This window comes from Acinetobacter nematophilus (genome assembly GCF_026344175.1).
GTDB lineage: Bacteria > Pseudomonadota > Gammaproteobacteria > Pseudomonadales > Moraxellaceae > Acinetobacter > Acinetobacter nematophilus.
Genome location: NZ_JAPKMY010000002.1, coordinates 1 through 115,343, shown reverse-complemented (window position 1 = coordinate 115,343; position 115,343 = coordinate 1). Strand labels below are relative to the sequence as shown.

The window sequence follows — 115,343 nt, the reverse complement described above, 5'->3', positions numbered from 1 at the left end:
AATCATGAGACTTGAATCCTAATGATAGAAAAAACAATGCTTCCTTTGAAAGGTCGTTTAGATTCAGTCTTTTTAGATTAAATGATGTTTTTTAAATGATTTGAGACAGCACATATTTCACTTTAAATCTCTTATGAACTTCAAAATTATTCAAGTTGAAGTTCATTTTTTAGAATTGATCTATAAAATCTTTAATTTCAAATAACTGAAATAAGAATACGCTCAAGATTCTGTTGATGATCTTTTCGATTTTAGGCAGTCTTTCGCCTGATCCAACTTAAACAGTTCATAGATCAACTCATTTTTTTCAGGAGTTGTAAAATTAATGTTAACTTTTTTAGGAGAATCAAACTGTTGGTAACTGATTGTAAATTTTTTAGAATGTATTAACGCTTCCATCAATCCGCAGGATTCCTGAGGATTGGTCGCAACAAACAAAATTTGCATGGCTTTTAATCCCTCATCTGCAAAGTCTGTTGATTGCAGTTTCTGATTGATACCATTATCCATGCTGATATATATCGGCTTATTAGAATCAATAAATTGAGCAGTTGTACTTACTCCTGAATCATCAGTCAATGCGATGGAGAGCGTTAAAAATACTGCTTTTTCAGGATAACCCAATGCTTTAGCAAAATTACCTTCCTTTTGGTATAGCCGAATTGCCTCATGACCAGAATCGCTATAAAGGCTCAAACTATCGACCGCTTTGAAATTATCCGAAATAATCTGCTTCTGCCAATCACCTGCATAACAAAAGGTCATTGTGATTAATAATTGAAGAAAACAGATTAATTTTACAAATACAGTTGTCTTTGTTGGTATCATTTAAGGCAAGTACCCTTTTCTAAATATGGAAGTAATCAGTTCAACTCAGGTGCTGTTTATATGCATCCTCATGACTATCTATTGACCAATCTAAACCATTAGAAAAAAATAATAAATACAAGTCTTTCTGATCTTTTCATGTGAGGAAAGTAAGACGTCATGTCTAGTTTAAAACATAGAATATGAAGGAGGAAAATAGATTTTAAAAGATTATTGATGATCAAATGTACCTGAAAATTGAATATATCAAAACGTTCAGTCAATAAAAAACCTCATAAATCAATAATCTATGAGGTTTGATATGGTGGGCCCGCCCAGACTTGAACTGGGGACCAACGGATTATGAGTCCGCTGCTCTAACCAACTGAGCTACAGGCCCTATAAATACTGACTATAGAGTATTTTCGAAAAAGAATACTAGCGAAAATAAAATTGAATTACAAGAACTTTAACAACAACTTAGATTCAATGCATGTTTTTTGAACATTAGAGGGGGAATTCAATGAATGATGACAAAGCGACTGTACTTTGCAATATCGATTACACCAATATGACTAGTGATTATTTTTTACGTTTATCTAGATAAATTTCCAATCCGCTCCATAAGCAAATCAGAATAAGAACAAAAATCATCACTGTAAATAAGGTCATCAACATGCTGCAATCCCTTTGCGCATTCTTAAAGTTTTAAGCTTATTGCTTAACTAAGACTAAAGTCTAAAACATTCAGCCTTAATAGTGAATATAAAACTGGCTATTTTCAATACAAAATAACTCTTATACTATTGTTTTTAATTATTAATTTTAATTTCCACCATTGAATCATCAAGATGAACCAAAAATTTATTGAGACTACTGACTTTTTAAACTGTGGAATTATTACTGTAATAGTGGCACTTTTGTTCAAAAAGATATACGATAATGATAATTATTATTAATTGAGCAATATAAATTATGGCTTTGAATACACATCGTACTTTTATTCAAGTGAAGGAAAAAATATATTTAGGTCCCAACTATATTCGCATCATTTTTGACTGTGCAGATACAGATAAATTTAAACATACAAGTATTGGCGATAACAATAAAGTCTTTATTCCAAGACCTGACCAAAATCAAATAGAACTTCCAGATTTTGATTTTGATCAACGCAAATGGATCGTCAAGAATCCAGCCCTTATGCCAGAAATTCGAACTTATACCCATCGTGATATAGATCTCATCAATAAAACTTTAACCATTGAGTTTGCAATGCACGGTACGGAAACGGTTGCTTGCCATTGGGCAGATCGTGCACGGCAAGGCGATCAAATCGGTGTCACCATGTCTACTGCAACACGAGAACTCGTACCAACAGGACTTCAACATTATCTTATGATTACGGATAGTACAGGTCTAGCGGTCACACAGGCAATTTTAAAAACCTTGCCTGCGAGCAGTAAAGCTTATGTGATTGCAGAAGTGCCTACGATTGCAGATCGGATCGAATTAAATACACAAGCTGATTTAGAGCAAATATGGTTATATAACCCTACCCCTTTGAAGCAAAGTTTATTGGCAGATGAGTTAGCAAAACATCCGGAATTGGTCAACTTACCCCCGAGCCGCTATGCACATATTACTGCTGAATTACAGGCTGTACGTGCTTGTCGTAATATTCTCAGAAAGCAAAGCGATTGGAGTAAAGAAGATTGTTATGCATGCTCATATTGGCAAATTGGTAAAGCAGACAGTGAGCGATTTTCTAAAGTTATCGATGATTAAAATAATGTCTGAGCTCAATCTCTCAATTCGCTTATTACAGTGCAACTGATTAAACTTCAATCAAAAGTCTCTATGCGTGTTCTCTGTATAGAGACTTTAATCATCCACTGTAAATAAAATATCGGTAAACAGACATCCTTTATAAATCAAAAAATGAGACGGGGTTGTGAATGATTTGAATATTGAAAGTGATCATCTCATTCATAAAAAATAAAATTAATCAATATCTTACATTTAAGGATATGGTCAATCTATTAAAATTCATAACGTAAAAAATGAATTCTCTAGATCAATAAAATCAATGTGATGAATATATTATTGAATGACAAAAATCTTTTGTTGAGCGAGGGATACATTTTATATTCCCACACAACATGGCGATATGCATATCGCCACACAATACAAAGATCATCTAGGATTCAAAAGTACGAAATAAATAATCAGGCACTTTAGCTCTAGTTCTCAGGCTTATAAAAAATTCCAATCCAATTCAGTAAAAACATCACCTTCAGTATCCTAATTATTCTTTTTGATAGTTCAAGTCTTAATCACAATATTTCATGGCTTTATTCCTTGATAAATTCAACTGTGTATGAGGCAATAACACACAAGAATAATTATGAAACTCGTATTCCTGAATCATATTATCCCGCATGAGATCAATCCGAATTTGGGTTTCTAAATAATCTTTGAAAAAATCCAACTGATTTAAACAAAAAATATATTTTTGCTGTGGATCCTTTAAGTTTTGCACACTTGATTGATAGATTTTACTTGTCAAGGCATCATTCACATTTCCATTTGCATATAAAAACACAATATCAAGCATTGAGAAATCATCAGAATTGAATATGGCTTGAGGCTTAAGCGCACATATATTTTGTTTCACACGCTCATATTCAAAATCTTGGATATATTTCTTTTTACATCCCTGTACAATCAAACAAAAACTTAAAACGACAATCAGGTTAAAATATTTCATCGACGACCTAAAAAATAATCAATTGATATAAATAAATTGCTGGTTGGTGAGTGGAACTAAAACCTGTTTGAAGTAAAATTCATTCAATATCTGTGTGGTAATTTCTGAAAATGGTTCATCTTTAAAATGCGGTAAAATTGAAAAATTGATCAGACCTAATGCTTGAGTATTCAGCAAATCAGGTGCTTTTGAAGCATCATCCATCGTTTTGATATACTCCAAATCAGGTCCCAATACGATAGAACCCGCGGAACTGCCTATATAAAGTTTTCCCTGATTGATCAAATTACAAATGACTTTGTCAGCCTGGGATCGTTTTAATTTTTGTAAAAGATAAAAGGTATTGCCACCTGAAATAAAAATAAAGTCATTTCTATTTAGCGTTGTTTCAATTGACTGAATGTCTTGCTCATCAATATTTAAAACGTCAACCTGAATACCTAGCTTTTCAAAGGCTTTTTTATCCTCTTCGACATAGAATGTAGTCTGTTCAGGTTTGCTCGCAGTAGGGATAAATGTCACCGATTTACCGATTAAATTCTGATCCATATGCTGTGCAAAATCCAAATAAACATCTGCAAAAGATGCTGCCAAAAAAGTTTTTTCATGATGAACGCTCTATTTTCAGGTGATATAAAATATTTTTAATTTTTAAAAGTAATTTAAAATCTTAAATGAAGACATTAAAATAAATTCAAGCTCATCATAGCAAAGAAAACTGCTGAGTTTATATAAACATACAAGGCTCAAATCAGCTTCTCATTCATATAGCGCCAATAACGTTTAGGAACATATTGAATATGAAGTTTGATATTTTTACGTGCAGAAATATTGACACTGTTGAAATAATCTTTCCAAAGCTGATCATAGAGGATTTCACTATCATCCAGTTCAATACTAAAATCTTGGCTGGTTCCCTTTGCAATATTTTGATCAATATCAAATACATTCATACTGACTTGATGGACATTTTCTAGGTCATAATATATGCCGAAATTTCGTAACTCATCATAAATGAGCCAACGTTGATCTTGATATCTTGCTTTGAAATGCCTTTCAATTAAAGGAAGAACATTGAAGTCAGGACGTACCAAACTCAAAAACAATTCATCTTTACACTTTTTGAAACGGACAAAAGCCTCCATACGGTGCTTTTCACGCCCCACTTGTTTCGCCCATTTTGAAACTGCAAGCACATCAGCATGACCGTAGTCCGCATCGACAGGTCGATGGGCTGAAAATACGTAAATACTCAAATTAAATAAATGTTGAAATGCACTTTCCTGCTCAGATAAGAAAGTATAATAAAAATTACGTAGTGTATGAGACGAAACCTTTTGCTTAAACGCTTTCCAAACGCGATCAGCCTGAATTTCATTAGACTCTACGACAATCGTTTCGTCCAACAAACTTGACTGAAGACTGTTTTGACTGGCAACCATGACATCTAATTCTTTAAACTGAAAAGCACGAAATACGCAGCACAACAATCCCGTCATGGTCCCATCGAAAAGATACTTTGCCATCTAAAATAAAAGGTCCAGCTGCGGTGAAAGTTGCTGCGTATATTTTGACTGCCCTGTTTGTAATATTTGATGACGAATCTGACTCGGCAATTGATCTTTTACAAATGCAGGCGTATCAGCACAGCGGATAAAATGAACAGCCCGATTATATGCTATTCCCATTTTCTTGATTTGATCAATATGAATCTTACCAAAGCGTCGAGCCTGAACAATTTTTTTAGCAGAACGTACACCGATCCCAGGTACACGCAATATCATTCTATATTCAGCACGATTGATATCTACTGGAAACTGTTCAGGATGACGTAATGCCCAACTCAGTTTGGGATCAATATCCAAATCTAAATTCGGATGCCGTTCATTGACAATTTCTGTTGCCTCAAAACCATAGAAGCGCATTAACCAATCAGACTGATACAGCCGATTCTCTCGTAATAGTGGAGGTGCAGAACCGACAACAGGCAATGCTTTTTCTTGATCATTAATCGGAATATACCCTGAAAAATAAACCCGTTTAAGTTTGAATTCTTTATAGTGACGATCAGCCATGAGGATAATATCTTGGTCAGTTTCATGATGCGCACCGACCACCATTTGTGTGGTTTGCCCCGCTGGGACGAATTTTGGTACAGACTTTATAATTTTTCTTTCATCTTTAAACTGAATCAATCGATCTCGAACAATAGCTAAATCTTTTTGTACCTCATCATGCGTCTTTTCTGGTGCAAACTTTTTTAGTCCTTCTTCAGTTGGCATTTCCAAATTAATACTCATACGATCAACATAAAGCCCAGCTTCATGAATAATCTCTTGTGATGCACCTGGAATGGTTTTAAGGTGAATATAGCCATTGAAATTTTCTTCTAAACGTAGTTTTTTCACCACCTGCAACATACGCTCCATAGTGTAATCAGCAGATTTAAAAATTCCTGAACTCAAAAACAGTCCTTCAATATAGTTTCTTCTGTAAAAATTAATGGTTAAATCTACGACTTCTTGTACAGTAAAGGCTGCTCTCTTAACATCATTTGAGCGTCTAGAAACACAATAAGAGCAGTCAAAAATACATACGTTAGAAAATAAGATTTTAAGTAAGGAAACACATCGCCCATCCTCGGTATAGCTATGGCAAATTCCAGAACCAGTATTTCCAAGTCCTTTATCTTTATTTTTACGTTGACTTCCACTGGATGAGCATGAGACATCATACTTCGCAGCATCTGCCAAAATTTGCAATTTTTCTCTGATACGTTCTGTCATGACTTAAACTCAATTTTACCAATGAATTTTAGTCATTATATAAACTCAAATGCTTGGAAAATATTGGTTCGATGATCTTCACGACATGAGCTGACGTATAAATTATAATCCTTTATTTTTATAGTAATTTATCTACTCAAATTTCTAAATAAAAACTAGAAATATAAAATGAATTAAGAATGTTTAAGCATTGCCCACCCATGCTGATGGGCAAAAAATTCAAAATTAACGTCAATATTCTTTTAAGTTTGTGCAGACAGGGGCAACCCAAAGATTCGGTCAAATAACCAATTAAAAACAAAGGTATAAATCGGAATAATCACAATCAATGCTGCATCCAACAGAAATGCATCGAGAAAGCTGATTTTCATCCACCATGCAATCAATGGGATTAAAAATACAATTAAGGTCAATTGGAAGCCGATTGCATGAGCAATACGACGTTTGACAGTACGTTGGCGTGAAAGCTGACGTTTTTCCCAAGACTCAAAAATGAGGTTATAAATAAAATTCCAACTCACAGCAATGGTCGTAATAAAAATCGCCAATGGCCCCGTATGACTCAATTGTGTTCCTGAAAGTAATGCAAGACCCAAAGATGAAATTGTCAATCCGATGATTTCATAACTACTTACATAAATCACTCGACGTTTAAGCCCTTGCATAAATCATCCTCAAATTTTTTAAGAACGTCTATTTTAATTTCAGTTATAATAATAGATAAAGATAATAGCTTTCAGTTGGGCTGATACCAAACTATGCATTTCACCAGTGAAAATATTGAGTTGTTTGTCAAGGTCATGGATACGGGTTCTTTTTCAGCTGCCGCTCGTGCCTTGAATAGAGTCCCTTCAGCAGTAAGTATGGGAATCGCCAATATTGAAGCTGAATTAGGCTTACCACTCTTTGAGAGAACGCCACGTAAAGTCATTCCAACCGCTACTGCACTGGCATTAGCTCCACAGGCTCGTATTATTTCCGAACAATTAAAACAACTGAGCAAACATGCCTATGAACTTTCTTTAGGGCTCGAAAGTATATTAAAAATAGGTGTGGTATCGGATGTGAATAATCAGAAGCTTTTGCGTGCAATTGATCAACTTGCATCCAAATATCCACTATTAAATATCGAAATCATTACCGCGCCACAAGATGATATTCTATATTTATTGTATTCTGAGCAAATCAGTATCTGTTTGGCGGGTTCTGGACAGAATATTAAAATGCAGGAGCATTTACAGTTGGTTAGTCTGGAAACCGTCGTTGCAACGATTTCGGCTCAACACGATTTAGTCACACAGCAAAACCACCCTATTTATATCGAAGATCTCATTCATATTCGTCAAATTATTGTGGCAAGTATGGATTTAGATATTGCTGACTTAAGACCCGTTATTGGTGCATCTTGCTGGAGAACCAATAATCTACACACCGCCATTGATATGGTTGAAGCAGGATTAGGATGGGGAAATTTTCCATACTCCCTGGTCAAAACGCATATTGAAGATGGTCGTTTAATTCAAATTAATTTTAAAAATACTTACAACCAACTTTCTGTTCCAATTTATTTAATTTGGCTCAAAGACAAGGCACTTCCTAAAGCTACTCGAGAACTGATCGAACTGATCAGACAAAGTTTAGAATAGAACAATTTTTAAGATGATTAAATTTATCATACCAATCTAGACCAAAACTCAGAACTTTCTATCACATCGTCATTCAATTACATGATTGGTAAGTAAATTTACAATAGATAATTCACATTCGTCCATCATTAGGTATATTGAATCAATGGTCAAAACAGATAAGGGGTTGTTATGAATAATAAATTAAGATTATTTACTTTAGTCAGTGGAATTGCACTACTCAGTGTTGCTGCTTTCGCGCATTCAGAACATGAAAAAATCCCAACAGCTAAAGATATCAATTTAAATAAATACTTGGGGCAATGGCATGAAATTGCGCGCAAACCCCTCTATTTTCAGAAAAAATGTGATTACAACGTAAGTGCGCACTATGCATTAAATGAAAATGGAACAATTCGAGTTGATAATACTTGTTATAGTCGAGATGGAAAACTTCAACAATCTATTGGTGTCGCCAAAGTACAAAATGCACCTGTAAATTCAAAATTAAAAGTTACATTTTTACCAAAAGCTTTGCGGTGGTTACCTGTAGGTCGCGGTGATTATTGGATTCTAAAAATTGATGAAGACTATCAAGTGGCTTTGGTCGGGACACCCAATAAAAAATATCTTTGGTTACTGAGCCGCTCTCAAACACTTGACCCTGTTATTGCTGAGGAATATTTAAATTATGCACAACATTTAGGCTTTGACTTAAAAGATTTAATTTATACCCAGCAAAAATAGTCAATACTTGGAAAATTTATAAAAGCATGATGGTTCAAGCTGGCGAATAAGCAAATTTTTACTTACTCAACTTTTGTTCATTCGCCATCAGACTTATTTTTTTGATTCCACTGCATCAGCCCAACCATAAAAAATTTGACTTGGCATGCTCAGGTCTTACAATACGCCTTTTAGATTTCCAGTATTACCAAAATCATGTCAAACGATCAAATCGAAGCACAAATTGTTGACTTAGACAATTTACAAGAACACCGTGAAATTGTGACGTTTATGCGTAGATCGTCGCCGCTCAATACTTCACAACGTACCGCACTAGAGCAACATCGTGAGTTAATTCTGGAATACCCTGTTGGTGATTTGCGACAACATTTCGATCATCCTGAACGCCCACTGACTGTTGAAATTGGTTTTGGTATGGGCCGTTCTTTAGTGTTGATGGCAAAAGCCAATCCTGAGCGTAATTTTGTTGGAATTGAAGTTCATGTTCCAGGTATTGCGCAGTGTGTATATGAAGCAGGGATGGCTGAAGTCAAAAATCTTCGTGTTTTAGATGCTGATGCAATTCAGGTGCTACGTGAAATGCCTGATAATAGCATTAATACTGTTCAGCTTTATTTTCCAGACCCTTGGCAGAAAAAACGTCATTTCAAACGTCGTTTTGTTTCTCATGACCGTATGCCCTTGGTGGAAGAAAAACTTGAAGTTGGTGGTACTTTTCATGCAGCAACAGATTGGGAACCATATGCTGAATGGATGCTTGATGTATTAGACAATCGTCCTCGTCTAGAAAATCTTGCAGGAAAAGGCAATAGTTATCCTCGTCCAGAATGGCGCCCACAAACTAAATTTGAACGCCGCGGTATTGAATCCGGTCATAAAATCAATGACTTTATTTTCAAAAAAATAAACTAAACTGAAAGACATCATTATCCAGAAAAGCTGTGACTCCTGTTACAGCTTTTCTTCCTTTCTATATCGTTAAGCTTGATATAGACTTGAATTTCGGACTCAGCACATTGTTCTGTAGTTTTGTTTGCATATATTCAGCATACACAGACAACTTTTCATAAATGTGTTCAGAATAAAACATATCTTCGACCAGATTCTGTGCTCGATAAATATCATAAAGCCCTAATAAACTTAAAATTCTTGCGTTCATTTCGGAGAACACTCGACACAGTTCGATATGTGCTGCATCTTTATATTTAAAAAGTAATTGCTGCATGTTTAAATGATCAACTTGGTATTCAAATGAGCGCTGAGATTGATGATCTTGCGGGCGTATCAGAAAAATTCTGACTCTAAAAAAACATTCTATTTCATATAGACCATGGATATCGATCGGATGATCTGTAATTAAAAAAATAGTCTGTATTTCAGACTGTGTGAGTGCCTTGAACAGTTCAAAACAAATAAAATCCTGTTTGATTAACGCTTGATCCTGAAAATCAAGACGTAATTTTAAGCTTTCTAATACTGTTTCATCTTTTTCCGTTAAATTGATGGTTTTTTCAATTTGATAATAAGGCTTGAGCAGGTCTTGGAGTTGATCTGTTAATGGAGAGGTATACAAAACAGTTTGATTTAAATTTGCCAATATAAATGGCGCAAACAAATAGGCAAAATCCGTTTGATCGGTGGTCATTTCAGATTGAATAATCGATATATGTCTTTTTTCAGAAAATTCACGTAGCACTTTGGCACGTAATAATGTCGCTTCAAAATTGACAAATTTCTGATTTAATTGATTTATCACCTTCGTTGAACAGGCATGATCAGATATAAACTGTGTAAGCACATTCAACTGGGTTGTTATAAACATTTCTCTAACTCACTTTTTACCACCTCAAGTAAAACTATTCTGAAAACAAATCATCAATAATTATAGCCACAAATATTTATAAAAAATATATAACAGATAGAGTTGAAGCGATGTGATCTGTTATAGTTATTTGACACCTTGTCTTGAAAAACACCATGTATAAATCTGAACAACTGGCGCACAGCCTTAAAATATTGATTGAAAATGGGACATGGAAAGCACATGAAAAACTCCCTTCACTTCGACAGCAGGTTGAACAATCTGGATTCAGCCTGATTACAGTCATGAATGCCTATCAAGAACTTGAAGCGCAGGGTTTGATTTATTCAAAAGAAAAGTCTGGTTATTTTGTGGTTGAGCAATCTTCTCAACACAGCAAAACCCTACATAGCATCAATGAAACCATTGAAATCAACTCAGTGGTATTTAAATATTTAAAATCGATACAATCTGAAAATATCATTCCACTGGGTTCTGCCTTTCCAAATAGCCAATTGCTATATTCAGCCAAGCTCATTCAATCGCTCGGACAACTTGCAAGACAACGGCGCAGTTATGAACAAACACCCAGTTTACCGCCGGGAAATTATCAACTGCGTAAAATTATTGCACAGAAATACGCTATGCAAGGTATCCCAACTGATCCCTCGGATATTGTGATCACCTCTGGTGGATTGGATGCCTTAAATCTTTCATTACAAGCACTGACGCATGCTGGAGATTATATTCTATTACAAGAAACCATGTTTTATGGCGCGTGGCAAGCAGCTGAACGTCTCGGCTTAAAAGTGATTACGATTCCTGAACATACTGAGTATGGCATTGATTTAAAGGCTTTTGAACACGCCATTCTGAAATATCAGATCAAAGTTTGTATGATGATGTTGAATAGTCAGAATCCAATTGGCTTCACTGTAAGTGATGAGATTAAACTCAAGCTCGCCAAACTTTTGCATACTCATCAAATTTATCTCATTGAAGACGATGTCTATGAAGAACTTTACTATGGTCAAAAAAAACCGCTCCCCATGAAATATTTTGATCAGCAAAACTGGGTTCTACACTGCTCATCTTTTTCTAAAACACTGGGAGCCGGCTTTAGAATAGGCTGGGTCTATGCAGGAAAATTTTCAGAACATATTCAACACACTCAACTAATGAGTACTCTTTCAGTCAACTCATTTATTCAAAATGCCCTGGTTGAATACTTATCCCATCGCCATTATGAGAAACATCTAAAAACACTGCGTTCAACATTACAACGTTATAAAAAACAATATTTTAATTATCTCAAAGCTCATTTACCCACATCATGCCATGTAAATTATTATCCTTCAGGTTATTTTCTATGGATCGAATTGCCAGAACACGTGAATAGCAATGATGTTTATCATCAAATGTTGGAGAAAGGCGTCAGTATTGCACCAAGTAATTTATTTAATATCACCAATCAGCAAAACAATTTTATTCGAATCAATTGCTCATTTGAATTAAATGAAAAAATGATTCAAGCACTTGATCACTTAATTCAAATCATTGAAGCAGCCGTCAAAGGCTAATTTTTATAACAGATGATGTGTTTCTGATGTTATCTGTTATATTTTTTTTCTAATTTTTTGTATCTACGCGATAACAATTCATTTCGTCATAATTCAATCATATTAAGCAGAAAGAGATTTTGCGATGAATGATGACAAAAGCCCTAAAAAACCACAATATGCGGATAGTTCTATTTCGGACAAAGCCTTTAAACGAATGATTATCTGGTTTTTTATCTACTGTAGCCTATTTTGCATCGGAGTCATCGTCACCATTGGTGCAGATCACGCTGCTATCATTAAATGATAAACCATTTGTGCATCCAATCTACAGCAAACACTCAGCTTACTCCAGTGAGTGTTTTTTTTGTATTTGTTGACTGAGTAAACCATAAACATCGCTTAGATCCACACTGCCTTGCTGTTCCAACATATTTTGATGCATATTTAAAATATTCAGATCACCACGCATTGCAGGTCCAGTCTGCATTACGACGGGATCATTCTGGGTGGCTTTATGTGCGGTTTCGATCATCAGAGGATATAACAGACTGAAATCAACATGTTGAGCATCAACCACTTGTTTTGCCATATCATAACAATAATTACTAAAGTTACATGCAAACACGGCTGCCAAATGTAAAGTCAAACGTTGCGCTGAAGTATAGTGATAGATACGATTGCTTAGGCTATTGGCTAAAGTTGTAAGTATCGCCAAATCATCATCCAATTCAGTTTCGACAAATAAAGGGGTCGTATTCCAATCTACATGACGATCAAAACTAAATGTCTGTAAAGGATAAAAAACCCCTGATTTTTGATGATACTCTGTCAAAACATTTAAATGGGTACTGCCAGAAGTATGTACAATCAGAACTTCAGCCAATTCTGAAGGAACAGATTGAATCACTTGTGAAATTGCTTGATCACTGACCGCAATAATCAAAAGATCAATTTTAGGATCAAGGTGTTCTAGCTGTTCAATCGCTTGAGCATTTACTTCAGATGCCAATGATTCTGCATAGGTTAAATGACGAGCATAAATCTGTACAATGTCATGTTGTTGTGACAGTTTCCGAGCGAGATGAGTCGCAACACGACCCGAACCAATGAGACTAATACGCATAGCAACAACTTAAATTTAAATTAGACCACAGCATGCCAATAAAAAAGGGATGAATCAATTCATCCCTCTACTTATCTTTTACAGCAATAATCTGAATGCATTCTATGGCATAACCAACATTCAAACAGTTCTGAATATAATGCGATTAATTCAACGCATTATTGAGGTAAATAATGCGTTCAGCAGTTCGCTTGTTAAAACACTTGGTATATTGCATTTCTTTATTCTGCTGAGACATTGCATCGTCCCAGTATTGGCGCTGCTGCTGATAGGTCTCAACTTCACTTTCAGGAAGTTCACTATAACTTTTTTGTGAAATCACCTTACAGTCTACATCACGTTTTTCAAACCATTCTGCTTGATCTTGCTTGAGCTGCGCCTTTGCTTCTTCCGTTAAACTATCCCAAGTCTGATTTAAACGATCAACTTGTTTGACTTTTTCTTCATCCAACTCTTTTTTACGGATATCCATGGCTTTTTGAGCAAGTTCAGTCTGCGCCGCATTTTCGATCTGATTTTCTTGCTGACGTTCACGTATATCTTTATTTTCTTTAATATACGCAGCATATTGCACTGCTTTTACAGTCACAAAACTTACACCTTGAATGATTGCATCTTGATTCAACACATCCAAGGTAAGACCATCTTTATCTGTTTTGACCACATTATAGTTGAATTTGCCTTTCAGCTGATCATTACCAAGCACCAGTCTAGACTCACCAGCTTCAATATATTCTCGAAGTGTACGATAACCTTCACCTTCACATTCTTCACTACGGCAATCTTGCCCATATTCAGCATAGGCATTTTCAGCACGCTGTTGCAAACCTTTAGGAAATTGCACAACCAGTTGGCTTTCACACTCTAACTGATTGGTTTTACTCGAATCATCGCTAAGAGTACGTACATTTTTGACTTCAAATTTCAGACCATTATTGATTTTTTGCAACAATGCTTGATCTGCTTCATAACCAGAATTGGCAATATTGTCTGAAACTTGTCGTAAATATTCATCTTTTAAAAATTTCTGAATTTGATCAATATTACCTTGGTTGGTACAACTCCACTCAGCTAGTGCTGTATTGTTGTCATCTTTTTTCTTTTTAAAATAATCACATCCTGACAATAGCAAAGAACTCGAAAGGGCTGCAATTAAAACTAAAGGGCTAAAGGATTTATTCATTGTTTATCCAATCATCTTTTTTATCTGCGCCATTTAAACAAAAATTGATGTGATTTTCGAGTAAAAAATAAAAAAGCTTCTTTATCTAGAAGCTTTTTTATTCATTTCATATGATGAGAATTTTAAGGTGTTGTTGCCCCCACCACTTCAAACTCAATTCGGCGGTTTTTAAATTGTCCTTCCTTGGTTGAATTATCTGCAATCGGATTATCCTGACCATGTCCTTCAGCAGTGAGCTGAGAACTATGCACTCCTTTTTCAACTAAATAAGCGACAACGGATTTCGCACGTTTTTCTGATAAGGTTTTATTTGAAGCAGCATTCCCAACATTATCGGTAAAACCCTTGACCACAAGTTTTGCATCAGGAAGCTGTTTTAACAAGCTTGCTGCTTTATCCAAAATGGCTTTATTCGCATCAGGAATAGCTGTAGAGCCAGTTGCAAAGTTAATTACCTGAAGATTTAAGGCTGCGGCAATATCATTCACATTGGCAGTTTCTGCTTGAATATTTGACAATGCTTGATCAGCTTGTGAATTACTGGTATCGACATTTGCTGTCGCATCCGATGCAGGTAGATTCGTGGTTGATTGGTTTGCTGTAATATGTACATTCGGAATAATCCCCTTTAACTCGTCAGCCAATTTTTGTGCTTGAGCTAAATCTGGTGCTTGAACAGTAAGTTGATCCCCTATCCATGCCAACGAAATATTTGGAATTCCTTTGATTTTTGTTAACACTTGATGAACTGCATTTTGATCAGGCAAATCACCAGCATAAGCGGTATTGGCAGTAATCTGACACTGATCTGCTTGACCGAAAACAGCAGTCACAGCACCTTTTAATTGGTCCAGCAAAGTTTGGCTACTGGATTGTGCCTGACAATTTGCCAGCTTACCCTGGGCATCTGTGGAAAGCTGAAATTCAGCAGCCTGTAAATCCACAACAGCCTGTGAAGCTGCGCTGCCAGTTGCAGGTTCGCCGACTACAGCAGGTTTACTGCTACATTGCTTAAATAATAGTGCGGCTAAACCTGCAATCACCAACAAGGCAATGATGGGCAACAGCCAATTTGATTTCTTTGGCTCATCTTGAACCGGGGTTGGGCTAATCGGTGGTACAGGTGTAGGTGCGACAATTTCCACCGGTGCCGGTGCAACAGGCTCTACAGGTGGTATGACCGTTTCTGCAACAGGTACAGCTTCTGCACTGGATGCAAAGCTCAAGCCACCGACACTCAGTCCAAGTGCTGTAAACAGTCCTCCAGCCCATGCAGGCAACGCAGCTTGGATATTCCCCCACTGCGCCTTGATCAAATCAAAAATTTCATGCTTATTGTCTGACCCTGCCTGATCTGCAAGCAAAGACAATGTTGGAGAAATGGCATGATTCAACGTGTTTTCAATATCTTGTGCGGGTGCATTACCCCGAACCAGATCAAGAAATTGGATTACCGTTTCCGGACGATAACTGAAAATGTCAGCGAGTCGGGGATTCAGATTTTGTTGTAGTGTGCTAATCAGTTCAGGTTTGGATTTAAAGATTGTGAGCAATATAGGGAAAAACGCACCTAAGGCAGCGATTTTTTCATCTTGAAACTGTTGATCATGCTGTAAAACTTTTGTTGTCACTTGTTGTTTTAAAAGCTCAATAATATTCATAATTCTGGACACTCCTATATCATTGTTGTGTTTGTCGCATTAGAATCATTTATTGATCATTTTTTATTCTAGTGGTTAATTTTTGATATTTATAATATCTTTTTGTAGCAATAAATGTTTTATATTTATTAAAAAAGCCAGCTTATGCTGACTTTTTAAACTGATTAGAGATGAACAATACTCTAGATTAAGCCATAAAAGTTGCCACAACTTTACCTAACATTTTTTGATTAATTAATGGCGTATTTTTTCCATTTGAATAAATGCTGTCCTTGTTCACTTCCCATTCCAAGTCAGGATCAACCAATGCCCAACCTGACTCTTTCACCCAGCGTTCAGTCATGTTCGCAACTTTTGCAGGCGCTGACGTTACTTTTTCAACCCATTCCAAAGGTTCAAATAAACCTTCACGAATCAATTGAACGCCAAAAGACACATAAGTATCAAATGCACTGATGCCAGGTAAAGTTTCAGCAAACGGTGCTAATTTCGCTGAACCACTTAAAGGCTCATGGTGGGTACAAATCGCATCGATTACTCCATCCTTGACCCCTTTGCGAAGTAATTCCTTGTCCTTTTCAGCACGTAATGGAGGCCGTACATGTGCAAGTGAATTAAAACCATCAATCAATTGATCGGTTAAATGCAGTTGATGCATAGCAACATCCGCAGTGACTGGCAAACCTTTCTGTTTAGCAATGTGTATCAACTCTACCGATGCACCACTTGAAAGTAAGCCAAAATGGGCTTTAACGCCTGTGGCTTCAATCATCAATAAATATTTTGCAATAGCGACTGTTTCAGCTAAAGCAGGAATCATGGGCAGACCTTGACGAGAAGCAATAAAGCCTTCGTGCACACATCCGTCTTTGGCAATTTGATGTTCTTCAGGATAAAACACAACTGTCATATCCAGGCCAGCGGCATACTCCAATGTACGAAGCACCACATCATCATTTTCAAAGGTTGCATAAGCGTTAGAAACAGCTGTACAGCCACCCTTTTTCAGACCCGCCATATTGGCAGGTTGTTTACCATTTAAACCTTGCGTTTGCGCACCAATCACCTGTAAGTGAATGCCACCATCCAACATGGCTTTTTCAACCAAACCATGAATCAAAGCACCGTTATCTTGCACAATCGGTTGAGAATCAGGAGGCGTAAACACGTGTAGAATACCATTTTCACGAGCAGCCTTACCTTCAGATTTTAAGGTCCCATGTTGTTGTTGCCCTGGTTCACGCAAACGTGCACATAAATCCACCATGGTTGGCATCAGCCATTTGCCTTGCCCATCAATAGTTTTCCCAACATCATCGGAAGCGTCTACCAATTTTCCATCTTGCAGATAAACAGTTTGTACGCGGTCAGTTTTGCTGATGGGGTCTAAGACACGTACATTTTCAATTTTTACAATACTCATGACTATATCCTTTCGCTTAAACCGCAATCGCGTCCAACAAACCTTTTTCCTGCAATTGACCTTGCATTGCCAATGCCAATACGGCCATGCGAACAGCAATGCCATTGGTCACCTGATGAAGAATTACCGACTGTTCACCATCCGCAATATTGGAGTCAATTTCTACGCCACGATTCATGGGTCCAGGATGCATCACGATACAATCTGGTTTTGCCAAAGCAAGACGTTCTTTGTTCAAACCATACATTTTGTAAAACTCAGCTTGTGAAGACAAAGCAGGTGAATCAATACGTTCATTTTGAATACGTAGCGTAATGATTACATCACAATCTTTGATTCCTTCGTCCATTTTATTGAACAGACGCACCCCTTCACCATATTCACTGAAACCATGAGGCAGTAAAGTGTTTGGTGCTATGACACGGATATCTTTACAGCCTAGTGTTTGTAAAGCCGCAATATCTGAACGAGCGACACGGGAATGTTTGATATCACCAATAATTGCCAGATGTATATCTTCAAAATTCTTTTTAGTTTCTCGGCGGATGGTCAACATGTCCAACATGGCTTGAGTTGGATGTGCATGGCGTCCGTCACCTGCATTGATAATAGCGACATGTGGACACACGGTTTCTGCAATAAAGTGGGCAGCACCCGAAGAAGAATGGCGCACCACAAAAATATCGGCAGCCATTGCTTCTAAATTCCAAAGCGTGTCACGCAATGTTTCACCTTTTGAGGTACTTGAACGCGCGATATCAATATTCAATACATTCGCCGAAAGACGCTTTGCAGCAGCTTCAAAAGTTGTGCGAGTACGGGTGGAATTTTCAAAAAAAAGATTCATCACTGTACGACCTTCTAAGAGGGGTGTCGTTATCAGTTGATTTTGATCGTTTATAAAAGAATGCGCTGTATCTAGAATTTTAGTGAGGGTTTCTTTAGAAAGACCTTCGATGGTCAGGAAATGCTTTAAGTTTCCATCATTATTGAGTTGAATCTGGCTCGGTGTATGCAATGCCGCCAAGTGCATGAGAGATTCCTTAGAGGTTAAGTTAACGTATTATACAGATTTTCTTTTTCTTTGGCAGACGAAGTTTTGGGCAAATAACGCCAAAATAATTAGTAAAGTTTAAATTTGATCAGTTTCAAATCAGACTTTTTAATATTTAGTTGCAACAGCTTTTGTTTTAACTGCTTGATCAGTTCTTTATATTCTTGGTCAGATTGATCTTTAAGAAGTTCAAGATAAACTTCCAACCTAAGCAGTGCCTTATCCCGCCATTTGAATAACTCCAGAATCGGATGATATTTTTCGGGATCTAAATGGGTGAGATCGTACTCCAATATCTGGCTATGAGTTAATTTCGCATCGTATTCTTTGACTCGCTTTAAACAATTCAGCATATCTTCTAGTCGAAAACGGATTTCATGTTCACACAAAAATTTTAAATGGGCTAAATCGTGTTGATCAGCAAAATACTGCGCCAACGGTAAGGTAAACTCCTCATAAGGATACCAACGACCATGTGCACACGAAATCAATTCTTTAAACTTTTTATTGTTCAACCATTGCTGAAAAACTGCATCTTTCGCCCGGTTATAATCCGCCAAACGTTGCGCTGTTTGAGCGAAGGATTCATCTGCAGTTCCTGAATAAATCATTCGCTGTGCTTTCAGATATTTGCTGATTTCTGTATTGAACTTGCTGTAACTCAAGGTCTATGCGCTATGAAAATTATGGTTTATATCAGCATATAAGTTGATTTACCCTTTTTCTGTTTGATATGCGTAAAAGCTTCAAGCCCGACCTCCCTGCATACTCAAAGCTTTTAAATTTGCACTATCGCAATGCACCAATATAGTGATGAGAAACTTGCGCACGATAAATTTCTTCTTCCGTTGCACCAGAAACATAGCCTTCTTCAGATGCAGAATGCTGTTCTCTCCCATCAACTGCTGTGTTTGAAGACGGCTGTTCTTGATCAAGTAAATGCTGTAAACGTGAAGCATGTCGATTAAGCTCAACATCTTGAGTTGCCAAAGAAATATCAATGACGTACTGCGCATAGCTTTTATTGTCGACCAAATACATCACGTCAATGACTCGTCCAGTTACCCGTCTTAATCTGGTTAAAATGAGTGCCCCAATTGAAAATGCATCTGCATGCGCAATAAAGCGATTGTTATTGACTGGTTGCATAAAATCCCCCGTATTCATTTAAATTTTTTAATGTCAGAACACTGACCAATACGCTGAATAATCAAGCAATTTATATACCAACCTTAAATTAAAACATCCATCCTCTTTTTAAAACTCAACCAGAATCTTTAAATCGTTGAATCATGATGTGACCCACACACTTCGGACCTTCCAACAGAACAAACAACTGCCCAATATGTACATGCCGTTCATCATGATCAAACAAAAACCACATTTCTGCTTCATGCGGAGAGATTTCATTCATTTTAAGTGCAATACTCCAAGTATCGGTTTTATACTTGTTTAAAATCTCTGTTGTACAATAATATATACCTCGTTGTGGGTTCTGCCGACGTCCTCCTTTCTCTGGCGGATACCAATCAATCACCACATCAAAGATTTGCTTCTGTTTTACTACAGCAGACCGATTATTCTGTTCGCCCATGACTCCCCACTAACCAAACTGATCATTCATTGCAGATATTTTTAAATAAAATATGAAATGCTTCAGAAATCAAACGACCATCATTTTCCCATGTATTTTCAATCCTTTGTTTTATAGCCTTCTTCAGGTTGGAAAAATCAAGTAAAATTCAGCAGACACCTTTAAGTGTGTTGAATAACTCTCTTATATAGACGCCGAATGAAAAAAATATGACCAACACATTTCTACTGATATTAGAATCAATATTGACCCCATCACCACATTAAAAATTCGCGCACGGTTTCCTCTGTTTAAGAAATTTGCTAATTTCTCACCTGCAATTCCCCACAACAATAAAGACAAATAGCACACCACAAAATAAATGAACACAAATATCCCTAATGCATGATCGATTTGAGCGATTGAAAATAGCCCTGTACCCGCCACAGCTGCAATCCATGCTTTTGGATTGAGCCACTGCATCAATACGCCTTGCATAAACGTGGGTATTTGAATTCGATCGGAATTTTGAGTTGAAATCGTTGTGCCTTTTGTTCGCAGAATATTAAACCCAATCCATAACAGTAAAGCTGTACCGAATAAGGTAATAAGATCAAGAAGTACGGGATAAGCCACAATCAGTTGATATAGACCAAAACAGACTGAAGCCAATAACCCGGTGAATCCAATCGTTGCACCGGAAATAAAAGCTAAAGTGGATTTTGTACCGTAGTTCATACTACTGGTTAAAATGGTTAAATTTACAGGTCCAGGCGATATGGACATTGAGAGAGAGAAAACAAACATGGAAATAACAAGACTCAGCATTTTTTAAATTTCTTTATTCGATCTTGGTTAAATAGAGCTATTTGGATATATTTCAAGCAAATTATCGCAATATGTTAAAGAATTTTAAGGTTTTTGGAAAATTTCGATCTTCTTGGCGCAATCCACAAGTTTTCGTCATCAAAATACGTTAAAATATGCGATTGCTTTAATGTCTTTGGAAATATTCATGAATTCGAAACCGCGTCTTTCTACATATTGGGTTACCTGTGCAGATGGACTAGAAACCTTACTGCAAGAAGAAATTCAAGGTTTAGGGATTCAAGATATTGAAAAATTTCCTGGACGTTTGGTCTTCAAAGGCAAACTGGAAGATGCTTACCGCATTTGTATGTGGTCACGTCTTGCATCTCGTGTACTCACGCCTATTCACACACATGAACTCGAATTTACTCATGACGCGCGTGACGTTGCTGAAGAACTCTATGAAGGTGCAATCAACTTTGACTGGTCCTTGATTTTTGCCCCACAAAGTACCTTTGCCGTGCGCTTGCACGTTGAACGTGATATCAAGGTAAATACTCAATTTGCAACCTTACGTGTCAAAGATGGTGTAGTTGATTCATTTATGGAAGCGGTTGGTAAACGCCCAAGTATTGATATCAAACAACCTGAAATTACCTTATATGTACTTGCAGGAAAAACTGAGCATACCTACTGTCTTGATTTATCAGGCGACTCATTACATAAACGTGGCTATCGCCGTTACATGACCGATGCACCAATTAAAGAGAATTTAGCCGCAGCCATTCTACAAAAAGCCAAGCTGAAAGAACGTCATCCAGACATTATACTGGACCCGATGTGTGGATCAGGCACATTTATCATTGAATCACTGATGATTCTTACTGACCGTGCCCCCGGTTTAGTCCGTCGTTTCGGCTTTAATGGCTGGAATGGACATGACCATGAACTGTGGATGTCGATTAAAGCAGAAGCCGCAGACCGTCACCAAGCTGCACTAGAACAACCTTTACCAAAATTCTATGCTTATGATGCAGATTGGGAAGCAGTAAAAGCAACCAAACAAAATATTATTGCGGCAGGTTTTGAACAGCAACTGGATCAAATTCAAATCGAAGAACGAACTTTAGCAGATTGGCCTGACTTCCATGCTGAAGGTAAAACATCCTTTGTTGTTACCAATCCACCTTATGGTGAGCGTTTGGGTGACAAAGCGTCTAACCGAGCATTATATTTAGGTCTCTCAGCGCTTTTACAAAAGAATTTCCCGAATCAATATGCTGCGGTGATTGCTGCTGCAGTTGAACAAGCTGATGTCTTGGCATTTAACAATCCACAAATCTTACGTTTGATGAACGGTAAGCTGCCGATTTATGTACGCTTTGGTGATATAAAGCCTGCGACAGTCAATAAACCGTTCCTTGCAGATTGGCAACCGCAACAATTTGAAAAAATCGAAGGTGCGGAAGACTTTACCAATCGATTGCAAAAAAATATGCAAGCCTTGAAGAAATGGGCAGTCAAGGAAAATATCTATTGCTTACGCCTTTATGATGCTGATCTGCCTGACTTTAATGTTGCAGTTGATTTGTATGGCGATCGTTTGCATGTTCAAGAATATGCCCCACCAAAATCAATTGACCCAGAGAAAGCCAAAAAACGTTTTAATCTTGCTTTAGCATCGATCCGTGCAGTAACAGGTTTAGGACGTGATGCCATTTTTATTAAAACCCGTGCGCGTCAAGAAGGTAAAGCTCAGTACACCAAACAAAGTACAGCGTCTAAACGCTTTGTTGTTCAGGAAGGTAAAGCCAAAATTTTGGTCAATCTGACAGATTATTTAGATACCGGTCTGTTCCTAGACCACCGTCAAATGCGTTTACGCATCGCAGCGGAAGCCAAAGGGAAACACTTCCTAAACCTATACAGCTACACATCAACTGCAAGCCTGCATGCCGCTCTAGGGGGTGCTGCCAGCACAACAAGTGTTGATTTATCCAATACTTATTTAAACTGGTCCAAAGAAAACTTTGTACTTAATGGCCTAACTGTAGACCATGCAGATGAACAACATCAATTCTTTGCAAGTGACTGTTTTGAATGGCTTAAAGAAGGTCACGAACAATACGACTTGATTTTTATTGACCCTCCGACTTTCTCAAACTCAAAAAAATTCTACGGCACATTCGACGTTCAACGTGATCATGTCTCATTACTTAAACGAGCAATGAATCGTTTAACGACTGAAGGGACTTTATATTTTTCAAATAACTACCGTGGTTTTGAAATGGATGAAGAAATTGAGGCTATGTTTGATGTCCAAGAGATCAGCAATGAAACGATCGGTTTAGATTTTAAACGTAATCAAAAAATCCATAGGGCTTGGAAAATCAAACATTTCCCTGTTTAATTCCTCAAGCAGGATTTACTTGTACGCTACGGGATCCACTTCATGACCAATATATAAGGTCACACGATCTTGCGTTGTGATGCGGACATCGTGGCGTTGATAAGGGTTAAATCCAATATCGATTATTTTATATTTTTCTAAGGGGGTAATATATTTATCCCCCGGTTTATTTGGATCAGGGTCCTTTTTCTGCCATTCAAAATCGGTCAAAACAGTAGAATATATTTCATCTTTTTTTGCGGCATCTGCTTGTTGTTGCGCGATCTTATTGTGTAAATCTTTTTGCTCATCTACAGATTGTTGAACATCTTGCTTAACAGCTTGAATAATAATCGGCGAAAGCTTTACTACACCTACAGACTGTTGGGCAAGATCTTGGTCATCCAGTTGATTGGCCGATATCTCACACGAACCCAGTGTCATCAACAACATAGCCAGTAGTTTTAAATAATCAGATTTTTCCTTTATTTTGATCGTCATGACCAACTTTCCTTTATTATTATTCCTGACTAAAAAATTATCAATTTTTAACAAATGTTGCAATAAATGGATCAGAAAACCCGATAATAGGTAAAATGCATTAGGCTTATTTTTTAAATAAGCCTTCTGGCTGTCTGAAAGGGATTCAAACAGAACTAATCCATACATTCCGTTGTAATTCTGCCTGCATTACACATCTCCCATAACTGTTGGTGTGCATAACGGTTGCCTTGTGCTTCAGAACGTTTCAACCACTGCACTGCCAACTTTAAGTTTTCAGTAACTCCCTTACCTTCGAGATACATTTGTCCAACACTGTTTTGTGCATCTTCATCACCCTGCTCAGCTGATTTCAACATCCATTGAAAAGCTTGCTTTTCATTTTTGACCACGCCATCTCCGTATAAATTCATGAGGGCTAAATTACGTTGTGCATTGGCATCGCCTTGTTCTGCTGATTTCTGATACCATTTTGCAGCCAAAGTTTTATTCTGCGATATACCTTCACCGGTATAGTAGGCAAGCCCCAAGTTATTCTGTCCCGCCGGATCATCCTGTTCCGCTGATTTTTTATACCATTCAACCGCTTTTTTTGAATCCTGTTCAACCGTAAAACCATATTTATAAAAATCACCAACAGTTGAAAATGCAAGCCAAAATCCACCTTCAGCCGACTTTAGCATCCATTTTGCCCCCTCTTTTTGGTTTGCTTTATTCTCATCTTGCAATAATGAGTCAGCATATTGATACATTGCTTCTGCATCACCATGCTGTGAGCGCTCAATAATGTCTTGAATCGTCCGTTCTGGTAAGGCTTGTGCCACAGAGTTAAAGCATAGAAAAGACAACAATACCATATAAATTTTTTTATTCATTAAAAGTGACCTTGCCATTCGAAATCTTGATAACATAAAAAAGCCAACTGCCCTAAAACAGTTGGCTTGATGTATTTTTAAATGAATCGATTAGCTCAATTTTAATTTGCCAAAATCAAGCTCACCGTTTTCAGCACTAATCAAGATGGTATCACCTGGCGTGAAAGTACCTGACAAGATTTTTTGTGCCAGTGGGTTCTCAACCTGTTGCTGGATTGCACGTTTAAGCGGACGCGCGCCATATACAGGATCAAAACCAGCATCAATCAGGATATCAAAAGCTTGATCATCAACATTTAAACCGATATCACGTTCAGCCAAACGAGCACGTAAACGGTCCAATTGTATATCAGCAATACCTCGGATCTGCGATTTTTTCAAGGAGTGGAACACTACCAATTCATCAATACGGTTAATGAACTCTGGACGGAAATGCTGAGAAACTGCATTCATCACCGTTGCACGCACATCTTCATCGCTTGCTCCTTCACCTAACTCGCGAACATCGCTCGAACCCAAGTTAGACGTCATCACGATAACCGTATTCTTAAAGTCAATCACCCGACCTTGAGAATCTGTCAAACGCCCATCATCGAGCACCTGCAATAAAATGTTAAATACATCGGGATGAGCTTTTTCCACCTCATCAAACAACACCACACTGTACGGTTTACGGCGTACAGCTTCAGTCAATACACCACCTTCTTCATAACCTACGTAACCCGGAGGCGCTCCAACCAAACGACTCACCGAATGTTTTTCCATAAATTCTGACATGTCGATTCGAATGATCGCATCATCACTGTCGAATAAAAAGTTCCCTAAAGCTTTGGTCAGCTCGGTTTTCCCAACCCCTGTTGGTCCAAGGAACAAGAATGATCCACTTGGGCGATTCGGATCAGAAAGACCCGCGCGTGAACGGCGAACAGCATTCGCTACAGCCACAACAGCCTCATCCTGACCTACAACACGGTTGTGTAAGAAATCTTCCATATGAAGAAGTTTCTCACGTTCTCCCTGTAACATTTTGGATACTGGAATACCTGTTGCAGCACTGACCACTTCTGCAATTTCATTTTCAGTCACTTTGGTACGAATCAGTTTCGGCTCTTCATTCACTTCAGCAACTTCTTCTTCATTCAAGCGTTTTTGTAACTCTGGAATTACACCATATTGCAAACGGCTTGCTTCAGCCAAGTCACCTTCGCGTTGCGCTTTTTCAAATGCTGTACGGGCTTTATCAAGTTCAATTTGAGCCTGATTTGTGCCATCAACCAAACGCTTTTCAGCGATCCAAACTTCTTCCAAATCACTGTATTCTTTTTGAACTTCAGCAATTTGTTTTTCCAAATGTTCCACTTCCGCCTTGCTGACTGAATCCGCATCTTTCTTAACCGCTTCCAACTGCATCTTCAATTGGATTAAACGACGGTCTAAACGATCTAGCGCTTCCGGTTTCGAGTCAATTTCCATTTTAATACGTGATGCCGCCTCATCAATCAAATCAATCGCTTTGTCTGGCAATTGACGATCTGTAATATAGCGATGTGACATTTTCGCTGCAGCAATAATCGCAGAATCGAGAATTTGCACACCATGATGAGTTGCATATTTATCTTTTAAACCACGTAGAATTGCGATGGTATCTTCCACACTTGGCTCATCTACCAATACTTTTTGAAAGCGACGTTCAAGAGCAGCATCTTTTTCAATAAATTGACGGTACTCATCCAAAGTCGTTGCACCTACACAACGTAGCTCACCACGCGCCAATGCAGGTTTCAACATGTTTCCTGCATCCATTGCACCATCGCCTTTACCTGCACCTACCAGAGTATGCAGTTCATCGATAAACAGGATAATTTCACCATCAAATTTCGCTAAGTCTTTCAATACTGCTTTTAAGCGTTCTTCAAACTCACCACGATATTTCGCCCCTGCCAACAATGAACCAAGATCTAAAGATAAAACACGTTTACCTTTTAAGCCTTCTGGTACCTCACCATTGATAATACGCTGCGCCAAACCTTCAACGATTGCTGTTTTACCTACCCCTGGCTCACCAATCAGCACAGGATTATTTTTAGTACGGCGTGATAGAACCTGGATGGTACGACGAATTTCCTCATCACGACCAATCACAGGATCGAGTTTACCTTCCGCTGCACGTGCAGTCAGATCGATAGTATATTTATTGAGGGAATCTCGTTGATCCTCATGGTTATTTGCCATCACTTGTTCACCCCCTCGAATATTTTCAATCGCTTTGCGTAGTTTTTCAGTCGTCACACCTACGCCTGTTAATAATGTTTTGGTTGCACCAGTTTCAGCCAGTGCCAAGATGACCCAGTCCGTAGATAAGAACTCATCTCCCGCTTTTTGTGCAAAACTGTCCGCCAAATTCAATGCTCGAACGGCTTCAGGATTGAGATTGATATCTCCAGTTGGTGTTCCAATTTTTGGCGCATCAGCCAGCGCTTTCTGCAACTTTGCTTTTAATTCAGGTAAATTCGCACCCGCCTGTTGTAACAGACTCAGGTTAGAAGGTTCTTCCAATAAGGCAGAAAGAATGTGAATACCTTCGATGGCAGTGTGGTCATTACCCATTGCCTGAGATTGTGCATCTGATAAAGCTTGCTGCAAGCGGTTCGTAAATTTTTCAAATCGCATTCTTGTTATTCCTCACAACAAATTTGTACTTGAATAATAAATGGGAACTGTTCTGTAGATTTCAACTCTATTTAGAAATTAATTTATATGTTTTTCAAAAGCTTACTAAAATAATCAGGATATATTTCAGTATTAATATTTGTGCTAAATCCATCTTTTTCAAGTCAATTTAAGCAAAAATATTGCGTATGAGCTTTAAGCGTTTGTATTTTCAACGATATGGTTTAGAGTAAGTAATATTGAACTTTTTTAGAATAACAACAATGTTGAATTTCAGTAAATTATTGTCGGTACTTTTCGCTATGGGCATCTTAAATGCTTGTGGCTATCAATCGCCAAACAGTGATAGATTTCCGCATAAACATATCCAAGAATTAACCCCTAAAAGAACAGATCTAGAATTTAAATGGTTTAAATCGCCTACTGACATGATCTTAAAAGTTTTGAATGAAAATTTTATTGTTTATGATTGTTCGATATTTGAAAGAGTCAATCAACCCAAACGGGATTTAAAAATTTGTAGTTATGATTTACATACCCATCAACAGCTTCCAGAATATTTTGTCGCGTCTTCACCTCGGCAGTTGATCCAACAAATTGAATATTTAGGTCAAGATCAATTTCTAGTGACTATAAAAATTTTTCAAGTCGATTATCAGCCGTTCACTCAAGCTTATCTTTTCAATGCACAGACCCAAACTTTTACTCAAATGAATACCTTTTCTTATGATCAATTTGCTTATGCACTATTAGAACAAATGGTACAGGAAAAAACTTATCATAAAAAAGTTTCAGAACATGACATCATGGTTTATTTCGACCCTCAATATGTCTCAGAAAAAGAAGCCGAGAAAGTCAAACAAGAAAAAAAACAGCAAGAACAATCTTTTATTCGAAATATCATCGATATTTTTAGAACAACGCCTGAACAGCCACAACCTGACTTTTCACCCAATAATTATCAAGTTCAACCTGCAGAACCATTTAATTTAGCGATGATTGCAAAGTTAAAACAATACCTACAACAGCAGCAAGCCGAGTGTTATCAAGTGATTAATGAAGAAACACAACTCATAAAAACCTCAAAAAACTATATTTTTAGTCAAGATTTTTCCAAATTTCTTCCAAAATTAGAACATTCGATTCTGCTACCCGAATGCAAAACACCATCTAAACCGATGATTTCAAATGATAAATATCTAAAATATCAAAGTATTGATGATGTTCAAGGCTCAGGAAATCACTATGTATTCTGGTTTACACCGATTGGCTATGATGTATTTGAGATTCAGCAACATGGCAAAAAAATACAGTTTAAATTTCCGCTGGACATAGCTCTGATCTATCGCGTTAGAAATGATCTCATCGTAATCGATGCCCAAACGTTTTACATTATTCCTTTATCCTAGCAGATAGAATCTCAAACAAAATCATGATGAATTCTATCAGATCACCTATACTTCTGTTTTGGTTGCCGAACTTTGCGAAACGGCACTATTGGCTGCAACACTTTGGGTTATCCATACATTCCCACCAATCACAGCGCCTTGACCGATTGTAATGCGTCCGAGAATCGTCGCCCCTGCATAAATCACTACATTGTCTTCAACAATTGGATGTCGAGCATATTCTTTCTGCAAACGTCCAGAATCATCCACTTCAAAACGCTTTGCACCCAAAGTGACCGCCTGATAAATACGTACATTTTTTCCTATAACACAAGTTTCGCCTATTACCACACCAGTACCATGGTCAATAAAGAAACCTTGTTCGATTTGTGCACCAGGGTGAATGTCAATTCCAGTTTTTGAATGAGCAATTTCAGCAATCAAACGGGCCAACAAAGACAAGTCTTTCTTATAAAATTCGTGGGCAACACGGTGATAAATGATTGCCAAGATACCCGGATAACACAATAACACTTCATCCACACTACGGGCTGCAGGATCACCATCATAAGCAGCAATCACATCCGTATCTAAAATTCGACGTATATTAGGTAGTTTTTGTGCGAACTCACTGACAATACTTTGCGCAAGTACTTCAATTACATCTGTATTTTCATTATGTTTTTTATATTTATAATCATAGGTTAAATTCAGTTTGATTTGCTCAAGTAAGGAATGCAGAGTTTTTTCGAGGGTATGGGCAATATAAAGATTTTCACTTTGTTGTCGCAAATCATGTGGACCTAGACGCATTGGAAATAAAATACCGCATAGATCATTCATAATTTTCTTGATTTCGTCTTTAGAAGGTAATTCCCGTCCCCCAAAGTCTTTCAGACTTTTACGTTGAGTACGCCATTCATTTCGAGCTTCTTGTAGCTCATCCACAATATTTTGGATATTCCACTGAGTCATATGTTTACCTATCTAACTAAAAGACGTTCCATGATTCATCAATTTACATGAAATTTTATAATTCACAGTGAATATTATTTTATTCGCAATACGCTAGATAAACATAATTCATATAAACATATCAGTAAAAAATAATTCATTTATTATTCAATAATAAGAATAAGCAATCCATTTTTTATTAATTTATAGAATATAGAAAATCATTATAGTAGTTATCAATACATCTGATACATAAAGCTTAAACACACATTTAAGCCAGAAGAAAGGCAATTGAAATGACCAGTTTAAATCAACAACATTTTTCCGAATTAACTCAAACACAAATTGAAACGATTTTTGAACAAGCGCAACAACGTGTCGAAGACCACTATTTAGAGTTTACTGGCACGATTTTACCTCACGAAGCTTGGGCATTGTTTCAAGCGGGTCATGTCGAAATTGTCGATGTTCGCACTAATGAAGAACGAAAATTTGTCGGTTTTGTTGAAGGTACCATTCATATTCCCTGGGCTACGGGTACTGCATTAAACCGTAACCCGCGTTTTGCCAAAGAACTCGAAAGCAAAGTTGGCAAAGATAAAATCATTCTCTTACTGTGTCGTAGTGGTAAACGTTCAGCAGCTGCAGCCAATGTCGCCTTCAATGCTGGTTTTGAAAATATTTATAACATTGAGCAAGGCTTTGAAGGCGACTTAGATGAACATAATCATCGCGGAGCATTTAATGGTTGGCGTTTTCATGGATTGCCATGGCGTCAGGAATAACTTTTGAACTTGTGCCTTATCCATATCAAAAACTCGATAGATAAAATATTTTAACAAACCTCTGATTTTACTGGAGATGATAACAATAGAGATCTTATTCAAGCAGTAATCAATCATCAATTCATATCACCCAGGATTAAAACATGGCTAAGAACCAAGAAGTGACACGCCAAGCACTGAATGATCAGGCTGCTCGCCAACTGGCAAATGCAACCAAAACCGTTCCTCAACTCTCAACAATTACACCGCGTTGGTTGACGCATTTATTACAGTGGACACCCGTGGAAGCCGGTATTTACCGAGTCAACAAAGTCAGCAATACAGATGATATTCAGGTTGCCTGCACCCAACGTGATGAAGCAACACTTCCACAAACCTTTGTGGATTATGAGCTTAATCCCCGTGAATATTTCTTAAACGGTGTTTCAACCGTACTGGATATCCATACTCGCGTTTCTGACTTATACAGTAGTCCCCACGATCAAATCAAAGAACAATTACGCCTCACGATAGAAACCATTAAAGAACGACAAGAAAGTGAGTTGATCAACAACCCTGAATATGGGCTGTTGGCGAGTGTTGCAGATGAACAACGTCTTTCAACCTTGACAGGCGCACCAACACCCGATGATTTTGATGATCTATTGCGCAAGGTTTGGAAAGAACCTGGGTTTTTCTTGGCGCATCCTGATGCAATTGCAGCATTTGGTCGTGAATGTACCCGTCGTGGCGTACCACCACCAACAGTCAGTTTGTTTGGCTCACAATTTATTACATGGCGGGGTATTCCACTCATCCCTTCCAATAAAATTCCAGTTGAAGATGGTAAAACCAAAATCATCCTGTTACGTGTCGGTGAGAAACGTCAAGGCGTTGTAGGGCTATTCCAACCCGGGCTTGCAGGTGAACAAGCACCAGGGCTCTCTGTACGCTTTATGGGCATTAATCGTAATGCCATCGCTTCGTATTTGATTTCATTATATTGCTCACTTGCCGTACTTACAGATGATGCTCTTGCTGTACTTGAAGATGTGGAGGTAGACAAATACCATGACTATCCAACAAGCTATAAATAATTCATCTGTCATCAGCAACACTGCCGCACAAGAAGCGCCAATCAATGAATCTGTGATTGCACAGTTGGCAAATGAATTGTTTGCAGCACTGCCAGAGCAGAAAAAACAAGCGCTAAATTTTGAGCTGCCTGATCAGGCGTTTGGGCAGAGCCATCCACCACAACCCAAGGATCCAATAACAGCCTTATCAGGTCGTATCCCTGCTATTGTGCATCAGGCGCATTTAAATCCGAGATCAACGCAACATTATGTAGAACCTACTTCAGATCATCCTGAACGTCGGATTCTATCTTCAGCGCCAGTCATTGGAGGTGCGCATACGCCAGAGCCATTCACAACCATACCAGATTTGGATTTGGCCTTAAATTCAACGTCTACACGACCTTATAGACCACAGGTATTAACAGCATCGACAACACCAGTGCAATCGCCTTTTTATTTTTTAGATTTTACTCAAGCTGAAAGCATCGATGCTGAAAAGATTCAACACAACATCAACCAAACAGAAAGAATTAAAAATTCCTATGCCTTTGATGATTATCATGTGACAGATGACCATCATCTAAAAAGTTCAATACCAGATCGCAACGATAAACCTGCCACAACAGAATCGGGCTATTACTTTATTCAATCGTCCACCACTGAGGCGGCCCGCTCTCATCCAGATTGGCAAATTCCGACTCAGACTCGGAATGATCAACCCTTGGATATTCTGCAGATTCGAAAAGACTTTCCAATCTTGCAAGAACGTGTCAATGGTCAACCATTAATCTGGCTCGACAATGCTGCTACCACCCATAAGCCACAGGCAGTCATTGATCGAATTGCTTATTTTTATCAGCATGAAAATTCAAATATTCATCGAGCGGCCCACGAACTTGCAGCACGTGCCAGTGACGCCTACGAACATGCACGTGATGTAGTTGCCCGCTTTATTGGTGCTGCTTCCGCTAAAAATATTATTTTCGTGCGTGGTACAACCGAAGGCATTAATTTAATTGCAAAATCTTGGGGAAAACAAAATATTCAAGCGGAAGATGAAATCATCGTTTCTCATTTGGAACACCATGCCAACATTGTCCCCTGGTATCAGTTGACTCAAGAGACAGGTGCCAAGTTACGGGTTATCCCTGTCGATGATACAGGTCAGATTCAGATTGATGAGTTTATTAAGCTCCTCAATCCAAAGACCAAGCTTGTTTCAATTACCCAAGTATCCAATGCTCTTGGCACTGTCACGCCAACGCAAGAAATCATCGCTTTAGCACATGCTGCTGGCGTGCGAGTCTTGATTGATGGCGCTCAATCTGTTTCCCATGTTCCGACCAATGTCACCACTTTGGATGCTGACTTCTTTGTGTTCTCTGGACACAAAGTGTTTGGTCCTACGGGGATTGGTGCTGTATATGCCAAATCAGAATTACTCGACAGCATGCCCGTTTGGGAAAGTGGCGGCAATATGATTCAGGATGTCACCTTTGAACATGTGATCTATCAACCTGCTCCGAATAAATTTGAAGCGGGTACAGGAAACATTGCTGATGCTGTCGGCTTAGGCGCCGCCTTAGAATATATTGAACGAATCGGCATCCATAATATTGCACGTTATGAACATGATTTGCTCGAATATGGTCAGCATGCATTACAAAGCATTTCAGGCCTGCGTTTAATTGGCACAGCACTAAAAAAAGCAAGTGTGATGTCCTTTACCCTTGCAGGCTATGAAACAGAAGAGGTTGGGAAAGTTCTGAATCAGTATGGCGTTGCTGTTCGAACGGGGCATCATTGCGCACAACCGATTTTACGCCGTTTCGGAGTTGAACGCACAGTACGCCCATCGCTGGCATTTTATAATACCACTGAAGAAATAGATGTTTTAGTATCTGTCTTACATCAATTAAGACGGGCTAAACCGCATCGGTCTGCATTTTCAAATTGATGAATATGCAAGCAGCTCTTCTAGCGAATCACATGCTAGATATTTAGCATGTGATTGTTAAAATTTTCAAACCAATCCACCCTCACCAACCCGATCTATAAATCATCATCGATTGAACTCGTTCAATTTAAAATCTGGGTATTTTTAATGATCTCCAGTACAAACACTGAGCGTTTAGTCGATATAACAGTATTGCAGTTAATTTAACAATCATGGACTTGAGCTTAGTAACGCAAACCCAGATACTGTCTAAAAGTTAAATCTTGTACCACAGCTATGTTTTCAATCAAAAAAATTCTCATTTTAAGCAGCCTAGTTATCACAACTCAAAGCTTTGCACTGCCACAAGACTCACGTCGTGCAGGTGGTATTGCGGTGATTCCTGTTGCTAAAACAGTTTCAGATGTTCGTTATCAGGATAAGCCCGTCTTAGTCGTTGATGGAACCGGTTCAGTAAAGCATATTGTATTCGGTATCCCGCTCTCCGCGCCTCTTGGCACCTTGCAGTTGCAAAGCGCCAGTGGTCCAATCAATATTGAAATTCAACCATATAAGTATGCTGAGCAACGCCTTAATGTAAAGAATCAGGATTACGTTAATCCAAATCAACAACAGCTTGATCGTTACAGCCAAGAAGCCAAGGAACAAAATGACATCTATAGCTCATTTACCACGGCACAATGGAAAGATTTCCCAAATTTTATCCGACCTACAACAGGTAAGTTCAGTAATTCATTCGGTCGCAAACGTTTCTTTAATGGAGAAGAACGTGCACCACATTCTGGATTAGATATCCCTGCACCAATTGGACAAAAAGTCATTGCACCTGCTGCTGGAAAAGTGGTTGCCACTGGCAATTATTTCTTTAATGGCAATACTGTCATGATTGATCATGGACAAGGTCTAATTAGTATGTTCTGCCACCTCAGTAAAATAAATGTTGAGAAAGGACAAATATTAAAACAAGGCGATTTGCTTGGTCTTGTGGGTAAAACAGGACGCGTAACAGGACCACATTTACATTGGGGAATGAGTCTCAACAATGCACGTGTCGATCCCCAACTTTTTCTCACACACTAATTTGCTCAAAAAGATCAGGAAATTAAGTTCATTTGATCACTGAAAATAGCTTTTTAGGAGAAAATACACATTTTGTAATAATTTATTTTATTTAATTTTGACTCCACTAGTCACGTTTTATAAATGCTAAAAAATAAAAAAAAGCCAATAAAACTATTGGCTTTTTTTAGATTTATTTTGTTATTCAGCAGCAATAATTTCATAATCGTGAGTAATTTCAACACCGCCATCAGATAACATTTTACTCGCTGAACAATATTTTTCAGCTGATAATTCAACAGCTTTGGCAACCTGCTTGTCTTTTACATCATGCCCTGTCACCACAAAATGCAGATGTATTTTAGTAAATACTGCGGGAATGGTGTCTGCACGTTCAGCTTTGAGCTGACAAACAACATCCGTTACATTTTGTCTCGATTTCTTTAAAATGGTCACAATATCAAACGAAGCACACCCACCAAGTCCCATTAATATCAATTCCATAGGACGTGGTCCACGGTTTTCACCACCATATTCGGCAGAACCATCCATAATAATTTGGTGACCACTTTCTGAATTTGCTTGAAAAGCAACATTCTCTAACCAATGAACGCTAGTTTGCATTGCAACTACCTAAAAAAAGCTATAAATTTACAGGGTACCTGTACACTAGCATAAAATGAGTTGATAAGGAATTTCATCTCTACTGCTTCTACGTGACGAGTTCAATTTAGATCAAAAGATCTAGTTATTATCCAATTCGGAATTTTTAAGCATGTCTTCTAATTTTGCACAACTTAGTACAGATGCTTTGTCACCTGGTCAATTACCTGAGTCAGTCAAAGCTTTGCTCAAGAGAGCCCACATCAATCGTTTTCCTAAACGCTCAACAATCATTGATGCAGGTTCAGAGTCAAAATCACTGTATTTAATTTTAAAAGGTTCAGTTTCAATTATTTTACGCGAAGATGATGAACGTGAAATTGTTGTTGCTTATTTGAACCCTGGGGATTTTTTTGGAGAAATGGGTTTATTTGAGCAGAACCCACAACGTACAGCCGAGGTCAGAACACGTGATATATGTGAAATCGCTGAGATTTCATATGATAACTTCCATGAAATCAGCAAACAGTATCCTGACCTAAGCTACGCAGTATTTGCGCAATTGGTTCGTCGTTTAAAGAATACAACACGCAAAGTGACCGACCTTGCATTTATTGATGTATCTGGGCGTATTGCACGTTGCTTGATCGATCTTTCTGCACAACCTGAAGCGATGATTTTACCAAATGGTCGTCAGATCCGTATTACCCGCCAAGAAATCGGTCGCATCGTAGGCTGTTCACGTGAAATGGTGGGGCGCGTGTTAAAAACACTTGAAGAGCAAGGCATGATCGAGACTGATGGTAAAGCCATATTAATTTTTGATGCATCTTTAGAAGAGTCAAAATTCTCTGAAGATGAATATAACAATGACGATGAATAAAATTTAAAAGTTGATTTGAGACGTTAACATCACCAGTTTTTTGGCTTTGATAATTATCAAAACTCTCAAAATAACACCATCTCTATATTGTTTAAAAGCAAACTTTCGAGTTTGCTTTTTAAGTCTACACTCAACACTTTTGTCCCTCTTGCCGATGCCCTGTTGACATGATTATTTAAATAGCAAGATCTGTAGGCCTTTCAAAAATAACTGATGTTTAAGTTAAAATTGAGCAGTCATGCAGAGCATATTGCAAACAAGTGAAGAGAATAGTGAGACTATATTTCAAATTTTATAAGCTATGCTGAGCGCCCTCCAAGCAAGAACCAACCAGGCTTAATTTGCAGCCTAAAGTGCAGTGAAGAACTTTCGTCATTTTGCAGCTTCGACTCGATCTTGAGAAATAATGTTTCTCATCATTTAGAATGACTAATTTGCTCTTTCCACCTAGCATTAGCTAAAAAACACCTGTAGCCGCAAACACAGTCGAATTTTCAACAGCTCCTACTGGTTTATAAGATTTTTAGATAAACTCATCTTCTTTTAATCATTAGAAAAAATAATTTCAACAGTTTATCAAATTTTATTTCGTTATTATTCTCATCAGAGATTAAACACACTTATAAAGGATCTGACATGAAATCAAATCGCCTAGGTCATTCTGATTTGGTCGTACCTGAAATTTGTTTAGGAACCATGACTTTTGGTGAACAAAATACTCAAAATGAAGCATTTGAACAGTTTTCCTATGCACTTGATCAAAATATTCATTTTTGGGACACAGCAGAAATGTATCCCGTTCCTCCTAAACCAGAAACTCAAGGTTCAACAGAAACCATTGTTGGTAATTGGATTGCCCAGAATGGTCAACGCGACAAACTGATCATTGCTACAAAAATCGCCGGACCACAACAAGGTGGCAGTCAAATTCGTGATGGACACACTAAATTTATTGCTTCAGAAATCAGTTCAGCAATTGATGGCTCATTAAAACGCTTGCGCACCGATTATATTGACCTATATCAGCTACATTGGCCACAACGCCCAGCGAACTTCTTTGGTACATTAGGCTACGGCAACCAGCAAGCGGCATTGACTCAAGACATTACCCCACTTGCCGAAACATTAGAAGCACTTTCAAATGAGGTTAAAAAAGGACGTATTCGCCATATTGGCTTATCCAATGAGACGCCTTGGGGAACCTTAAAATTTTTACATCTCGCAGAGCAATTGGGATTAGAAAAAATTGTCAGTGTTCAAAACCCATATAGCTTATTAAATCGCACCTATGAAGTCGGTATGTCTGAAATTGCACAGTTTGAAAATGTTGGATTACTGGCTTATTCACCACTTGCATTTGGCTACCTGACTGGGAAATATCGTCATGGTGCACGACCTGCTGATGGGCGTATTAGTTTATTCTCTCGTTTTAGCAGATATACCAACCCTCAAAGTGATTGGGCAACAGAACAATATGCATTACTTGCCGAGAAACATGGTTTAAGTCTAACCCAATTGGCTTTGGCATTTGTTAAACAGCAATTCTTTGTTCATAGCACCATTATCGGTGCAACACAGCTTTCACAACTCAAAGAAAATATTCATGCTTTTGATATTCAATTACCCGAAGAAATCTTAACGGAAATTGAAAATATCCATAAACAGCAACCTAATCCAGCACCTTAGTCTGATTAAGATTTTAATACATATACTCAATCATGCTACTGATTCAGAAGCCAATAAAAAGGATGCCTCAGCATCCTTTTTAATCAGACATATAGACCACTCAGTCTTATTTTCCACCGCGTGCGTTATATACGGCCATCGCAGCTGCTAGATTCTTTTTCATCGCATTGATACGGTTCGCATCTGATGGGTGTGTTGATAGCAATGCAGAGCCTTGAGCACCGCCCTGTTTTGCCATTTTTTCCCATAACGTGATCGCTGCTTGCGGATTATAACCTGCTTTTGCCATCATCATTAAACCGCCTTCATCTGCACGGCTTTCCAAGCTACGAGAATAAGGTAAACCTACACCTACTTGACTTCCCAAATCAATTGCAGCGTTACCCAATTCTCCAATTTGGCTACCTGCATAAGATTTACCAATGTTTACTGCAAGATTGGTCAGCGCTTGCGCGCCTAATTTCTGTTTCGAATGCTCTTCTAAAGCATGGGTCATCTCATGCCCCATCACAGCAGCCACTTCTGCTTCAGATAAATTAAGTCTGTTGACAATTCCTGTATAGAAAACAACTTTACCACCTGGTGCAACATAGGCATTGATCTGATCTGACTTAAGTACAGCCAACTGCCAATCAAATCGTTGTCCTGTTTGGTTCATCTGATCCGCATAAGGTTTTAAGCGGATAAATGCCGCATTTACCTTTTTATAGGTTGCAGAGGTTGTGTCTAAAGTTTTATTTGCACGTGCTTCTTGCACAGTTTTATTAAAACCCAGCGTCGCATTTGAATTCAATGTTGCAGAATCTGCACCTGCCATATCAGCAATAGTTGTACATCCAGAAATTGAAATCGCAGTCGCAGCACATAGACTAAGTATTAATTTATTGTTCATTATAATCAACTCCATAGAGAACAAATAAAAACGTTGTGAATTATATGCAAATGTTACATGAGGATAAATCAATAAATTCCATTAATTCATATTAATTGTGTAAGTAAAAAGCCTACAAAAACTGTACTATTAACCAATATATGAGACAGATTACATTCAATGCCAAATATATATTTTTTAAAGGAATAATTTTAGTTTCCAACAGCGTGTCATTGCGTTTGATAAATAAAAATGCATTTTGAAGCAAAATTACAGGCACCAAGATACAGGCAATCATTACACTCAATCCCAACAGGGCTTGAGCGACAATATTTGGATCGTTGGTTTGAGCTTGAATGATGAGCATGGCGATCGTCGGTGCACCGCCCATCGCAAAAATCAGCGAATAAAATATCGTTGAGGATATATTCTTTTGCATTCTACAAACTCAATCTTTCTCTAAACCTACATTCTATCAAGCCAGGTATAAAAACCTAACCTAAATCATTTTCGACTTTAGTCTTTTATTTCAAAGAAAAAGCCTGAATAACGTCAGGCTTAGGTCTTTTCCACTTTTCAATTATTTTTTGATTGCAGCTTTATACACCTGCTTCGCTTCCACCATGCTCTTATTTAAATCTGAGATACGGTCATTATTCGATGGATGAGTAGAAGTAAATTTCTGAACACCATTGTTACTGCCGCCATCAATTTTGTTCATTTTTTGCCAAACACTGATTGCTGCTTCTGGGTTATATCCTGCTTTCGCCATTAGCATCAAACCACCACGGTCTGCAGAAGATTCCAAACTCCGTGAATAAGGTAGACCTACACCGTATTTACTACCAATATCGAGCGCTTGCGAACCCATCGAACCTAATTTATCGCCTGCATAGGTTTTACCCATCTTCACGGCAAAATCAGTGATTGCTGTAGCTCCTGCATCACGTTTAGAGTGCTCTTCTAAAGCATGTGTCATCTCATGACCCATAATCGCAGCAATTTCTGCATCTGTTAACTTAAGCTGGTTAACGATGCCTGTAAAGAACACCACTTTCCCGCCTGGCATGACAAATGCATTGAGTTCATCAGATCTCAACACACTTAACTGCCAGTCAAATTGTTGACCAGTTTTATTTGCCTGATCTGCAAAAGGCTTCATTTTCAGAAAAACAGCATTCACACGTTTATAAGTTGATGATGTTGTATCCAGTGCTTTTTGTGCCTTTGCATCTTCAACCAGCAACTTATAATCCGCTGCTGCATTGAGGTTTAATGTTGCAGAGTCATTACCCGTTAACTCAGCAACCGTGGTGCAACCTGACAAACCAACCACTAACCCTAATCCAAGTAATACATTCTTGTTAATCATTATTTTCACCAAAGCTCATTAGTCTTTATGTAAACTCCAACACGGAGTTCAACGTTTAGCGCCCGAATTATGTTGTATTTTGTTAAAAAAATCAAAATAAATCACATTTTATTTAAACCCAAAAATATATATTTATAAAAAAAGCTCCCGAAGGAGCTTTTAAAGTATCTGCATATTAAGCATCAAATGGATGACGCATCACAATCGTTTCATCACGGTCTGGGCCCGTAGAAATGATGTCGATAGGACATTCAATTAACTGCTCAATACGTTTCACATAATTAATTGCATTTTGTGGCAATTGATCGAGTGATTTCGCACCGAAAGTCGATTCAGACCAACCTGGCATTGTTTCATAAATTGGTTTTAATGTCTCAAATGCAAGCGCATCTGTAGAACCCACACAACCTGAATCCGCAGCTTCATAGCCTACACAGATTTTTACTTCTTCCAAGCCATCTAAAACATCAAGCTTGGTTAAGCAAATACCTGACAATGAGTTTACATCTACAGAACGACGTAGAATTTCTGCATCAAACCAACCGCAACGACGCTGACGACCAGTAGAAGCACCAAACTCAGAACCTACAGTTCCTAAGTGTTTACCAATCGCATCACCAACATCATTGGCAGCATCATAAACAAGCTCGGTTGGAAACGGTCCAGCACCTACACGAGTGGTATAGGCTTTAGTAATTCCAAGAACATAATCAAGATGCAATGGACCTAGACCTGAACCTGAACTCACACCACCTGCTGTGGTATTCGATGAAGTTACATAGGGATATGTGCCGTGATCAACATCCAATAATGAACCCTGAGCACCCTCAAACATGATATTTGCACCCTCTTTACGATAGTCATGCAAAGTCGTGATCACATCCAATACTAATGGTTTAATCACTTCACGCCATTGGTCACAAAGCGCAAGTACATCTTCTACTTTAACTGCCTCAACACCGAAGAATTGAGTTAATTGGAAGTTATGGTACTCAAGAAGTTCCTCAAGCTGCGCTTTAAGATGGTCACCGCCACGTACCAAATCCGCAACACGGATTGCACGACGGGCAACTTTATCTTCATACGCTGGACCAATACCACGACCAGTTGTACCAATCTTGGCATTTCCACGTTTTTTCTCACGTGCCTGATCAAGTGCGATATGATGCGGAAGAATCAATGGGCAGTTTGGAGAAATACGTAGACGTTCACGAACAGGTACGCCCTCTTTCTCTAAAATATCCATTTCTTTGATCAATGCTTCAGGTGAAAGCACAACACCATTGCCAATTAAGCAAAGTACGTTTTCACGTAAGATACCTGATGGAATGAGGTGAAGAACTGTTTTCTTACCACCAACGACGAGTGTATGACCCGCGTTATGTCCGCCTTGATAACGTACTACCGCAGCTGCTTGATCTGTGAGCAGGTCAACGATTTTACCTTTACCTTCGTCGCCCCATTGGGTACCGAGTACCACAACACTTTTGCCCATAATAGCCTCATTACATCATGCTGTTAAAATAGAAAACCAAATAAAGTGACATGAACACTCTATTCGATCATTAAATTGTTTCGATTTTCCACTCACCTGCAACATTTACCAATTGGTGTGTTGCGTTTGGAACTGAGTTTAAATCGTCATTACCCAATAACTGAATTACACTTAAACCTTGTTTACGAGTCGTCTCAATCGCGTCAAGTAAATCAGCAGCTGTTCCCTTAGGCGCAACCACTTTTTCAATCTGTTGATGTTTCCCTGCACTTAAGACATACAAATCACAGGAAAAACCTGTTGCTGGACGCGCACGTCCAAAATGCTCACCAATACCATCATAACGACCGCCTTGCGCCAATGGTGCAGCACGGTTTGGTGCATAAACCGCATACATTAGACCGGTGTGATAGTGATATGAACGAAGTTCTACCACATCAATCCCAATATTGAGATTTGGCCAACGTGCTTGAATTTCGGTAAATGTAGTTTTAAGCACATCAAAAGCGTGTTTGAATGCGTCATCCGCAAAAATGTCTGCACTGATATGCGCTTGCAAAGCATCTAAATCACTTGCATAACGACCTAATGCGTAAAAATCAGCACCATATTTTAATTCTTGAGTAAATTCAGCAAGTTCTGGTAATGCCTTGCGTTGGTATAAGTCTGACAACTGACGTTCTGTTGACTTATTTAAACCTGCAAGCTTAACCAAACTTCTAAACAGCCCAACATGCCCTAAATCAAGATGGATACCATCCACCATATCCGCTGTTTTAATCAGATTAAGCATGACGTCAATCATTTCAACATCAGCATCAATACTGTCTGAACCAAATAATTCCGCACCTAGCTGTAAAGGTGCTCTCGTGGTATTAAAACCTTGTGGTTTAGTATGAAGTACTGTTCCTGCATAGCAGTAACGCGCCACACCCTGTACTTGATGTACATGGGCATCGATACGAGCCACTTGTGGTGTCATATCGGCACGCACACCAAGCAAACGACCAGAAAGCTGATCGATGACTTTAAAAGTGGCTAAGTCTAAATCTTGATTCGATTCGGAAAGAGAAGAAAGTGATTCGATGTATTCGATGAATGGCGTATACACCAGCTGATAACCTCGGGATGCGAGGAAATCTAAAGCTTTACGGCGCAATTGTTCAATTACTTGCGCTTGCTCTGGTAATACATCAGCTACACCATCAGGTAATAACCATGTCTCTGAAATGGGCATGTTGTAAACCTAAATCCTGTCAGCGCGGAAGTAATCCGCATAAAAAAATCGGGAACACACCCGATTTCTCTTATTTTAGCACGATCATTTAGACCATGCATTAATAAAATGACGTTTAAGGATCGGATTATTGATTCATAGCATCCCAATTTGCGCAAAAAAAATTATTTTTGTGTTTTCAAGAATACAAGATATTGTATTTATTTAAATTTTCATTATTAAACTGATTGCTATTTATATAATTCAAAATATAATTTACCTGCTTAGAAAAGCAGCATCAACATGACTAAATTATTAAAATTGGGGAAAAACATGGAACTACATAGCAATCTCTACTACACACATTCAAATCTACAGATAAGACTTAAAATCGATGATTTGTTTAAGCAACATCGTGGGGATCAGAATAAGTTTATTGCCTCAGCTATCACGCTCAATCCTGAATTGGGACAAGAACTTGCAGAAGACCTTTTAAACACAGTAGATAACATTGAATTTGATTTAAGTCCTGAGTCCTTTCATGCTATTGATGACTATTCAATTGCGCATTTTGTTCATGGTTCTTCAGGTGACGAGTTTATCGAAGCAATTATACTGTTCTTAAAATCACTCCTACCTGAAATTGATGTACGTGCATGGGGATGTGGTGATGATGATCCTTGGGAGTTTTGGTTTAAATTCGAAGAAGATGAATTAATCCGTGAAGATGATGAACCATTCAATGATCCAGAAGAAGATCAAGAGATTCAATCCTCAATATATACATGGTGGCACGAAGGATTACCTGAAAAAATCAAAGAAGGTTTTTTAAATCAAGAATAATAGAAGACCTTTTGATTTAAAATGGGAAGTGCAACAGTGCTCATCGTTTTGCACTTCCTTTCATTTTGACTATTTTAAATAATCATCAATACTGATCACCTGTGAAAACATCTGAAATGCAGATAAACATGCTGTCTGTACATCTTCAGCCTGTACTGTTTTACCTGCATAGCTTAGCTGGCGTGTTGCTGTTGCTTCTGCAATGATAATCGGTTGATAACCTAGTTCCGCAGCCGCACGAGATGTTGCATCGACACACATATGTGTCATCATTCCACTGATAACCAAGTGATCGACATTCAACTGATCAAGCACTTGCTTTAAATCTGTTTGGAAGAAACTATTGGGATAGTGCTTTTCAATAATGATTGAGTTCTGATTAGTCTGTAAGCCAGAATGCAATTCTGCGCCTTCTGTACCCTCTTCAAAAAAGCTGGCTTGCGCTTGTTTGGCAATATGCTGAATATAAATGATCGATTGAGCTTTCTTGATAAAATCAGCTTCCAATCGATTGATTTGCATTAAAGCCTGTTGAGCGCCAAACAATTCCATCTTTCCTTGTGGAAAATAATCATTTTGGACATCAATAACCAATAAGGCAGTATGGCTCATTTTCATTCTCACTATTTGTTGAAGTTTTTATAAGATTAGGCCAAACATCTAGCAGTTTGCAGTCTATCGTGAAAGAATAAATCCCAATAAACTTTCAAATTGAAAAATTGTCAAAATCACCATGCTGCCCAAAGACCCTATCGATCTAAAAATCTTACAGATCCTGAAAACTGATTCTCGCCTCAGCAATAAAGAAATTGGGAAACTTGTCCACCGCACTGGACAAGCAGTTGGAAGCCGTATTGCTAAAATGCAAGATGAAGGTGCAATCCAAAAATATACGGTTGCTTTGAATCATCCCTCAACTCAGTTTATACGGGTGATGATGCAAAATAATGATTTTGAAAAATTTGAAGTATTTGTTATGCAGTTTGCCGCTGTCGAAAGTTGTTATAAAGTCTGTGGTTCTGCTTGCTATATGTTAGTGGCTCATTTTGACAGTCAAGCCATCAATCACTTTATTGAACAGCTGTCTGAATGGGGGCAATATTCAGTTGATAGTGTTGTAAAAACAATAGAACCACAAGCCTAATTTTTAGTATCAAAATTATGTTAGAATAAACAAATGAAATCTTTAGAAAAACGCCAACAGCACAGTAAATTATTAAGCTTAGTCCTTAGACATCAACCAGAAAATATTGGAATCCAACTTGATTCTGAGGGTTGGACTGATGTACATATACTTTTACAGCAACTGATCAAGTACAAAAGACCGCTTAGCCTTATCGAATTGACTGAAATCGTTGAAACCAGTGATAAAAAACGCTTCCAATTTTCATTGGATCAAAGCAAAATCCGTGCGGTACAAGGTCATTCAAGTGCTCAGGTTAAACGTGCTTATACTGCTACCCCTCCGCCTGAAACACTTTTTCATGGGACTGCAACGCGCTTTGTAAACAGTATTTTAGATCAAGGTTTAATTTCAGGTGAACGTCATCATGTTCATCTGTCTACCGATCAAACAACTGCAGTTAAAGTCGGACAACGACATGGCAAAGTGATTATTTTTCAGATTGATACGCAAAAAATGCATCAAGACGGCTATCATTTTTATCAAGCAGAAAATGGAGTTTGGCTCACTGAGCATGTTCCTGCAAAATATTTACAACAATTAGCACAGTCGACTAATCACTAATCTAAGGGCAAAGCTGTGGTTTGTTTAATTTTTTGCAGCGGGATTTCAGTTTTTACATTTTGTATTCCTGAAATTTTATTTAAATGATTGACTTGAAACTTTCGATATGCTTCTAAATCAGACACAACAATACGCAAGAAAAAATCACAATCACCCGCCATCAGTTGACACTCTACAATCTGTGGAATATTCATAATCGTGTCGATAAAACAGTTTACAGTTTGCTCATCCTGACTTTTCAACCAGATCCGTGCAAAAACTGTCAAACTGAGATTGACTTTTTGTGGATTTACCAGCGCCACATACTGATCAATGATTCCCTCATCTTCGAGCTGTTTTACCCGTCTCAGACAGGGTGAAGCAGATAACCCGATCTGTTCAGCCAACTCATTATTCTGCAATTTTCCATTTTGCTGTAAAGCACGTAAAATACGACGATCTGTTTGGTCTAATTTCATAAACAAAATTTTAGTATATAAATTTAAAAAATAACATATTTCAGCAATATTATTGCAAAATAACTTTTATAAGCAGAAATTTTAGCGAAAAATAGCCTATCAATTGGCATAAAATAAACAACCACTGTATTTTTTCAACTTTGAGTGATTCATGTCAAGTTTTAAAAACTCCGCAGCAGAGCTGAATGATTCTATTGATTTCAGAGAATTTTTACGCGGGCTTAAAACATCTATCCCCATGTTGTTAGGGATTATCCCTTTTGCATTGGTTCTGGGAACTCAAGCCGCTCACAAAGGCTTCTCCGCACTCGAAGTTCCTTTACTGACTGGTCTCAATTTTGCCGGTGGTTCAGAATTTGCCATTATTGAAGTTTGGACTCAACCACCACAGCTTCTTTTTCTGATTTTAATTACCTTTTTGGTCAATAGCCGGCATATTTTAATGGGTGCTAGTTTAGCACCTTATATTCGACACTTACCCAATCACAAAGCCTTACCTCTGTTGTTTTTTATGTGTGATGAAAGTTGGGCTTTAAGCATTACCGATGCCCATAAACAAAATCCTCGAAATCCATATGCTGGATTCAGTGTGTTCTTTTATATCGGACTGTGCTTTGCATTGTATGTGATGTGGGTTGTTTTCACCACAATGGGCGTTGGAATCGGCTCTTTTCTTGGAGATGTCACCAAATTTGGCTTTGACATGGCATTTCCCGCTGTATTTTTAGTGCTCTTACGCGGGATGTGGAAAGGTTTTAAACCGGCATTACCTTGGTTGGTTAGCCTCATCGCTGCCGCTTTGGCTTATTCCTTTTTACCCAAAGGCTGGTACGTTTTGGTGGGTTCTGTTTCTGGAATCATTGCTGCTTTCGTGTTTATTGGAGATGAAGAATGATTCATATGACCACCTTTATCGCAATTCTATGCGTTGGTTTAACCACATATCTCACTAGAATTTTAGGCTATTTGTTGTTAAAAAACCGACAGCTCAGCAAAAGAACCACACGTATTTTACAAGTCATTCCAGGTTGTGTACTGATCTCAGTCATCGCACCCTATTTTGTCTCAGATGATCCAGCCAACCTGATTGCAATAGCCGTGACCTTATTGGCTGCCTGTTACTTGTCCCTGCTTCCTACAGTCATGATCAGTATTGTTACCACAGCTATATTGAGATACTTTATCGTATAAAGAATCTCAATGGATGAGGCTGTTGATTGTTTATCAATCTATGCATTTCTCTGTACCTTTAGGGTTGCTTATTCTGTTGCAGTATTTTAATCAGTTCAGCATTTTGAAACTCAACCTGAGTCAACCGATTAGAGGTATTGTCCAAAACTTCTTGTTGTACATGCATCTTTTTGGCTAAATCCTGCATAATTTGCAATGTCTGCTTAAGGTGATTCTCCTGCGATTGAATCAAATGTTGTTGATGATTTGTTCGCTCAAATAAAACAATATTTTGTTTATTGAGCTTCCCCATTTGCCAGACAATAAAAATAATTGCCAGATAAATAACCACCAAGGTGATATATATGAAAGACATCAACTTCCCCTAAGTATAAGATGTGAATCAGCTTTATTTTAACAATGATAGAATAGTTTTAAGGTGATAAATTCTGATAATCATGTATTCATTTTCATCACTGTTGACAGCAGATATGCATCAATAGAATGACTCGCATAAATCCAATAAGCGGTTGGCATATCCCCATTCATTGTCATACCAAGCAAAAACTTTGACCTGCTGCCCCACAACAAGTGTTTGGGTTAAATCAACAATCAATGAATACGGAGAATGATTAAAATCGCTTGAAACCAATAATTCATCCGTCACTGACATAATTTCAGCATAATCATATTTTGCAGCTTGGACTAAGGTTTGATTAATTAAATGTGCCGTTACTGGTAACTTTGCGATAAAACTTAAATCGATTGCAGCCACATTAATCGTAGGAACTCGAATTGAAAATCCATCAATTCGATTTGCCATTTTTGGCATCACCTGCTTCAATGCACCCAGTGCTGAAGAGGTCGTTGGAATAATGTTCTGCCCTGATGCTCTTGCCCGGCGCAAATCTCGATGTGCATGATCCAATACAGATTGGTCCGCAGTAACAGCATGAATTTCTGTCATCAGTGCACTTTCTATGCCAAAGGCATCATCAATGATTTTAACCAATGGAACCAGCGCCTGGGTGGTACATGAAACACTGGAAATAATCTGATCAGTGGCTTTCACTTCATGGTGATTGACACCATATACAATTGCGGCATCAACCGTATCAAACGGTGCAGCGCCAATAATGACACGTTTAGCGCCTGCAGTTAAATGCTGTGTAGCAGCAACTCTCGAGCGAAATAAACCTGTACACTCTAAAACGACATTGATCTCTAAATCTTGCCAAGGTAACAATGCTGGATTTTCTTGTCTTAAAATAAGGACTTTAAGTTTTATCTGACGAGCATCAATGGACATATAAAGCTGTCCATTCTCCTCAACAATATTGACTGCCCCATCAAAACGTCCATGTGTCGTGTCATATTTAAATAAATGAACCAATGTTTCAACATCTGCAATATCATTGATGGCAACAATTTCAAAATGAAAGTTTTTCGGATTTTCAAACCAAGCTCTTAATACATTTCGCCCAATCCGCCCGAATCCGTTTATTGCCACACGTTGCATCAGATGTCCTTTTACAGCCAAACTACCATAATCAGTGATATGGTATAAGATTTATGGTCACTACTGTTAATATATAGCTGACTTTATCAAGAAAAAATTCGAAAACAATAGATTTTAAAACATCATTGGATAAAAAAATGTATTCATCTTTACTTACCAGAACTTTTAATCAACATTTATTTTATGGTGGCTGTATTGCGATATGTGGTTTTATATTTATCCCTCTCAGTTATGCCCAACAGATCAATGTTCAAAATACTTATTCACGATGTAGCGAAGCACAGACTCAGCAATTGGTTAACAAAATTAAATCGATTTCCCCACAACAGAAAGATATGCGCTATCCATCATTTGAAAGCTGTATAAATCTGGATCAAAATCGGCAATTAATCGCAATGAGTCAACCCACTCATATACCGTCTGGCTATGCAGATTACAACTTAGATCTTTATTTGATTGACAATACATCTGAAAAAATTCTAAATCACTATCATTATCCGATGGAGATTACTTCAGAGATCGGTCAGTATGAAAACTTACAATTTGATATTCATCGCTTTTCTACAGACAAAGCGACACCCGTTATTGGTCTAGCCTTAACCTACAGGCATTTAGGCAGGATCGACATAAAAATACGTGAAATAAAGTTATTCAAACTCAACAATCACCAAATGCAATTGGTTTTAGATAAATTTATGACCAATTACTCAGGTAGCGAAAGACCGTCGATGTGTGAAAATAATAAACAAATCGAGACTCAAATTTTACTTCATCCTTTAAAACAGAACAGTCATGGTTTAGCTGACATCCAACTCACTGAAAAAACAGAGCGCATAACACTTGACGAAAAAAATTGTAGTACCGAACGTATTGTCAAAAAACAACGTCATATCATGAAATTTGATGGAAAAACATATCATTTTAAACATCTTAAATTTTTAGATGTTGGAATTTAATTAGATTTTGAACTTTTAGAGATGATCACATGAAAAGATTACAGATTTCAATTGGCATGATACTGATTTTCATATCTGGTCATGTGTTCGCAGCTTCCTATCAACGATGCTCAGCGCAACAGCAGCAACAATTGATTGACCAATTTAAATTGGTCAATCAGCGTTTTGCCCAAACAGATGCAAAAACATATCAAAGCTGTATCAATTTAGACAGTGAACAAAGACTTCAGTTGATTACCATTAGCCAACCGATTGCTTATAAATCTTATGATGATATGGAACATGATCTGAATTTATATCTGATAGACACCACTCAGCATAAAATTCTGCAAAAGTATAAAGCACCCGAAACTTTTTACTCCGATGCAGATCATTATGATGGTGCCCAACTGCATACCCCCCGTTTTTCAACATTAACTGATATGGATGTCGTGGGTATCGAAACTTCATCGTCGCATCAAGGTGGCTTCACTTATAGTCACAGTAATTTAACTTTATTTAAAGTTAATCCTAAACTTCCTATTAAAGAAATCGGGGGCATCAGTATGAATGATAGCGGTGATGAACGAATTGGGAACTGTCCTGAAAATAGCAATTCAGAAGTCAGACGTATCCTGATTTTATCAAATAAAACGACTCATGGTTTACAGGACATCATATTAAAAGAAACTAAAAACCAGACCAAAACCGACTATAAAACATGCAAAACCCTGAAAAAACAGTATAAGCAACAACAAACGCTTAAATTTGATGGTCAAGCCTATAAATTTCAGCATCACAACTTTTTAAGTATCGATCCATTTTAATTTGCGTTAAATATTGTAATGACAATCTACGGGAGTCTAAATTTCATAGATTTTAAACCCCATTTGGACCAAAGTCGCAATTGTATAGAAAAACCAATAATTCACCTTAAAATCATTGGTGGAGCGTGTATTTTCCGTTATACTTTGGCGTTTTTAAAAATTAAGCCTGTGTGCAGACTGAGCAATAAAATTAGACTCAGTGACACACTTTTAGCCAATATGAAAATTGAGGAGTGACTTGGTTGTGAGTACTCGTTTTATGACTACTGCTGAAATACGTGAAGCATTTTTGCGTTACTTTGAATCGCAAGGACATACACGTGTCGCGTCGAGCTCACTTGTACCCGCCAATGACCCTACTTTGTTGTTTACCAATGCAGGCATGAACCAGTTTAAAGACTGCTTCCTTGGTTTAGAAAAGCGTGACTATGTTCGTGCAACAACTTCACAAAAATGTGTCCGTGCAGGTGGTAAGCATAACGACTTGGATAATGTGGGTTATACAGCACGTCACCACACTTTCTTTGAAATGTTAGGTAACTTTTCTTTTGGTGATTACTTTAAACATGATGCGATCCGTTTTGCATGGGATTTCCTAACAGGTGAAGAATGGTTAGCGCTTCCAAAAGACAAACTCTATGCCACTGTTTATCATACAGATGACGAAGCTTTTGATATTTGGAACAAAGAAATCGGTCTAGATGCGAGCCGTATCATCCGTATTGGTGACAATAAAGGTGAAAAATACGCATCTGATAACTTCTGGGCAATGGGTGATACAGGTCCTTGTGGTCCTTGCTCAGAAATTTTCTTTGATCATGGCGATCATATCTGGGGTGGCTTACCGGGTACACCAGAAGAAGACGGTGACCGTTTTATTGAAATTTGGAATAACGTCTTTATGCAGTTCAACCGTACTGCGGATGGTGTCTTGCATAATCTTCCTGCGCCATCTGTCGATACAGGTATGGGCTTGGAGCGTATTTCTGCTGTTTTACAACATGTCAATTCAAATTACGAAATTGACTTGTTCCAAAATCTATTAAAATCTGCGGCTGAAATTATCGGCGTAGATATGAGTCAAGCACAAGCCGAAGCGCAGTCACAAAATAAACCAATTGAATACCCTGCTTCGCTTAAAGTGGTTGCAGATCACGCGCGCTCATGCTGTTTCTTAATTGCTGATGGTGTAAACCCATCAAACGAAGGTCGTGGTTATGTATTGCGTCGTATTATTCGTCGTGCTATACGTCACGGTAATAAAATGGGCGCAACGGGTACCTTCTTCTATAAAATGTTGCAACCACTTATTGATGTCATGGGTGAAGCTTATCCAGAATTGGTTGAGCGTCGTCAAGTCATTGAAAATGCTTTGATTCGTGAAGAAGAACTATTTGCAAAAACACTTGAACAAGGTTTGAAATTACTAGAAGGTGAATTAGCAAACCTGAAAGGTAAAATCATTCCGGGTGAAACTGTCTTTAAACTTTACGATACCTACGGCTTCCCAACTGACTTAACTGCAGATATTGCACGTGAACGTGAACTCGAAATTGATGAGGCAGGTTTTGAAGTTGAAATGGCTGCACAACGTCAACGCGCACGCGAAGCAGGCAAATTTGCAGTTGATTACAATAGCATTGTAAAAGTAGACAGCGAAACTCAGTTTGACGGCTATGATGCAACTCAAGGTCAGGGACAAATTGTTGCGATCTATAAAGATGGTATTCAAGTTGACGAAGTCGTTGAAGGTGATGAAGCATTGATCGTGCTTAACCAAACACCATTCTATGCAGAAAGCGGTGGTCAAATTGGTGACACGGGTATCTTTAAAAATGAAACAGGCATTTTTGAAGTTCAAGATACCAAAAAATCAGGTAATGCATTTGTTCATCAAGGTATTGTCACTGTAGGCAGTCTAAAAGCAACTCAGCGCGTTGAAGCTATTGTGAAAGCTGACATCCGTGACGCTACTGCACGTAATCACTCTGCCACTCACCTTTTACATGCGGCATTACGTCAGATTTTAGGTGAACATGTTCAGCAAAAAGGTTCATTGGTTGCCTCTGATCTTTTACGTTTTGACTTTGCCAATGACCAGCCTGTCAGCTTCGAACAACTGCAACAAGTTGAACGTTTGGTGAACCGTGAAATTATAGCCAATACTGCTGTATCTACAGAACTTCTCGGCATCGAAGCAGCCAAAGATAAAGGCGCAATGATGTTGTTTGGTGAAAAGTATGGCGATGAAGTTCGTGTTTTGTCTATGGGCTCACTGAAAGATGAGAAAAATTTCTCGATCGAGCTGTGTGGTGGTATCCATGTAAAACGTACAGGTGATATTGGTTTATTCAAAATCACTTCTGAAGGTGGTGTTGCTGCGGGTGTACGTCGTATTGAAGCTGTTACAGGCATTAAAGCACTGGATGTCGTACAAAAAGTAGATGCTGATATTCTTCATATCAACGACCTACTGAAAGCGCAAAAAGATCAGACTGTTGAAAAAGTTGAAGCAGCTGTTGAAAATGCACATCAACTTCAAAAACAAATCGAACAGTTGAATCAAAAATTGGCGAATTTCCAAGCGTCCGACTTGATCAATCAAGTGACTGAAATTGCGGGTCGTCAAACATTAATTGCCACAGTTCAAGGACAAGATGCGAAGTCAGTTCGCCATCTTCATGACAGTGTCAAATCCAAATTAGATAATGCAGTGATCGTGCTTGCAGGTGTTGAAGGTGACAAAGTGAGCCTGATCGCATCCGTAGCAAAAGATTTCACTGTGAATCTAAAAGCAGGTGACATCATCAAACACTTAGCAAATGAGCTTGGTGGTAAAGGTGGTGGTAAACCTGACTTAGCACAAGGTGGCGCGCCACTAAACGAGAAGTTTGAACAAGTGATGACAGATTTAACTGCGTGGCTTGCTCAAAAATAAAACTTCACCTTTTGTGTAACTGACTCTAATGCCAATTAGAGTCATGGCTTATATGGAACAACTATGGCATTAATCGTTCAAAAATATGGCGGTACTTCTATGGGTACTCCCGAGCGCATTTTAAATGTTGCTCGTCGTGTAAAGCGTTGGCATGACCACGGCCACAAGGTTGTAGTGGTTGTATCAGCAATGAGTGGTGAAACCAACCGCTTATTGGCTTTAGCGAAAGCCATTACCGAAACCCCTGATCCTCGTGAATTAGACCAAATGGTGTCTACGGGTGAACAGGTAACGATTTCAATGTTAGCAATGGCGCTCAATTCAATTGGTGTTGAAGCTAAGTCACTTACAGGTCGTCAAGTAGGGATTAAAACCGACAGCGCATTTACCAAAGCACGTATCGAATCTATTGATACTGATGTCATGACTGAACATTTAGATGCCGGTCGTGTGATTGTTGTTGCAGGTTTCCAAGGTTTTGATGCTGAAGGTAATACCACAACTCTAGGTCGCGGTGGTTCAGATACTTCTGGTGTTGCATTGGCTGCAGCATTAAAAGCAGATGAATGTCAAATTTATACCGATGTTGATGGTGTGTATACCACTGACCCGCGTGTTGCACCTAAAGCCAAAAAAGTTGATCGTATTTCTTTTGAAGAAATGCTTGAAATGGCATCTCTTGGTTCTAAAGTCCTACAAATTCGTTCAGTTGAATTTGCAGGTAAATACCAAGTGCCTTTACGCGTATTATCAAGTTTTGATAATGACAATGATGGCGCATTCGATGAAGACTTCAAAAAGAATGTCGGAACACTAATCACCACTGAAGCGGAAGACAGTATGGAACAGCCAATTATTTCTGGTATCGCATTTAACCGTGACGAAGCTAAATTAACAATTTTAGGTGTACCTGATGAACCAGGTATTGCTTCTAAAATCTTATCGCCAGTTGGTGCTGCAAACGTTGAAGTGGATATGATTATCCAAAACGTTGAAGAGGATGGTACGACTGATTTTACCTTTACGGTCAATCGTAGCGAGCTTAAAAAAGCCAAAGCAATTTTAGAAGAAACCGCAACCGCCATCGGTGCACGCGAAGTTGCAACACGTGATGATATTGTGAAAGTGTCGATCGTAGGTGTGGGTATGCGTTCTCACGCAGGTGTTGCGAGTAAAATGTTTACCGCACTTGCCGATGAAGGGATCAATATTTTAATGATCTCTACTTCTGAAATTAAAATTTCTGTGATTATTGAAGAAAATTATCTCGAACTTGCTGTACGTTCTCTTCATACTGCGTTCGGTTTAGACCGTGAACATGGCGAATCGAGTGCGCGTGCGTAATTTTTGATCAAATATAGCAACTTATTCGCTGTTTTGACCAAGAAAAAATCGGAGCCACTATAGTGTTTTCTATAGTGGCTCTGTTATATTAGTTTTTGAGGTTTTAAAAAATTTCAACAGAGGGGTGAGAAAGTGAAAAACTTGTCACATTATTCTGTTAAAATTATCGGTGCTATTTAAAGTTGTGTTTTCTATTTTTTGTAGAAATTCATCGCAGGTTTAGCGTTTAAGCAAGGAGATAAACATGCTGATTCTGACCCGCCGTGTCGGAGAAACTTTGATGATTGGGGATCAAGTCAGTGTTACTGTGCTTGGTGTTAAAGGCAATCAAGTTCGTATTGGTGTTAACGCGCCAAAAGAAGTTTCTGTACATCGCGAAGAAATTTATCAACGTATTCAACATGAACGTGCTATGCACGAACATTTGCAACATATTGATCAAGATTATCAACCTTCCTATGAAGATGATAATTCACAAAACACTTATAATCGTTAAGATTATAAATGTTTTGAAATATAAAGCGGCTATATAGCCGCTTTAAATTTATTTAAACCTTCGGTAAAAATATCATTACTTTCATTCAAGACCTAAAGCCCTTTTAACAGGTGCATAACTACGGCGATGTTGATCAATGACCCCATGTTCAGCAATCGCATCGAAGTGTGCTTTGGTTGGATAACCTTTGTGTTTTGCAAAGCCAAATTGGGGATACTGTTTGTCTAAGTCCACCATCTCATGGTCACGGGTCACTTTAGCCAAAATACTTGCTGCACTGATTTCATCATGGAGTGCATCCCCCCCCACCACAGCCTCACAGCGCATAGCCAAGCCTTTTGGAACTTTATTTCCATCGACGAGCACATGTTCAGGAACCAGCTTTAATGCTTCTACAGCTCGGCGCATCGCCAATAAAGAAGCCTGCAAGATGTTTAACTCATCAATTTCTTGATGTGTCGCCTCTGCAATCGCCCAAGCAAGTGCTTTTTCTTTGATTTCAATAAACAACTTTTCACGTTTCTTTTCAGTCAATTTTTTAGAATCATTTAATCCCTCAATGGGATTATTTGGGTCTAAAATAACAGCTGCGGCTACTACAGACCCAACTAATGGACCTCTCCCCGCCTCATCAACACCAGCAACTAACATATTCTTCCCTATTATCTTATTGCTTCTGCAACACAGGCATTGATTGTTTTTGTCACTGCATTGGAAACAATTGCTGCACGTGCCTGAGGATCCAATGCTACAGTTGCTAAATCTACGGCAGTGACACTTTGTGGAGCCTTCTCACTGACACATCCGCAAATTTGACTTTGAACATTACTCTTTTGTTCAGCAGTCATCACTCTGGTAGCTGTTTTCCAGGCAGGCAAATTTTCTAATTCTGTTGTACATTTCGCATTGATTGCAATTTTCATGGCAACTGTCCCCAACTGCTGTGTTGTAGATCCTGCTGCTGTGGGATCCATCGAATCTGTGGTCACACACCCCGTAAGAGCTAAAATAAAAGGAACAATAAAGGCTGCCGTTTTTTTCACAATTTTTCCAGTTTATCGAATAAAGATCGTATTTTGCCTAAACTTAGATTGAGATTAAACTAAAAAATCTTGTAATCTTCAAAACTATAAATAAATGGATAAATATTTCTCATTTTTTGCTTTAAGCGTTGCAAATTTAAAACAATCCGTTGAATTTTTAGCGCTGATTTTCTTGGATAAACACCCTATCATAAGCATCAAATTAAATTGGAATTTGTATTATGCAACAAAAATCACAATACTATACAAGGACGGCACAGTGGTTACATTGGGTCATGGCAATTATTTTTATTACAGCGTGGGTGATTGGTTTTTATAGTGGTAATTTTTTAAGCTATGATGTTGATGGTCCATTCAAAGGTGATGTCATCACTTTGCACAAGAATATTGCTTCGGTCATTATTTTCTTGGTCATTATTCGTATTTTCTGGCGTTATACCCATCCTGTACCAGAACTCCCAGCAACCATGTCTCCGTTGATGAAAACTTTGGCTCACTTGGGACATTTAGGGCTTTACTTCATGCTTTTAGCCTTGCCGATTACCGGCTGTTTATTTAGCTGGAGTGCAGGCCACCCTGTTCCTGTATTATATTTATTTGAGATTCCACGACTGGTACAAGACAACCCGGATTTAACAGCCATTGTGAAGCCATTACATATTTATATTTCATGGGCAGCCGGTTTATTGTTGGTCGGACATATTCTTGCAGCGCTAAAACACCATTTCATTGATAAAGATAATGTTCTAAAAAGTATGACGCGTCAGGGTTAAATATCTTGACAGCATGACTTGATCTTAAAAAATTTCCTATTAAAAGCATATCCAATTGATGTGCTTTTTTATCGACAATCTAAACCTCTCATCAATAGTTTAAAACTTGTTTTGCACAGCCTTTCAAGCTATTCATCACCGCTTTCTGAACTAAGCGATCTTTGGCTTCTTCACTCACAGTTGCCTTCAGCAATTCTGTAGTTGGAATATCATTTAAAGCATTGTCACTCACACAGCCACAGATTTTTTCCTGAGCATGATCTTGCTGGATACTTGACCATAAAAATCCTGAAGCTTGCCAAATTTTTGAAGATTTTAATTCATTGGCACATTGCAATTCTATCAAAGGCTTGAACATCTTTTGCGCCATGCTTTTATTGGAATCCGCACAAGCAACAGTGATGGGTAAAATCAACATCAATGCCGTTAAAAGTTTCAAATCATTTTCCTCATGAAAAAAAACAGTGCTCACACACTGTTTTTAATATGGACAGGATATACCTTGACTTAGCTTAATGCATCTATTTGATGATTCCAATTTTGCTTTTCTTCAGCAGAAATAAAAGCAGCATCAAATGAGTTTTTTGCCAATTGCTTTAATTCCTGATTCGATAAATCCAAAGCTTCTGCAATTGATATAAAGTTATCATTCATATAACCACCAAAATAAGATGGATCATCTGAATTCACAGTCACATGAACACCCTGCTCTAATAGACGTTGGATATTATGCTGCGCCATATCATTGACCACACATAACTTCAGATTACTGAGCGGGCAAACAGTCAAAGGCATTTTTTCAGCAATTAAACGTTGCATGAGCACAGGGTCTTCCTCAGAACGCACCCCATGATCGATACGATTGACCTTGAGTAAGTCCAAAGCTTCCCACACATACGCTGCTGGACCTTCTTCTCCTGCATGTGCTACAACCAAAAAGCCAGCTTCACGCGCTTTGGCAAAAACACGTTCAAATTTAGCAGGCGGATGCCCAACTTCACTTGAATCCAAACCCACAGCGATAATTTGATCTTTATATGGCAGTGCCTGCTGCAAGGTTTCAAATGCTGCATCTTCACTTAAATGACGCAAGAAGCACATAATCAGATGTGAACTAATTCCGAGTTTAATTTTTGCATCATCACATGCACGCTGTAGTCCATTGATCACCGTTGCAAATGCAACACCACGGTCGGTATGTGTCTGTGGATCAAAAAACATTTCGGTATGCACCACACGATCTTCTGCACACTTTTCAAAATACGCCCACGCCAAATCGTAGAAATCCTGTTCTTTAACCAGTACATTTGCGCCCGCATAATAAATATCAAGAAATGATTGTAGGTTATGAAAGTTATACGCCTGTTTCACTTCCTCTACTGATTTATAAGGAATATCAATCTGATTACGCTGAGCAATCGCAAACATGAGTTCCGGCTCAAACGTGCCTTCAATATGTACATGGAGTTCCGCCTTTGGCAAAGCACGGATGAGTTCTAACCTATTCACGTGGTATCCTCAAATTTCTTAAATTGAATCAAAAATATCCAAATACATTGGACTTAAATCTACATATTACAATAAAAAAGGGTGCAAACTTGAGTTTACACCCTCTCCACATTTCTGGATATTAACCACCAAATGCAACGAATTTAATTACCCAAAGTACAGCAATAATCCACACCATATAAGGAACAGTCTTGGCTTTACCTGTAAACAATTTAACCAATGCGTAACTGATGAATCCCATTGCAATACCATCTGCAATTGAATAAGCGAATGGCATAAATACGATGGTTAAAAATGCAGGAACAGCTTCAGTAATATCATCCCACTCAATATTGGTAATCCCCTGGATCATCAATACACCGACGAATAACAATGCTGGTGCTGTTGCAAAACCAGGAACAGATTGAGCAAGCGGTGCCAAGAATAAACATGCAAGGAACAATAGACCCACAACAACCGCTGTTAAACCTGTACGACCACCTGCGGCAACGCCTGCTGATGACTCAATATAAGGCGTTGTTGAAGAGGTACCTAAAGCTGCACCTGCAACAATTGCAGTTGAGTCAGCAAATAATGCTTTTTTCAAACGTGGCAATTTACCATCTTTCAATAAACCGGCACGATGTGAAACACCCACCAATGTCCCCGTTGAATCGAATAAATCAACCAAGAAAAATACAAAGATGACGCCCACCAAACTTGCTGTAAATAAATTTTCAAAATTCATTTGCATGAAAGTTGGTGCAATTGAGGGAATCGTGCCCACAACACCCTTAAATTCGTTTAAGCCGAGTGCTGTCGCAATTCCTGTCACTGCTAAAATGCTGATAATAATTGCACCACGAACTTTATAGTGATGCATAATGACGGTCAGGAAAAAACCCAATAAAGTCAATAAAACAGTTGGCTGTTTTAAATCACCTAAACCCACAAGCGTTGCTTGATTTGCAACAATAATCCCTGAGTTTTTCAATGCAACCAGTGCAAGGAATAAACCAATGCCACCCCCTATTGCAAATTTCAATGACATTGGAATGGCATTTACAATGGCTTCACGGATTTTAAACATACTGATTGCAATGAATACCAATCCAGAAACGAATACAGCAGCCAAAGCTGTTTGCCACTCAACCCCCATACCTAAGCAGACTGAATAGGTAAAATACGCATTCAACCCCATACCAGGTGCAAGTGCAATTGGATAGTTTGCCACCACCCCCATGACCAAACAACCAATTGCAGCCGCCAAACATGTTGCGACAAATACTGCACCATGGTCCATACCTGTTTCAGACAGGATCAATGGGTTAACAATGATGATATAACACATCGTTAAAAACGTTGTTAAACCTGCAAGTATTTCAGTTCTAAACGTAGTTTTGTTTTCGCTTAGTTTAAATAAGCGTTCGAGCAAACCCGCTGAAGGATTTGGATTCGTCATTGTTGAGCCCCTGTTATGTTTGAGCTATTCGTTGATAAAATCGAGCTGATTTAGAAAATGATACATGGCATCAATTTAGCCGTAGTTAAGCATTCAATAAACATACCAAAATGACATTTCCGATAAAAAAACTTGAATTAAAAAAGCTGCGAATGCGCAGCTTTAGTGTTCTAGAATGTTTAAACGGACTTGGTCGGTTACATTTTGCAAATTATATCATACTGTTTATGTAATTTTATCAAACTGAACATCCTATCCGTTCATTTCATCGGAACTGATAATTTTTAAGCACCTGTCTAGTTATCATCAAGATTAAATCGATGAATGATTACCTTTAAAGACACTTTGATTGTTAGGATTAGCTTCAACATTTTTAATGGTTAAATTTGCCTCTTTAATGATATTCAACATTTCTTGCTGTTTTCTTTGTTGTGAATCAACATAGGTAAAATAACCAAGAAGTATAATGCCAATAAAGACTGTCAAAGTTATAAGTTTTACCATGTTTTAATCAGGTCAAGTGATAAATTTGCGCAATTATACATGTATTTTGTGACCTGAGTAGCACTTTTGCGGCAAATAATGAATAAATATACATTGCAGTTATTCTCGCACTTGAATAGTGCATTTTTAGAGTCTAAAACAGTCAAATCACACTATTTAAGTAAGATTGATCATGCGATTAAAATAAATTCTTAGCAAAATAGAGAATACATATCCATCGCTCATCACATGCGTAAAGCAAATCAATGCTGGCTTAATTTACTTTGTTTGAGTCGAAGTAAGAAATGGCAAATCTCTCTTGAATACATCTATTTCAAGACGCCATTCACATCACTACATCTGAAATCATCATCTAGAATTCAGCAATAAAATACAAAATCCGTGAATTTATAACGAAAATATCACGATTGATTTAATTCTATAAATGAGCATTTTAAGTTAAAAATTATCTATTCGCTTTGATCAGTTAACAATATTATCTTGAATACTGCATGCGTAGTTTATACTTTTTAGCCTCCAATCTTACTACACTCAATTTAATTCAATTGTCCACCTAATGCAGCAATCAATTGAGCAGTATTATTTAACTGTCGTTGTTTTAACGTTAAATTTGCTTGTTCTGTTTGCAATCTCAAATTTTGTGCCGTAACCACCTCTAAATAGCTTACCAAACCTGCTTGATAACGGCGGGTAACCACTTGTTCATTTTCTCTTGCTAATTCAAATAAACGACTTTGTTCATTTTGCTGTTGCCTAAAACTGGCAGATTGTAGCAGTGCATCTTCAACTTCCTTCCATCCGTTTAAAACAGTCTGTTTATAAGCGGCGGTTTTTTCAGCATAACGAGCTTGAGCGAGGTCAATTTCAGCTTGGCGTTTACCACCATCAAAGATCATGGATGTCGCCTGTAATCCTGTTGACCATAAATACTGCGGTGCTTGGAATAATTGACTCAATGTTTGTGCATTGACAGAGCCATTGATACCAATGCTTATATCAGGCAACCAAGCTGTTTGCGCTAAACCAAGTTCAGCATGTGTGGCTGCGAGTTCTCGTTCAGCACGTATGACGTCTGGACGCTGAATTAATAAACGGCTGGGGATTTGTATGGGTAAAACAGGTGTTTGAAACGTTTGCTGTTGCTGAGGTAATTGAAATTGAGAAACTGCTTTCCCCTGTAGTATTGCTAAAATATTTTCCTGTAAATCACGATCACGTTGCATTTCAATCCGCTGAAGATCCACTTGTTTGCGCTGTGTTTCTGCCTGAATCACATCTGCTCGTGCAATCATTCCTGCCAGATATTGATTATTCAGAATCTGGACAGATCGTGAATAACTTTTTTGGGTTTGCTGTAATACCGCCAACTGTGCATCCAATATCCTGATATTCCAATAGGCCTGTGTTGCCAGTAATTGCTGATTGAGTTTTACAGCATCTAAGTCTGCTTGGGAAGCTGCCAGATTTGCATTTTGTCCTTCAATCGCTTTTGCAACTCTTCCCCATAGATCAGGAATCCAACTGGCTTGAATAGCCATAGACCATTGGTTTGTTGTAGAGCTTTGCTTTGTTCCTTGACGATTAACCCCACTGTTCACGGTTAAATTTGCTGAACCTTGCGCATATTGTTGATCAAGTAATGCGGCAGCTTGCAAATATCGAGCTTCTGCCTGTTTTAAATCTAAATTTTCAAGATTGAGCTGCTGCAACAATTGATTCAAAGTTGAATCCTGATATATCTCCCACCATGCATTTGGCTGTATTTTTAAATTCGCAGTTTCTTTCCAGTTTAAATTGGAATATTTGTAGTGCTGATCCGCTTGAATGATTGGCATTCGGTATTGAGGCGGATGCCATACTTTCGTTGATTGACATGCGGTCAGTAACAACATGCAGCTTAGGCTCATCACATTTTTTTTGATTACATTTTGCATTTTAGTGTTCCTAATGACCTGACTGAACTGCATGGCTACGTTTCAATCTTGCACAAAAATCTGCGCATTTTTCCAAAGCTAAATATAAAATAGGCGTGGTATATAAAGTGAATAGCTGCCCCAGTGCTAAACCACCCACAATCACAACACCTAAAGGTTGGCGTAACTCTGCCCCCTCTGCCCAACTCAATGCCAAAGGAATCGCACCAAACAGCGCGGCGGTATTGGTCATTAAAATCGGACGAAAACGTAAGGCTGCAGCTGACAGTACAGCTTGATGTGCTGATTTCCCTTTACGTCGCTCAAGCAAAGTAAAATCAATTAAAAGAATGGCATTCTTGACCACTATGCCAATCAACAAAAACATGCCTAAAAGCGCAATGAGGGTAAATTGAAAATTAAATATCCAAAGTGTCAGTAAAGCACCCAATGCCACAGCAGGTATGGTAGATAAGATTGTCAATGGATGAACCACACTCTCATAAGTGATGCCCAATAGAATATAAATTAATAGTATCACCAGAAAAATCAACCATGTCGTACCTAAACCACCTTGTAAACTTTCTGCTTCTACATCTTTGTCTGTGGTCATAAATATTTCATTAGGCAACATCACTTCAGGCAAAACAGATCGTATCGCAGCATCTGCCTGTTCATAACTGTAACCTTGTTTCACCACATAACCGATCCCCATCGCTGCGAACTGATTACGGCGATATACTCGATCATTGCTTATCCCATATGACCATGTTGCAAAATTACTCAATGGTACCGATGCACCCTGTTGATTCGGTATACGGACATTGGTCAAAGTCTCTGGATGCTCAGTAAAATGCTTATCGACTTCCATTACCACATGAAATTGTTGATTTTGATCATAAATGGTTGAAATTTGGCGCTGTGAAAATGAGTTGTTTAATACACTCGATATATTTTCAATCTCTACGCCCAAACGTCGTGCAGCTTCACGGTCTATATCCAATGTGACATGTTGAGCGCCTTCATCTCCCATGGTTTCAACTTCCTCAAGTTCAGGAAGTTTCTGCATGGCCTGCGCAACTTTGGGGACCCATTGGCGTAATAAGGCAACATTGTCAGATTGCAGGAGCAACATATAATCTTGCCCACTTCCACTTGAAAATGGATCATCCAGCTCTAACTCCTGCTTTACGCGTGCGGAGAAGATTGCTCCCGCTTGCCAAGGTGCATTTTGTTTCAGTCGCTCAACAATTTCATGTGAAGATTTTCCACCACGCTCGGCTTTAGGTTTTAAACTCACCATGAGAAATGAGTTCGTGGTTCCTCCTGCTCCCCCTGAAGTACCAATAACATCTTTTACGGCTGGGTCTTTTAGTACACTTTGACTGAAACTGGCAATTTTCGGCTGCATAATCTGAAAAGAGAACCCGTCATCACCACGTATGAAGGCATCTACACGACCTGTATCTTGCTCTGGCAAGACCCGTTTCGACAAATTCTGATAAAGATATGCGGATGCACCAATCGCCCCTATCCACAATAGAATTGCAATATAGGCATGTCCAATCATCCATTTTAAGGAGCGTAAATAGAGCTGAGTTAAATATTGCGTTGTACGATGGCTAAACTGGTACAAAGTTTGATGCTGATAACTTTTAAGGGGTTTAAGTGTCCGGGCAGATAAACTGGGGGTTAGAACCAAAGAAATCATCACAGATAAAATGACAATAAAGACTAACGTTAAAGAGAACTCTCTAAACAATCGTTCAATCACACCACCCATAAATAGTACGGAAATAAAAATCACCACCAAAGCTAAATTCATTGCCACCAAGGTCGCACCAACTTCGCTTATACCTTTGATCGCGGCTTGAACAGGCTGCTCACCTAGTTCAATATGACGCTCAATATTTTCCAAGACGACAATGGCATCGTCCACAACCAGTCCGATTGCCACAATCACAGCCATGATCGACAAATTATTCAGTGAAAAACCTGCGAGATAAATCAAGCTGCATGCGCCAATCAAAGTCACCACCAAGGCAATACTGGGTACAATGGCACTTTGTAAACGTCCCAACATCAATGCGACGACGATGATCACCAAAAACATGGAAAATAATAAAGTATCACGTGCTTCATCAAGACTGGCTCGGATAATCTCTGATCCATCCATCACTGTGATGAGCCGAGCGTCCGCAGCAATCAAGGCATTTAATTCAGGTATCTTTTCTTTTATTTTTTCTATGGTCGCAACTGTATTGGCATTGGGTTGACGGCTGATTTTAATGATCACTGCAGGTTGACCATTATGAAAACCACTAACATACCGATTTTCAACGGAGTCTTGTACCTCTGCAACGTCTTTTAAATGAACCAAAGTCTGCGCATTTCGATAAACCACCAAATCAGCAAAATCTTGTGCGGTTTTTAAATCATTTGAAAGTGCGACTTGCCATCGTAATTTTTCAGTCTCAATGACTCCCAAAGCCTGTGTCCGATTTGCCTGAACAATCGCTTCACGAACTTGCTCCAAAGAAATCCCTTGAGCAATCAAAGCATTCGGGTGAAGTGTCACTCTCACCGCAGGCATAGAAGCACCATCAATGGTAACTTCACCGACACCACTGACTTGAGCAAGATTCGGCTGCAACTGATTCGCAGCAATCTCATAGAGTTTTCCAGCAGATAAATGCTTTGAACTCAATGCCAAATAAAGAATCGGACTTTGACTTGGATTAATTTTAAAATATTCTGGTGGGCTTGGCATACCTGAAGGAAGCTGCGACATTGCAGCATTAATCGCTGCTTGTACTTCTCGAGCAGCTTCATTAATGTCAGTTTCCAAAGCAAAATGTAAAACCACTTGGCTTGAACCTTGACTGCTCGAAGAGTTAATGGCTTTAACCCCAGATACTCCCATCATGGCTCGTTCCAAAGGTGTTGCCACTGTTGCGGACATACTTTCTGGACTTGCTCCAGGTAAACTGGCTCGCACAACGATCGTTGGGATATCAGCTTGTGGTAATGCTGCTACTGGCAAACGGAAATAAGCCAATATGCCCAACAATACAATTGCTATACCCAATAACATGCTGGCAACAGGTCGATGAATAAAGTTTGAGAGCACCTTCAAGATTCTCTCCTGACTTCATTTGCCATCATTGCCGAAGACTCAGATTTCGATAAGGATTGTTGCAGTCGATCAAAGAATAAATAAACCACAGGTGTTGTAAATAAAGTGAGTAACTGACTGACAATCAAGCCACCGACCATCACAATGCCGAGTGGTTGACGTAATTCTGCACCAGCGCCCGAAGCCAATATGAGCGGGATTGCTCCAACCAATGCTGCAAGCGTGGTCATTAAAATCGGACGAAAGCGCATTAGTGCTGCTTGATAAATCGCCTGCTGCGGTGTCAAACCATCATTCCTCTGCGCAGCTAAAGCAAAATCGACCATCATGATGCCATTCTTCTTGACCAGACCAATTAATAAAATGATGCCAATCAATGCAATCATATCCAACGGTCGCTGTACCAAAAACAAAGCCACTAAAGCCCCAATCGCAGCAGAGGGTAATGTTGAAAGAATGGTAATGGGATGAATAAAACTTTCATATAAAATTCCCAAAACAATATACATCGTGACAATTGCGGCGATAACCAACCAAAATGTATGTTGTTGGGCATTTTCAAATGCTGCTGCTGCACCCTGTAATTTCAACTTCACATCGATAGGCAAATTGAGCTGTCGCTCTACTTCATGGATGGTTTTAATTGCATCTCCCAATGCGACACCTGAAGCAAGATTAAAAGACACACCATTGGCAGGAAATTGTGCTTGTTGTTGTAAAATAATCGGTACTCTTTTTTGAACGATCGTAGCAACAGTACTGAGTAATATGGGGTCACCATTACGATTATGAATATAAGTTTGCCCTAAATGATCCAGACCTTGTGTCAAATCAGGATTGAGCTCCAAGACAATACGATACTGGTTTGACTGGGTATACAGTGTTGCAATCTGACGTTGGGCAAATAGATTCTGTAAGGCCAAACTAATATCTTCAACGCTTAAACCTAAACGAGATGCAGCATCTCGATTGACCTCAATAAATGCCTGCAAACCTTGTCCACTGCCCGCACTGGTTACATCTGCAAATTCAGGCCGTTGTGCCAATGCATCTACCAATAGAGGCGTCCATTTTTCTAAGTCTGAGGCTTGTGTTGCACTTAAGCTGAGTTGATATTGAGTCCGACTGATTTTGTCTTCAATACTCAACTCCTGTACAGGTTGCATCCATCCCTGAATCCCACCAATTTGGCTCATTTTTTCACGTAATCGGGACATGACCTGATCAGCATCATCACGCTCAGCATGTGACTTTAGATTGATTAAAATACGCCCATTACTGAGTTTCGGGTTATTGGCATCCACCCCAATAAATGAAGATAAACTTTCAACCGCAGGATCTTTGAGAATTTGACTGGCAAGTTTTTGCTGACGTTCACTCATGGCTTGGAATGAAATATCATCTGGTGCTTCAGTCACGACTTGAATCACCCCACTGTCCTGCACTGGGAAAAATCCTTTGGGAATTGCCCAATATAAGAATCCTGCCAACAATATCGTACTTACCATCACGACTAAGGTTAGCGTTTGATGTCGAAAGACCCAATTCAATCCTTTGGCATAATAATCAATAACTTGATCTAAACCCCAAGTTTTTTTTGAGGTTGAATGTTGCGTATTTTTGAGTAAATAGGCACACATCATCGGTGTCAAGGTTAAAGACACCACCAAAGAAATTGCAATGGCTGCTGCCAAAGTGACTGCAAATTCATGGAATAAGCGCCCAACGACATCCCCCATAAACAGCAATGGAATCAGCACTGCGATCAATGAAACTGTCAAAGATATAAGAGTAAAGCCAATTTCTCGAGCACCTTTCAATGCCGCTTGTAATAGACTTTCACCGGACTCTCGGTGTCGTGCAATATTTTCCAGCATTACAATCGCATCGTCGACCACAAAACCAGTCGCAATCGTCAGTGCCATTAAGGTCAGATTATTAACAGAGAAACCTAGAAAATACATCACCACGAAAGTACCAATAATTGAAAGTGGTACAGCTATACTTGGAATAATGGTTGCAGATAAATTCTTTAAAAACAGAAAAGTCACCATGACCACAAGACAAACAGCAAAAACCAATTCTTTTTGTACATCTCGAATAGAGCTTCGAATACTTTCCGTACGATCTGTTAAAACCCGAATTTTAACGTTTTCAGGTAAATTCTTTTGTAATTCAGGCAATATCTGTTTGATTTGATCCGCAACCTGAATCACGTTGGCATTGGGTTGGCGTTGAACATTCACCAAAATCGCTGACTGGCTGTCTGCCCAAGCTGCCATATAACGATCTTCACTACCTTCTATGACTTTCGCCACATCTTTTAAACGTATCGGTGCGCCGTTATTCCAACGTAAAATTAAATTTTCATAATCGTGAATTGAGCGAATCTGATCATTGGCATCCAACATTGTGGTGCGATAAGGACCATCAAAACTACCTTTGGGTTGATTGGCATTGGCTGACTGAATAGCAGTCCGTACTTGTTCTGCACTCATTTTATAAGAAGCAAGCGCTGCAGGATTCATTTGTATTCGTATTGCTGGCCTTTGCCCACCTGCAAGACTGACCATTCCCACACCAGTCAGTTGTGAAAGTTTCTGAGCAACACGTGTATCAACCATGTCATAGACTGTTGTTAAAGGTAAAGTATCCGAACTAATGGCCAGAGTAATCACAGGCACATCGGCAGGATTGACCTTGCGATACACAGGCGGTGTGGGCAGATCACTGGGTAACTTATTACTGGCTGTACTGAGTGCGGACTGCACTTCTTGTTCAACTACACCCAATTCCGCACTGAGTTCAAACTGTAAAGTAATTACCGACGCACCAACAGAACTGCTGGATGACATCTGTTTCAACCCTGCAATTTTCCCCATTTCACGTTCAAGCGGTGCGGTAATGGTTCTTTGCACCGTATCGGGGTTTGCACCGGGTTGAAAGGTATATACCTGAATAATCGGATAATCGACTTGTGGTAAAGCAGACACAGGAAGTAAGCGCCAAATCAAGAAACCACTCAATAACATGGCCAACATTAACAGCGTGGTAGCAACTGGACGTAAAATAAAGAATCGTGAAATATTCATGATTTATCTCTGAGTTGCGTCCACGTTTGAAAATTGTTGGCGCTGTTCCGAAACAACTTGAACTTCCTTTCCTTCAGATAGTCGATCAATCCCTTCTAAAACCACCTGCTCTTTTGCTGTTAAGCCCTCTTTCACTTCAATTTGACCGTTTGAAGCCATCCCCAGCTTTAACATACGAATTTCGGCTTTATTTTGTGGATTAATGACATACACATAGGTTCCTTTAGCCCCATGTTGCACAGCATCATTTGGAATCGTGATGGCATTCTGAATTGTGTGAGTATTCAAACGCACATTGACAAATTGATTTGGAAATAAAGCATCATCTTGATTGTTAAACACTGCTTTTAACTTTAATGTCCCCGTGCTGACATCAATCTGATTATCCAGTGATTGCACATGACCAGTTGCTAATTTATTTTGTTCACTTTTGTCCCATGCACTGACTTCGATGCGTTGCCCTTCTTTCAAGGTATCACGCAGACCCATCAAGTAATTTTCAGCAACTGCAAATTGCACATAAATGGGGTGAACTTGAGTGATTGTGACCAAACCTGTGGCTTCATTGGCCTGAATTAAGTTACCCGCATCTTTTTGCCTAAAGCCTACTCGTCCTGCAATCGGTGAATAAATCCGTGTATAAGATAGTTGTAATTTGGCAGCATCAACTTGGGCTTTGTTTGATTGTATTTGCCCTTTGAGCTGATTCACCAATGCTTGTTGTTGTTCAACTTGCTGTTTTGCAATCGAGTCTTGCTTAAACAGTAATTGATAACGTTTTAACTCTGTTTCTGCATTTTGCAATTGCGCTAAATTTTGCTGCTGAGTGCCCTGCGCCTGTGCCAATGCAACTTGAAACGGTGCAGGATCCAATTGTACAAGTAGCTCGCCTCTTTTTACCCATTGACCTTCTTTAAAATAAATTTGCTGCAGCACGCCAGAAACTTGACTTTGAACATTGACTGTATGTGCAGGAATTACCGTTCCTATGGCTTTAATTTCAAGTTGTAGATTTTGTTGTTGCACAGGTACAGTTCTTACAGGAACAGGTTTGCTCCACTGACTGTATTCCTCTGCAGGTTGAGTCATCGATTTTTTCCAATAAAAACCTGCGAGCGCCAAGCCAATGAGAATGATTAATCCAATTAAATATTTAAACTTATGCGGAAGTGAACTCTTTTGGGGGCTTATATTGACTATTGGATTACTCATAAAAACTCTTATTCAGACAGTCGCAGAATTCGCGATATTTACAAAGATCAAACCGAATAAAGTGACAATTCACTAAAAATCAATGCTCATTCCATCCATTCACTTGATGAAACTTGATTTAAATCAGTTCAATACTACATGTTGCTTTTTGTAATGCTTATTATTGCATTTAATAATCATTATCACTATCATTATTTTCACTAGTTATATCCACCCAACAAACTTTGTTCTATTCGCTGATTCAACAGGCAACTTCAATGAATTTGAATGTAGAAAAACAGCAATGGTTAAACCATATTTATCAAGACCATCAAAATAGTTTGGTTTTATGGTTTAAGCATAAGCTCCGTAATCACCACGCTTCAGAAGACTTAAGCCAAGAAGTTTTTTATCGTGCATTAAAAAGCAACTATCGTTTTGAAGAAATCAAAGAACCCAAAGCATGGCTATTGGGCATAGCCAAACATGTCATCATTGATCATTGGCGGCATCAACACATTGAACGCGCCTATTTAGAGACACTCCCCTCCATCCCTCAAGATGATTATCCTTCGACTGAACATCAAATCTGCATGCGCGAAACTTTGATTCAGGTCCAACAAACCCTTGAAAAACTTCCCAATCGGGTTGCACAGGTTTTTTTATTATCTCAGCTAGAAGGAATGACCTATCGTGCAATTGGTCAACAACTCAATATTTCGCAAGCCACAGTAAAAAGAGACATGAAGCAGGCATTTAGCGCTTGTTCTAAAACCTATGACAATACCTTGAATTAGAAATATCGCGACCCGATTAAAATTTTCTCGATTAAATAAAACTGGTTAACAACAAAACAAACATTTGATTTATATAAAATAATAAACAAAATAAACTTTCTATCTTTATTCCACATTTATCTAAAGACAAAAAAATTAGAAAAATTTGAGCTTTTTTTTCACATAAAACGACTAATAGATAAATATGACTCAGATGAGAATCAAATGAAGGAACATCAAGCTAAACACGCCCTGTCCGTGGCAATTCGAACTGTACTTTGGGGTGGATCTATTTTGGTCAATGGATCACTATTTGCAGCGTCAGACAGTACTGAGAATCTGCAGAAAAATTCTGAACAACTTCCTACTATTACAGTCACTGCCGCTAACAGTGACACATTAACAACTGAAGAAACAGGTCTGTATACGGCGAAAGCAACAACTGCATCCACAGGATTAGCCCTAAGCTTAAAAGAAACACCTCAATTGGTGAGTGTGATTACTCGCCAACAAATGGAAGATCAAAATCTCACCCAGTTAACAGATGTGGTCACTCAAGCTGCAGGTTTAACCATCAATCAAGGCGGTAATATCGGCTCCGATAACACACCAATTTATGCTCGTGGTCAAAGCGTAGACAATTATTTACTGGATGGTGTGAAACTCCTGAACTCTTATTCAAGTATCTTTCAAAGCCAAGATACTGCGCTTTTTGACCGTATCGAAATTGTACGTGGTGCCAATGGTTTAATGACAGGCGCAGGTTCAGCAAGTGCCAGTATCAATATGGTTAGAAAAAAACCATTACAGAATTTTAAGGCTTCTGTGAGTGCAAGTGCTGGCTCATGGGACACATATCGTACCGATATTGATGTTTCATCACCACTAAATCAATCAGGAAGTATTCGTGGTCGTGCTGTATTGGCTTACCAAGATGGTGACTCTTATATCGATCGTTATGCACAAGAACGCAAAGTTGCATATGGTGTACTTGAAGCTGATCTGACTGATCGAACCAAAGCAAGTTTCGGTATCAGCCATCAACAAATTGATATTACAGGTATCGCACGTGGAGGCTTACCTTCATACTATAAAGATGGATCACTGATCAATTGGTCACGTTCTGATTCGGCAGCGGCTGACTGGGCTTATTCAGACCGTACAACAACAGGTTATTTTGCAGATATTGAACATAAATTTAATGACAACTGGAAACTGAAAGGAACGCTTTCTCGAACTAAAACATCTTCTGATGAGGTTGTCGGCTATGCTTTTAGCTCAGGAATCGATAAACAAACGGGTGCTGGTGCTTTAATTTATGCGACACGCTGGGATTATCAACCTACACAGAATCTATTCAATTTAACCTTAAATGGTTCATTTGATCTGTTTAACCAAACTCATGATGTGGTGGTGGGTACAACCTATACTAAAAGTGACAATCAACGCCCAACATATTCAGGTTGGAATAATGGAATGTCTTGGGATGGCAATCTAGACAATATTTTTACCTGGGATGGGCATAATCCTAATCGCCCAGAGACAATGACTGATGGCTGGTACAGTGGTGATGACAGTAGTCGCTCCATATTTGGTGCTGTTCGATTAAAACCTTCAGACAAAGCTGCGATTATCTTGGGGACACGTATTGAAGATTGGAAGCGTGTGACTAAAAATCATGACAATGCCACAAACACGACCGAAACAACATCACGTAAAGAAACCGGTGAAGTGATTCCTTATATTGGGCTGACTTATGATCTGACTGAGCAATGGACCACTTATGCCAGTTATACCAGTATCTTTTCTCCACAAGACAGAAAAACAGTGTCTGGTGACTATTTAGATCCACTTATTGGGAATAGCACTGAGCTTGGAATCAAAGGAGAGTTCTTCGACAATCAATTCAATATTGGTGCTGCTGTTTATCAAACCAAAGAAGACAATAAAGCCATTGCTGTCGATGGCGTTTTTGCGCCAGATGGCTCGCAAGCTTATCGCGCTGAATCAGGTACAGAAAGTAGAGGTTTTGAACTAGAAGCAACTGGAAAACTGACAGAGTTATGGCAAGTTTCAGGAAGTTTCACTCGTAATCTATCAAAGGATAATAAAGACAACGCCATAAATACCAATATCCCCAATAATACGGCAAAAATCTTTACCACTTACACCCTGCCTTATTTTGATAAAGCACTGACAGTGGGTGGCAGTCTACGTTGGCAAAGTGATATTTATTCAGATGTGACTCGCCCTGTAAATACACGCTTTACTCAAGACAGTTACACACTCGTTGATTTGATGGCACGTTATAAAATCAATGAAAAGTTGCTGGTCAATCTCAATGTGAATAATCTATTGAATGAAAAATATCATTTAGCGACAACCAATAGTTATTATGGTGCACCAACAAACTTTAATGTAGGTGTTCGCTACAGTTGGTAATTCTGTTTTTAAATTTATGATTAAACCCATGCCTAAATAAATTCAATCTAGTGATGTGTTTAAGCTTTAAAATAAAACTATAAAGTGGTCATGATGACCACTTTATGCTTATAAAATAACAGTCCTTTTAGTCAGTACTAAATTTGACTACCAGAAAAGCAATGAGTTTAATTTGCTCTAAACTAGACATCTGTCTGACTACTTTTGAAAAGGCCATTTTAATTGCGCCAGATATTCATTTGGAATTGGGCTACGTACACCTACTTGATCTGGTTTAATCTTTTGCTTTTCATAATAGAAGCTTCCAAAAATAATATCCCAGAAGATAAATACTTCACCAAAATTTTTCCTGCCATACCCATGTTTATGATGAATACGATGCACTTCAGCAACTGCAAAAATATATTTTAAAGCCCCAACTCGATAGTCCACATTGGCATGTTGAAAAAACAAGTGTACTGCCATAAACATCATCCAACAGCCAATCAATATACTTGGAACACCCAAAAGTGAGAGAATAATGAGGCTTGGCCCTGCCAGTATCAATGCACTCAGCGGGTGCCTTTTTTCAGCATTCAACCAATACAGCCGACTAGAATGGTGGTGAATTGCGTGTAATTTCCAAAGAAATTTATAACGATGACTAAAACGATGCATCAGCCATAATCCAAAGTCGATCACCAAAGCCACAAGCATGAGTTGCCAAAACCACGACCATTGACCTGGCCAGATCCGTGGAAAAAATCTAAATATGTCTAAAAGCTCAATTATTTTGGACACAGAGACAATCAAAATTAAATTAAAAATGGCATGTAAAACATCGGTCAATGCATCTTGATGTGCCTCTAACCAGTTCGGTTGATAAGGGGAATAATATTCAGCTAAAGCGATTATCAGTCCACTCAACACAATAAATAAGATCGAACTTGGCCAATATGCAAACTGTCCAGACAAGATCAAAACCATAACCCACACAGTCAAAGCCATCCAAACTGGGTAAAATAAATATCTGAATGACATCTTTAACAAGTTATTCAATTCATCACTCCTTTCCACATAAAATGTCATTTGAGTATGCGGATTGGAAGCAACGAAGAATTGAATGAAACAGCTAGATTTCATTTAAAGTTTGGGATTTGAAGGCTGCCACATCGGAATTTGTTCGATCGATGGAATGAATTTTAACAGTGAAGGCTGAATACCAAACATCTGCTTGCATGTTCGACTAAAGTGAGCTTGATCAGAAAAATGGGAGTGATGGGATATTTCCGTTAAGTTGGTTTGAGAATCAATCGATTGAAAGGTTTTTAATAGCCTTAACCATTTGCGATAGCTTCGATAAGAAATACCAAAGTTTTCACTGAACCAATGACTAAAACGACTTTCTGAGAGATTGAATTGCTCAGCAATTTGTTTCAGCGTTAAATCTTGCTGTTCGCTCAACTGTAGATAGTTTGAAAGTTGTTGTTCTCTTATCGTGGGTTGTTTGAAATTACCCCCTCTACAGTAATTTAAGAGCTTTTGAAAAGCATTGAAGTGATGATGTTGTTCGATAAAAGACTCTCGAAGCATTGCAACTAAATCTTCAGACAAAGGTGTCATAGATGAGTTGGGTCGTAGGAATTGATGAATAGCATCAGCAAGAAAATGTGTTTGATCAATATAAATAGAACAATAGATTCCCGGCTGTAAATAGTGCAAGGTGTTTGCCGCAATATATACACCACTGCTGAACAAACAGTGTTCCCCATCACTGACCTGAATGTATTGCCCTACATTTTTTGCAAAACTTAATTGATGTGCATGATGACAGTGTAAATCATTGTCGCCAACATTACCTTCAAAATACCCAATACCATAGCCAATTGAGATTTTTCCCAGCCAGTATTTAGAAGATATATCGCTTTTCTTCACCCAGTTTTTCGCCTTATTAAATCGATCATTTAAATATATTCCATATGATTATAAGTATTTATTCTCCGCTTATAAGCACCGGTTTAAAAAACCACCCGAAGGTGGTTTTATCTATGTATTGCTAGACAGACTGCACTAAACTCAATGTATAGACTAGAATTTATAAGTTGCACCCACAAATATCTTTTGGCGTTCAACCAAATAAGTATCTGAACCATTCGAAAGTTTCTTATCTAATAAGTTAGTCAAACCACCACGAAGCGTCAATTTATCATTTACTCTATAGTTACTGGCTAAGTTTACAATCGTATGCGGTTTTTGCATTGTTGGCGTCGCAGCTTTATCACTTAAATATTGCTTGCCTAAATATTGTGCAGACAATTCCACATTGAGCGGATCTGATGCTTGCCAATTCAATGCTGAATTTATTGTTAGTTTCGACGTATTGATTAAAGTTGCACCCGTATCTTCATTCTTCGCTTTTAAGAAATAGGTTGCATTATTATTCCATTTTAAATTATCAAGAACTGGAAAATTTGCAACCATTTCGATGCCACGTGTTACAGCACTTTGTATATTTTCATTACGCGTAAACCAAGTACCATTTTCATAACCTAATGGTAAATAAGTAATTTTATTTTTAAAATCTGTATGGAAGAATGTCAATCCTAAGTCTGTTCCAAAGCCAGTGTAGTTCACACCAATCTCATAGTTTGTACTTTCTTCTGGTTTAAGATTTGGATTACCAGTCATAAAGCAACTACCACCTGTATAAACATGTGGATTATTCTCTTTATCATACCAAGTTTTACCTCTTAAACCATTACATCCATTACCACCAGATTCAGTCGCAGCGCCTGGAGATGACTCTTTTACCGTGGGTGCTCGAAAACCTTTTGCTACCCCACCTTTAATGACAAGATCATCTATCGGACTATAAACTAAATATCCTCGCGGACTATGGTGAGTTCCATATTTGTCATCATGATCTAAACGATTACCGACAGTGAAGGTCAAATTCTCTAAGAGTGAAATATTATCTTCAAAGAATAATGCCCAACTCTTATTATCAACTTTTGGATCCGTATAGCTTTTGCCATCCCAACTCCCACCAGGCAATGTTCCTATGGTATCTGAATTGGTTAATTCCTGTCGTTTCCACTGACCGCCAACTGTTAAAGCTTGCTTAAACACCGCTTCAAATGGCATGGTTAAACTGCCTTCAACAATCATTTCATTTGATTTAGTGGTCATTTCACCTACACTCGAGTCATAATCATTGTAATAAGCATTTAATTTAGATTTACCAATTGCCCAGTCACCTTCATGTGAAATACTGAATGTATTGTGTTCTAATTCTGAAGCACCCCAACTTGTAGCTTGTTCTGCACCCGTCGTTTGATTAATTTGTGAACCTTTCTCATTCTTTTGAATACTATGTCCTGCTTCAAAACTAAATGACTGTTTATCTGTTGGTTGATAGTGCAACATTGCATTATAGTTTTGATCCTTAGAACCTGTTGTACCATCACCGGCTTTATACTTTTTATCTGCTTCTCGTTCAGTCATTCCTGCGGTTAATCGTAAACCCAGTGTATCTGTTAATGGGCCTGCAGCCATTACACCTGTTTGTAAAGTCGTACCTAAATTAGAAGACGTTGTAGGTTGAGTATAATTTAACGTGACATTACCACCCCAAATACTTGGGATTTTTTTGGTGATGATATTAATGACTCCACCCATAGCATCTGAACCATATAATGAAGACATTGGCCCACGTACAACTTCAATTCTTTCAATCATATCTGGTGTAATCCAGTTTAGATCTTGACGCCCCAAATCTGGCCGATAACTTACATCACGCGAAGAACCAATGCGCTTGCCGTCTACAAGAATCAATGTGTAATTATCTGGTAAACCACGTAGTTTAATTTTAGACCCTTCTTTACTAGGGCTAATTCCACCTGTAACCCCTGGTACTTTACTTAGCAGTTCTCCAAGACTACCCACTGGTTGCTTTTCTATATCTTCACTGGTAATCACACTAATACTGGCTGGTGCCTCTTTCACGTCTACAGCCTGACTGCTTGCTGTAACGACTATTGTTTTAAGCTTGGAAGAGTCTTCTGAAGTCTCGTTTGCATATGTTGAAATTGACATTGCTGAGAGTATGGAGAGAGATAATACTTGAAGTGTTAATTGTTTATTCATGTTAATACGCAACTTAAATTACGGAGAAATTGTGGAAGAATTGTTGCACATTGTATTTTACCAATCAGTCAAATGCAATTAATAATGAAAGTAATTATCATTTATATTTATAAAAATCACCTTTTTTGCTTTAAAAATTATTCAGATAATTTTTTGATTTCTAAATTTGAGCTTAGAAAATTAAAGGTTTTTAAGCTTTTAGGTAGTAGTAAACCAATAGCTTCCATTCCAGCACATTGGGTACAATTTCTAAGCTGCCTACTCGGCAGTGAACAACAGAAAAAATTTTTAATACGTGCAGGACTTTTTTCTAAGCTGCCTATGTGGCACTGAACTCATTAACAGATGCTCAAAAAATCGCTGTGGATTTCTAAGCTGCTTTATGCTCCGTAAATTTCTGTAATAACAAGGCTCTAAAGTCTTGCTCCTTACAGCCTTCTTTTGCACAAATAAAAGCCCACGGTAAAACCACAGCATCTTTAATCAAATCTGCGACATCAAATACCAAAGCACCACGACGTGTTTTTCCGTGCATGACTGCAAATGAATGACTGATACCTAAAACCCAAAGTGTGGTTGCACTAAGACCATATGCTAAATAATTACCATGATTTAAAAAATCATTCGCCAAATCACCATGTTCAGGATTTCGCTCAAATTTAACCTTACAGCGTGTCGCAGCGATTTTATAAAACTGCTTGGTAGTCTGAGCTTCAGCGAGAAGTAAATCACCAACTTTAGACGTATTGGGAATCTTCTTTTCAAAACCACTTAAAGCTTGTTGAATATCCTGATCATCTAAATAAAAGCCTTCCGCCTGTAAATCCCGATCTTTTGCCCAAATTTTACGAATGTACTCAATCCGTGCAACCTGAAACTGTTTTGCAACCTCTAAGCGTTTCTTCTCATCAAACCAAAAACTCATCCAGCCTTGCATATATTCAGTTGGGCGATATTCACTTTGCGGTGTTAACCACTCAACTTCACTGCCTGAAAATAATGGCGTACCACCACCACCACAAAAACCAACCAAAACCCCTGCACTACATAGCATTCGCATTGCAGCTTGCGTGATTGATGTACCAGTTCCCAATAAAATAACTGTCGTATTGGCAATCGGAATATTCCAATACTGATTTTCATTTTTCGCTTCGGTAAGATATAAAACACGACCATCTTTTTGCATTACACGTGCATGTTCTAAGTAATAAAGATTTGCGCGTTTTGAATGTAATATTGCTTTTAAATCAGAGGGATTGAGTTGTTCCATGTGTTATACTCTTCTTACAAATAAGATTTTTCGTTTATCTGCTAACTCACTTGATATAAAGTTTTTCAGCAACAATTTTTTAGAAATATTTCAATATGAATCTTTTAGATGAATTGCTGATTTATTCAACTATAGGCTATTTTTCAAAATTTTTCTTTATTGAATCTCTGTTTTTTATAGAAATTATTTTATACTTTTTGATCAAATCTAATAAACGGATTACACCAGTCAAAGCTGAACATTGCAAGCCAATTGTTTAAAATAGCTTAAAATTATTCAAAAACTAGCAAAAAATATACTTCAGCAACAAGTCCTATAAACAACAATTAAAATAATTGATGATTTAACATCAAACAAATTTATATCATCAGTTATGTGAGTCACAAACATCGATTTTTTACAGCTATAGAAATCTAAGCTAACTTAAAAAAAAAGTATAAACACCTTACAAGTCTTTGAAATGACATTTAAAACTTGGATGTATATCCTCATCATCAGGTGTAATATTTTAAATTTGAATGACATTGAGTAATTGCAAAGTTATGATCAACTGTAGCCTCAATAGCGTATTTGATTTCGAATTGTTCTTTTACACTGATATTATGTTTAAACACAAATAAGCCAATAAAAAAATAGGCAAAAAATTATAAGTATTAAAATAAAAACAGGTTAAAAAAGCATTAAAAATGCTTTTTTAACTTTTTAACGATTATAAAGCTACAATATTAACAGCAGTTGGTCCTTTTTGACCTTGCGAAATACTGAACTCAACGGCTTGACCTTCTACAAGAGTTTTGAAACCAGAGCTTGTAATTTCACTAAAGTGTGCAAAAACATCAGGACCTGATTCTGGTTGAATGAATCCGAATCCTTTAGTCTCATTGAACCACTTCACAGTACCTTTAACAATTTTAGCGTTTGACATAATAAAACCTACTCATTTAAAAAAATTTAAGCCATTTTACAGACTATATGTAACATCGAAATAATAAAGAATGGAGCTTAAAATCTGAAAAAACGAAGAATTATTACTAAAACTGCGGTACTTAGAGAAAATTTACCAAACATGACTTTTTCTAGTTATGCTCACAATATCTCAAAACAACAAAATGATCAAGTTTCCTTATAATTATATTAGCTCTATCTATAAAATATGATATAAATGTTTTTAATTTATCAATATAGCAAGATAACCGTCTAAAAACATTAGTTAAATTTAAGCAAAACGAAGAAATATGATTTAACCAGCAAAAAATAGCCCCAATAAAATAATATGGGGCTATTTTTACCATGGGTTAGCGCGTTACTCTATCCCATGCATCTTTAACCGCATGTTTTGCTTCTTCCCATTTTAACCGAGACTCTCTTTTAGTCTTTTCCCATTGAAGTTTTAAATCCGCTTCAACTTCTTCAAACTTTGTTTCATAAGGGTAATTGCTTCTAGAAGTGTACCCTAAATGGTATGCGTCACGATAATCACGATCGTAATCCACATCATCATATAGGTTAATTGTTTCTTTGTAGTATGGGCGAGTATTATAAGTTTCACGCCAATAGACATCTTCGTCTGTTGGATTAACAGCCTCAGAAATGCTTTTCCCTGCTAATCCTCCCACAACTGCACCAACTACACCACCAACTGCAACACCGACGGGTCCCCCAACAGCCCCAATGGCTGCTCCACTGGCCGCTCCACCTGCTGCTCCGACACCAGTACCAATGGGATGTGCACCTGGCTCACCGGAAATAGGATCGGCATTTAATTGTTTACGTTGCTCTTTACTCATATTTTGAACAACTTCATTATCTATATTAGAATTTGACATATTTAATCCTCTAGTTTGATAAAAAATATTAATTCAATTAATCATTCAACGATAACCATCCTAGAGCAATTGTTTTCCTCCAACATTACTATTTGTTATATTTTTAAGAACAGTTTGTATAAAATAAAAAGCATCGAATAAATTTAAAAATCATTCAAAACCCCGCCAGTATTGATCAATATCTTTTTCAAAGCATTTAAAAAGATAATATTGAATTACAATATGACATATTAAGGACCTAATTATTATGAATTAAACACAAATCTCAATAAAATACGTATTTATGGTGATAAATTCCAACAATCGTACTCAAATAAAATACACAAAACGACCACTTTATTATCAACAAATGAATTAAATTAAAACCAATCCATCAATTAAGTAAAAAATAAAACTTAATAAAAAACATAGTGAGACTAAAATCACAATATCTTTATTTTAATCACACTTATTCAAGTATTACATTTTTAAACTAAATAACGTTTTAAATCTGACATGATTAACTCAATATAACTTAAAGCTTTAAAAAACTTACATCATGTGTTTTTATGCCATGCAAAGAGATCTTAAATTAAGTAATAAATAGGCAAATATTATGGGGAAACTTAATGCAAATGATATTAAATAATCGCGTCAGTAATTGCTTCCTATGGTATTTGGATTTGTAAAGTTGATCGAGGTGTTGGATTCAATCAAATTGACTGGTAGTGATGATCAACATCCTCAGACAGTAAGGATGGGCTTTGTGGATGATGAAATTTATTTAGATATAGCATAACAAATGTTTATCTTACCTGACTCTTGTTTGTAACAGTCCCATTGACCTTTCTTGTATCTTTTAGCGGGAAGAACATCTTCAGGAGTTGTACCTAAGTAAGGCTTACAATTACCCCCACAACTGGTCGATTGTTCAATCAAATATTCTTTTTGACCAAGTTCTAAATATACAAAACCACCACCAGAGCTTACCCCTCTTTGAATTGAACACGATTCCGCTTTTTTCTCATCAACCGTAAAACATTTACCTGAATAATCAGTGGTTTTATAAGCAAAACTTGATGTAGATAATATTGTAAGGGTGAACGGTAATATCCATTTCATTTCTATTGCATCCATATAAAACAAAACCCCGCAATGCGAGGTCTAGACAGTGGTAATATACACAATCACCAATTTGAAATAAATTTTGCCCTACACTGTATATACAGTCAAGTTGCTTGTAGGTCAATAAAAGCCTGCTTTGAAGCTCAAAGATATTTTTTAATTCAACCTGATGAATAGCTTATTTGCTATTGAATATATTTTCTCATTGGTCTGCTTATTCAATTTATAGAAATATGCAACCAGTCCGATAAACAACAAAGCATATATGATTACAATCCACAAATAGTGAATCACACCAATTAATAATGAATGATTAACGGCTGCGGCATCAATGTTAAATCCAAAGTTGTTTGCATAGCGACTCCCAAAAAGAAATAGACAGTATATAAGTACAGGTAGCGCTAAAAGCCCTGTTCCTAAATTTGCTAATTTTCTTTTTTCGTAAAGGCTACGGAATTCATTCTCCCCAAGATACTTTTCAATTTCAATCACTTGATCATTGAGATCATCTTTTGAGCTTAGTGGAAGACGATGTTGATCAATAGCATAATGTAATTTTTTTAATAATTCAGCGTTATCTAATGATTCACTCAAAATTTGAAAATTATTCATAATACCGTTTCATTTTTTGCGAAAATGCAATGTTATTACCTAATCTCCCAATTATCCTATATTTTTACAGAACAACTACTTTGTGATTACGCAGATTTCATTGATTTAAAAAATTAATCTTAAAAAGTTCAATAAAAAGTGCTAAATTTTTCTATACTGTAAAGTAAAATGGCATTTGGCATTATTGATCCTATCTTTTAACAGTGAATTTATGCGAACTTATAAAATAAAATACTATATATTGATAATGCTTTGTACAGCAGTAAGTAACTTTGTTTATAGCTGTGAACCTGCTACCCCAGATTGGCTCAGACTTTTTCAAGCTGCTGATAAAAATAAAAATAATTTCATCGAAAAAAATGATTGGTTGACTTTAAATCTATTAAAAGAGCCAATCCCCTGGATAGCTCCACCGTCAAAAAATGACCCTAAACGGTTGAGTATATTCGATAAATTAGATGATGATAAGAATGGAAAACTCAATAAAAATGAGTTTGGTGAAGGTGTCTATACTTACTATTTTACAAATCCATGTGCTGAATTAGAATATCAAGACCAAATTAAACCAGATTCTATTTGGTATAAATTTAAGAATATTTTATTTAAAAATTAATCACGACTGAATATAAATAGTGTGTTTGAAAAATCTAAACTGTGAGGTGTAGTATAACTTCATTCACCATAAATGCAATAAGCTATATGCCTTACGTAAAGTCAAATAAAATACTTAAAACTTTAATTTTCCGAAGGCTCACATGTCTTTCCAAGCTTGGAAAGTTTTTCTGAATACTCCACATAATCTTCAACATGTTCTAAACTTGACTCCACTATGGATTCCTTGGTTTCATTAAAATTATAGGTCTTGTTATATTCATCGATATTTGCCAGTAAAAATTCGAAATGCCTCAGGATACTTTTTTTCATTGCACAATTATTCTGAATTACCCAGATACGCTGTGACTCATTCAGATCGTCTCCTTCATGAGAATCATTAAATTCGACTAGTCTGTCAATGATAGATGTATATGAATAGACAGATTTATTCATCTTCTTCTCAAATTCAGATGCTTTGGATTCACTATTCGAGATAATCAGCAACGGGATTATAAATATAATTTTTTTAATAATTTCATCCTTTTGAAATATTTAATTTATCTTCACGTCAAACATAAAAAACCGACATGAATTTTAACATTTTTAAAAAATATTTCTGTATTTATCGTGAAATTGAGTTTTAACTAAAATTTACGGTATGATTATCATAATTTATAACATTATTTTTTCAATGTCTGAAAATCAACTCACTCTGAGTGAATATTTATCTACAGTTCAAGAAGTTATACGTGTAGCTTTTGATGAGTCGGTCTGGGTAAAAGCTGAAATTAGAAACCTTAGTCTTAAAGGTGGTCATTACTATCTAGAACTCGCTGAAAAAGAAGAAGGTACAGATAAAGTTATAGCTAGCTGTAAAGCAACAATTTGGAAATTCAGTGCTGCAAAAATGGTTCTGAAATTCGAACGTGAAAGCGGTATAGAGTTATCTCGCGATTTAAACGTATTAATTAAAGTCAAAGCTGTATTTAGTCCCCAATACGGCTTTTCTGTGAATATTGAAGCAATTGATTCCAGTTACACACTTGGTGATATTGCACGACGGTACCAACAAATTTTAGAGAGATTAACTGCTGAAGGATTAATTCATAAAAATAAATCCATTCCAATACCCTTTGATATCCAGAATGTTTTAGTCATAGCTCCTGAAAATGCTGCAGGTTTAGGGGACTTTAAGAAAGATGCTGATACCCTTGATAACGCGGGAGTTTGTCATTTTATTTATCACACAGCGACGTTTCAAGGTAACACAGCAGCACTCAGTATTGCTGAATCTTTATCAAATGCTTTACGTAAGTGGGCTAAGGAATATGAAAAGGCGCCAGATCTGATTGTAATCATTCGTGGAGGTGGCGCTGTGAATGATTTGGCTTATCTTAACGACTATGATTTAGCTGCCCTCCTCTGTAAACGTTCAGTTCCTGTATGGGTCGGTATCGGGCATGAGAAAGATAGAACAATCTTAGATGAAATTGCTCATCGTTCATTTGATACACCCAGTAAGGTGATCGGTGGAATTCGAAACCTGATTGCAGATCGTGTTCAAGATGTATTAGAGTCCTTTAACAAGATCAAGCTTTTATCTCAACATCAAATTTCCGCTTATCAAAGTCGAAATGATCAATATATGAAAGTGATTAAAACGCTGTCCCATGGTCAGATCAATGAGGTAAATAAGCACTTAGATTTGATGAAAGATACAATTCAATATTTAGCTCAACAGCAACTTAAATTAGCTTCAACACAAATTGACGGCTTGCTTCGAGAAACTTTATTGCAGAATCCCAAAAATATTATGGCTAAGGGCTATGGTATTGTAAGAAGTAATAACCGTGCCATTCGATCTATTCAACACATTTCAAATGAGAGCATCCAGGTAGAATTACAGGATGGTACTATCGATGCGAAAGTAATACAGGTACAAAGTAATGACTAAAAAAGAATTAACTTTCAAAGAAGGTTATGACGTTCTTAAGAAAAATGCAGAATTATTAGAATCTCAAGAAGAGCCTGATATCGATAATTTAATGAAAATTGTTGAAGAGTCTATGTCAGCTTATAAGGCCTGCAAATCACGTGTAGATGCGGTTCAACAGGCTTTAAATGAGACGTTTAAAGAGTAATTAATCAAGTAAATGATATTGTTTTTGCACCTTGAATAAATCCAATAGTGATTATTCCATAGATCATAGTTCCAATAATAAAGAACACTCGTCGAGGGACTTTTCTATGATTTTTAATCATTGTATTAGCAGAATGTATCAATGAAAAAAATGATGAACCAACTAATGAAAGGTTAAAAATAATCATTAGACATAAATTTGTTAAATTCACAATCCCAATAAATTCTAAAGTTATTAAATAGTTGCGAAAATAATAAACTGCGAAAAATAAAATTATAATAAAAAAAATAGAGAAAATTATTGCAATTTTTTTGGTTCCATTATCAACGGCATACATTGCAATCATCAATGTAATTAAATATGAAATTATTAAAAATATATCTAATAGAAAAATACTTTTGTTTATAGCAATAATAAATTTTGAAAAAAGTATACAAGCAATTAAAATAGCAATCAAAGTTGATTGATTTACTACAAATTTTAGAAATTCATCTTTCAGATCAAACTTTGTGCTTGATTCAGCTTGATCTATATAATTAACTTCAGAAAAGGCATCTTGTAATTCAATAAGTCCATCGGATTTAATTTCGAAAATATTTCCATCTTTCTCCCAAAGTTTCTCATCAAAGATTTTTTTGATTTTCTTTCCATATGGCTCTCTGATATCTATAATCAATAATAGTCTCGCTCTGAATTCACTTTTTTTACTCACATAGCAGCATTTCCCATCTAATTGAGAAATTTCACTTAACCAGCTCTTCAATTCATTTTTTGAAGTTAGTAAATTGGTTTTTAAATTTTCCCTGTTCATTTATATATCTTCTAAAAGCATTATAGAAATTATATCAAATCCAAAGGCTTAAACCTTTAAAATACTCAACTAAACTTAATAAACCAAATTTACTATATTATCCATAGCAATAGTGATTTGATCCTAGCCAAAATTGAAGATAGATTTTTATAATTTAAAATCTATCTTCTTTGACAAATTTAAGAGTCTTTAAAAGTTATAAACCAGCATCACATTTAAGAGCTTGTTCCACTTACCATCATCACCTGCAGCAAGTGAGCTATCAGTACCACCTACAAATGGATCATTTTTACTCATCAAATATTCCGTGTAGAGCGAAACATTTTTGTAGTTCCATGCCACACCCACAATGTTGCGCTGTGAGTCATCAAAACCCTGTTGTTTCTTGTTGAAACCGCTAAACACAACATAGGGGGTGACGTTGAGTGAATCTTTTACATTCTTAAAGGTGTAACTGATGTCTACTGTGTAGAAATAACCTTTGTTGGCAATGTCGTATTCACCATCAAAGGAACCAAAAGTAGAGTTTGTTGGGCTTAAGGCATCTTTGTTACTAATCGCCTGTCTGCCACCTGTCAATACCACATTCAGGTTTTTATAGTTGATACGGTTAAACACAGCCCATGTTTTTCGATTTCCATCGGCAGATGTCTTTTTATTTTCAATATCTGAGTACCAGTAGCTTCCCCCAACCGATACTTTTAAATCATCTGTACTTAAAAACTTAAGGTCTTGATCAACACGTGCCATCCACATATTTTTTTCATTTAGGTTGGTTTTAAGTGGATCAGATGAAGTGACGACATTGGCGGTATAGCGCGCAGAGTCTTTACTTGTTCCGTGATAGTTACCACCGTCAGTTGCGAAATATGCGAGATCAATTTTAGTGGCTGAAGGTAATTCAAAGTGATAGTTTACGCCCAAGTCCAGTGCGTCTTGCAGGCCCATGGTATTGTTAATACCAGCATAGAAACTAGTGTCCCAATAACGGTCTGGACCAAAAGGAATTGGCTGTAAACCGACCGTAATATTATCGATCGTATTTAACCGGTAGCCTGCATAGGCTTGTACCAAGGTCGAAAAATCGCAAAATTTATCGTATTGATAGCAGCGGTATTGGGCTTTACCAAACCAGTCGGGTGATTCATAAGCCACATTTAGAATTGCCGCATCGAACTTAATTTTCTGATCAGAAGTAGACTCACTATAATATTTATCTTGATATTTGGCTCGTAAAGTTCCAGAAACTGTGACTGCCCCTAGTTCAGTTTTTGCGTTACCGAAAGTCACTTCAGCAAAAACTGGAACTGAAAGACCTACAGTAAAAAGACTAATGCCTATATTTACATATACTTTTTTCATTATTTCATCCATGTTAAGAAATAAACTTTTCCTTCATTCAGAGATTTATTTCCCATAAATCTGAATGTGTTTTTTAACCATAGCCCCCTTAGGGACTATGGTTACCTAAAAAATTAAAATGAAGCGTTGATATAACTCTACATATTTGGATAGTTAGGACCACCACCACCTTCCGGCGCTATCCATGTGATGTTCTGAGATGGGTCTTTAATGTCACAGGTCTTACAGTGAACACAGTTCGCTGCGTTAATCTGGAAACGTTTAGAGCCATCATCATTTTCCATGATCTCGTAAACACCAGCAGGGCAATAGCGCTGTGCAGGCTCATTCCATTTCGGTAAGTTCACATTCACTGGAATTGACGGATCAGTAAGCTTCAAGTGAGCTGGCTGATTTTCTTCATGAACAGTGTTTGAGATAAACACAGAGGACAAACGGTCAAAGGTTAACTTGCCATCTGGTTTTAAATAGTTTGGTTTGAAGCTGGTTGCATCAACAGTTTTTAATGCAGCGAAGTCTTGCTTCAAGTCATGTAAAGTGAATGGCACTTTAAAGACATTCTGGTCGATAAAATTAAATGTACCACCAATCCACTGACCAAATTTATGCATTGCTGGGCCAAAGTTACGAGAGCTGTAAAGCTCTTCTTTTAACCAACTGTTGTTAAATTTGTCAGTGTATGGAGTTAATTCTTTAGTGAATAAATCTTCGCCTTCAGTAACACGTGCAGTGGCAAGGTCACCGCCTTTTTCTACACCAGCAGCAATTGCTTCAAATACAGCTTCACCACATAACATGCCTGATTTCATGGCAGTGTGTGAGCCTTTGATTTTTGCAAAGTTTAAGAAACCTGCATCATCACCAATCAAGCAGCCGCCAGGGAAAGTCAATTTAGGTAATGAGTTGAAACCGCCTTTCACTACAGCACGTGCGCCGTAAGAAATACGTTTACCACCTTCTAAATACTGTTTAATCAGTGGGTGTGTTTTCCAGCGCTGCATTTCCATAAATGGATACATGTGTGGGTTTTCGTACGATAAGTCCACGATCATACCCAAAGTAACTTGGTTGTTTTCAGCGTGGTATAACCACCAGCCGCCTGAAGAAGCTGTTTCAGCCAATGGCCAGCCAGCACCGTGCATGACTAAGCCCGGCTTATGTTTTGCTGGGTCAATTTCCCAAAGCTCTTTAATCCCGATACCGTAGTGCTGCGGATCGGCATCTTTATCGAGGTTGTATTTCGCAATCAGGCGTTTGCCTAAGTGACCACGGCAACCTTCAGCAAAGAGCGTGTATTTAGCGTGAAGTTCATAGCCCGGAGTAAAGTTATGCGTCGGTTCGCCATCTTTACCAATACCCATGTCACCCGTTTGAATACCTTTTACAGTACCGTCTTCATGGTAAAGTACTTCAGATGCAGCAAAGCCAGGGAAGATAGAAACTTCTAGTTCTTCAGCTTTTTGACCTAACCAGCGAACCACGTTACCTAACGAAATAATGTAGTTACCTTCATTGTGCATGGTTTTAGGAACCATCCAGTGAGGTACTTCTTTAGAAGTGGTGTCTGAAAGCAAGAAGAATGTCTTATCTTCAGTTACCGGGACATTAAGCGGCGCGCCTTCATCTATCCAGTTCGGTAAAAGTTCATTGATGGCACATGGCTCAAGCACAGCACCAGACAAGATATGCGCACCTACTTCAGAGCCTTTTTCAACGACACAAACAGAAAGATCGGGTAAGCTATTTTCAATCGCTAATTGACGGATCTTAATCGCAGCAGACAGACCGGCAGGTCCTGCACCTACGATGACAACGTCAAACTCCATCGATTCACGTTCGATGTGTTCCATATAATCTCCGATCAATCGGTTTGAATAGAATATTCCTTTTCACAGTCAAACCGATGATATTTAATAAAATTTATCTAGTTATGCACTAAATTCAAGGTGCAAAAAACCTTTGGCTTTTATGCAAGCCAACTTTTAACTAGATAAAAATTAAGTCACTAAAAAACGTTGAATATATTTCAACTCAATTCGAATACCCCTATTAGAAATCTAATAGTTTTCCAGGGTTCATAATCAAGTTGGGATCAAACACTTTTTTAAGTGCTTTCATATATTCAATTTCTTGCTCACTTCGACTAAATTCAAGATAAGGTTTCTTTGTCATACCGACCCCATGTTCAGCAGATATAGAACCATCGAATTTATTTACCACCTCAAAAACATATGAGTTGACGATTTCACATTTTGCAAAGAAGTCTTCATGACTTAAATTTGCAGGCTTTAAGATATTTAAATGAAGATTTCCATCACCAATATGACCAAACCAGCATGTTTCAAAATCTGGATAATTGTTTGCTACGATAGAATCAATTTCAGCAATAAAATCTGGTACATGGGTAATTAAAACGGAAATATCATTTTTATAAGGTGTTAAGGCTGAGATAGATTCAGAAATATCTTCTCTTAAACGCCATAGATTTTGAGCTTGTTCTAGAGATTGGCTCATAATGCCATCCAAAACCCATCCCTGTTCCATACAATGCTCAAAAATTTGTATAGCTTTATCAATTACAGGCTCATATCGAGCTTCAAACTCTAACAACACATAGAAAGGACAAGAAGTTTCAAATGGGCATTGTACTAGTCCATGATCTAATACTTTCTGCATAGCCAAATCATTAAAAAATTCAAAGGCAGTTAAATCTATTTCCTTCCTAAAGGCATGCATAATTGGCATGACTGATTCAAAATCAGGCACTCCAAGTACCAATACCTGTAAATCTTGTGGTTGGCGATCAAGACGAATTTCAGCTTCCGTTACAATGCCCAGCGTCCCTTCACCACCAATAAATAAATGATGTAAAGCATAGCCTGTAGCATTCTTGATCATGCCTTTATTTAACCGAAGAATATCGCCTTTTCCAGTAACAACTGTAAGACCTAATATCCAATTACGCGTCATACCATATTTAATAACTTTGATTCCACCAGCATTGGTTGCAATATTTCCACCCACTTGGCTTGAACCTGCTGAAGCAAAATCTACTGGATAATACATACCCTGCTCTTCTGCATAATCTTGCAATTGTTCTGTCACTACACCAGCTTGAATGCGGACCATTCTATCAGCTGGGAAAAACTCCAAAATCTGGTTCATTTTGTCCAGGCTTATGACTATCTCACCATTATGAGCAACTGCACCTGCCGATAACCCAGTCCGACCACCAGACGGGGTTATCGCAATTCCATGATGGTTAGCAAGCTTAACAATTGCCTGTACCTGTTCTGTTGATGAGGGAAATACAATCGCCGAAGCATGTGGAGCAAAATATTTCGTATGATCTTTACCCCAATTTTGTAGGCTATCCGCATCAGTTTTTACGCGGTTTTCACCAACAATATTTTTTAATGCATCAAGTACATCTGGTGGTAATAAAAAGCTATTCATCCTAAATCGCCTCTGAGAGAGTCATGGTATTCATTCAAATCCACTACTAATCTGAAAAAACTTAGTCATGGTGACTTCTTATTCAGAGCTTAAAGGAGTTGAATAAGAAGTCTCGTTCACTGCTCTATGCAAGTTGATATGTTGTTTTAACTTTGGTAAAAAACTGTCTTGCATAAGTACCTTGTTCACGAGGTCCTAGACTTGAGCCTTTATTTCCACCAAAGGCGACATGGTAATCAACGCCTGCTGTCGCCAAGTTAACCATCACCATACCTGCGGATGAACGGCGTTTAAAATCTTCAGCATATTTCAATGAAGCTGTGACGATACCCGCCGACAAACCAAATGGTGTATCTTCTGCTGCGGCAAAAGCTTCTTCAAAATTCTCAACTTTCAACACACACAATACTGGGCCGAAAATTTCTTCTCGATAAATTCGCATTTCCGGTGTCACGTCGGTAAATATTGCTGGGGTAAAATAAAAGCCACCTTCTTCACTTTGAAGATGTTCACCACCACAAAGTAACGTTGCACCTTCATCCAAACCTGCTTGTACATAAGTCAGGTTTTGTTTGAGCTGTTTAGAATCAACAACTGGACCAATATCAGTTTCTGCTTTTGCAGCATTGCCAATCTTTAATGAACGAGTCTTTTCTTCTAAACGTTTAATGAATGACTCATAAATTCCCGCTGTAACAATTACACGTGAACTTGCTGTACAACGTTGACCAGTTGAGAAAAATGAACCTTGTAATGCAACATCTACTGCTGTGTCTAAATCTGCATCATCTAGTACAACTAAAGGATTTTTTCCACCCATTTCAAGCTGAACACGGACCAAACGCGAAGCTGCAATTTCAGCGACTTGTCGTCCTGTACCTTCAGACCCCGTAAAAGTAATCGCATTGACATCTGGCGAACGAATAATAGTATCGCCAACTTTACGGCCTGGACCAATTAGCATGTTAAATACACCAGCAGGTAAACCAGAACGAGAAATGATTTCTGCTAAAGCCCATGCAGATGAAGGTACAAGCTCTGCTGGCTTAAATACGACAGTATTACCAAAACATAATGCAGGCGCTATTTTCCATGCAGGAATCGCAATAGGGAAATTCCATGGACTGATAATTCCCACCACTCCAACCGCTTGGGTATAAACATCGATTCCAACCTGATCACGTACTGAATTATATTTTTCACCCACAGCACGTAAGGCTTCTTGTGCGTAGAACTTAAAAGAACGCCCTGCTCGATCAACTTCACCTAATGCTTCTTTAAAGATTTTTCCCTCTTCTAAAGACAGCAGTTTAGCTAACTCTTCTCGTCGTTCTAAAATTTCAGTACCAATACGATCAAGAACGTCTGCACGTAATTGAGGATTACTGTTTGCCCATTCTTTACTCGCCGCCTTTGCCGCAGCAATTGCCTGATGAGTTAAAGCTTCATCTGCACGAGCAAAACGATCAACAATTTCATTCGGATTAGATGGATTAATATTTTCCAGAATATCTTCTGTACCTTGGCAAACAACGAATTCGCCATTTACATAACTGGTTTTCATTACGCGTGACATAATTCTTCCTTTTTAACGACAGAAGCAGGTGTTTTACCTTGAGCAAAATCAATAATATTTTGGACAGTACGATTAATTAATGTCTGCATGGCATCTTCACTGCTCCATGCAACATGTGGATTTAAAATAAAGTTCGGATAGTCAATAATCTGAAATAAAGGATCATGAGGCTGAATCGGTTCCTCAACAGAACCATCAAGTGCAGCACCACCAATTCGTTTATTCTGAATCGCTTCGATAAGTGCTGGTTCATTCACAATACCGCCACGAGCGGCATTAATTAAAATTGCATCTTCCTTCATTAGAGCAATTTCAGCAAAACCAATCATATCTTTAGTTTCTTTAGTGAGTGGACAACATAGAGACACCACATCACTGGTCGATAAAATTTCTTCAAAACTAAAGAATTCATTTCCTTGATATTTTCCATTTCGATCAAAGAAACGGACTCTCATTCCAACAGCGGTTGCTAACTCAGCAAGTCGTTTTGCAATTGTGCCATGCCCAATAATGCCTAGGACCTGACCACGAACATCTCGAATTCGATAATCAAAATAAATGTTACGTGGCTCTGTCTCAGCTTTTGAGACTTTATTCAATAATTGGTGATAACTTGCAGTTTGACGATTGAGTGAAAAAATCATCGCTATAACATGTTCAGCAACAGTATTTTGAGCATAGCCAGGCACATTAGTAACCATAATGCCGTGTTCGTGGCAATAATCCAGATCGACACCATCCGTTCCCGTAAGTGCAATCGAAATCATTTTCAATTTTGGTAATTGTGCTAAATGTTCTTTACGTAATGGCACACTACATGTCATCACAATCGTTGCATCTTTTAGACGCTCAACTACTTGTTCAGGATTTGTATAAGGGTAACTTGCCCAAGTATGCGGAAATGTAAACTCTGGTAATTTAACCGTCGGGCCAATGCCTTCATTATCTAAAAAAACAATATGATGCTTCATCTTTCTCATCCATTCCTGATGTATTTATTCGTTACTAACTCTTACTTTTTCTTAGGCGCATAACCTGCAGGGGCCAGACTCACTAAAAAGTTAGTGATTGGGCCAGCATCTCGATCCTGATCTTCCAGTGTTTCTTTTCTTACTAAAGCATCACGAACCCAGTGTGCTCCGATATAACAGAATGGCTCAGGTGGTAATAACTTCATCTTTTGCTCAACGAGACCACAGTTCGCCCATTCATCATTGGCATCTTCTACTAATGATTTGATGATACGGCTAGCAAATACCGTTGTACCTACACCATTTCCTGAGAAGCCAATTCCAAAAATAATATTTTTATGCCCACCTAAATGACCAAAGTTAGGCAAGCCTTTCATTGCACGGTCAAGTGGCCCAGTCCAACTGCTTATGACTGGTATATCTTCTAATTCTGGATAGAAAGAACGCATCTCTGCTTCAACACCTGCAGCAGCTGGTGATGGTTTTTCATAGAGATCACCGATTTTTCCACCAAAAGCGAATTCGCCTAATGGTTTACCAAAAATGATGCGACCTTGTGGTGTATTACGCCAATAATTCAAAATGGTACGTGAGTCCATAACACACTCCCCACCACTAAAACCAAGCTCATTCAGGCGCTCTTTAGCTGGTGCGGTTGCTACCATGTCGCTCGACATCACCATAATCATGCGACGTAGTTCAGGAAATTGAGCTCCCCAAGCATTCATTGCAATAACGACTTTATTGGCTTCAACCTTACCTTTTTCGGTATGTACTACTGGACGTTCACTACGCTCCAATCGGGTCATCGGTGTTTTTTCATAAATAATGATGCCTAACTCAACAGCAACACGACGCAAACCACGTGCCAAAAATGCTGGCTGAATTGTTGCTGCATTTGAATCAAATACACCGCCCAACATACGCTTAGAACCAGAACGGTGTTGTGCTTCCTCTTTAGAAATCACTTTAAATGGATTGACATTATGTTTTTCAAGCTCTCTTGTTAAACCGAGCCATGAATCCATTTGTCGTTTGTTACTCGCTGTCCACAACAAACCATCTTTACGAAATTGAGCATCGATATTATTTTCACGGCAAAAATCTCCCATTTCATCAATAGCAGACTCGGCAGCTTCACAAATACGGCGTGCTTCTTTTTCACCGCAAATTTCCACTAAAGATAAGTATTTAGGCCACCAGTTATTAACAAAACCACCATTACGGCCACTTGCACCTGACCCGCAACGGTCCTGCTCAACAACGACAATTTTCATATTAGGATGGGCTTTTTTAAGCCGAATTGCCGACCATAGTCCTAAATAACCACCACCAATAATACAAACATCGGCTTTAACATTTCCTTGTAAGGCCGGAGAAAGTGCACTTTCACGATCTAACGCCTCTGCATACCAAAATCCACGGTACATAATTCGCCTCATTAAAATTTGTTTTCCTGTATAAGATTTTGGACATGAGATGATTTATGCGATATCAAGAAAATGACAATAATTATGAAAAGTTGGCAAACCTATTCTTATACTAGTAAAAAATATAAATTTTAATTTTCTATATAAATTAATCAATTATCTAACTTTATAAATAATAGTATATTAAAGTAAGAATTTTTTCTTTTAAATTTTTCTTATTTATTGGTAATTAATTTGCCGAATATGAAAGGAACAAAATGGCCTAAATCTCCTAAAAAAAGACCGAATGCCACTATCGTATAAATCAGTTAAAAGCATATTCTTATTAACAGTAATGGAATTGTAACTTTTCGAGTTGAAACAATTACCGATAAGGTCATTTAAATTCTCGAATATATTCAAAGGAAGACAAAAATGGCATTTAAAAGAACTTTCCATGCTGTAGATACGCATGCTGGTGAACCAATGCGTGTAGTTACAGGCGGTGTTCCTCATATTCCGGGTAATACCGTTTATGAAAAAATGTGCTGGCTAAGAGATAATGATGACCAGTTCCGTAAATTGATGTTGCGTGAACCTCGCGGTTATCCTCCACTATGCTGTAATGTTATTGTCCCGCCTTGCCATCCAGATGCGGATGCTGGTTATATTATTATGGAACAGGTGGAATATCCTGTAATGTCTGGTGGTAACACTATTTCAGTAGCTACAGTACTACTTGAAATGGGAATGTTGCCTATGAAAGAACCTGTAACAGAATTAATTCTTGAAGCTCCAGCAGGCTTAATCAAAATCAAAGCTGAATGTAAAGATGGTAAAGTAAAAAACGTTACCTTCAAAAATGTTCCTGCCTTTGCTGCATATCTTGATGCAGAAATCGATGTTCCAAATTTAGGTAAAGTAACTGTCGATGTTGGTTGGGGTGGCATGTTCTATGTTATTGCCGATGTACGTCAATTCCCACATATTCAATTAACTCCTGAACATGGCGCTGAAATTGCGCGTATTTCTGCAATGATTCGACAAGCAGCAATCGAGCAGCTGCCTGTTTCACATCCCGACTATCCAGGTGTAGGAATTACGATTTCACAACTTTCAGGACCTACTGATAGCCCAGATGCTGACTGGAAAAATGCAGTAACCGTAGCATCTGGCGATTTAAGATGGGATGACCCTCAGACATGGACAGGCGCAATTGACCGATGCCCTTGCGGAACGGGTACTTGTGCGAAAATGGCTATTTTACATGCTAAAGGTCAACTTAACATTGATGAAGATTTCCGTCACCAAGGTATTCTTGGCAATGTGTTTACTGGACGTTTAGTCGAAGAAACAATGGTGGGCGATAAAAAGGCAGTTGTTCCAACAATTACTGGAACAAGCTGGATTTATGGATTAAACACTTACGTATTAGATCCAGATGATCCATTTACTGAAGGTTTTACTGTGGGTGACATCTGGGCTGAATAAGACCTAATTTTTATATTAATAGATTCATAAGAAGAGATTGGGAGAGTCATCCCGATCTCTTTATTTATACATTAAAAACAAATACTTAAAACAAAAATAAAATAAATTTGTCTTCGTTTTCATAAAAAACAAATATATAATAAAAGAAACAGCTTCAAACTGTTGCACACTGCTCTCATGGAACTTGACGGTGAAAATATGAAAAATCTATCTGCTCATGCTTATGAAGAAATTTTAGATCCTGAAGAAGCATCCTCTGCAATTAATCCAGATATGCGAGTTGCATTTATCCTGATGAACAAATTCACTTTAGCTCCAGTAACTGGACTAGTTGAATCATTACGGTTTGCAGCAGATAAATCTTTTCGTAGCCTACAAATTTATTGTAAATGGGACTGGATGACTTTTAACAATATTCCAGTCGTTGCAAGTTGTGGCCTCACCATACAACCTACTACTGACTTTAATTTAGAAAATTTAAAGACAAAGTATGATTATATTGTTCTTGCTGGGGGTTTATTAAGTGAAACCAGAAAACCCCCACAAGGCTTATTAGATACACTTCAAGAAATTCATAAAGCTAAAATTCCTATAATTGCCTTATGCTCCGCAAGCTTTGTTTTGGGGAAAGCAGGTATCCTTGATCAACATAAATGTGCAATTCATTTTACGATTAGAGACGAATTTGTTCAGAGATTTCCAAAAGCCATTGCTGTTATTGATAAAACCTATGTTGAAGATCGAGGTGTTTTTACTTGTCCAGGTGGGACAGCGATTGACTTGGCAGCAAATTTAATTCGACAACATTGTGGGGATGTACGCGCACAAAAAGGATTGGAATATCTTTTAATAAATGGAGAAAAGCCACCTAAAACACAAGAAAGTCCAGATATCGATAAACCAGACACTTATGAAAATATAACAGTTACTCGTGCTATCGATTTCATGAGTAAAAATTTAAGTGCTCATGTTACTTTAAAAGAAGTAGCAGAACATGCTCAAACTAGTCCACGACAATTACATCGTGTATTTGTAGCAAATACGAATGAATCTCCTGCTAATTATTGGAGACGTTTAAGACTCGATCATGCTCGAAAATTGTTGGCAAATACGAGTGCTTATGTAACTACTATTGCAATAGAATGTGGATTTTCTGATGCTTCACACTTTATTTACTGGTTTAAGAAACAATACGGCGAAACACCTTTCTCTTATAGAAAACGACGTCATGAAGTTGAACGATTAAATTAATTTTCAATAAAGTAAAGGGCAATATTATTAATTATGCCCTTTATAAAGACGGATGACTTTATGTATTAATCTTTCGATAGACTCGTTGGGTATCTTCTTTAAAATTAGCAACTTCTTCCAAACGCCGTACTTCACTCCAACCTAAAACTTTTGCGGCTATGATTGATATTTCTTCAACACGATCAAACCCCAAGTCTATATTTAATCCATCATTCAAACGCCTGCGAATCAAATCAGTAAGACGTACAACATGTTCTTTCATAATGATTTGCTTAATATCCTTTTCACTTTTGGCATTATTAGCCTTGAAAATCATTCCTTTTGCTGGTGCAAGTCGTTTGCCTAGACATTTTTCAATAGATTGAGCAGCCAATCGTCCAGCATGACGATGCATCATAATGTATGACCCTGTCATCGTTATCAATCCGGGCATATCTGGATCCGTAATAGCACGCACAGGTAAACTAACTGTTTTACCATCTAATGTTGACATGGGCCTAACCCCGCACCAACAATGTTCCACATCTTTTCGTGACAAGTTTAGATCTGGAAACAAAAAGTTAGCTTCACCCAATATATAGTCAATCTCAGAATCTAATACATGAATATTATCGGGATCATCAGTAACTAGCGATTCAGTTGGTCCGATAAAATGATAGTCACGCCATGGAAAAACATAGAAAGGTTCACCTTTGCTAGAAAATGCTTCTAAGCCTTGTCCACGCCATTCATCTGGCAAACGCACCATGACATTAACACCTTTTCGTCCTAGTACTCGATTTTCTTCTTTTTTACCACCGCCCACTACTCGGTCAACCCATGGGCCTGCAGCATTCACTATTGATCGTGTTTTTATCCGTACTTGCACATCCATACCGGGTGCTTGATCATCTAAAGTAATTTCCCAAATTTCATTACAACGTTCTATTTTAGTTACTTTGGTATAAGTAAGTATATGGGCTCCTCGTTGCTCAGCATCTAATGCTGTATCTACACAGATACGTTCAGGCCAATCGTACATATATTCTTCAAATATCGCGACATTCGATAATGGTTTACTCAGACTAGCTACCATCGCACTCTTTTTGGTTGCTCTATCAGCTGATACCTTATGATAGGCTAATGGAACTCCACGACTGGTGAGGGTTTCCATCAATCGAAAACCAAAATCAATTAACCAATGAGGATAACGATCACCTTTTCTAAATGGATAGTGAAATGAATGCTTGGTCAAGCGATGAGGCATGTCTGCAACCAACTCAGCTCGACAATGCATAATATTGCGAGCATAGAGAAAACGTTTCCATAATGCTATAAATCGGAAAGGTATTTGCCATAAAGGAAAATCTGGGGCTAGATAACCTACGCCAGAATACAACATACGACTTGAACGTGATGAAGTTCCTGCTCCGATATCACCTCTATCGACTAATAAAGTACGATAACCTCGTGCAGCCAATTCTCGGGCTGATGCACATCCAACAGCGCCTGCACCAATAACTACAACGTCATATGCTTGTTTTTGTAAACTTTCTAATGTTAATCGTTCCATAACTAACCTTTTATTTTCATAAAAAAGCACCTCCCTAAGAAATGAGAAAGGTGCTTTTCAAACATTTAGTAAAACGTTCCTGTTGCCTGAATTTCAATTAAATACTCTGGACTAGCGAGTTGTGAACCAACGCAAGCTCGCGCAGGTTTATCTATTTCACTTACCCATGCATCATAGACCTTATTCATTTCTTCAAAATAAGCCATATTAGCTAGCCAAATCTGAATACGAGTAATTTGGTTACGATTTGCACCTACATCAACCATTAACTGTTCAAGTTGATCTAATACACAACGGGTTTGTTCTGCAATCCCTTTATCCGTGCACTTAGCAACTAACCCAGCCGTTTCGATATGTTGGCCACTTACAACAACCTGACTAGCACGAGCTCCGCTATGAAATCTTTTTATATCTGTCATCATTTATGCCTCAAAAAATACAATACGTCTTTCTGAAGTCTTCTTTGATGTCCCATACACCTTCACAGTTTGCCGGGAATAAAACCGCATCTCCTGCACGTAGCTCTACTGGTTCTCCACCTTCTGGAGTGAAAATACACCACCCTTTGACAATATGGCTAAACTCACGATTAGCGATATGACGCTTAAACTTACCTGGCGAGCTTTCCCATACACCAATACTTGCAGCAATACTTTCAGAAGTTTGATCTTGTGCAGTGCTCTGCTGTGCAATTAACTCATCTACCGGAAGTTTTGCTGGTGCTGGTGCGCCTAATACAGTATTTTCAGCTTGACGTACTACAACGAGTTGGTTACTCATAATGATCTCCGTAAATAGCCATAATTGGCAGATCTTAAATAAAATTTATTTCTTACTTCCCAAGCTTGCTGCTTGATTTAAATCCAAAGTATCGATGTCAGGCGCTAACGCCCAAGCTGACCATGCCCCAATAAAGCAAACTGCTGCGGCAACGATCATCGTGGTGCCTATTCCCCAGCTTGCTAAAGCGAAAGGTAATAAATAAGTACCAATAGCTGCTCCAATTCTTGAGATAGATGTCCCAAGCCCAACGGCAGAAGCTCTTATTTCAGTTGGAAAAAGTTCATTCGGATAGACATATTCCATGACTTGTGCCCCACCAATGAATACCGCATATGCACCAAATAGACACAACACAATGAAGGAAGAGGCTTGAGGGAATACGCCTAAGAGAAATAAAGCGACTCCTGACCATAAGAAGCTGTGAAAAAGCATCTTTTTGCGGCCCATAGCATTAATTAATAATGTTGCTAATAAGCATCCAACGAAAAATAGGAAAGTAATAGCAACTGCTCCCCAACCAGCAAGTTCGCCAGTCAGCCCTAAAGCCTTTAATACTTGAGGAGCAAATGCATAAATTGCGAAAAGCGGCAGAATTGCACATGTCCAGAAAATTGAAACAAATAACATGCGTTTGCCATATCCTGAATGGAATAAAGACCAAACCGAAGTATTAAAATTTTGATTTCCAATATTTTCTGATAAATCAGCATGAGAGTATTCTGGGCCATATACTTTTTTTATGACTGCATCAGCTTCAGCAACTTGACCTTTATTAAGCAACCAACGTGGTGACTCAGAAGCCCCCATACGTACCATTAAAAATAGTGCACCTGGTACCACCGCACTCGCTAAAGCCCAGCGCCAAGCTTCATCCCCACCAAATGTTAATGCAAGTTCTCCAACAGCATAAGCAACCGCAGCGCCCAAAAACCAAACCATAACCATTGCTGCTAATCTTGGTCCACGATTTTTACGTGGTAAAAACTCTGCAAGATAAGCTGTAGCAATTGGATAGTCCGCTCCAACAGCGACACCAATTAATAATCGCCAAATGAAAAGCATAAATGCTGATTCAACCCAAAATTGAGCAGCTGAAAAGCCAATAATTGCGATAAGGTCAACTAAGTAAAGAACTTTTCGACCATACTTGTCAGTAATCCATCCACCTAAAAACCCACCTAGAAATACGCCAATTAATGCAGAAGCAGCGATCATTCCTTGCCAAAAAGTCGTAAGCGATAATGCATCTGTCATTTGCATCATTACGACCCCGACAATACTCAATACATAACCATCTAGGAATGGACCACCCGAGGAGTAGAAGGTCAGTTTTTTATGGTAGGAATTTAAAGGAATATCCTCTAAAGGAATCTTATTTTTCATGGGAATATCTGCCTTATTTCAAGCAAAATTCACCTTATTCAAATTTTGCGGACAAAAAATCTCTACTAGCCTCTTCCTTTAAGAAGCTAACTTTTTGTTTTATAGATTTTAAATAAGGTAATTTAGATTAAATAACTTAGTTCTTACTTAGAGATGCTGCTTGATGTAAATCTACAACATCAATATCCGGAGCCCATGCTCGAGTTACCCATAATCCAACCAAGCTAATTGCTGCTGCAATCAACATTGTGGTACCGATCCCCCAATGTGCCAGAGACAAAGGTACAAAATAAGTGCCTGCAGCTGCACCGATCCGTGATAATGAAGTGCCTAATCCTACTGCAGTAGCCCGAACTTCTGTGGGAAATAATTCATTTGGATAAACATATTGCATGACTTGAGCGCCACCAATAAATACTGCATAACCACCAAATAAAATCAGAATAATTACAGGAGATGCGCTTGGGAAAAGTCCGAGCAAAAGTAACATTAAACCAGACCAAAAGAAGCTATGTGACAACATTCTCTTACGGCCTACGGTATTAATCGTCAGCGTAGCAACAGTACAACCAACACAGAATAAAACTGTAATTGCGACAGCTCCCCATTTCGCCATTTCACCCGTTAATTTCAAAGCCAACATAACTTTTGGCGCGAATGCATAAATAGCGAATAAGGGAATGATTGAACAAGTCCAAAAAAGCCCAACAAATAGAGTACGTTTACCATAGCCAGAGTGAAACAAAGATGTAATAGAAACTTTATTCTTCTCATCAACTTGTTGTTCTGGTAAATCATTTACAGAGTATTCATTACCGTAAATTTTCTTAATAATTTTATCTGCTTCAGCTGTGCGTCCCTGACTAATTAACCATCTTGCTGACTCAGGTGTACCTAAGCGTCCAACTAAGAATAAAATGCCAGGAATAAGTGCACTCGCAAGTACCCAACGCCAAGCATCGGTTCCAATCACAGACAAAATCAACTCACCAATAATATAAGCTGCCGCTGCGCCTAAGAACCATGCTGTTACTAAAGCTGAAAGCCTAGGACCACGATTTTTACGTGGTAAGAATTCTGCTAATAAAGAAGTAGCAATAGGACAATCTGCTCCCACTGCGGCACCAATCAGGAAACGTAATACAACCAGCATTAGTGCTGTTTCTACCCAGAATTGTGCAACTGATAAGCCAACAATAATGACTAAATTTAAAATATAAAGTAATTTACGGCCAATTTTATCAGTAAGCCACCCCCCCAGAAATCCACCAAAGAAAATACCAACAAGTGCGGATGCCGCGACTAACCCTTCCCATAATAAGGTGAGATGTAACGCTGAAGAAATCTGAAGCATTACTACACCAATAATACTCAGAACATATCCATCTAAAAATGGACCGCCTGCTGAATAAATGGTGAGCTTTTTATGAAATTTATTTAAAGGAACTTCCTCTAAAGGTATTTTATTACGCATATAAACTCCTTTACCTACACGGTATAAAACTGTTATCTATCCCTTAACAGCTTTCTTCAAAAATAATCTTCCAAGACCATTAATATAATGATCTAACAAGTCGTAACTGATATTTAAAAACCTAACTTTCCTTTCCTGCTCGGTATTGCCCTGTCATTAAGTTAAGGTTTACGCCAATTGATAAAAATGGTTGAGGTGGATTCGCATTAGGTCCCGGTGATGAAATCAAGAAATCGATAAGTTCATTTCTTTCACCTGAAAGCCAATCTGCTAATAATGTTCCTGCAATAGTCCCTTTGGTTGTCCCTAATCCATTCCAACAAAGTGCCCCATAAACATTAGGTGCTAATTCGCCAAAGAATGATTCATGGTTTCTGGATAAACACATAGATCCACCCCATGTATATTCAAATTCAACTTGAGGTAACATTGGAAATCTATTTTCAAATGACTGTCTTTGTCTTTGCGCTACACGAGGTAAAAGATGAGGTTTACTACGTCCGTCAGTATTAAAACTAAAACTATTACGCACTAATAGCCGGTTGTCCGGTGTGCGACGCAATGTACTCCCAAACGGATCTGCTGGAATAATGCCCCAGGTTCTTTTCCCACCTAAAGCTAATTGCTCTTCTTCTGTCAGCACACGAGTCATGCTGGCATAGGTAAAAATAGGAAGTAAGCGACCTTTTAAAAAGCCAAATTGGGAAGCAAATGCATTGTTTGTTAATATAAGTTTATTCGCAATGATTGAACCTTGATCTGTTTGCAATTGAATTTTCTTTCCATATTCAACAGATGTAATCGCCGTATACTCATATAAAGTCACATTACTCGGTAAGTTATTGGCTAAACCTTTTACCACTGCCGCTGGCTGTACTAACAAGGTCCCTGGTGTGTAGAGTGCCTTTTTATAAAAATGCGTACCTAAATGAGCTGGAATATCTTGTTCCTCAATAATTTCACACGCCTGACCAAGCTTTTCTAAACCACTTTTATACGCTTCAAGAACTGCTAGACCTCTCTTTTCGACAGCAGCTTGATACTTGCCCGCTGGCTCAAGTTGACAATCAATGTTGTAATCAGCAACTAACCTTTTAATAATATTCTGAGCAGCAAGATTGAGCTTTAAGTGCATGCCTGCGGTTTTGATATCGCCGATATAATCTGCGGCTCCAATATCATGAGGAAGATCGATCATAAAACCTGAGTTTCTTCCAGAAGCTCCATACCCAACCTCTTGTGCCTCCACAAGAACAATGTGATCATTAGGAAAATTCAAGGCAAGTTGTCTAGCAGCCGATAAACCTGTAAACCCGGCCCCTACAATGACCCAATCAGCCTCTATTCTTCCACTCAGTGGAGATTTCGGTATTCGATTTGTGCTTAAGTGGAACCAAGCACATCCATTGTCATCAGCCGGTGTTGAACCTATTCTTTCCATGATAAATTCCTAGCGTCCTTTTCTTATTATTTTTGATCTCATTTACATGTCTTGCATATAAAAAAATGGGCAATTTTTAGGACAAAATAGACATTCCATTAAAAGTCGACAAATGAATTTTATTAAAAAATGTATTTTTATAAAAAAATTATAAATAAAAATCATATATATAAACAAATTAATTAAAGTAAAAATATTCTAACCCCTCATTTTTCCATCTATGTCATATTCTTCATATTTGTTTTTTGCTTCATCATTTTTATGAGACAAATTGACCTTTTTTTTATATTTCTATTTTTAGAATGATGTTTTGATACTTTAATCTTTTTTAATATGGGTCAATAGCTGTGGTAAGTCACCAAATATGGAGTTTTTATGGATAGCATGAATTATTCTAATGCCAGAGCACAGCTTTCTATGCTTATGGATAAAGCTATTGGCGGACATCCTGTAGAAATTACCCGTAGAGGCAGAGGATCGGCTGTCATTATTAGTAAAGAGTCATATGAAGCATATAAAAAGGCTGAGTTTGAAGCGAGATTCCCCTCTGAGTCGAAAAAGCCTGAATAGAAATAATTTTATAAAAGGAATAAAAAATGCAAGCACCTAAAGGATATTGGATTATCGAGTGTCAGGAAATTACTGACCACATCTCTATGCAAAAATATGCAAATGCTTGGACTGAAATAGCAAATGAGTTTAATGCTCAAATTATTGGTGGCACTAACTCTTCTGACTTTGTAGAAGGCCCTCAAAAAGCACGAGTACTTATTTTTGAGTTCCCTTCTTACCAAATTGCTCAAGATTGCTATTACAGTGAAAAGTACCAAAAAGCTAAGGATCTTGCACTAGAGGCAATGGAAAGAACATTTTCCATTATTGAGGGAATATAAGGTCTAATGAATTTTTTAAACTACGATCAAGCTAAAAATATTCTAAGTTGGCATGAAGCTATTGAGGCACTACGCTTAGGTCATGAAAAACCCAAAGCAACTCTGCACGACTCACTCATAGGTCCTAAAGATGGCATGTTGTTAAATCGCATGGCAAGAATTGAAGGATTGGGCTATGGAATAAAAGCTGAGTCTGTCTTCAATGGAAATACAAGTATAGGACTTCCGAATACTCATGGCGTAGTCATCGTTTATTCTTCTGAAAATGGTATCTTACGCGGCTTAGTTGATAGCCACATTATTACCGATCTGAAAACTGCTGCTGATTCTGTATTAGGGGCTACTCTACTCGCTCGTCCCGATAGTAAGCATCTAGTAATCATTGGAGCAGGTCGCGTTGCTCACAATCTTGCACATGCCTACAGTGCTTTATTTCCCAAACTTAAAAAAATATCAATTTGGTCTCGCCGTTTAAATCAATCTCAAGCACTCGCTAAAAGACTAGAGGGATTATCTGCGCCTGTTGTTGCTGCCTCAGATTTACAGTTGACTTTATCAACTGCTGATATTGTTTCTGCAGCGACTATGGCACAACAACCAATTTTAAAAGGAGACTGGATTCGTTCAGGAACTCATATTGACTTGATTGGTGCTTTTACTCCCGAAATGCGTGAAGCTGATGATCAATTAATCGCATCTTCACAGCTCTATGTAGATAATCTTGAAACTACATGGAATATTGGAGAAATTGTGATTCCTATTGTGAATGGAAAAATATCACGAGATCATATTCGAGGTGACCTCTATAGGCTGGTAAATAGTAGTTCTGAAAATTTTAGAAATCAAAAGGATATCACTGTTTTCAAGAATGGTGGAGGTGCTCATTTAGACCTTATGGTTGCTGATGCAATGTTGAAGAAGTTAGGGTTATAAAATCAATCTATTAAGACCAACTCATCTCTGGACATAAGCTTATATCATGAGTTCAGTTAGAAAATCATGATACAAGAAATTCATTAGTGTATGCATTGATATAAGGGTATAAAACGGCATAAAAAAACCCTAAATCATTATAATTTAGGGTTTTAGCATTCATATAAAACTATACAAGTTTATATGATATTAGGAATTTGGTAGGTTTTTTATATCCAATACCAAACAAAATCACAATCTATTGATAAATAAATGTTTAATAAATTATAAATTCAAATGATACAAGCTATGATACAAAAATATTCCTACTGTCCTTGCTTTGGCTTTCTATCAATCCCTATCTTCTCTCTAATTTAAGAATCAGTTAAATTTTAGAGGTTACAAAGGTTACTGAGGTTACAGCCTTATGAGGCAAGACTTTCAGGGGGTAACCGTTGAGAAAAGTGAAAAGGTTAAATATTCCAGAGGTTACATTGATAGTTTTAATAATTTCATACATTTTAAAAAAGAAGTATTTTTATTCTATTTCAAAAGGAAAGTCATGGGGAATAAATCCCGAACGATGTTTTGCTATTATTTGATCAATGAACTCTATAACCGCCTGTAATTTTGAACTATTTCTTAAATCTTCGTGATAAGTTAACCATAAGGTCATTATTTCCATAGCATTTGGACCAGGAACACGTCTAAGTCTTGAATTAGTATCTCCTATAAAGCATGGTAAAAGCGTGCATCCTGCTCCTGTATAGGTTGATTCAAGTAAGACTTGTGTTGAGTTTGATCGAAGTATGATTTTTTCTTCAGACACTACTTTATCGATATATTTCTGCAGAGAATAATGTGCAGATGCTTCATCATAACTTAGAAAAGATTGTGCTTCGAATGATCTTAGATCTGTTTTTAATGCATAAAAAGCGAAAGCAATTCTTCCTAATGAACGAATAACTAATCTTTTATTTGTTGGTCTTGAAAATCGTACAGCTACATCTGCTTCCCTTCGCGAAAGGTCTAAATTCTGATTATCCCCTATGAGTTCTACTTTTAACCCGGGGTGAGTTTCAAAAAAATCATTTAAAGCTGGAGCAAATAAATTTGCGGAGAAAAAAGGAGTTGTTGTTAACCTAACTGTGCCGGTCAATTGTAATTCTGTGCTATCTCTATGTCGTAAAAGACTATTAATTTCTGCTTCAATTTTCTCTGCTATAGCAATTGTTTCTAAACCCAATAGCGTTGGAAAAACTCCATTTGTTCTACGATTAAACAAGATACCTAACTCTTTTTCGAGACTATCTAAGTGTCTTGATACAGTCGTATGGTCGATCTCAAGCGTTTTCGCAGCTTTTGAAAATGAACCTTCTCGACTGATAGCTAAAATAATTCGTAATTGATCCCATTTCAACACAACAACTTACCTCTGCATTTATGCACAGCTATTCTGCACTTATAACTATTCTTACTGCAAAAGTACACATGTATATTCCTTTTCAATATGTAATTAAACCATTTTTAATTATTTGGAGAAATATTATGGCTTTCGTTCATGCTCAAGATGGTACTGAAATTTACTATGAAGATCAGGGCAAAGGTGAAAATTTAGTCTTTATATCGGGGTATATGGGTATTGCTGATATTTGGCATAATCAAATTGATACGCTAAAAAGTCGATATAGATGTATTACTCATGATAATCGTGGTTACGGACGCTCTGGTAAACCTGAGCATATGGATATGTATAGTATTGAAATTCATGCAGAAGATCTTAAAGCTATTTTAGATGCTACAGAGATTACTGATCCTGTCACTTTAATTACTCATTCTATGGGTGGAAATATTGCTACAGCATTTACTTTAAAATATCCGGAGAAAGTAAAAAGCATTATATATACAGGAACACATCTTTCTGGTACTCAATTTAAAGAGTTAGGTGAAACAGCAGATACACTTTTTGACGGCGTATCAACTTCAATAAAAAGTGTTGGATTCTTTCAAGCATTTGGCTTAACACCTGATATTTGCTTAGAAGCTGCAAAATGGTCACGCTTTTCTTTATTAGCAAATGCATATGCTTTAGCAAATTATGATCCTCAAAAACGCTACGATGAAATACAGGTTCCTGTTCTAATTATTCAAGGCGCTAACGATGTAGTTACACCTGCTAACCCATGTGCTACAGAATTACAAAAAATGATTTCTGGATCACAATTAGAGATTTTAAATAATGTTAATCATTTTCCACAAACTGAAGCCCCAGACAGAGTGACATTTCTTATTGAAAATTTCCTTGAAAAATTAGGTAATTAAATGACTGTACTAGTGGAACATAAGAGCTGAATTCTAAAAGGTTACTATGATCTACTAGTACATTTTTTCACCTCCCCTTTATTTCATATTTATTTATAACGTCCATCGAAGATTAATATTCCAATTTGGCGGCGCGATATATTTATGTTGCAGCAACAGAATTATTGTTTTTTGTTTGAGGTATTTCTCTAAGTGGGTGGTCGCTTAAACAAATTAAAAATATTAATGAGTTTTTCTCATGGATTCATTCAAATATATCCTTTGAAAGTACAAGTTAAAATTTCTAATGTATGTATAACGTTCACTATACCTCGTTCTACCTATGAGCAAAGTTGATGACATTCTTAAAACAGCAGAAAGACTTTTTGATCTACAAGGTTTTCATAGCACTGGAATCGATCAAATTGTTAAAGAAGCTAGCGTAACTCCACGTACGCTTTATCGTCATTTTCACTCAAAAGAAGATCTTGTTTTAGCAGTCTTAGAACAACGTGAAATACGTTTTTTAAAGCAACTTGAACAAAAGTTAGATGAATATAAGTTTAATGCTCCACTATGGTCGCTGATTATTTCAGAACTTGAAAAGTGGTTCACACTTGAAAGTAGCAATGGTTGTTTATTTCTTCGTGCACTCGCTGAATTTAGCTATAAGAATGCAGAAATTGAGCAGCGTGTTTTATTGCATAAACAACGTACTTTTGAACTTTTTAAAAAAATCTTTGAAAAAGAATTTCCAGATCAGTTTACAGAAAAAGCTGAAATTCTAATTTTCATTATCGAAGGTGCTACTGCTTTGGCACCCATCATAGGGGGAAAAGCAGCCATTCAAAGAGCAAATGCTCTAGCCCTTCAATTGTTAGCATCTACTACCCACCCCTTATTTCACTAGGAGAAACTCATGGTACTGCCTACAAAAATGCATGCTGTGCTATTAAATGGACACGGTGGTCTTGACCAACTTGAATATCGTACTGATGTAACTGTCCCTACACCAGCAGATGATGAAGTACTAATTCAAGTATCAGCTGCAGGTGTGAATAATACTGATATTAATACGCGTATTGGCTGGTATTCAAAAACTAATGAACAAGCTACGAATACAGGTGGTGCTAAGGGTCTAGAAAGCATTAATGATGATGATGCTTCTTGGTCAGGTACTCCACTTCAATTTCCTTTTATTCAAGGGGCAGACTGCTGCGGTAAAATCGTTGCAGTAGGTAAAAATGTAGATCCTTCACGTATTGGTGAACGCGTTATTGTTCGTACGATGTTACGTGCTTATGTTGATTACCGTCCTTATGAGTGTTGGACTTTTGGTAGTGAGTGTAATGGTGGTTTTGCACAGTTCGCTACTGTTAAATCTGCTGAAGCTTATAAAGTAGATTCAGATTGGTCAGATGAAGAATTAGCCTCTATTCCATGCTCTTATTCAACTGCTGAAAATATGCTGCATCGAATTGGATTAGGTGCAGAAACTGTATTAATTACTGGCGCATCTGGTGGCGTAGGATCTGCTGCTGTTCAGCTTGCAAAACGCCGTGGTGCACAAGTTATTGCTCTGTGCTCATCATCAAAAGCAGATGAAGTTTTAGCATGTGGTGCAGATCGTGTGATTGACCGTAATGCTGACTTGGTTAAAGAGTTAGGTAAAGAATCAATTGATGTCGTTATTGATTTAATTGGTGGTCCTCAATGGCCTTCATTATTAGAAGTTTTACGTAAAGGTGGCCGCTACGCTAACGCAGGTGCCATCGCAGGTCCTATTTCACAAATCGACCTTCGTACCGTTTATTTAAATGATTTGACTTTAATGGGCTGTACTTTCCAAGAAGATGAAGTATTTACAAACCTAATTTCTTACATTGAGAAAAATGAGATTCGTCCTTTAGTTGCTAAGACTTTCCCATTAAGCGAAATTGCCAAAGCTCAAGAAGAGTTTTTAAGCAAAAAACATCTCGGCAAGCTGGTGTTAACTGTTCCGGCTGTTGAAGCATAAGTCATTTTTTAAATGATGATGTTACTTATGTATCTGTCTAATTTGTAAAGACAGCATAAGTGACATCAAGAATACGTAGTCTTAAAGACAAGGATATATTCATGAAAATTAAACGTATTGAGCTCTACCAAATCGACTTACCTTATTCTGGTGGCGTATATCACCTTTCAGGTGGCCGTCAATATCGTAGTTTCGATGCCTCAATTGTAAGAGTCATTGCAGATAATGGTTTAGAAGGTTGGGGAGAAAGTACACCATTCGGTTCAACATGGATTGCTTCTCATGCACTTGGTGCACGTGCAGGTATTGCGGAAATTGCTCCTCACTTACTAGGTAAAGATCCGCGCCAAGTTGATCGTATTAATGAGGCCATGGATAGTGCACTTGTCGGTCATAACCACGCTAAATCTGCAATTGATCTTGCTTGTTGGGATCTATTTGGTAAATCAGTAAATTTACCTGTATGTGAGTTATTAGGTGGTTCAACTGGTCGTAGATTACCTGTAATCTCTTCTATTCATGCTGATACACCAGATGCAATGCGTGAAAATGTAGCAAAGCACCGGGAAATGGGTTATTTAGGTCACTCTGTAAAAATTGGTTCTGTTGATAGCGAAGGTGGACCAGTTCTAGATGCTGAACGCATTAAAGCAAGTTTAGCGGACCAAAAGCCAGGTGAATTTTTTATTGTTGATGCAAATGGCGGTCTAACGCCTGAAATGGCTCTAAGAGTCTTACGTTTATTACCTGCAGGTCTAGACTTCGTGCTTGAAGCACCATGTAGTACATGGCGTGAAACCCAATCATTGCGTCAGCGTTGCCCTGTACCCATCTTCATTGACGAATTACTCCAACACGAAGAAGATGCCATTCATGTAATTAATCATGATGTTGGTGATGGCCTTGGCTTAAAAATTTCTAAAGTTGGGGGTTTAACTTGTGCTCGTCGACACCGTGATATTGGAATTGCGGCTGGTCTATCTCTAAGCGTTCAAGATACTGTAGGTTCAGATATTGTATTTGCGTCAATTTTACACATGGGAGCAACAATTCCAGAGAAAAACCTACGTTGTCTTTTAGATACACGTGGCATGGTAAGTATTCAAACAGCTGAGTTTGATGCACCAATTATTGATGGTGGTGTAATCGTACCCCAAAAGCCTGGTCTAGGTATCACAGTCGATCAAGATTTATTAGGTGCTCCTGTGGCGGTTTGGGGTAACTAATCCTTCTCTTAAAACCCAAATAGGGCTTTGATATTTATGGCTGTTTTATAAAAATACTACAGCCATATTATTCTCAATTTTAAGCCAAAATTTAAACCTGCATATTTTTTCCACTACTCATTTCTTATGAGTATTAGGCCTTTATTGACCAAATTTTAGCAAAGTAATCGGATTACAGAGTGGTCAAAGCTTTTAGGTAAATACGAGGTATATGTCTAATTAGCACTATATCTCTCAATAAATCAGGAAATTAAAAACGTATTTAAGTACGTGAAGGAAGATACACAAGGAGCGTATCAATGAATCAGGAACAGATAATTTCTCAAAATAGACTGATTACCCAAGATCAAAAAGCACGCCGTTTTATGATAAAGCTTGCTTGGCTTATGGCTGGTGGAATGTTTATTGATGGTTTTGTTCTAGGTTACTTAGGATCATTAATGCCATCAATTACAGCCGATTTACAACTGTCCATGACTTGGCAAGGCTTAATTGGTGCTGCGTCTTTAGTTGGCATTTTTTTCGGTGCACCAATCGGAGGATATTTTTCTGATCGATTTGGTCGTAAGCCTATGTTTATGCTTGATCTTTTTATATTTTTAATTTGTTCAATCGGGCAATTTTTTGCATCCGATCCATATACACTTTTCATTGCCCGCTTTTTTATGGGTGTTGCAATAGGAATTGAATATGCGGTTGGATGGCCAATGTTGGCAGAATTTGCTCCAGCTCGTATACGAGGTAAATTATTAATCTTAACTGAAACAGCTTGGTTTATCGGATATCTAATTTCATATGCTATTGGTTATATTATGCTTGACCAAAAAATTGCATCTTGGAATGTCATTTTAGGAATTAGTGCAATTCCTTCATTAATTATATTACTTATGCGTCGAGGTATACCAGAATCACCACGTTGGTTAATGAGTAAGGGGCGTAAAAAAGAAGCAACTAAAATTGCTCAAGAATATTTTAATGAAGAAGATAGGCAGGATATTTTAAATCAGAAGCATGACAATATTGGTCAAGCTACAAATTTCTTTGATTTATTTAAATCTAAAAATATTAAAAGCACAGTATTAGTTTCAATATATTTTATTGGAACTTCGGCTCCTTATTATGCAATTGGTGTTTTCATTCCTCTAATTTTAGAAAAATTAGGTTTGCAAGATGGAATTAAAGGTGGATTATTTCTTAATACATTCGCAGTATTCGGTACATTATTAGCTGTTGTGTTAATTGAACGTGTTTCACGACGTAAAATGGCTATTCTTCCAATTCTCATTTGTACAATTGCATTAGCGGTTGTAGCTCTTGCAGCAGACCATCCTACTTGGATTCTTATTGGTTTCTTAGTTTTTGCATTTGCGAACGCCGTAACTGCTAGCATGATCTCAGTTATTCCAGGAGAAGTGTTACGCCCTGAAATAAGTTGTTCAGGCACAGGCTTTGCCGCTGCGATGTCTCGTATAGGTGCAGCTATAGGTGTATTTTTAATGCCTATGTTTGTTGCTGCGCATGGAGCTGCACTGGCCGTTTGGATCGCTGCTGGGGTGTGTTTAATAGCAACAATAATTACTTTCTTATTTATGCCTGAAACTAAAGGAAAATCAATGAGTGAAATTTTTCACTAACTCCAACTTACTGAATAAAAAGCAAAATACTCTCTTGTTGAAAACTGAGAGTGTTTTGTTTTGAGTCTTTATCTAAATTTCTAATCAAAAGGAAAAGTCGCTTCAATATATGATTAAAACTCATCATAGATTGAAAATAAATCCATTGAAGCGAACTGTACATTTCACCTATCTTGAACATGTTTTAGTCAGGGAGAATACAAATGAAACAGTGGAACTATTCAAATGTCAGAGCACAACTTACTATGATTATGGATCAAGCTGTTGCTGGGCATCCAGTAGAAATTACTCGCAGAGGTCGGGAATCTGCAGTAATTATTAGCAAAGCTTCTTATGAGGCTTACAAGAAAGCCGAATACGATGTTGCTTACTATAAAATTTCAGCTTCTAAAGAAAATTCAGAAGCTTAAAACATCTCCAAAAACACTCTTTATTCATGCAGCAAGGTTCCATGAAGCTCAATATTTCTTTAATTCAACTTGGTGCCTTGTTTGCATTTATCTCTGCATTCCTATTTAGCAGTAAAGCAATTTTTATTAAACAGGCATATAGCCTTACTCCATCATTAGATGCTATTACCCTAATGGCTATTCGTATGGGAATTGCTCTACCCTTCTTTTTAGTTATCTGTTGGTTTTGCCGCCATCAAAATCAGAATATCAAGCTAAAAGATATTCTATATTTACTTTCTGTGGGCTTGTTAGGCTATTACATTTCTAGCTGGCTCGATTTCTATGGCCTTATGTTTATTACGGCGTCACTAGAACGAATTATTTTATTCTTATATCCGACCATGACTGTTTTAGCATCGAGTTTTATCCTCAAGCAAAAATTAAGTTCAAAAACGATATTTGCACTTATCTTAAGTTATGGTGGAACAGTCATTGTTATGCTTCAAGAGCAAAAAACTCTCTCAGACCAACATAACTTCTGGTTTGGAGCAAGCTTAGTGTTTGCTAGTGCTGTTTCTTTTGCTTGCTATCTCTTACTTACCCCACCATTAATCAAAAAATTTGGTTCATGGAACTTAACGGGACTATCTTTATCTGCTGCTTGTATTGGCACACTTATACATTTTCTAATGGTAACCAGTCATCCTATACTGTTACTTACCTCTTTACCTATACAAGTTATTTGGTATGGAATCTGTTTAGGTTTATTTGTTACGGTTCTACCCACCCTCCTATTAATATTGAGTATAGAGTACGTAGGTGCAACACAATCCGCTATTATTTCATCCATTAGCCCAATTGTTACTATTCTATTTTCAGTATTTCTTTTAAATGAGCATTTAAATACAATCCAGTGGCTAGGTTGTTTTCTTAATATTTTTGGTGTGATGCTTATTACACTTAAAAGAAAATAAAACTAATATTTAAATTATAAAAAATATATTTCAACTATTTTTATTACCTATTTTTAATAATGATAAAAAGTCATTAATTCATGATTATTTATCGTTCTTAAATAACTATTAAATTTCCCATTTAAAAATTATGATTAATTTTTTAATCGGGTCTATCGTATGAGCCGTCAAATCTCAACCTTAATCGGTGTTTCAGCTTTATTACTTTGGTCCACTTTAGTTGGCTTACTCAGGCTTTCTACAGAAAGTTTTGGTCCTATCTATACAGTGACTTACGTATACACCATCAGTGCTATTATTTTATTCTTAACATATGGCCTACCCGATTTAAAAAAGGTTTCAAAGAAGTTTCTTATTCTATCTAGCTTGCTTTTCGTTGTTTTTGAATTGTGTTTTGCCTTTTCAATTACTCTAGCAAATTCATCAGAAAAATCGATTGAGATGAATATTATTTTTAATATGTGGCCAACTCTCATTATTATTATGTTGGCGATATTAAAAGAAGAAAAAGTAAACTTAATGACAATATTAGGAGTGATTGTAAGTTTTGCAGGTATAGTTATAATTAACTATCATCCAAATCTAAACTTCATTGATAACTTTTCAAAAAACCCAATAAGTTATTTACTCATTTTTTTAGCAGCTATTCTTTGGGCTGTTTATTGTATCTACACAAAAAAGCAAAGTAATGGAACTAACGCCGTTTCACTTTATTTTATCTTAACAGCTATAGCCTTATGGATACTTACTATCTCTACTCAGGGTTTCCACTTACCTCATTCGCATGGAATGAACGGCTATCTATTTGTCTTTATCAATGCTGTTTTTTTCTCAATGGGTTATCTAGCGTGGAATATTGGTATTATCAAAGGCAATATGCCCATTTTGATTATGCTTTCTTATTTTTCTCCAATTTTTTCATCGGCATTTTCAGCTTTCGTTTTGAACTCCGATTTAACAATCAATTTTTGGTACGGTGCGTTAACGGTTACTTTTGGATCATTAATTTGTTGGTATTCAATCCGAAAGAATCATATTCATCAGAACGAAGCGAAATTAGCTTCTTAATTTTTTGGTCACAGCCATACTATTTTGGCTGTGACTTTTTACTTTTATCAAACTTTGTCAATCAAACGTGTCACACCGTTGACAATCATATCGACTGCGATAGTTCCAATTAATAAAGCGGCTAATCTTCCTACAATATCAAAATAGCGATCAATATATTTAGCATGACTATAACGTAAATGATCATGAGAAAATTTCATTGCTATCAAAACACTACAACTCAGAATTAGTACTAAAGCGATCACTATAGCGGCCTCTAAAAGAGACATGCTCATGCCTGTCACTACAGCTGCACTAATTGTTCCTGGTCCAATCATAAAAGGCATAGCGACAGTTCCAGCCAAATGTTCAGGCGCTCCTCGCATTTCACCAATGGTATCGGCACCCTGAAATACATATCTATATCCAATTACCAGAAAAATCAGGCCACCAAAAATTAGAAATGATTCAAACCTTACATTTAAATACCGATTAAAAATTGCTTCTCCACCCCATGCAAATAAGAGAAAAACT

107 protein-coding genes and 1 tRNA gene are annotated in these 115,343 nt (G+C 37.7%); 43 read left to right on the top strand and 65 right to left on the bottom strand.

The window, feature by feature from the left end; genetic code table 11:
* Window positions 1-222: 222 nt before the first annotated feature.
* A complete protein-coding gene (locus OSH00_RS04260) occupies window positions 223-765 on the bottom strand; it encodes a hypothetical protein (RefSeq protein WP_266129395.1) in 543 nt (180 codons plus the stop codon).
* Between the two features lie 365 nt (window positions 766-1,130).
* Window positions 1,131-1,207 (bottom strand) — tRNA-Ile (locus OSH00_RS04255).
* A 575-nt stretch (window positions 1,208-1,782) separates the two neighbouring features.
* Here OSH00_RS04255 and OSH00_RS04250 point away from each other — a divergent pair.
* On the top strand, window positions 1,783-2,592 hold the full coding sequence (locus OSH00_RS04250; RefSeq protein ID WP_266129394.1) for a siderophore-interacting protein: 810 nt from the start codon (window positions 1,783-1,785) through the stop codon (window positions 2,590-2,592).
* 544 nt (window positions 2,593-3,136) lie between these two features.
* Here the strand turns inward: OSH00_RS04250 and OSH00_RS04245 are convergent.
* From OSH00_RS04245 to OSH00_RS04225, 5 genes are all read right to left on the bottom strand, one after another.
* Window positions 3,137-3,574: a hypothetical protein gene (locus OSH00_RS04245; protein WP_266129393.1), complete on the bottom strand. Its 438-nt coding sequence runs from the start codon at window positions 3,572-3,574 to the stop codon at window positions 3,137-3,139.
* 18 nt (window positions 3,575-3,592) lie between these two features.
* Window positions 3,593-4,123 (bottom strand): Type 1 glutamine amidotransferase-like domain-containing protein, encoded by a 531-nt coding sequence (locus tag OSH00_RS04240; RefSeq protein ID WP_338150152.1) that lies wholly within the window; start codon window positions 4,121-4,123, stop codon window positions 3,593-3,595.
* Between the two features lie 197 nt (window positions 4,124-4,320).
* A complete protein-coding gene (locus OSH00_RS04235; RefSeq protein WP_266129391.1) occupies window positions 4,321-5,100 on the bottom strand; it encodes a TIGR03915 family putative DNA repair protein in 780 nt (259 codons plus the stop codon).
* Complete coding sequence (locus OSH00_RS04230; RefSeq protein WP_266129390.1) at window positions 5,101-6,360, bottom strand: putative DNA modification/repair radical SAM protein; 1,260 nt, start codon at window positions 6,358-6,360, stop codon at window positions 5,101-5,103.
* A 242-nt stretch (window positions 6,361-6,602) separates the two neighbouring features.
* Complete coding sequence (locus OSH00_RS04225) at window positions 6,603-7,025, bottom strand: PACE efflux transporter (RefSeq protein ID WP_266129389.1); 423 nt, start codon at window positions 7,023-7,025, stop codon at window positions 6,603-6,605.
* A gap of 93 nt (window positions 7,026-7,118) precedes the next feature.
* Here OSH00_RS04225 and OSH00_RS04220 point away from each other — a divergent pair, with 93 nt between their 5' ends.
* From OSH00_RS04220 to trmB, 3 genes are all read left to right on the top strand, one after another.
* Window positions 7,119-8,006, top strand: a complete 888-nt coding sequence (locus OSH00_RS04220) for a LysR family transcriptional regulator (protein WP_266129388.1) — start codon at window positions 7,119-7,121, stop codon at window positions 8,004-8,006.
* A 171-nt stretch (window positions 8,007-8,177) separates the two neighbouring features.
* On the top strand, window positions 8,178-8,732 hold the full coding sequence (locus tag OSH00_RS04215; RefSeq protein WP_266129387.1) for a lipocalin family protein: 555 nt from the start codon (window positions 8,178-8,180) through the stop codon (window positions 8,730-8,732).
* A gap of 195 nt (window positions 8,733-8,927) precedes the next feature.
* Window positions 8,928-9,644, top strand: coding sequence for a tRNA (guanosine(46)-N7)-methyltransferase TrmB (gene trmB, locus OSH00_RS04210; protein ID WP_266129386.1), 717 nt, complete (start codon window positions 8,928-8,930; stop codon window positions 9,642-9,644).
* Between the two features lie 58 nt (window positions 9,645-9,702).
* Here trmB and OSH00_RS04205 read toward each other — a convergent pair whose 3' ends face one another.
* The gene (locus OSH00_RS04205; protein WP_266129385.1) at window positions 9,703-10,554 is read right to left on the bottom strand and encodes a hypothetical protein; all 852 of its coding nucleotides are present in this window, start codon (window positions 10,552-10,554) and stop codon (window positions 9,703-9,705) included.
* A gap of 155 nt (window positions 10,555-10,709) precedes the next feature.
* On the opposite strand from OSH00_RS04205, the gene OSH00_RS04200 reads away from it, so the two are divergent.
* Window positions 10,710-12,113, top strand: coding sequence for an aminotransferase-like domain-containing protein (locus tag OSH00_RS04200; RefSeq protein ID WP_266129384.1), 1,404 nt, complete (start codon window positions 10,710-10,712; stop codon window positions 12,111-12,113).
* A 325-nt stretch (window positions 12,114-12,438) separates the two neighbouring features.
* Here OSH00_RS04200 and OSH00_RS04195 read toward each other — a convergent pair whose 3' ends face one another.
* The 9 genes from OSH00_RS04195 to OSH00_RS04155 form a co-directional block, all read right to left on the bottom strand.
* Window positions 12,439-13,218, bottom strand: coding sequence for a Rossmann-like and DUF2520 domain-containing protein (locus OSH00_RS04195; RefSeq protein WP_266129383.1), 780 nt, complete (start codon window positions 13,216-13,218; stop codon window positions 12,439-12,441).
* Window positions 13,219-13,363: 145 nt separating this feature from the next.
* Window positions 13,364-14,401 carry a DUF1311 domain-containing protein gene (locus OSH00_RS04190; protein ID WP_266129382.1) on the bottom strand — a complete coding sequence of 346 codons (1,038 nt, stop codon included), beginning with the start codon at window positions 14,399-14,401 and terminating at the stop codon, window positions 13,364-13,366.
* Between the two features lie 122 nt (window positions 14,402-14,523).
* A complete protein-coding gene (locus OSH00_RS04185) occupies window positions 14,524-16,062 on the bottom strand; it encodes an OmpA family protein (RefSeq protein WP_266129381.1) in 1,539 nt (512 codons plus the stop codon).
* Between the two features lie 187 nt (window positions 16,063-16,249).
* Window positions 16,250-17,485 (bottom strand): dihydroorotase, encoded by a 1,236-nt coding sequence (locus OSH00_RS04180; RefSeq protein ID WP_266129380.1) that lies wholly within the window; start codon window positions 17,483-17,485, stop codon window positions 16,250-16,252.
* Window positions 17,486-17,501: 16 nt separating this feature from the next.
* Entirely contained in the window at window positions 17,502-18,518 is a 1,017-nt protein-coding gene (locus OSH00_RS04175) for an aspartate carbamoyltransferase catalytic subunit (RefSeq protein ID WP_266129379.1), read from the bottom strand.
* A gap of 89 nt (window positions 18,519-18,607) precedes the next feature.
* Window positions 18,608-19,204 (bottom strand): hypothetical protein, encoded by a 597-nt coding sequence (locus tag OSH00_RS04170; protein ID WP_266129378.1) that lies wholly within the window; start codon window positions 19,202-19,204, stop codon window positions 18,608-18,610.
* A gap of 124 nt (window positions 19,205-19,328) precedes the next feature.
* Entirely contained in the window at window positions 19,329-19,688 is a 360-nt protein-coding gene (locus OSH00_RS04165; protein WP_266129377.1) for a hypothetical protein, read from the bottom strand.
* Window positions 19,689-19,803: 115 nt separating this feature from the next.
* Window positions 19,804-20,133 carry a hypothetical protein gene (locus OSH00_RS04160; RefSeq protein ID WP_266129376.1) on the bottom strand — a complete coding sequence of 110 codons (330 nt, stop codon included), beginning with the start codon at window positions 20,131-20,133 and terminating at the stop codon, window positions 19,804-19,806.
* Between the two features lie 183 nt (window positions 20,134-20,316).
* Window positions 20,317-20,940, bottom strand: a complete 624-nt coding sequence (locus tag OSH00_RS04155; protein WP_266129375.1) for a LysE family translocator — start codon at window positions 20,938-20,940, stop codon at window positions 20,317-20,319.
* A 187-nt stretch (window positions 20,941-21,127) separates the two neighbouring features.
* Here OSH00_RS04155 and rlmKL point away from each other — a divergent pair, with 187 nt between their 5' ends.
* On the top strand, window positions 21,128-23,332 hold the full coding sequence (gene rlmKL / locus OSH00_RS04150; protein WP_266129374.1) for a bifunctional 23S rRNA (guanine(2069)-N(7))-methyltransferase RlmK/23S rRNA (guanine(2445)-N(2))-methyltransferase RlmL: 2,205 nt from the start codon (window positions 21,128-21,130) through the stop codon (window positions 23,330-23,332).
* A 15-nt stretch (window positions 23,333-23,347) separates the two neighbouring features.
* Here the strand turns inward: rlmKL and OSH00_RS04145 are convergent, their stop codons facing one another.
* The 3 genes from OSH00_RS04145 to clpB all read right to left on the bottom strand — a co-directional run bounded on the left by OSH00_RS04145 (window position 23,348) and on the right by clpB (window position 27,357).
* Complete coding sequence (locus OSH00_RS04145) at window positions 23,348-23,812, bottom strand: hypothetical protein (RefSeq protein WP_266129373.1); 465 nt, start codon at window positions 23,810-23,812, stop codon at window positions 23,348-23,350.
* A 155-nt stretch (window positions 23,813-23,967) separates the two neighbouring features.
* A complete protein-coding gene (locus OSH00_RS04140) occupies window positions 23,968-24,687 on the bottom strand; it encodes a tetratricopeptide repeat protein (protein ID WP_266129372.1) in 720 nt (239 codons plus the stop codon).
* 90 nt (window positions 24,688-24,777) lie between these two features.
* Complete coding sequence (gene clpB / locus OSH00_RS04135; RefSeq protein WP_266129371.1) at window positions 24,778-27,357, bottom strand: ATP-dependent chaperone ClpB; 2,580 nt, start codon at window positions 27,355-27,357, stop codon at window positions 24,778-24,780.
* Between the two features lie 263 nt (window positions 27,358-27,620).
* Here clpB and OSH00_RS04130 point away from each other — a divergent pair, with 263 nt between their 5' ends.
* A complete protein-coding gene (locus tag OSH00_RS04130; protein ID WP_266129370.1) occupies window positions 27,621-28,766 on the top strand; it encodes a hypothetical protein in 1,146 nt (381 codons plus the stop codon).
* A 45-nt stretch (window positions 28,767-28,811) separates the two neighbouring features.
* Here the strand turns inward: OSH00_RS04130 and epsC are convergent, their stop codons facing one another.
* Window positions 28,812-29,720, bottom strand: coding sequence for a serine O-acetyltransferase EpsC (epsC, locus tag OSH00_RS04125; RefSeq protein WP_266129369.1), 909 nt, complete (start codon window positions 29,718-29,720; stop codon window positions 28,812-28,814).
* A gap of 275 nt (window positions 29,721-29,995) precedes the next feature.
* Between epsC and OSH00_RS04120 the strand changes: the two genes are divergently transcribed.
* The 4 genes from OSH00_RS04120 (at window position 29,996) to OSH00_RS04105 (ending at window position 34,579) form a co-directional block, all read left to right on the top strand.
* The gene (locus OSH00_RS04120; protein WP_266129368.1) at window positions 29,996-30,484 is read left to right on the top strand and encodes a rhodanese-like domain-containing protein; all 489 of its coding nucleotides are present in this window, start codon (window positions 29,996-29,998) and stop codon (window positions 30,482-30,484) included.
* Window positions 30,485-30,627: 143 nt separating this feature from the next.
* Window positions 30,628-31,560: a family 2A encapsulin nanocompartment shell protein gene (locus tag OSH00_RS04115; RefSeq protein ID WP_266129367.1), complete on the top strand. Its 933-nt coding sequence runs from the start codon at window positions 30,628-30,630 to the stop codon at window positions 31,558-31,560.
* On the top strand, window positions 31,535-33,499 hold the full coding sequence (locus tag OSH00_RS04110; RefSeq protein WP_266129366.1) for a family 2A encapsulin nanocompartment cargo protein cysteine desulfurase: 1,965 nt from the start codon (window positions 31,535-31,537) through the stop codon (window positions 33,497-33,499). Before OSH00_RS04115 ends, OSH00_RS04110 begins: the two co-directional genes overlap by 26 nt.
* A 276-nt stretch (window positions 33,500-33,775) precedes the next feature.
* Window positions 33,776-34,579, top strand: a complete 804-nt coding sequence (locus OSH00_RS04105) for a peptidoglycan DD-metalloendopeptidase family protein (RefSeq protein WP_266129365.1) — start codon at window positions 33,776-33,778, stop codon at window positions 34,577-34,579.
* A gap of 180 nt (window positions 34,580-34,759) precedes the next feature.
* Here OSH00_RS04105 and OSH00_RS04100 read toward each other — a convergent pair whose 3' ends face one another.
* Window positions 34,760-35,182 carry an OsmC family protein gene (locus OSH00_RS04100; protein WP_004831156.1) on the bottom strand — a complete coding sequence of 141 codons (423 nt, stop codon included), beginning with the start codon at window positions 35,180-35,182 and terminating at the stop codon, window positions 34,760-34,762.
* 151 nt (window positions 35,183-35,333) lie between these two features.
* Between OSH00_RS04100 and crp the strand changes: the two genes are divergently transcribed.
* Together crp and OSH00_RS04090 are read left to right on the top strand one after the other, a co-directional pair.
* A complete protein-coding gene (gene crp, locus OSH00_RS04095; RefSeq protein WP_196076822.1) occupies window positions 35,334-36,044 on the top strand; it encodes a cAMP-activated global transcriptional regulator CRP in 711 nt (236 codons plus the stop codon).
* Between the two features lie 636 nt (window positions 36,045-36,680).
* Complete coding sequence (locus OSH00_RS04090; protein ID WP_196076823.1) at window positions 36,681-37,730, top strand: NADP(H)-dependent aldo-keto reductase; 1,050 nt, start codon at window positions 36,681-36,683, stop codon at window positions 37,728-37,730.
* 106 nt (window positions 37,731-37,836) lie between these two features.
* Here OSH00_RS04090 and OSH00_RS04085 read toward each other — a convergent pair whose 3' ends face one another.
* The 5 genes from OSH00_RS04085 to OSH00_RS04065 form a co-directional block, all read right to left on the bottom strand.
* Entirely contained in the window at window positions 37,837-38,622 is a 786-nt protein-coding gene (locus OSH00_RS04085) for a M48 family metallopeptidase (protein WP_004831159.1), read from the bottom strand.
* A 112-nt stretch (window positions 38,623-38,734) separates the two neighbouring features.
* Complete coding sequence (locus OSH00_RS04080) at window positions 38,735-39,040, bottom strand: hypothetical protein (protein ID WP_266129364.1); 306 nt, start codon at window positions 39,038-39,040, stop codon at window positions 38,735-38,737.
* Window positions 39,041-39,181: 141 nt separating this feature from the next.
* A complete protein-coding gene (locus OSH00_RS04075; RefSeq protein WP_196076826.1) occupies window positions 39,182-39,973 on the bottom strand; it encodes a M48 family metallopeptidase in 792 nt (263 codons plus the stop codon).
* A 175-nt stretch (window positions 39,974-40,148) separates the two neighbouring features.
* A complete protein-coding gene (locus tag OSH00_RS04070; RefSeq protein ID WP_266129363.1) occupies window positions 40,149-41,468 on the bottom strand; it encodes an adenylosuccinate synthase in 1,320 nt (439 codons plus the stop codon).
* A gap of 70 nt (window positions 41,469-41,538) precedes the next feature.
* Window positions 41,539-42,705: an ATP phosphoribosyltransferase regulatory subunit gene (locus tag OSH00_RS04065; RefSeq protein WP_266129362.1), complete on the bottom strand. Its 1,167-nt coding sequence runs from the start codon at window positions 42,703-42,705 to the stop codon at window positions 41,539-41,541.
* 312 nt (window positions 42,706-43,017) lie between these two features.
* On the opposite strand from OSH00_RS04065, the gene OSH00_RS04060 reads away from it, so the two are divergent.
* Window positions 43,018-43,527, top strand: a complete 510-nt coding sequence (locus tag OSH00_RS04060) for a hypothetical protein (protein WP_266129840.1) — start codon at window positions 43,018-43,020, stop codon at window positions 43,525-43,527.
* Between the two features lie 69 nt (window positions 43,528-43,596).
* Here the strand turns inward: OSH00_RS04060 and OSH00_RS04055 are convergent, their stop codons facing one another.
* Entirely contained in the window at window positions 43,597-44,139 is a 543-nt protein-coding gene (locus OSH00_RS04055; RefSeq protein WP_266129361.1) for a cysteine hydrolase family protein, read from the bottom strand.
* Window positions 44,140-44,260: 121 nt separating this feature from the next.
* Between OSH00_RS04055 and OSH00_RS04050 the strand changes: the two genes are divergently transcribed.
* Window positions 44,261-44,671, top strand: a complete 411-nt coding sequence (locus OSH00_RS04050) for an Lrp/AsnC family transcriptional regulator (RefSeq protein WP_266129360.1) — start codon at window positions 44,261-44,263, stop codon at window positions 44,669-44,671.
* Between the two features lie 33 nt (window positions 44,672-44,704).
* Window positions 44,705-45,274 (top strand): RNA 2'-phosphotransferase, encoded by a 570-nt coding sequence (locus OSH00_RS04045; protein WP_266129359.1) that lies wholly within the window; start codon window positions 44,705-44,707, stop codon window positions 45,272-45,274.
* On the opposite strand, the gene OSH00_RS04040 is transcribed toward OSH00_RS04045, so the two are convergent.
* The gene (locus tag OSH00_RS04040; RefSeq protein WP_266129358.1) at window positions 45,271-45,732 is read right to left on the bottom strand and encodes an Lrp/AsnC family transcriptional regulator; all 462 of its coding nucleotides are present in this window, start codon (window positions 45,730-45,732) and stop codon (window positions 45,271-45,273) included. The two genes, OSH00_RS04045 and OSH00_RS04040, sit on opposite strands and share 4 nt — an antisense overlap.
* A gap of 151 nt (window positions 45,733-45,883) precedes the next feature.
* On the opposite strand from OSH00_RS04040, the gene OSH00_RS04035 reads away from it, so the two are divergent.
* Window positions 45,884-46,627, top strand: coding sequence for an AzlC family ABC transporter permease (locus tag OSH00_RS04035; protein ID WP_266129357.1), 744 nt, complete (start codon window positions 45,884-45,886; stop codon window positions 46,625-46,627).
* Window positions 46,624-46,923, top strand: a complete 300-nt coding sequence (locus OSH00_RS04030; RefSeq protein ID WP_266129356.1) for an AzlD family protein — start codon at window positions 46,624-46,626, stop codon at window positions 46,921-46,923. The genes OSH00_RS04035 and OSH00_RS04030 overlap by 4 nt, the downstream gene beginning before the upstream one ends.
* 58 nt (window positions 46,924-46,981) lie before the next feature.
* On the opposite strand, the gene OSH00_RS04025 is transcribed toward OSH00_RS04030, so the two are convergent.
* Complete coding sequence (locus OSH00_RS04025) at window positions 46,982-47,278, bottom strand: hypothetical protein (RefSeq protein ID WP_266129355.1); 297 nt, start codon at window positions 47,276-47,278, stop codon at window positions 46,982-46,984.
* A gap of 120 nt (window positions 47,279-47,398) precedes the next feature.
* Window positions 47,399-48,421 (bottom strand): type I glyceraldehyde-3-phosphate dehydrogenase, encoded by a 1,023-nt coding sequence (locus tag OSH00_RS04020; RefSeq protein WP_266129354.1) that lies wholly within the window; start codon window positions 48,419-48,421, stop codon window positions 47,399-47,401.
* A gap of 137 nt (window positions 48,422-48,558) precedes the next feature.
* Between OSH00_RS04020 and OSH00_RS04015 the strand changes: the two genes are divergently transcribed.
* The 5 genes from OSH00_RS04015 (at window position 48,559) to csrA (ending at window position 54,961) form a co-directional block, all read left to right on the top strand.
* Entirely contained in the window at window positions 48,559-49,377 is an 819-nt protein-coding gene (locus OSH00_RS04015) for a PA3715 family protein (RefSeq protein WP_266129353.1), read from the top strand.
* A gap of 29 nt (window positions 49,378-49,406) precedes the next feature.
* A complete protein-coding gene (locus OSH00_RS04010) occupies window positions 49,407-50,183 on the top strand; it encodes a PA3715 family protein (protein ID WP_266129352.1) in 777 nt (258 codons plus the stop codon).
* A 244-nt stretch (window positions 50,184-50,427) separates the two neighbouring features.
* Complete coding sequence (gene alaS / locus OSH00_RS04005) at window positions 50,428-53,121, top strand: alanine--tRNA ligase (RefSeq protein ID WP_266129351.1); 2,694 nt, start codon at window positions 50,428-50,430, stop codon at window positions 53,119-53,121.
* 63 nt (window positions 53,122-53,184) lie between these two features.
* Window positions 53,185-54,465, top strand: a complete 1,281-nt coding sequence (locus tag OSH00_RS04000; protein WP_196076844.1) for an aspartate kinase — start codon at window positions 53,185-53,187, stop codon at window positions 54,463-54,465.
* 244 nt (window positions 54,466-54,709) lie between these two features.
* Window positions 54,710-54,961, top strand: a complete 252-nt coding sequence (gene csrA / locus OSH00_RS03995; RefSeq protein WP_196076846.1) for a carbon storage regulator CsrA — start codon at window positions 54,710-54,712, stop codon at window positions 54,959-54,961.
* Window positions 54,962-55,042: 81 nt separating this feature from the next.
* On the opposite strand, the gene rnhB is transcribed toward csrA, so the two are convergent.
* Window positions 55,043-55,612, bottom strand: a complete 570-nt coding sequence (gene rnhB / locus OSH00_RS03990; RefSeq protein WP_266129350.1) for a ribonuclease HII — start codon at window positions 55,610-55,612, stop codon at window positions 55,043-55,045.
* An 11-nt stretch (window positions 55,613-55,623) separates the two neighbouring features.
* The gene (locus OSH00_RS03985) at window positions 55,624-56,004 is read right to left on the bottom strand and encodes a hypothetical protein (protein ID WP_266129349.1); all 381 of its coding nucleotides are present in this window, start codon (window positions 56,002-56,004) and stop codon (window positions 55,624-55,626) included.
* Window positions 56,005-56,225: 221 nt separating this feature from the next.
* Here OSH00_RS03985 and OSH00_RS03980 point away from each other — a divergent pair, with 221 nt between their 5' ends.
* The gene (locus OSH00_RS03980) at window positions 56,226-56,777 is read left to right on the top strand and encodes a cytochrome b (protein ID WP_005029516.1); all 552 of its coding nucleotides are present in this window, start codon (window positions 56,226-56,228) and stop codon (window positions 56,775-56,777) included.
* A 91-nt stretch (window positions 56,778-56,868) separates the two neighbouring features.
* Here OSH00_RS03980 and OSH00_RS03975 read toward each other — a convergent pair whose 3' ends face one another.
* From OSH00_RS03975 to OSH00_RS03940, 8 genes are all read right to left on the bottom strand, one after another.
* On the bottom strand, window positions 56,869-57,216 hold the full coding sequence (locus OSH00_RS03975) for a hypothetical protein (protein WP_266129348.1): 348 nt from the start codon (window positions 57,214-57,216) through the stop codon (window positions 56,869-56,871).
* 68 nt (window positions 57,217-57,284) lie between these two features.
* Window positions 57,285-58,286 carry an adenosine deaminase gene (locus OSH00_RS03970; RefSeq protein ID WP_266129347.1) on the bottom strand — a complete coding sequence of 334 codons (1,002 nt, stop codon included), beginning with the start codon at window positions 58,284-58,286 and terminating at the stop codon, window positions 57,285-57,287.
* A 121-nt stretch (window positions 58,287-58,407) separates the two neighbouring features.
* Entirely contained in the window at window positions 58,408-59,727 is a 1,320-nt protein-coding gene (locus tag OSH00_RS03965) for an NCS2 family permease (RefSeq protein WP_266129346.1), read from the bottom strand.
* A 312-nt stretch (window positions 59,728-60,039) separates the two neighbouring features.
* A complete protein-coding gene (locus OSH00_RS03960; RefSeq protein ID WP_266129345.1) occupies window positions 60,040-60,231 on the bottom strand; it encodes a hypothetical protein in 192 nt (63 codons plus the stop codon).
* Window positions 60,232-60,767: 536 nt separating this feature from the next.
* Window positions 60,768-62,165: an efflux transporter outer membrane subunit gene (locus tag OSH00_RS03955; RefSeq protein WP_266129344.1), complete on the bottom strand. Its 1,398-nt coding sequence runs from the start codon at window positions 62,163-62,165 to the stop codon at window positions 60,768-60,770.
* 10 nt (window positions 62,166-62,175) lie between these two features.
* Complete coding sequence (locus tag OSH00_RS03950; RefSeq protein ID WP_266129343.1) at window positions 62,176-65,280, bottom strand: efflux RND transporter permease subunit; 3,105 nt, start codon at window positions 65,278-65,280, stop codon at window positions 62,176-62,178.
* On the bottom strand, window positions 65,277-68,372 hold the full coding sequence (locus OSH00_RS03945; RefSeq protein WP_266129342.1) for a multidrug efflux RND transporter permease subunit: 3,096 nt from the start codon (window positions 68,370-68,372) through the stop codon (window positions 65,277-65,279). The genes OSH00_RS03950 and OSH00_RS03945 overlap by 4 nt, the downstream gene beginning before the upstream one ends.
* A gap of 3 nt (window positions 68,373-68,375) precedes the next feature.
* Window positions 68,376-69,584, bottom strand: coding sequence for an efflux RND transporter periplasmic adaptor subunit (locus OSH00_RS03940; RefSeq protein WP_266129341.1), 1,209 nt, complete (start codon window positions 69,582-69,584; stop codon window positions 68,376-68,378).
* Between the two features lie 257 nt (window positions 69,585-69,841).
* On the opposite strand from OSH00_RS03940, the gene OSH00_RS03935 reads away from it, so the two are divergent.
* Both OSH00_RS03935 and OSH00_RS03930 read left to right on the top strand, forming a co-directional pair.
* A complete protein-coding gene (locus OSH00_RS03935; protein ID WP_266129340.1) occupies window positions 69,842-70,360 on the top strand; it encodes a sigma-70 family RNA polymerase sigma factor in 519 nt (172 codons plus the stop codon).
* 204 nt (window positions 70,361-70,564) lie between these two features.
* Complete coding sequence (locus tag OSH00_RS03930; protein ID WP_266129339.1) at window positions 70,565-72,781, top strand: TonB-dependent siderophore receptor; 2,217 nt, start codon at window positions 70,565-70,567, stop codon at window positions 72,779-72,781.
* Window positions 72,782-72,979: 198 nt separating this feature from the next.
* Here the strand turns inward: OSH00_RS03930 and OSH00_RS03925 are convergent, their stop codons facing one another.
* The 3 genes from OSH00_RS03925 to OSH00_RS03915 form a co-directional block, all read right to left on the bottom strand.
* On the bottom strand, window positions 72,980-73,819 hold the full coding sequence (locus tag OSH00_RS03925; protein ID WP_338150149.1) for a sterol desaturase family protein: 840 nt from the start codon (window positions 73,817-73,819) through the stop codon (window positions 72,980-72,982).
* Window positions 73,820-73,903: 84 nt separating this feature from the next.
* Window positions 73,904-74,695: a helix-turn-helix domain-containing protein gene (locus OSH00_RS03920; protein WP_266129337.1), complete on the bottom strand. Its 792-nt coding sequence runs from the start codon at window positions 74,693-74,695 to the stop codon at window positions 73,904-73,906.
* A 153-nt stretch (window positions 74,696-74,848) separates the two neighbouring features.
* A complete protein-coding gene (locus OSH00_RS03915) occupies window positions 74,849-76,906 on the bottom strand; it encodes a TonB-dependent receptor domain-containing protein (RefSeq protein WP_266129336.1) in 2,058 nt (685 codons plus the stop codon).
* Between the two features lie 84 nt (window positions 76,907-76,990).
* On the opposite strand from OSH00_RS03915, the gene OSH00_RS03910 reads away from it, so the two are divergent.
* Window positions 76,991-77,239: a hypothetical protein gene (locus OSH00_RS03910; RefSeq protein ID WP_266129335.1), complete on the top strand. Its 249-nt coding sequence runs from the start codon at window positions 76,991-76,993 to the stop codon at window positions 77,237-77,239.
* A gap of 37 nt (window positions 77,240-77,276) precedes the next feature.
* Here OSH00_RS03910 and cas1f read toward each other — a convergent pair whose 3' ends face one another.
* From cas1f to OSH00_RS03885, 5 genes are all read right to left on the bottom strand, one after another.
* Window positions 77,277-78,176: a type I-F CRISPR-associated endonuclease Cas1f gene (gene cas1f, locus OSH00_RS03905; RefSeq protein WP_266129334.1), complete on the bottom strand. Its 900-nt coding sequence runs from the start codon at window positions 78,174-78,176 to the stop codon at window positions 77,277-77,279.
* A gap of 709 nt (window positions 78,177-78,885) precedes the next feature.
* Complete coding sequence (locus OSH00_RS03900) at window positions 78,886-79,101, bottom strand: cold-shock protein (protein ID WP_196075457.1); 216 nt, start codon at window positions 79,099-79,101, stop codon at window positions 78,886-78,888.
* A gap of 370 nt (window positions 79,102-79,471) precedes the next feature.
* Window positions 79,472-80,002 (bottom strand): hypothetical protein, encoded by a 531-nt coding sequence (locus OSH00_RS03895; RefSeq protein WP_266129333.1) that lies wholly within the window; start codon window positions 80,000-80,002, stop codon window positions 79,472-79,474.
* Between the two features lie 759 nt (window positions 80,003-80,761).
* The gene (locus OSH00_RS03890; protein ID WP_266129332.1) at window positions 80,762-81,118 is read right to left on the bottom strand and encodes a hypothetical protein; all 357 of its coding nucleotides are present in this window, start codon (window positions 81,116-81,118) and stop codon (window positions 80,762-80,764) included.
* 144 nt (window positions 81,119-81,262) lie between these two features.
* A complete protein-coding gene (locus OSH00_RS03885; protein ID WP_266129331.1) occupies window positions 81,263-81,718 on the bottom strand; it encodes a DUF6097 family protein in 456 nt (151 codons plus the stop codon).
* Window positions 81,719-81,929: 211 nt separating this feature from the next.
* Here OSH00_RS03885 and OSH00_RS03880 point away from each other — a divergent pair, with 211 nt between their 5' ends.
* Window positions 81,930-82,331, top strand: coding sequence for an EF-hand domain-containing protein (locus OSH00_RS03880; RefSeq protein ID WP_266129330.1), 402 nt, complete (start codon window positions 81,930-81,932; stop codon window positions 82,329-82,331).
* A gap of 122 nt (window positions 82,332-82,453) precedes the next feature.
* On the opposite strand, the gene OSH00_RS03875 is transcribed toward OSH00_RS03880, so the two are convergent.
* Window positions 82,454-82,765 carry a hypothetical protein gene (locus OSH00_RS03875; protein ID WP_266129329.1) on the bottom strand — a complete coding sequence of 104 codons (312 nt, stop codon included), beginning with the start codon at window positions 82,763-82,765 and terminating at the stop codon, window positions 82,454-82,456.
* A gap of 238 nt (window positions 82,766-83,003) precedes the next feature.
* Here OSH00_RS03875 and xseA point away from each other — a divergent pair, with 238 nt between their 5' ends.
* Together xseA and xseB are read left to right on the top strand one after the other, a co-directional pair.
* Entirely contained in the window at window positions 83,004-84,266 is a 1,263-nt protein-coding gene (xseA, locus tag OSH00_RS03870; RefSeq protein WP_266129839.1) for an exodeoxyribonuclease VII large subunit, read from the top strand.
* Window positions 84,259-84,453 (top strand): exodeoxyribonuclease VII small subunit, encoded by a 195-nt coding sequence (gene xseB / locus OSH00_RS03865; RefSeq protein WP_196075362.1) that lies wholly within the window; start codon window positions 84,259-84,261, stop codon window positions 84,451-84,453. Before xseA ends, xseB begins: the two co-directional genes overlap by 8 nt.
* A gap of 4 nt (window positions 84,454-84,457) precedes the next feature.
* Here xseB and OSH00_RS03860 read toward each other — a convergent pair whose 3' ends face one another.
* The 7 genes from OSH00_RS03860 to OSH00_RS03830 form a co-directional block, all read right to left on the bottom strand.
* Window positions 84,458-85,264 carry a hypothetical protein gene (locus OSH00_RS03860; RefSeq protein WP_266129328.1) on the bottom strand — a complete coding sequence of 269 codons (807 nt, stop codon included), beginning with the start codon at window positions 85,262-85,264 and terminating at the stop codon, window positions 84,458-84,460.
* A 189-nt stretch (window positions 85,265-85,453) separates the two neighbouring features.
* Window positions 85,454-86,626 (bottom strand): hypothetical protein, encoded by a 1,173-nt coding sequence (locus tag OSH00_RS03855; RefSeq protein WP_266129327.1) that lies wholly within the window; start codon window positions 86,624-86,626, stop codon window positions 85,454-85,456.
* Window positions 86,627-86,763: 137 nt separating this feature from the next.
* On the bottom strand, window positions 86,764-88,476 hold the full coding sequence (locus OSH00_RS03850; RefSeq protein WP_266129326.1) for an electron transfer flavoprotein-ubiquinone oxidoreductase: 1,713 nt from the start codon (window positions 88,474-88,476) through the stop codon (window positions 86,764-86,766).
* A gap of 199 nt (window positions 88,477-88,675) precedes the next feature.
* Window positions 88,676-90,082, bottom strand: a complete 1,407-nt coding sequence (locus tag OSH00_RS03845) for an FAD-binding oxidoreductase (RefSeq protein ID WP_266129325.1) — start codon at window positions 90,080-90,082, stop codon at window positions 88,676-88,678.
* Between the two features lie 124 nt (window positions 90,083-90,206).
* On the bottom strand, window positions 90,207-91,658 hold the full coding sequence (locus tag OSH00_RS03840; RefSeq protein ID WP_266129324.1) for an aldehyde dehydrogenase family protein: 1,452 nt from the start codon (window positions 91,656-91,658) through the stop codon (window positions 90,207-90,209).
* The gene (locus OSH00_RS03835) at window positions 91,646-92,629 is read right to left on the bottom strand and encodes an NAD(P)-dependent oxidoreductase (protein ID WP_266129323.1); all 984 of its coding nucleotides are present in this window, start codon (window positions 92,627-92,629) and stop codon (window positions 91,646-91,648) included. The genes OSH00_RS03840 and OSH00_RS03835 overlap by 13 nt, the downstream gene beginning before the upstream one ends.
* Window positions 92,630-92,670: 41 nt before the next feature.
* Window positions 92,671-94,059: an NAD(P)/FAD-dependent oxidoreductase gene (locus OSH00_RS03830; protein ID WP_266129322.1), complete on the bottom strand. Its 1,389-nt coding sequence runs from the start codon at window positions 94,057-94,059 to the stop codon at window positions 92,671-92,673.
* A 414-nt stretch (window positions 94,060-94,473) separates the two neighbouring features.
* On the opposite strand from OSH00_RS03830, the gene OSH00_RS03825 reads away from it, so the two are divergent.
* Window positions 94,474-95,529 carry a proline racemase family protein gene (locus OSH00_RS03825; RefSeq protein ID WP_266129321.1) on the top strand — a complete coding sequence of 352 codons (1,056 nt, stop codon included), beginning with the start codon at window positions 94,474-94,476 and terminating at the stop codon, window positions 95,527-95,529.
* A 177-nt stretch (window positions 95,530-95,706) separates the two neighbouring features.
* Complete coding sequence (locus tag OSH00_RS03820) at window positions 95,707-96,780, top strand: GlxA family transcriptional regulator (RefSeq protein ID WP_266129320.1); 1,074 nt, start codon at window positions 95,707-95,709, stop codon at window positions 96,778-96,780.
* 58 nt (window positions 96,781-96,838) lie between these two features.
* Here OSH00_RS03820 and OSH00_RS03815 read toward each other — a convergent pair whose 3' ends face one another.
* The 6 genes from OSH00_RS03815 to OSH00_RS03790 all read right to left on the bottom strand — a co-directional run bounded on the left by OSH00_RS03815 (window position 96,839) and on the right by OSH00_RS03790 (window position 103,413).
* On the bottom strand, window positions 96,839-98,332 hold the full coding sequence (locus OSH00_RS03815) for an FAD-dependent oxidoreductase (protein ID WP_266129319.1): 1,494 nt from the start codon (window positions 98,330-98,332) through the stop codon (window positions 96,839-96,841).
* A 65-nt stretch (window positions 98,333-98,397) separates the two neighbouring features.
* On the bottom strand, window positions 98,398-98,754 hold the full coding sequence (locus OSH00_RS03810) for a RidA family protein (RefSeq protein WP_266129318.1): 357 nt from the start codon (window positions 98,752-98,754) through the stop codon (window positions 98,398-98,400).
* 7 nt (window positions 98,755-98,761) lie between these two features.
* Window positions 98,762-99,112, bottom strand: a complete 351-nt coding sequence (locus OSH00_RS03805) for a cupin domain-containing protein (RefSeq protein ID WP_266129317.1) — start codon at window positions 99,110-99,112, stop codon at window positions 98,762-98,764.
* 45 nt (window positions 99,113-99,157) lie between these two features.
* Window positions 99,158-100,498, bottom strand: coding sequence for an MFS transporter (locus tag OSH00_RS03800; protein WP_266129316.1), 1,341 nt, complete (start codon window positions 100,496-100,498; stop codon window positions 99,158-99,160).
* A 136-nt stretch (window positions 100,499-100,634) separates the two neighbouring features.
* Window positions 100,635-101,972 carry an MFS transporter gene (locus OSH00_RS03795; protein ID WP_266129315.1) on the bottom strand — a complete coding sequence of 446 codons (1,338 nt, stop codon included), beginning with the start codon at window positions 101,970-101,972 and terminating at the stop codon, window positions 100,635-100,637.
* A 121-nt stretch (window positions 101,973-102,093) separates the two neighbouring features.
* A complete protein-coding gene (locus OSH00_RS03790) occupies window positions 102,094-103,413 on the bottom strand; it encodes an NAD(P)/FAD-dependent oxidoreductase (RefSeq protein WP_266129314.1) in 1,320 nt (439 codons plus the stop codon).
* A 375-nt stretch (window positions 103,414-103,788) separates the two neighbouring features.
* On the opposite strand from OSH00_RS03790, the gene OSH00_RS03785 reads away from it, so the two are divergent.
* Genes OSH00_RS03785 through OSH00_RS03775 form a run of 3 tightly spaced genes read left to right on the top strand, consistent with a single transcriptional unit; the run spans window position 103,789 to window position 105,239 of the window.
* The gene (locus OSH00_RS03785; protein ID WP_266129313.1) at window positions 103,789-103,983 is read left to right on the top strand and encodes a type II toxin-antitoxin system Phd/YefM family antitoxin; all 195 of its coding nucleotides are present in this window, start codon (window positions 103,789-103,791) and stop codon (window positions 103,981-103,983) included.
* A 26-nt stretch (window positions 103,984-104,009) separates the two neighbouring features.
* On the top strand, window positions 104,010-104,306 hold the full coding sequence (locus OSH00_RS03780; protein ID WP_266129312.1) for a DUF1330 domain-containing protein: 297 nt from the start codon (window positions 104,010-104,012) through the stop codon (window positions 104,304-104,306).
* 6 nt (window positions 104,307-104,312) lie between these two features.
* Entirely contained in the window at window positions 104,313-105,239 is a 927-nt protein-coding gene (locus OSH00_RS03775; protein WP_266129311.1) for an ornithine cyclodeaminase family protein, read from the top strand.
* Window positions 105,240-105,756: 517 nt separating this feature from the next.
* Here OSH00_RS03775 and OSH00_RS03770 read toward each other — a convergent pair.
* Entirely contained in the window at window positions 105,757-106,641 is an 885-nt protein-coding gene (locus OSH00_RS03770) for a LysR family transcriptional regulator (RefSeq protein ID WP_266129310.1), read from the bottom strand.
* A 68-nt stretch (window positions 106,642-106,709) separates the two neighbouring features.
* Between OSH00_RS03770 and OSH00_RS03765 the strand changes: the two genes are divergently transcribed.
* The 8 genes from OSH00_RS03765 to yddG all read left to right on the top strand — a co-directional run bounded on the left by OSH00_RS03765 (window position 106,710) and on the right by yddG (window position 114,830).
* Window positions 106,710-107,540: an alpha/beta fold hydrolase gene (locus OSH00_RS03765; RefSeq protein WP_266129309.1), complete on the top strand. Its 831-nt coding sequence runs from the start codon at window positions 106,710-106,712 to the stop codon at window positions 107,538-107,540.
* A gap of 322 nt (window positions 107,541-107,862) precedes the next feature.
* The gene (locus tag OSH00_RS03760; RefSeq protein WP_266129308.1) at window positions 107,863-108,429 is read left to right on the top strand and encodes a TetR/AcrR family transcriptional regulator; all 567 of its coding nucleotides are present in this window, start codon (window positions 107,863-107,865) and stop codon (window positions 108,427-108,429) included.
* A 9-nt stretch (window positions 108,430-108,438) separates the two neighbouring features.
* The gene (locus OSH00_RS03755) at window positions 108,439-109,536 is read left to right on the top strand and encodes an alcohol dehydrogenase family protein (protein ID WP_266129307.1); all 1,098 of its coding nucleotides are present in this window, start codon (window positions 108,439-108,441) and stop codon (window positions 109,534-109,536) included.
* A 101-nt stretch (window positions 109,537-109,637) separates the two neighbouring features.
* Window positions 109,638-110,762, top strand: a complete 1,125-nt coding sequence (locus tag OSH00_RS03750; RefSeq protein WP_266129306.1) for a mandelate racemase/muconate lactonizing enzyme family protein — start codon at window positions 109,638-109,640, stop codon at window positions 110,760-110,762.
* A 299-nt stretch (window positions 110,763-111,061) separates the two neighbouring features.
* A complete protein-coding gene (locus tag OSH00_RS03745; RefSeq protein ID WP_266129305.1) occupies window positions 111,062-112,396 on the top strand; it encodes an MFS transporter in 1,335 nt (444 codons plus the stop codon).
* 203 nt (window positions 112,397-112,599) lie between these two features.
* Window positions 112,600-112,806 (top strand): type II toxin-antitoxin system Phd/YefM family antitoxin, encoded by a 207-nt coding sequence (locus OSH00_RS03740; RefSeq protein WP_266129304.1) that lies wholly within the window; start codon window positions 112,600-112,602, stop codon window positions 112,804-112,806.
* 41 nt (window positions 112,807-112,847) lie between these two features.
* Window positions 112,848-113,762 (top strand): DMT family transporter, encoded by a 915-nt coding sequence (locus OSH00_RS03735; RefSeq protein WP_266129303.1) that lies wholly within the window; start codon window positions 112,848-112,850, stop codon window positions 113,760-113,762.
* A gap of 159 nt (window positions 113,763-113,921) precedes the next feature.
* Window positions 113,922-114,830 (top strand): aromatic amino acid DMT transporter YddG, encoded by a 909-nt coding sequence (gene yddG, locus OSH00_RS03730; protein WP_239970196.1) that lies wholly within the window; start codon window positions 113,922-113,924, stop codon window positions 114,828-114,830.
* A 47-nt stretch (window positions 114,831-114,877) separates the two neighbouring features.
* Here yddG and OSH00_RS03725 read toward each other — a convergent pair.
* The coding region (locus OSH00_RS03725) for a MarC family protein (RefSeq protein WP_266129302.1) at window positions 114,878-115,343 on the bottom strand (466 nt) is incomplete at its 5' end.

Coding starts and splice junctions, on each gene's coding strand:
- OSH00_RS04260 (WP_266129395.1), bottom strand. CDS start 765: ATGACCTTTTGTTATGCAGGTGATTGGCAGAAGCAGATTATTTCGGAT.
- OSH00_RS04250 (WP_266129394.1), top strand. CDS start 1,783: ATGGCTTTGAATACACATCGTACTTTTATTCAAGTGAAGGAAAAAATA.
- OSH00_RS04245 (WP_266129393.1), bottom strand. CDS start 3,574: ATGAAATATTTTAACCTGATTGTCGTTTTAAGTTTTTGTTTGATTGTA.
- OSH00_RS04240 (WP_338150152.1), bottom strand. CDS start 4,123: ATGGATCAGAATTTAATCGGTAAATCGGTGACATTTATCCCTACTGCG.
- OSH00_RS04235 (WP_266129391.1), bottom strand. CDS start 5,100: ATGGCAAAGTATCTTTTCGATGGGACCATGACGGGATTGTTGTGCTGC.
- OSH00_RS04230 (WP_266129390.1), bottom strand. CDS start 6,360: ATGACAGAACGTATCAGAGAAAAATTGCAAATTTTGGCAGATGCTGCG.
- OSH00_RS04225 (WP_266129389.1), bottom strand. CDS start 7,025: ATGCAAGGGCTTAAACGTCGAGTGATTTATGTAAGTAGTTATGAAATC.
- OSH00_RS04220 (WP_266129388.1), top strand. CDS start 7,119: ATGCATTTCACCAGTGAAAATATTGAGTTGTTTGTCAAGGTCATGGAT.
- OSH00_RS04215 (WP_266129387.1), top strand. CDS start 8,178: ATGAATAATAAATTAAGATTATTTACTTTAGTCAGTGGAATTGCACTA.
- trmB (WP_266129386.1), top strand. CDS start 8,928: ATGTCAAACGATCAAATCGAAGCACAAATTGTTGACTTAGACAATTTA.
- OSH00_RS04205 (WP_266129385.1), bottom strand. CDS start 10,554: ATGTTTATAACAACCCAGTTGAATGTGCTTACACAGTTTATATCTGAT.
- OSH00_RS04200 (WP_266129384.1), top strand. CDS start 10,710: ATGTATAAATCTGAACAACTGGCGCACAGCCTTAAAATATTGATTGAA.
- OSH00_RS04195 (WP_266129383.1), bottom strand. CDS start 13,218: ATGCGTATTAGTCTCATTGGTTCGGGTCGTGTTGCGACTCATCTCGCT.
- OSH00_RS04190 (WP_266129382.1), bottom strand. CDS start 14,401: ATGAATAAATCCTTTAGCCCTTTAGTTTTAATTGCAGCCCTTTCGAGT.
- OSH00_RS04185 (WP_266129381.1), bottom strand. CDS start 16,062: ATGAATATTATTGAGCTTTTAAAACAACAAGTGACAACAAAAGTTTTA.
- OSH00_RS04180 (WP_266129380.1), bottom strand. CDS start 17,485: ATGAGTATTGTAAAAATTGAAAATGTACGTGTCTTAGACCCCATCAGC.
- OSH00_RS04175 (WP_266129379.1), bottom strand. CDS start 18,518: ATGCACTTGGCGGCATTGCATACACCGAGCCAGATTCAACTCAATAAT.
- OSH00_RS04165 (WP_266129377.1), bottom strand. CDS start 19,688: ATGCAACCAGTCAATAACAATCGCTTTATTGCGCATGCAGATGCATTT.
- OSH00_RS04160 (WP_266129376.1), bottom strand. CDS start 20,133: ATGGGCGAACAGAATAATCGGTCTGCTGTAGTAAAACAGAAGCAAATC.
- OSH00_RS04155 (WP_266129375.1), bottom strand. CDS start 20,940: ATGCTGAGTCTTGTTATTTCCATGTTTGTTTTCTCTCTCTCAATGTCC.
- rlmKL (WP_266129374.1), top strand. CDS start 21,128: ATGAATTCGAAACCGCGTCTTTCTACATATTGGGTTACCTGTGCAGAT.
- OSH00_RS04145 (WP_266129373.1), bottom strand. CDS start 23,812: ATGACGATCAAAATAAAGGAAAAATCTGATTATTTAAAACTACTGGCT.
- OSH00_RS04140 (WP_266129372.1), bottom strand. CDS start 24,687: ATGAATAAAAAAATTTATATGGTATTGTTGTCTTTTCTATGCTTTAAC.
- clpB (WP_266129371.1), bottom strand. CDS start 27,357: ATGCGATTTGAAAAATTTACGAACCGCTTGCAGCAAGCTTTATCAGAT.
- OSH00_RS04130 (WP_266129370.1), top strand. CDS start 27,621: ATGTTGAATTTCAGTAAATTATTGTCGGTACTTTTCGCTATGGGCATC.
- epsC (WP_266129369.1), bottom strand. CDS start 29,720: ATGACTCAGTGGAATATCCAAAATATTGTGGATGAGCTACAAGAAGCT.
- OSH00_RS04120 (WP_266129368.1), top strand. CDS start 29,996: ATGACCAGTTTAAATCAACAACATTTTTCCGAATTAACTCAAACACAA.
- OSH00_RS04115 (WP_266129367.1), top strand. CDS start 30,628: ATGGCTAAGAACCAAGAAGTGACACGCCAAGCACTGAATGATCAGGCT.
- OSH00_RS04110 (WP_266129366.1), top strand. CDS start 31,535: ATGACTATCCAACAAGCTATAAATAATTCATCTGTCATCAGCAACACT.
- OSH00_RS04105 (WP_266129365.1), top strand. CDS start 33,776: ATGTTTTCAATCAAAAAAATTCTCATTTTAAGCAGCCTAGTTATCACA.
- OSH00_RS04100 (WP_004831156.1), bottom strand. CDS start 35,182: ATGCAAACTAGCGTTCATTGGTTAGAGAATGTTGCTTTTCAAGCAAAT.
- crp (WP_196076822.1), top strand. CDS start 35,334: ATGTCTTCTAATTTTGCACAACTTAGTACAGATGCTTTGTCACCTGGT.
- OSH00_RS04090 (WP_196076823.1), top strand. CDS start 36,681: ATGAAATCAAATCGCCTAGGTCATTCTGATTTGGTCGTACCTGAAATT.
- OSH00_RS04085 (WP_004831159.1), bottom strand. CDS start 38,622: ATGAACAATAAATTAATACTTAGTCTATGTGCTGCGACTGCGATTTCA.
- OSH00_RS04080 (WP_266129364.1), bottom strand. CDS start 39,040: ATGCAAAAGAATATATCCTCAACGATATTTTATTCGCTGATTTTTGCG.
- OSH00_RS04075 (WP_196076826.1), bottom strand. CDS start 39,973: ATGATTAACAAGAATGTATTACTTGGATTAGGGTTAGTGGTTGGTTTG.
- OSH00_RS04070 (WP_266129363.1), bottom strand. CDS start 41,468: ATGGGCAAAAGTGTTGTGGTACTCGGTACCCAATGGGGCGACGAAGGT.
- OSH00_RS04065 (WP_266129362.1), bottom strand. CDS start 42,705: ATGCCCATTTCAGAGACATGGTTATTACCTGATGGTGTAGCTGATGTA.
- OSH00_RS04060 (WP_266129840.1), top strand. CDS start 43,018: ATGGAACTACATAGCAATCTCTACTACACACATTCAAATCTACAGATA.
- OSH00_RS04055 (WP_266129361.1), bottom strand. CDS start 44,139: ATGAGCCATACTGCCTTATTGGTTATTGATGTCCAAAATGATTATTTT.
- OSH00_RS04050 (WP_266129360.1), top strand. CDS start 44,261: ATGCTGCCCAAAGACCCTATCGATCTAAAAATCTTACAGATCCTGAAA.
- OSH00_RS04045 (WP_266129359.1), top strand. CDS start 44,705: ATGAAATCTTTAGAAAAACGCCAACAGCACAGTAAATTATTAAGCTTA.
- OSH00_RS04040 (WP_266129358.1), bottom strand. CDS start 45,732: ATGAAATTAGACCAAACAGATCGTCGTATTTTACGTGCTTTACAGCAA.
- OSH00_RS04035 (WP_266129357.1), top strand. CDS start 45,884: ATGTCAAGTTTTAAAAACTCCGCAGCAGAGCTGAATGATTCTATTGAT.
- OSH00_RS04030 (WP_266129356.1), top strand. CDS start 46,624: ATGATTCATATGACCACCTTTATCGCAATTCTATGCGTTGGTTTAACC.
- OSH00_RS04025 (WP_266129355.1), bottom strand. CDS start 47,278: ATGTCTTTCATATATATCACCTTGGTGGTTATTTATCTGGCAATTATT.
- OSH00_RS04020 (WP_266129354.1), bottom strand. CDS start 48,421: ATGCAACGTGTGGCAATAAACGGATTCGGGCGGATTGGGCGAAATGTA.
- OSH00_RS04015 (WP_266129353.1), top strand. CDS start 48,559: ATGTATTCATCTTTACTTACCAGAACTTTTAATCAACATTTATTTTAT.
- OSH00_RS04010 (WP_266129352.1), top strand. CDS start 49,407: ATGAAAAGATTACAGATTTCAATTGGCATGATACTGATTTTCATATCT.
- OSH00_RS04000 (WP_196076844.1), top strand. CDS start 53,185: ATGGCATTAATCGTTCAAAAATATGGCGGTACTTCTATGGGTACTCCC.
- csrA (WP_196076846.1), top strand. CDS start 54,710: ATGCTGATTCTGACCCGCCGTGTCGGAGAAACTTTGATGATTGGGGAT.
- rnhB (WP_266129350.1), bottom strand. CDS start 55,612: ATGTTAGTTGCTGGTGTTGATGAGGCGGGGAGAGGTCCATTAGTTGGG.
- OSH00_RS03980 (WP_005029516.1), top strand. CDS start 56,226: ATGCAACAAAAATCACAATACTATACAAGGACGGCACAGTGGTTACAT.
- OSH00_RS03965 (WP_266129346.1), bottom strand. CDS start 59,727: ATGACGAATCCAAATCCTTCAGCGGGTTTGCTCGAACGCTTATTTAAA.
- OSH00_RS03960 (WP_266129345.1), bottom strand. CDS start 60,231: ATGGTAAAACTTATAACTTTGACAGTCTTTATTGGCATTATACTTCTT.
- OSH00_RS03955 (WP_266129344.1), bottom strand. CDS start 62,165: ATGCAAAATGTAATCAAAAAAAATGTGATGAGCCTAAGCTGCATGTTG.
- OSH00_RS03945 (WP_266129342.1), bottom strand. CDS start 68,372: ATGAATATTTCACGATTCTTTATTTTACGTCCAGTTGCTACCACGCTG.
- OSH00_RS03940 (WP_266129341.1), bottom strand. CDS start 69,584: ATGAGTAATCCAATAGTCAATATAAGCCCCCAAAAGAGTTCACTTCCG.
- OSH00_RS03935 (WP_266129340.1), top strand. CDS start 69,842: ATGAATTTGAATGTAGAAAAACAGCAATGGTTAAACCATATTTATCAA.
- OSH00_RS03930 (WP_266129339.1), top strand. CDS start 70,565: ATGAAGGAACATCAAGCTAAACACGCCCTGTCCGTGGCAATTCGAACT.
- OSH00_RS03915 (WP_266129336.1), bottom strand. CDS start 76,906: ATGAATAAACAATTAACACTTCAAGTATTATCTCTCTCCATACTCTCA.
- OSH00_RS03910 (WP_266129335.1), top strand. CDS start 76,991: ATGAAAGTAATTATCATTTATATTTATAAAAATCACCTTTTTTGCTTT.
- cas1f (WP_266129334.1), bottom strand. CDS start 78,176: ATGGAACAACTCAATCCCTCTGATTTAAAAGCAATATTACATTCAAAA.
- OSH00_RS03900 (WP_196075457.1), bottom strand. CDS start 79,101: ATGTCAAACGCTAAAATTGTTAAAGGTACTGTGAAGTGGTTCAATGAG.
- OSH00_RS03895 (WP_266129333.1), bottom strand. CDS start 80,002: ATGTCAAATTCTAATATAGATAATGAAGTTGTTCAAAATATGAGTAAA.
- OSH00_RS03890 (WP_266129332.1), bottom strand. CDS start 81,118: ATGGATGCAATAGAAATGAAATGGATATTACCGTTCACCCTTACAATA.
- OSH00_RS03885 (WP_266129331.1), bottom strand. CDS start 81,718: ATGAATAATTTTCAAATTTTGAGTGAATCATTAGATAACGCTGAATTA.
- OSH00_RS03880 (WP_266129330.1), top strand. CDS start 81,930: ATGCGAACTTATAAAATAAAATACTATATATTGATAATGCTTTGTACA.
- OSH00_RS03875 (WP_266129329.1), bottom strand. CDS start 82,765: ATGAATAAATCTGTCTATTCATATACATCTATCATTGACAGACTAGTC.
- xseA (WP_266129839.1), top strand. CDS start 83,004: ATGTCTGAAAATCAACTCACTCTGAGTGAATATTTATCTACAGTTCAA.
- xseB (WP_196075362.1), top strand. CDS start 84,259: ATGACTAAAAAAGAATTAACTTTCAAAGAAGGTTATGACGTTCTTAAG.
- OSH00_RS03860 (WP_266129328.1), bottom strand. CDS start 85,264: ATGAACAGGGAAAATTTAAAAACCAATTTACTAACTTCAAAAAATGAA.
- OSH00_RS03855 (WP_266129327.1), bottom strand. CDS start 86,626: ATGAAAAAAGTATATGTAAATATAGGCATTAGTCTTTTTACTGTAGGT.
- OSH00_RS03850 (WP_266129326.1), bottom strand. CDS start 88,476: ATGGAACACATCGAACGTGAATCGATGGAGTTTGACGTTGTCATCGTA.
- OSH00_RS03845 (WP_266129325.1), bottom strand. CDS start 90,082: ATGAATAGCTTTTTATTACCACCAGATGTACTTGATGCATTAAAAAAT.
- OSH00_RS03840 (WP_266129324.1), bottom strand. CDS start 91,658: ATGTCACGCGTAATGAAAACCAGTTATGTAAATGGCGAATTCGTTGTT.
- OSH00_RS03835 (WP_266129323.1), bottom strand. CDS start 92,629: ATGAAGCATCATATTGTTTTTTTAGATAATGAAGGCATTGGCCCGACG.
- OSH00_RS03830 (WP_266129322.1), bottom strand. CDS start 94,059: ATGTACCGTGGATTTTGGTATGCAGAGGCGTTAGATCGTGAAAGTGCA.
- OSH00_RS03825 (WP_266129321.1), top strand. CDS start 94,474: ATGGCATTTAAAAGAACTTTCCATGCTGTAGATACGCATGCTGGTGAA.
- OSH00_RS03820 (WP_266129320.1), top strand. CDS start 95,707: ATGGAACTTGACGGTGAAAATATGAAAAATCTATCTGCTCATGCTTAT.
- OSH00_RS03815 (WP_266129319.1), bottom strand. CDS start 98,332: ATGGAACGATTAACATTAGAAAGTTTACAAAAACAAGCATATGACGTT.
- OSH00_RS03810 (WP_266129318.1), bottom strand. CDS start 98,754: ATGATGACAGATATAAAAAGATTTCATAGCGGAGCTCGTGCTAGTCAG.
- OSH00_RS03805 (WP_266129317.1), bottom strand. CDS start 99,112: ATGAGTAACCAACTCGTTGTAGTACGTCAAGCTGAAAATACTGTATTA.
- OSH00_RS03800 (WP_266129316.1), bottom strand. CDS start 100,498: ATGAAAAATAAGATTCCTTTAGAGGATATTCCTTTAAATTCCTACCAT.
- OSH00_RS03795 (WP_266129315.1), bottom strand. CDS start 101,972: ATGCGTAATAAAATACCTTTAGAGGAAGTTCCTTTAAATAAATTTCAT.
- OSH00_RS03790 (WP_266129314.1), bottom strand. CDS start 103,413: ATGGAAAGAATAGGTTCAACACCGGCTGATGACAATGGATGTGCTTGG.
- OSH00_RS03785 (WP_266129313.1), top strand. CDS start 103,789: ATGGATAGCATGAATTATTCTAATGCCAGAGCACAGCTTTCTATGCTT.
- OSH00_RS03780 (WP_266129312.1), top strand. CDS start 104,010: ATGCAAGCACCTAAAGGATATTGGATTATCGAGTGTCAGGAAATTACT.
- OSH00_RS03775 (WP_266129311.1), top strand. CDS start 104,313: ATGAATTTTTTAAACTACGATCAAGCTAAAAATATTCTAAGTTGGCAT.
- OSH00_RS03765 (WP_266129309.1), top strand. CDS start 106,710: ATGTATATTCCTTTTCAATATGTAATTAAACCATTTTTAATTATTTGG.
- OSH00_RS03760 (WP_266129308.1), top strand. CDS start 107,863: ATGAGCAAAGTTGATGACATTCTTAAAACAGCAGAAAGACTTTTTGAT.
- OSH00_RS03755 (WP_266129307.1), top strand. CDS start 108,439: ATGGTACTGCCTACAAAAATGCATGCTGTGCTATTAAATGGACACGGT.
- OSH00_RS03750 (WP_266129306.1), top strand. CDS start 109,638: ATGAAAATTAAACGTATTGAGCTCTACCAAATCGACTTACCTTATTCT.
- OSH00_RS03745 (WP_266129305.1), top strand. CDS start 111,062: ATGAATCAGGAACAGATAATTTCTCAAAATAGACTGATTACCCAAGAT.
- OSH00_RS03740 (WP_266129304.1), top strand. CDS start 112,600: ATGAAACAGTGGAACTATTCAAATGTCAGAGCACAACTTACTATGATT.
- OSH00_RS03735 (WP_266129303.1), top strand. CDS start 112,848: ATGAAGCTCAATATTTCTTTAATTCAACTTGGTGCCTTGTTTGCATTT.
- yddG (WP_239970196.1), top strand. CDS start 113,922: ATGAGCCGTCAAATCTCAACCTTAATCGGTGTTTCAGCTTTATTACTT.